This is a genomic window from Serratia sp. BIGb0163 (assembly GCF_024809935.1).
Taxonomy (GTDB): domain Bacteria; phylum Pseudomonadota; class Gammaproteobacteria; order Enterobacterales; family Enterobacteriaceae; genus Serratia; species Serratia quinivorans.
This window is the reverse complement of the sequence record NZ_JANUDZ010000001.1, coordinates 1,895,344-2,010,686: the sequence shown is the minus strand read 5'-3', so window position 1 is coordinate 2,010,686 and position 115,343 is coordinate 1,895,344. Positions and strand designations below refer to the sequence as shown.

110 protein-coding genes (2 of these 110 only partly in view) are annotated in these 115,343 nt (G+C 56.4%); 55 read left to right on the top strand and 55 right to left on the bottom strand.

Going from position 1 to position 115,343, the window contains the following annotated elements:
• From tssG to M2406_RS09560, 19 genes are all read right to left on the bottom strand, one after another.
• Nucleotides 1-721 carry the 5' portion of a type VI secretion system baseplate subunit TssG gene (gene tssG / locus M2406_RS09650; protein ID WP_112363591.1) on the bottom strand. 353 nt of this gene lie to the left of the window's left edge, so 721 of the gene's 1,074 nt are visible here — the first part of the coding sequence; it begins with the start codon at nt 719-721; its stop codon lies beyond the left edge, outside the window.
• Nucleotides 718-2,604 (bottom strand): type VI secretion system baseplate subunit TssF, encoded by a 1,887-nt coding sequence (gene tssF / locus M2406_RS09645; RefSeq protein WP_112363592.1) that lies wholly within the window; start codon nt 2,602-2,604, stop codon nt 718-720. Before tssF ends, tssG begins: the two co-directional genes overlap by 4 nt.
• 4 nt (nt 2,605-2,608) lie before the next feature.
• Nucleotides 2,609-3,184, bottom strand: a complete 576-nt coding sequence (locus M2406_RS09640; RefSeq protein ID WP_012145732.1) for a type VI secretion system baseplate subunit TssE — start codon at nt 3,182-3,184, stop codon at nt 2,609-2,611.
• 2 nt (nt 3,185-3,186) lie between these two features.
• Nucleotides 3,187-4,002, bottom strand: coding sequence for a type VI secretion system accessory protein TagJ (locus tag M2406_RS09635; RefSeq protein WP_310473597.1), 816 nt, complete (start codon nt 4,000-4,002; stop codon nt 3,187-3,189).
• Nucleotides 4,003-4,019: 17 nt separating this feature from the next.
• Nucleotides 4,020-5,006, bottom strand: coding sequence for a type VI secretion system-associated protein (locus M2406_RS09630; RefSeq protein ID WP_259189758.1), 987 nt, complete (start codon nt 5,004-5,006; stop codon nt 4,020-4,022).
• Nucleotides 5,007-5,036: 30 nt separating this feature from the next.
• Complete coding sequence (locus tag M2406_RS09625; RefSeq protein ID WP_012145729.1) at nt 5,037-5,810, bottom strand: PP2C family serine/threonine-protein phosphatase; 774 nt, start codon at nt 5,808-5,810, stop codon at nt 5,037-5,039.
• The gene (tagH, locus tag M2406_RS09620) at nt 5,810-7,528 is read right to left on the bottom strand and encodes a type VI secretion system-associated FHA domain protein TagH (protein WP_259189756.1); all 1,719 of its coding nucleotides are present in this window, start codon (nt 7,526-7,528) and stop codon (nt 5,810-5,812) included. The genes M2406_RS09625 and tagH overlap by 1 nt, the downstream gene beginning before the upstream one ends.
• Before the next feature lie 222 nt (nt 7,529-7,750).
• Nucleotides 7,751-8,233 carry a type VI secretion system tube protein Hcp gene (locus M2406_RS09615; protein WP_012145727.1) on the bottom strand — a complete coding sequence of 161 codons (483 nt, stop codon included), beginning with the start codon at nt 8,231-8,233 and terminating at the stop codon, nt 7,751-7,753.
• A gap of 280 nt (nt 8,234-8,513) precedes the next feature.
• A complete protein-coding gene (tssC, locus tag M2406_RS09610; RefSeq protein ID WP_012145726.1) occupies nt 8,514-10,019 on the bottom strand; it encodes a type VI secretion system contractile sheath large subunit in 1,506 nt (501 codons plus the stop codon).
• A gap of 3 nt (nt 10,020-10,022) precedes the next feature.
• Nucleotides 10,023-10,559: a type VI secretion system contractile sheath small subunit gene (gene tssB / locus M2406_RS09605; RefSeq protein ID WP_259189754.1), complete on the bottom strand. Its 537-nt coding sequence runs from the start codon at nt 10,557-10,559 to the stop codon at nt 10,023-10,025.
• A 104-nt stretch (nt 10,560-10,663) separates the two neighbouring features.
• Nucleotides 10,664-11,689 carry a type VI secretion system protein TssA gene (tssA, locus tag M2406_RS09600; protein WP_259189752.1) on the bottom strand — a complete coding sequence of 342 codons (1,026 nt, stop codon included), beginning with the start codon at nt 11,687-11,689 and terminating at the stop codon, nt 10,664-10,666.
• A gap of 23 nt (nt 11,690-11,712) precedes the next feature.
• Nucleotides 11,713-12,432: a type VI secretion system-associated protein TagF gene (tagF, locus tag M2406_RS09595; RefSeq protein ID WP_017893252.1), complete on the bottom strand. Its 720-nt coding sequence runs from the start codon at nt 12,430-12,432 to the stop codon at nt 11,713-11,715.
• Nucleotides 12,433-12,449: 17 nt separating this feature from the next.
• Nucleotides 12,450-16,088, bottom strand: coding sequence for a type VI secretion system membrane subunit TssM (gene tssM / locus M2406_RS09590; protein WP_259189751.1), 3,639 nt, complete (start codon nt 16,086-16,088; stop codon nt 12,450-12,452).
• A complete protein-coding gene (locus tag M2406_RS09585; RefSeq protein WP_017893250.1) occupies nt 16,088-17,290 on the bottom strand; it encodes a DotU family type VI secretion system protein in 1,203 nt (400 codons plus the stop codon). The genes tssM and M2406_RS09585 overlap by 1 nt, the downstream gene beginning before the upstream one ends.
• A 21-nt stretch (nt 17,291-17,311) precedes the next feature.
• A complete protein-coding gene (gene tssK, locus M2406_RS09580) occupies nt 17,312-18,658 on the bottom strand; it encodes a type VI secretion system baseplate subunit TssK (protein ID WP_012145720.1) in 1,347 nt (448 codons plus the stop codon).
• A 40-nt stretch (nt 18,659-18,698) separates the two neighbouring features.
• Complete coding sequence (tssJ, locus tag M2406_RS09575) at nt 18,699-19,229, bottom strand: type VI secretion system lipoprotein TssJ (protein ID WP_012145719.1); 531 nt, start codon at nt 19,227-19,229, stop codon at nt 18,699-18,701.
• 26 nt (nt 19,230-19,255) lie between these two features.
• Nucleotides 19,256-19,756: a type VI secretion system accessory protein TagV gene (tagV, locus tag M2406_RS09570; protein ID WP_115184391.1), complete on the bottom strand. Its 501-nt coding sequence runs from the start codon at nt 19,754-19,756 to the stop codon at nt 19,256-19,258.
• A 66-nt stretch (nt 19,757-19,822) separates the two neighbouring features.
• Nucleotides 19,823-20,110, bottom strand: a complete 288-nt coding sequence (locus tag M2406_RS09565; protein ID WP_129939748.1) for a hypothetical protein — start codon at nt 20,108-20,110, stop codon at nt 19,823-19,825.
• Nucleotides 20,111-20,867: 757 nt separating this feature from the next.
• Nucleotides 20,868-21,800 carry a LysR family transcriptional regulator gene (locus tag M2406_RS09560; RefSeq protein WP_259189750.1) on the bottom strand — a complete coding sequence of 311 codons (933 nt, stop codon included), beginning with the start codon at nt 21,798-21,800 and terminating at the stop codon, nt 20,868-20,870.
• A 97-nt stretch (nt 21,801-21,897) separates the two neighbouring features.
• Here M2406_RS09560 and pcp point away from each other — a divergent pair, with 97 nt between their 5' ends.
• A complete protein-coding gene (gene pcp / locus M2406_RS09555; RefSeq protein WP_259189749.1) occupies nt 21,898-22,545 on the top strand; it encodes a pyroglutamyl-peptidase I in 648 nt (215 codons plus the stop codon).
• Between the two features lie 114 nt (nt 22,546-22,659).
• On the opposite strand, the gene M2406_RS09550 is transcribed toward pcp, so the two are convergent.
• The 4 genes from M2406_RS09550 to M2406_RS09535 form a co-directional block, all read right to left on the bottom strand.
• Complete coding sequence (locus M2406_RS09550) at nt 22,660-23,694, bottom strand: NADP-dependent oxidoreductase (RefSeq protein ID WP_259189747.1); 1,035 nt, start codon at nt 23,692-23,694, stop codon at nt 22,660-22,662.
• A gap of 76 nt (nt 23,695-23,770) precedes the next feature.
• Nucleotides 23,771-24,190 (bottom strand): universal stress protein UspC, encoded by a 420-nt coding sequence (gene uspC / locus M2406_RS09545; RefSeq protein WP_012145713.1) that lies wholly within the window; start codon nt 24,188-24,190, stop codon nt 23,771-23,773.
• A 150-nt stretch (nt 24,191-24,340) separates the two neighbouring features.
• The gene (gene ydgT, locus M2406_RS09540; protein ID WP_012145712.1) at nt 24,341-24,556 is read right to left on the bottom strand and encodes a transcription modulator YdgT; all 216 of its coding nucleotides are present in this window, start codon (nt 24,554-24,556) and stop codon (nt 24,341-24,343) included.
• A gap of 45 nt (nt 24,557-24,601) precedes the next feature.
• Nucleotides 24,602-24,913, bottom strand: a complete 312-nt coding sequence (locus M2406_RS09535) for a hypothetical protein (protein WP_259189745.1) — start codon at nt 24,911-24,913, stop codon at nt 24,602-24,604.
• Nucleotides 24,914-25,937: 1,024 nt separating this feature from the next.
• Here M2406_RS09535 and flhD point away from each other — a divergent pair.
• From flhD to M2406_RS09460, 15 genes are all read left to right on the top strand, one after another.
• Nucleotides 25,938-26,288 carry a flagellar transcriptional regulator FlhD gene (flhD, locus tag M2406_RS09530; protein ID WP_012145711.1) on the top strand — a complete coding sequence of 117 codons (351 nt, stop codon included), beginning with the start codon at nt 25,938-25,940 and terminating at the stop codon, nt 26,286-26,288.
• Between the two features lie 2 nt (nt 26,289-26,290).
• Nucleotides 26,291-26,872 (top strand): flagellar transcriptional regulator FlhC, encoded by a 582-nt coding sequence (flhC, locus tag M2406_RS09525; RefSeq protein ID WP_012145710.1) that lies wholly within the window; start codon nt 26,291-26,293, stop codon nt 26,870-26,872.
• Nucleotides 26,873-27,030: 158 nt separating this feature from the next.
• Nucleotides 27,031-27,921: a flagellar motor stator protein MotA gene (gene motA, locus M2406_RS09520; protein WP_017893240.1), complete on the top strand. Its 891-nt coding sequence runs from the start codon at nt 27,031-27,033 to the stop codon at nt 27,919-27,921.
• A complete protein-coding gene (gene motB, locus M2406_RS09515; protein WP_017893239.1) occupies nt 27,918-28,883 on the top strand; it encodes a flagellar motor protein MotB in 966 nt (321 codons plus the stop codon). The genes motA and motB overlap by 4 nt, the downstream gene beginning before the upstream one ends.
• 4 nt (nt 28,884-28,887) lie before the next feature.
• Nucleotides 28,888-30,861, top strand: coding sequence for a chemotaxis protein CheA (cheA, locus tag M2406_RS09510; protein ID WP_259189744.1), 1,974 nt, complete (start codon nt 28,888-28,890; stop codon nt 30,859-30,861).
• Nucleotides 30,862-30,893: 32 nt separating this feature from the next.
• Nucleotides 30,894-31,394, top strand: coding sequence for a chemotaxis protein CheW (gene cheW, locus M2406_RS09505; protein ID WP_012145706.1), 501 nt, complete (start codon nt 30,894-30,896; stop codon nt 31,392-31,394).
• 181 nt (nt 31,395-31,575) lie between these two features.
• The gene (locus M2406_RS09500) at nt 31,576-33,246 is read left to right on the top strand and encodes a methyl-accepting chemotaxis protein (RefSeq protein ID WP_012145705.1); all 1,671 of its coding nucleotides are present in this window, start codon (nt 31,576-31,578) and stop codon (nt 33,244-33,246) included.
• Between the two features lie 135 nt (nt 33,247-33,381).
• The gene (locus tag M2406_RS09495) at nt 33,382-35,007 is read left to right on the top strand and encodes a methyl-accepting chemotaxis protein (protein ID WP_126501755.1); all 1,626 of its coding nucleotides are present in this window, start codon (nt 33,382-33,384) and stop codon (nt 35,005-35,007) included.
• A gap of 28 nt (nt 35,008-35,035) precedes the next feature.
• The gene (gene cheR, locus M2406_RS09490) at nt 35,036-35,908 is read left to right on the top strand and encodes a protein-glutamate O-methyltransferase CheR (protein WP_012145703.1); all 873 of its coding nucleotides are present in this window, start codon (nt 35,036-35,038) and stop codon (nt 35,906-35,908) included.
• Nucleotides 35,908-36,957 (top strand): chemotaxis response regulator protein-glutamate methylesterase, encoded by a 1,050-nt coding sequence (locus M2406_RS09485; RefSeq protein ID WP_012145702.1) that lies wholly within the window; start codon nt 35,908-35,910, stop codon nt 36,955-36,957. The genes cheR and M2406_RS09485 overlap by 1 nt, the downstream gene beginning before the upstream one ends.
• Nucleotides 36,958-37,167: 210 nt before the next feature.
• Nucleotides 37,168-37,557: a chemotaxis response regulator CheY gene (gene cheY, locus M2406_RS09480; protein ID WP_012145701.1), complete on the top strand. Its 390-nt coding sequence runs from the start codon at nt 37,168-37,170 to the stop codon at nt 37,555-37,557.
• Nucleotides 37,558-37,568: 11 nt separating this feature from the next.
• A complete protein-coding gene (cheZ, locus tag M2406_RS09475; protein WP_012145700.1) occupies nt 37,569-38,213 on the top strand; it encodes a protein phosphatase CheZ in 645 nt (214 codons plus the stop codon).
• A 176-nt stretch (nt 38,214-38,389) separates the two neighbouring features.
• Nucleotides 38,390-39,541 carry a flagellar biosynthesis protein FlhB gene (flhB, locus tag M2406_RS09470; protein ID WP_017893234.1) on the top strand — a complete coding sequence of 384 codons (1,152 nt, stop codon included), beginning with the start codon at nt 38,390-38,392 and terminating at the stop codon, nt 39,539-39,541.
• Complete coding sequence (flhA, locus tag M2406_RS09465) at nt 39,534-41,612, top strand: flagellar biosynthesis protein FlhA (RefSeq protein WP_017893233.1); 2,079 nt, start codon at nt 39,534-39,536, stop codon at nt 41,610-41,612. Before flhB ends, flhA begins: the two co-directional genes overlap by 8 nt.
• Nucleotides 41,612-42,016, top strand: a complete 405-nt coding sequence (locus tag M2406_RS09460) for a flagellar protein FlhE (protein WP_259189739.1) — start codon at nt 41,612-41,614, stop codon at nt 42,014-42,016. The genes flhA and M2406_RS09460 overlap by 1 nt, the downstream gene beginning before the upstream one ends.
• Nucleotides 42,017-42,020: 4 nt before the next feature.
• Here the strand turns inward: M2406_RS09460 and M2406_RS09455 are convergent, their stop codons facing one another.
• The 4 genes from M2406_RS09455 to flgA all read right to left on the bottom strand — a co-directional run bounded on the left by M2406_RS09455 (nt 42,021) and on the right by flgA (nt 44,224).
• The gene (locus M2406_RS09455) at nt 42,021-42,323 is read right to left on the bottom strand and encodes a DNA-binding transcriptional regulator (protein ID WP_259189738.1); all 303 of its coding nucleotides are present in this window, start codon (nt 42,321-42,323) and stop codon (nt 42,021-42,023) included.
• A 317-nt stretch (nt 42,324-42,640) separates the two neighbouring features.
• Nucleotides 42,641-43,075, bottom strand: coding sequence for a flagella synthesis protein FlgN (locus M2406_RS09450; protein WP_017893231.1), 435 nt, complete (start codon nt 43,073-43,075; stop codon nt 42,641-42,643).
• Between the two features lie 46 nt (nt 43,076-43,121).
• On the bottom strand, nt 43,122-43,448 hold the full coding sequence (flgM, locus tag M2406_RS09445; RefSeq protein WP_012145694.1) for a flagellar biosynthesis anti-sigma factor FlgM: 327 nt from the start codon (nt 43,446-43,448) through the stop codon (nt 43,122-43,124).
• A gap of 122 nt (nt 43,449-43,570) precedes the next feature.
• Nucleotides 43,571-44,224 (bottom strand): flagellar basal body P-ring formation chaperone FlgA, encoded by a 654-nt coding sequence (gene flgA / locus M2406_RS09440; protein ID WP_112364482.1) that lies wholly within the window; start codon nt 44,222-44,224, stop codon nt 43,571-43,573.
• Between the two features lie 160 nt (nt 44,225-44,384).
• Between flgA and flgB the strand changes: the two genes are divergently transcribed.
• From flgB to flgL, 11 genes are all read left to right on the top strand, one after another.
• On the top strand, nt 44,385-44,798 hold the full coding sequence (gene flgB, locus M2406_RS09435) for a flagellar basal body rod protein FlgB (protein ID WP_012145692.1): 414 nt from the start codon (nt 44,385-44,387) through the stop codon (nt 44,796-44,798).
• A 5-nt stretch (nt 44,799-44,803) separates the two neighbouring features.
• Nucleotides 44,804-45,208, top strand: coding sequence for a flagellar basal body rod protein FlgC (flgC, locus tag M2406_RS09430; RefSeq protein WP_012145691.1), 405 nt, complete (start codon nt 44,804-44,806; stop codon nt 45,206-45,208).
• Between the two features lie 12 nt (nt 45,209-45,220).
• Nucleotides 45,221-45,898 carry a flagellar hook assembly protein FlgD gene (gene flgD, locus M2406_RS09425; RefSeq protein ID WP_012145690.1) on the top strand — a complete coding sequence of 226 codons (678 nt, stop codon included), beginning with the start codon at nt 45,221-45,223 and terminating at the stop codon, nt 45,896-45,898.
• A 70-nt stretch (nt 45,899-45,968) separates the two neighbouring features.
• Nucleotides 45,969-47,192 carry a flagellar hook protein FlgE gene (gene flgE, locus M2406_RS09420; RefSeq protein WP_012145689.1) on the top strand — a complete coding sequence of 408 codons (1,224 nt, stop codon included), beginning with the start codon at nt 45,969-45,971 and terminating at the stop codon, nt 47,190-47,192.
• A gap of 12 nt (nt 47,193-47,204) precedes the next feature.
• The gene (locus tag M2406_RS09415) at nt 47,205-47,960 is read left to right on the top strand and encodes a flagellar basal body rod protein FlgF (protein WP_259189736.1); all 756 of its coding nucleotides are present in this window, start codon (nt 47,205-47,207) and stop codon (nt 47,958-47,960) included.
• Nucleotides 47,961-47,978: 18 nt separating this feature from the next.
• The gene (gene flgG / locus M2406_RS09410; protein ID WP_012145687.1) at nt 47,979-48,761 is read left to right on the top strand and encodes a flagellar basal-body rod protein FlgG; all 783 of its coding nucleotides are present in this window, start codon (nt 47,979-47,981) and stop codon (nt 48,759-48,761) included.
• A 72-nt stretch (nt 48,762-48,833) separates the two neighbouring features.
• Nucleotides 48,834-49,535, top strand: coding sequence for a flagellar basal body L-ring protein FlgH (gene flgH / locus M2406_RS09405; protein WP_012145686.1), 702 nt, complete (start codon nt 48,834-48,836; stop codon nt 49,533-49,535).
• 10 nt (nt 49,536-49,545) lie between these two features.
• A complete protein-coding gene (locus tag M2406_RS09400) occupies nt 49,546-50,646 on the top strand; it encodes a flagellar basal body P-ring protein FlgI (RefSeq protein WP_259189734.1) in 1,101 nt (366 codons plus the stop codon).
• Nucleotides 50,646-51,602 carry a flagellar assembly peptidoglycan hydrolase FlgJ gene (gene flgJ, locus M2406_RS09395; protein WP_112364486.1) on the top strand — a complete coding sequence of 319 codons (957 nt, stop codon included), beginning with the start codon at nt 50,646-50,648 and terminating at the stop codon, nt 51,600-51,602. The genes M2406_RS09400 and flgJ overlap by 1 nt, the downstream gene beginning before the upstream one ends.
• 272 nt (nt 51,603-51,874) lie before the next feature.
• Entirely contained in the window at nt 51,875-53,521 is a 1,647-nt protein-coding gene (gene flgK / locus M2406_RS09390; RefSeq protein ID WP_259189730.1) for a flagellar hook-associated protein FlgK, read from the top strand.
• A 58-nt stretch (nt 53,522-53,579) separates the two neighbouring features.
• A complete protein-coding gene (gene flgL / locus M2406_RS09385) occupies nt 53,580-54,539 on the top strand; it encodes a flagellar hook-associated protein FlgL (protein WP_012145682.1) in 960 nt (319 codons plus the stop codon).
• A 422-nt stretch (nt 54,540-54,961) separates the two neighbouring features.
• On the opposite strand, the gene sra is transcribed toward flgL, so the two are convergent.
• The 14 genes from sra to fliF all read right to left on the bottom strand — a co-directional run bounded on the left by sra (nt 54,962) and on the right by fliF (nt 66,225).
• A complete protein-coding gene (gene sra, locus M2406_RS09380) occupies nt 54,962-55,093 on the bottom strand; it encodes a stationary-phase-induced ribosome-associated protein (protein ID WP_017893223.1) in 132 nt (43 codons plus the stop codon).
• A gap of 367 nt (nt 55,094-55,460) precedes the next feature.
• Entirely contained in the window at nt 55,461-56,243 is a 783-nt protein-coding gene (gene fliR / locus M2406_RS09375; protein ID WP_012145681.1) for a flagellar biosynthetic protein FliR, read from the bottom strand.
• Nucleotides 56,244-56,245: 2 nt separating this feature from the next.
• On the bottom strand, nt 56,246-56,515 hold the full coding sequence (gene fliQ / locus M2406_RS09370; protein ID WP_012145680.1) for a flagellar biosynthesis protein FliQ: 270 nt from the start codon (nt 56,513-56,515) through the stop codon (nt 56,246-56,248).
• A 12-nt stretch (nt 56,516-56,527) separates the two neighbouring features.
• Complete coding sequence (gene fliP, locus M2406_RS09365) at nt 56,528-57,352, bottom strand: flagellar type III secretion system pore protein FliP (protein WP_259189727.1); 825 nt, start codon at nt 57,350-57,352, stop codon at nt 56,528-56,530.
• A complete protein-coding gene (gene fliO / locus M2406_RS09360) occupies nt 57,349-57,759 on the bottom strand; it encodes a flagellar biosynthetic protein FliO (RefSeq protein ID WP_259189726.1) in 411 nt (136 codons plus the stop codon). The genes fliP and fliO overlap by 4 nt, the downstream gene beginning before the upstream one ends.
• Nucleotides 57,759-58,172 (bottom strand): flagellar motor switch protein FliN, encoded by a 414-nt coding sequence (gene fliN / locus M2406_RS09355; protein WP_012145677.1) that lies wholly within the window; start codon nt 58,170-58,172, stop codon nt 57,759-57,761. Before fliN ends, fliO begins: the two co-directional genes overlap by 1 nt.
• Nucleotides 58,169-59,170, bottom strand: a complete 1,002-nt coding sequence (fliM, locus tag M2406_RS09350) for a flagellar motor switch protein FliM (protein ID WP_012145676.1) — start codon at nt 59,168-59,170, stop codon at nt 58,169-58,171. Before fliM ends, fliN begins: the two co-directional genes overlap by 4 nt.
• 5 nt (nt 59,171-59,175) lie before the next feature.
• Nucleotides 59,176-59,661, bottom strand: a complete 486-nt coding sequence (gene fliL, locus M2406_RS09345) for a flagellar basal body-associated protein FliL (RefSeq protein WP_017893219.1) — start codon at nt 59,659-59,661, stop codon at nt 59,176-59,178.
• 136 nt (nt 59,662-59,797) lie between these two features.
• Nucleotides 59,798-61,021, bottom strand: coding sequence for a flagellar hook-length control protein FliK (locus M2406_RS09340; RefSeq protein ID WP_259189725.1), 1,224 nt, complete (start codon nt 61,019-61,021; stop codon nt 59,798-59,800).
• The gene (fliJ, locus tag M2406_RS09335; RefSeq protein ID WP_012145673.1) at nt 61,018-61,464 is read right to left on the bottom strand and encodes a flagellar export protein FliJ; all 447 of its coding nucleotides are present in this window, start codon (nt 61,462-61,464) and stop codon (nt 61,018-61,020) included. Before fliJ ends, M2406_RS09340 begins: the two co-directional genes overlap by 4 nt.
• Nucleotides 61,465-61,486: 22 nt before the next feature.
• Nucleotides 61,487-62,848 (bottom strand): flagellar protein export ATPase FliI, encoded by a 1,362-nt coding sequence (fliI, locus tag M2406_RS09330; protein WP_012145672.1) that lies wholly within the window; start codon nt 62,846-62,848, stop codon nt 61,487-61,489.
• Complete coding sequence (gene fliH, locus M2406_RS09325) at nt 62,848-63,552, bottom strand: flagellar assembly protein FliH (RefSeq protein WP_012145671.1); 705 nt, start codon at nt 63,550-63,552, stop codon at nt 62,848-62,850. Before fliH ends, fliI begins: the two co-directional genes overlap by 1 nt.
• A complete protein-coding gene (fliG, locus tag M2406_RS09320) occupies nt 63,545-64,537 on the bottom strand; it encodes a flagellar motor switch protein FliG (RefSeq protein WP_012145670.1) in 993 nt (330 codons plus the stop codon). Before fliG ends, fliH begins: the two co-directional genes overlap by 8 nt.
• On the bottom strand, nt 64,534-66,225 hold the full coding sequence (fliF, locus tag M2406_RS09315; protein WP_012145669.1) for a flagellar basal-body MS-ring/collar protein FliF: 1,692 nt from the start codon (nt 66,223-66,225) through the stop codon (nt 64,534-64,536). Before fliF ends, fliG begins: the two co-directional genes overlap by 4 nt.
• A 433-nt stretch (nt 66,226-66,658) precedes the next feature.
• Here fliF and fliE point away from each other — a divergent pair, with 433 nt between their 5' ends.
• Nucleotides 66,659-66,973 (top strand): flagellar hook-basal body complex protein FliE, encoded by a 315-nt coding sequence (gene fliE / locus M2406_RS09310; RefSeq protein WP_259189724.1) that lies wholly within the window; start codon nt 66,659-66,661, stop codon nt 66,971-66,973.
• Nucleotides 66,974-67,655: 682 nt separating this feature from the next.
• Here fliE and M2406_RS09305 read toward each other — a convergent pair.
• From M2406_RS09305 to fliD, 4 genes are all read right to left on the bottom strand, one after another.
• On the bottom strand, nt 67,656-68,522 hold the full coding sequence (locus M2406_RS09305) for an AraC family transcriptional regulator (RefSeq protein WP_259189723.1): 867 nt from the start codon (nt 68,520-68,522) through the stop codon (nt 67,656-67,658).
• 348 nt (nt 68,523-68,870) lie between these two features.
• On the bottom strand, nt 68,871-69,239 hold the full coding sequence (gene fliT / locus M2406_RS09300) for a flagella biosynthesis regulatory protein FliT (RefSeq protein ID WP_012145665.1): 369 nt from the start codon (nt 69,237-69,239) through the stop codon (nt 68,871-68,873).
• Nucleotides 69,239-69,649 carry a flagellar export chaperone FliS gene (fliS, locus tag M2406_RS09295; RefSeq protein ID WP_012145664.1) on the bottom strand — a complete coding sequence of 137 codons (411 nt, stop codon included), beginning with the start codon at nt 69,647-69,649 and terminating at the stop codon, nt 69,239-69,241. The genes fliT and fliS overlap by 1 nt, the downstream gene beginning before the upstream one ends.
• Before the next feature lie 27 nt (nt 69,650-69,676).
• Complete coding sequence (gene fliD, locus M2406_RS09290) at nt 69,677-71,074, bottom strand: flagellar filament capping protein FliD (RefSeq protein ID WP_259189722.1); 1,398 nt, start codon at nt 71,072-71,074, stop codon at nt 69,677-69,679.
• 281 nt (nt 71,075-71,355) lie between these two features.
• On the opposite strand from fliD, the gene M2406_RS09285 reads away from it, so the two are divergent.
• The 7 genes from M2406_RS09285 to tcyN all read left to right on the top strand — a co-directional run bounded on the left by M2406_RS09285 (nt 71,356) and on the right by tcyN (nt 77,554).
• Nucleotides 71,356-72,627, top strand: a complete 1,272-nt coding sequence (locus M2406_RS09285; RefSeq protein ID WP_259189721.1) for a FliC/FljB family flagellin — start codon at nt 71,356-71,358, stop codon at nt 72,625-72,627.
• 184 nt (nt 72,628-72,811) lie between these two features.
• The gene (locus M2406_RS09280; protein WP_012145661.1) at nt 72,812-73,534 is read left to right on the top strand and encodes an RNA polymerase sigma factor FliA; all 723 of its coding nucleotides are present in this window, start codon (nt 72,812-72,814) and stop codon (nt 73,532-73,534) included.
• A 57-nt stretch (nt 73,535-73,591) separates the two neighbouring features.
• Nucleotides 73,592-74,101, top strand: a complete 510-nt coding sequence (gene fliZ / locus M2406_RS09275) for a flagella biosynthesis regulatory protein FliZ (RefSeq protein ID WP_012145660.1) — start codon at nt 73,592-73,594, stop codon at nt 74,099-74,101.
• A 127-nt stretch (nt 74,102-74,228) separates the two neighbouring features.
• Nucleotides 74,229-75,221 (top strand): D-cysteine desulfhydrase, encoded by a 993-nt coding sequence (locus M2406_RS09270; RefSeq protein WP_259189720.1) that lies wholly within the window; start codon nt 74,229-74,231, stop codon nt 75,219-75,221.
• A gap of 114 nt (nt 75,222-75,335) precedes the next feature.
• A complete protein-coding gene (gene tcyJ / locus M2406_RS09265) occupies nt 75,336-76,136 on the top strand; it encodes a cystine ABC transporter substrate-binding protein (protein WP_135344173.1) in 801 nt (266 codons plus the stop codon).
• On the top strand, nt 76,136-76,798 hold the full coding sequence (gene tcyL, locus M2406_RS09260; protein WP_012145657.1) for a cystine ABC transporter permease: 663 nt from the start codon (nt 76,136-76,138) through the stop codon (nt 76,796-76,798). Before tcyJ ends, tcyL begins: the two co-directional genes overlap by 1 nt.
• Nucleotides 76,799-76,801: 3 nt before the next feature.
• Nucleotides 76,802-77,554: an L-cystine ABC transporter ATP-binding protein TcyN gene (gene tcyN / locus M2406_RS09255; protein WP_012145656.1), complete on the top strand. Its 753-nt coding sequence runs from the start codon at nt 76,802-76,804 to the stop codon at nt 77,552-77,554.
• Between the two features lie 31 nt (nt 77,555-77,585).
• Here tcyN and M2406_RS09250 read toward each other — a convergent pair whose 3' ends face one another.
• From M2406_RS09250 to putA, 3 genes are all read right to left on the bottom strand, one after another.
• Nucleotides 77,586-77,999, bottom strand: a complete 414-nt coding sequence (locus M2406_RS09250) for a type II toxin-antitoxin system HicB family antitoxin (RefSeq protein ID WP_012145655.1) — start codon at nt 77,997-77,999, stop codon at nt 77,586-77,588.
• A 31-nt stretch (nt 78,000-78,030) separates the two neighbouring features.
• Entirely contained in the window at nt 78,031-78,213 is a 183-nt protein-coding gene (locus M2406_RS09245) for a type II toxin-antitoxin system HicA family toxin (protein WP_012145654.1), read from the bottom strand.
• Between the two features lie 166 nt (nt 78,214-78,379).
• Nucleotides 78,380-82,351 (bottom strand): trifunctional transcriptional regulator/proline dehydrogenase/L-glutamate gamma-semialdehyde dehydrogenase, encoded by a 3,972-nt coding sequence (gene putA / locus M2406_RS09240; protein WP_259189717.1) that lies wholly within the window; start codon nt 82,349-82,351, stop codon nt 78,380-78,382.
• 545 nt (nt 82,352-82,896) lie between these two features.
• Here putA and putP point away from each other — a divergent pair.
• From putP to phoH, 6 genes are all read left to right on the top strand, one after another.
• On the top strand, nt 82,897-84,381 hold the full coding sequence (putP, locus tag M2406_RS09235; protein ID WP_012145652.1) for a sodium/proline symporter PutP: 1,485 nt from the start codon (nt 82,897-82,899) through the stop codon (nt 84,379-84,381).
• A gap of 410 nt (nt 84,382-84,791) precedes the next feature.
• On the top strand, nt 84,792-85,637 hold the full coding sequence (efeU, locus tag M2406_RS09230) for an iron uptake transporter permease EfeU (RefSeq protein WP_012145651.1): 846 nt from the start codon (nt 84,792-84,794) through the stop codon (nt 85,635-85,637).
• Between the two features lie 18 nt (nt 85,638-85,655).
• Nucleotides 85,656-86,792, top strand: a complete 1,137-nt coding sequence (efeO, locus tag M2406_RS09225) for an iron uptake system protein EfeO (protein WP_012145650.1) — start codon at nt 85,656-85,658, stop codon at nt 86,790-86,792.
• 10 nt (nt 86,793-86,802) lie between these two features.
• Nucleotides 86,803-88,095 carry an iron uptake transporter deferrochelatase/peroxidase subunit gene (gene efeB / locus M2406_RS09220; protein WP_259189716.1) on the top strand — a complete coding sequence of 431 codons (1,293 nt, stop codon included), beginning with the start codon at nt 86,803-86,805 and terminating at the stop codon, nt 88,093-88,095.
• A gap of 212 nt (nt 88,096-88,307) precedes the next feature.
• A complete protein-coding gene (gene pqqU, locus M2406_RS09215) occupies nt 88,308-90,455 on the top strand; it encodes a TonB-dependent receptor PqqU (protein WP_012145648.1) in 2,148 nt (715 codons plus the stop codon).
• A 684-nt stretch (nt 90,456-91,139) separates the two neighbouring features.
• Nucleotides 91,140-91,925 (top strand): phosphate starvation-inducible protein PhoH, encoded by a 786-nt coding sequence (gene phoH, locus M2406_RS09210; RefSeq protein ID WP_004945903.1) that lies wholly within the window; start codon nt 91,140-91,142, stop codon nt 91,923-91,925.
• Between the two features lie 75 nt (nt 91,926-92,000).
• Here the strand turns inward: phoH and M2406_RS09205 are convergent, their stop codons facing one another.
• Genes M2406_RS09205 through M2406_RS09195 form a run of 3 tightly spaced genes read right to left on the bottom strand, consistent with a single transcriptional unit; the run spans nt 92,001 to nt 95,766 of the window.
• Entirely contained in the window at nt 92,001-92,870 is an 870-nt protein-coding gene (locus tag M2406_RS09205; protein ID WP_259189712.1) for a DmsC/YnfH family molybdoenzyme membrane anchor subunit, read from the bottom strand.
• A gap of 5 nt (nt 92,871-92,875) precedes the next feature.
• Nucleotides 92,876-93,430 carry a 4Fe-4S dicluster domain-containing protein gene (locus M2406_RS09200; RefSeq protein WP_259189711.1) on the bottom strand — a complete coding sequence of 185 codons (555 nt, stop codon included), beginning with the start codon at nt 93,428-93,430 and terminating at the stop codon, nt 92,876-92,878.
• A gap of 2 nt (nt 93,431-93,432) precedes the next feature.
• Nucleotides 93,433-95,766, bottom strand: a complete 2,334-nt coding sequence (locus M2406_RS09195) for a molybdopterin-dependent oxidoreductase (RefSeq protein WP_259189710.1) — start codon at nt 95,764-95,766, stop codon at nt 93,433-93,435.
• A 419-nt stretch (nt 95,767-96,185) separates the two neighbouring features.
• Here M2406_RS09195 and lpxO point away from each other — a divergent pair, with 419 nt between their 5' ends.
• Nucleotides 96,186-97,088, top strand: a complete 903-nt coding sequence (lpxO, locus tag M2406_RS09190; protein WP_259189709.1) for a lipid A hydroxylase LpxO — start codon at nt 96,186-96,188, stop codon at nt 97,086-97,088.
• A 50-nt stretch (nt 97,089-97,138) separates the two neighbouring features.
• On the opposite strand, the gene chaA is transcribed toward lpxO, so the two are convergent.
• Both chaA and M2406_RS09180 read right to left on the bottom strand, forming a co-directional pair.
• A complete protein-coding gene (chaA, locus tag M2406_RS09185) occupies nt 97,139-98,239 on the bottom strand; it encodes a sodium-potassium/proton antiporter ChaA (protein ID WP_012145643.1) in 1,101 nt (366 codons plus the stop codon).
• Between the two features lie 314 nt (nt 98,240-98,553).
• Nucleotides 98,554-99,372 (bottom strand): siderophore-interacting protein, encoded by an 819-nt coding sequence (locus tag M2406_RS09180; RefSeq protein ID WP_012145642.1) that lies wholly within the window; start codon nt 99,370-99,372, stop codon nt 98,554-98,556.
• Nucleotides 99,373-99,940: 568 nt separating this feature from the next.
• Between M2406_RS09180 and M2406_RS09175 the strand changes: the two genes are divergently transcribed.
• Together M2406_RS09175 and cbl are read left to right on the top strand one after the other, a co-directional pair.
• Nucleotides 99,941-100,636, top strand: coding sequence for a gamma-glutamylcyclotransferase (locus M2406_RS09175; protein ID WP_259189708.1), 696 nt, complete (start codon nt 99,941-99,943; stop codon nt 100,634-100,636).
• 299 nt (nt 100,637-100,935) lie between these two features.
• Nucleotides 100,936-101,889 (top strand): HTH-type transcriptional regulator Cbl, encoded by a 954-nt coding sequence (gene cbl, locus M2406_RS09170; RefSeq protein WP_012145640.1) that lies wholly within the window; start codon nt 100,936-100,938, stop codon nt 101,887-101,889.
• Between the two features lie 51 nt (nt 101,890-101,940).
• Here the strand turns inward: cbl and M2406_RS09165 are convergent, their stop codons facing one another.
• Both M2406_RS09165 and M2406_RS09160 read right to left on the bottom strand, forming a co-directional pair.
• Nucleotides 101,941-102,141, bottom strand: coding sequence for a hypothetical protein (locus M2406_RS09165; RefSeq protein ID WP_017893195.1), 201 nt, complete (start codon nt 102,139-102,141; stop codon nt 101,941-101,943).
• Nucleotides 102,142-102,192: 51 nt separating this feature from the next.
• Nucleotides 102,193-102,795, bottom strand: coding sequence for a hypothetical protein (locus M2406_RS09160; protein WP_112364276.1), 603 nt, complete (start codon nt 102,793-102,795; stop codon nt 102,193-102,195).
• A 283-nt stretch (nt 102,796-103,078) separates the two neighbouring features.
• Between M2406_RS09160 and M2406_RS09155 the strand changes: the two genes are divergently transcribed.
• The 11 genes from M2406_RS09155 to nirB form a co-directional block, all read left to right on the top strand.
• Complete coding sequence (locus M2406_RS09155; RefSeq protein WP_259189707.1) at nt 103,079-104,647, top strand: ABC transporter substrate-binding protein; 1,569 nt, start codon at nt 103,079-103,081, stop codon at nt 104,645-104,647.
• A complete protein-coding gene (locus M2406_RS09150; protein WP_259189706.1) occupies nt 104,647-105,699 on the top strand; it encodes an ABC transporter permease in 1,053 nt (350 codons plus the stop codon). Before M2406_RS09155 ends, M2406_RS09150 begins: the two co-directional genes overlap by 1 nt.
• A complete protein-coding gene (locus M2406_RS09145; protein WP_259189705.1) occupies nt 105,696-106,565 on the top strand; it encodes an ABC transporter permease in 870 nt (289 codons plus the stop codon). The genes M2406_RS09150 and M2406_RS09145 overlap by 4 nt, the downstream gene beginning before the upstream one ends.
• On the top strand, nt 106,555-107,391 hold the full coding sequence (locus tag M2406_RS09140; protein WP_012145636.1) for an ABC transporter ATP-binding protein: 837 nt from the start codon (nt 106,555-106,557) through the stop codon (nt 107,389-107,391). The genes M2406_RS09145 and M2406_RS09140 overlap by 11 nt, the downstream gene beginning before the upstream one ends.
• Entirely contained in the window at nt 107,388-108,059 is a 672-nt protein-coding gene (locus M2406_RS09135; protein WP_259189703.1) for an ABC transporter ATP-binding protein, read from the top strand. The genes M2406_RS09140 and M2406_RS09135 overlap by 4 nt, the downstream gene beginning before the upstream one ends.
• 149 nt (nt 108,060-108,208) lie before the next feature.
• Entirely contained in the window at nt 108,209-109,783 is a 1,575-nt protein-coding gene (locus M2406_RS09130; RefSeq protein ID WP_259189701.1) for an ABC transporter substrate-binding protein, read from the top strand.
• A gap of 57 nt (nt 109,784-109,840) precedes the next feature.
• Nucleotides 109,841-111,121 carry a nitrate regulatory protein gene (locus M2406_RS09125; RefSeq protein WP_259189700.1) on the top strand — a complete coding sequence of 427 codons (1,281 nt, stop codon included), beginning with the start codon at nt 109,841-109,843 and terminating at the stop codon, nt 111,119-111,121.
• A gap of 504 nt (nt 111,122-111,625) precedes the next feature.
• Nucleotides 111,626-112,885: a CmpA/NrtA family ABC transporter substrate-binding protein gene (locus M2406_RS09120; protein ID WP_218216631.1), complete on the top strand. Its 1,260-nt coding sequence runs from the start codon at nt 111,626-111,628 to the stop codon at nt 112,883-112,885.
• A gap of 8 nt (nt 112,886-112,893) precedes the next feature.
• Nucleotides 112,894-113,790 (top strand): nitrate ABC transporter permease, encoded by an 897-nt coding sequence (gene ntrB, locus M2406_RS09115; protein ID WP_259189698.1) that lies wholly within the window; start codon nt 112,894-112,896, stop codon nt 113,788-113,790.
• A gap of 9 nt (nt 113,791-113,799) precedes the next feature.
• Nucleotides 113,800-114,588 (top strand): ABC transporter ATP-binding protein, encoded by a 789-nt coding sequence (locus M2406_RS09110; protein ID WP_259189697.1) that lies wholly within the window; start codon nt 113,800-113,802, stop codon nt 114,586-114,588.
• 10 nt (nt 114,589-114,598) lie between these two features.
• Nucleotides 114,599-115,343: the start of a nitrite reductase large subunit NirB gene (nirB, locus tag M2406_RS09105; RefSeq protein ID WP_259189696.1), read on the top strand. The gene runs 3,401 nt beyond the window's last position; the window shows 745 of its 4,146 coding nt (coding positions 1-745); the start codon lies at nt 114,599-114,601; its stop codon lies off the right edge, out of view.

Sequence of the window (115,343 nt, the reverse complement as noted above, 5' to 3'; positions counted from 1 at the left end):
GACGCGCCTGTTCGCGTGGTTCTACCCGCAGCCAGTGCGGGACGTTTTCCACGATGCGCACCGGCACCTTGAAGTACTGCTGCAAGATTTTGCTCAGCCCTTCCGGATCGCGGCTGTGGCGAATCAGATGACCGGCCATAAAATGCTTGGCATGGGCATTGATGCTGTCGCGCTGCTGCTGCGCCGGCTGGCCGATGCCAATCAGGCTGGAAAGGTATTGGTCGAAACGCCGGTTATCCTGACGATCCAGCGATACCGTGGGCTGTGCGTCGGCCCAGGCGCGGTAAAACAGCAGCGTCAGCCGGTGGTGAAACAGGTTGGCAAAGGCCAGCAGGGTGGTGTCCTGGTGGTGATAGACCCGTTCACGCACGTATTCGGTCAGGTGCAGCGGCAGCGGCCCGTTGGGGCCAAACAGGCCAAAGCTGAAAATAGAAACGTCGTGCAGCGGGCTTTGCGGCCGTGGGCTGACCTGTGCCAGCGTCGACGGAGCGAACGACAGTGAAGGTTCTTGCCCCAGCCGCAGCATCTCATGGCGCGGCAGGGGGGCACGGCCCAGCAGGTATGGCTGGCCGCCCTGGGCGTCGAGGCGCCGCAGCAGCTGAAACAAATCGTGTTTATAAGGCGCATTGCCGAGCCGCAGCCAGAAATCCTCCGGCAGGCGGTGCAAGGCATTGATCTGTGGCGGTGCCGTCAGTTCCGCCTCGGCGTCAAGAGTGCTCAAATCAGCGTCCTTTTGCCCATGCGCGCCTGCCAGTGAGCAATTTCACCGCGCTGCTGGCTGGAAAGCGTCATTTCGGTAAAGGTGTTCATCGCTACCAGCCGGGAGAACAAACGCTCCAGAACGCTACCCAGCAGGTAGGGGCTGCTGCCGGAGAACGACTGTTCATCGACGGTCAGGTCGATGGCGATACCGCGGGCAAACACGATCGGCCCCGGCTCGGGCACCCGGCGGTATACCGGGCGCAGGTTACAGTGGCGAACGCCCTGGATCTGCTTGGTGATCGCCGGCTCGCTCAGGTTGCCGTACAGGCCGAGCAGCTGACGCAGGCTGGCAGCCCCCTGTTCCGGGTCGCCGTCCATCATGCTGAGGTAGTTCAATTGCAGTTGGCTGATCAACCGCCAGGTGATCATGCCTTCGGCCAGCGCCGGGCGCGGCGGCGTCGGGCCTTTTTTCAGCGACACCTGTTTGATCGGGATCGAGTCCGGCATCACGAAATTGCCCTGATCCTGCTGCAACAGCATCAGCGGCAGATCGCGACTGGTACACAGCACGTCGGCGGTGAGGTATTTCAGGTCGCTGTGCCACGGTGACTGCCGTTCATCCACCAGCGAGACGAACACTTCCGAGCCGACATAGCCGGTGCGGGTGCCGTAGCGACGGGCGTGTTCGGACAACGTGCGCTGTTCGCGCCGCAGTGAAAAGTAGGCGCCGTAGTTGCCGTCATCCGCGCTCAGGGTGCTGTAAAACGGCCGGAATTCCTGCTCATAGCGTTTTTCGCTGGCGCTGCCACCGAGCCGCTGAACAGAGAACACCTCATAATCAAGCGGACGAATGTTATCGACCACCAGATGATATTCATGGCTTTTTTCGCTGACCGTGATGCGTTCGGCGACCTTGGGGAACAGATTAATCACCGGCGTGCAGTGCAACGCCAAATGGGCGACGTCGATTACCCGCTCCAGTGCCGCATCCTGACGGTCAAGCAGCACCAGGATCTCAAACTGCCGCAGCGTTTTTTTGCCTTCGCGTACGCTTTGCAACAGTGGGCGTATGCCATTGACGCTGAAGAACTGAAAGCGCGCCGGAAAGGCAAAATACTCCTGCAGCAGGCGATAGCCTTCAAAATTGCGCAGATCGTTCGGCAGCAGTGCCTGATCGGCGGCGAAGCCTTCCTGTCGCAACCCGTCCAGCGCCAGCACCCGCCGCTGCGGTTGCGCTTCCACCGTCTGGCAAATCAGCCCGACGCTGTGCTGCATCAGCAGTTCCAGCAGTTGCTGTGCCTGCAAGTCCGGGCCGGAGAGATAAAACATCAACTGGTCCAACTGCAGGTTGTTGAGCGTGACGCTGTCATAGCACTCCAGCCGGATGCGCAGCGCGCTGACGCAGCCACTGTGCTGCAACCCCAGAGCGGCCAGTGGAATATCGGCCGGAATGCCGCCCAGTTCGACGCTTTTCAGCCGTACCGGCTGCAGCGTGACGTCGTGCGCGGTGGTGTAGCTGCAGGTGATGCCACTCTTTTTCAGCGACTGGCTATCCATCATGGTGCCGCGTGGCACGACAAAGCCGTTGCTGATATCGCCCTTGTTGCTGTCGGGTTGCAGCTCGGCAATCGCCATCGATGGCGTTGGCGACAGATAGTTGGGGTAGATGATCTCCAGCAGACGCTGGGAGAAACGCGGAAACTCTGCGTCCATCTTCAGTTGTACGCGCGAGGTGAGAAAGGCAAAGCCTTCCATCAGACGCTCGATATAAGGATCCGCTACGTCGATACCGCGCATGCCAAGGCGGCCTGCCACTTTGGGATATTGCTCGGCGAACTCTGCGCCCATCTCACGCAGATAGGCCAGCTCGCGGTTGTAATAGTCTAAAAGTTTACTGTCCATCGGCTTACCCTATGTCTTTCAGATCGAAGTGGCCGTTCTCCAGGTCCACGTCGGTACGGAACAGAAACTCCAGCGGATAGGGCACGCACCACAGGCGCCCCTTGATTTCAATCGACAATACGTTGTGCAGCTCCAGCGAGCCGGTATCTGAAATGCAGCGCACCTGCAGCCCTTCGGGCAGGATGCGCGGTTCGAAATTGAGGATGGATTCGGTCAGCGCCAACTGAATATCCTGCCATTCGATGTCTGACATGCGTTTGCCGGCCAGCGAGGCGATGCCGTAGTTCAGGGTTGAACGCCGTACCTGCGGAAAATCGCCCAAATCGAGACTGGCTTCGCTGTTCACGCAGTTAAACAGCCACTGCAGGTCGCGCAGCACCCGGCGGCGCAGTTCGCTGTGCGAGACCAGGTTGCGCACCTGAGCTTCCTTTTTTTTCTGTGGTTCGTCGTCAGTCAGCATGTCGAGCAGCACCGGCTGCATTTTGTCGCGCGAGGTCAGGCGTTCGCTATCCTGGCGGGAGCGATAGCCCTGACGGCGCAGGTCACCATCATCATGTTGGGTTGGCCGCTTGCTGTTCATCGTCAGGCGCTCGCGTTAAAACTCAGGTGGCGCAGGCTGTGTAGCGGGAACTCATCGTTCTCGCTCAGCCAGGTTTTCAGACCCTGACCGGCGTAGTGCGGCCCTTCGCCCAGCGCTTGCCATTCGGTGCGTTTGCCGAGCAACAGCGCATCGTCACTGTTTGCAATCAGGGGATAGCGGACAGGCAGTTGGCAGACCTGCTCGCGACCGTCGTTCAGTCGCACCAGTGCATGGCTCCACACCAGATCAACGGCGCTTTGTGGGGCCTGGAACTGAATTTCCGCAATCTCGGCGAACGGCAGCCAGTAATAGGTGCCGTTCAATGCCAGTTCGCAAACCGGGCCGAGACGACCATCACCGTCGGTCAGCCAATCAAACGCCACGGGTTGTGGCCGTTCAGCCAGGGTCAGTTGCCCGGCACTGGCCGGTGCCGCTTCCAGCGCGTCGTCGCGCAATGCCTGCGCCTGTTCGGTTTCGCCCAGGGCATCGTGGCGCAACGCCTGGATCATGGGTTGCAACCAGGGCTGACTTTGTTGCAGCAGCGCGGGAGGGGCCTCGCCGGCGAACACCGCCTGACGCTGCAGTTCCGCGTTGACCGATTGCATTAACAGCAATGTGGTGGGCTGGGCGATGGGCTTCAATGCCTGCCAGGATTTCAGCTGCGCATTGGCGCGCTGCCAGTTGCCGGCCAGACACAGCAGTTGCACCAGAGCGGCACGCAGATCGGCATCCGCCGGTCGCGCTTTGATTTCATTTTCCACTGCGCCGATAGCGGCGCTGACCGTGCCGCCTTGCAACATGTTTGTTAATGATTTCACAGGGCTTTCCTTAATAATCAGTGAGTGGCGTTGTTAACCGTCAGGTAGCTGCCACTGGCAGGGTCAAGACGATCGTCGGCCAGCTTTTCCACCAGCTTGAAGTTCAGCGGCGTGGCCGGGCTGGCAAGCAGTGGCTGCCAGGCGCGCTGTGCCTGCTCAATACGTTGTTTGACTTTGGCGGTGTCTGCGGCTTCTGCACGCGGCATTTCGACGATCACTTCGCCGTTAAATGACCAGGCGTGAAGCTGCGGGGCGAAAGGTAACAGCGCGAAACTGCCCGGTGCCTGCGGGTTGGCACCGAGGACTAGCCGCTGCACGTTGGCGCTGATCACGTTCAAGGGGTGTTCACCCACGTTGATCTTCACCAGCGGATAGCCCTGATAGAACGACAATGCCGGCGAGGCGGTTTTGCCATCTTGCTGTAGCGTGACGCTGCTGCTGCCGTTTAACCAGCCGTCATCACCACAACGCAGGGCGTCGCCACTCGGGATAAACAGCGCGCTGCCGTTGGCTTCTTCGCTCCAGTAGGTGCGGAAATGGCAGCCCTGCGGCAGGTCAAACTTGGGCACCGGCGTGCTGTCTGCCTGCGGCGAGGTGACCGCCACGGCGGCGGGGATCACCGGCGTTGGGGGTTCAGCCGGTTCGACGGCCTGCTGTTTGTGTACCGGCTTCCAGCCCCGTGCCTTGCTGGCTTCGCCGGACGCCAGTTTTTCACCGCGTTTGTCGGTCAGTGTCCAGGGGAGTTGGCTGGCTTTGGCACACTGCTTTGCCAACAGATTGCCAACCCGTGGCAGGAAGTCGTCCAGCACTGCGGGATCTTTGCTCTGTGCCGAAACGATGCGCAGCGGGATGGTTTTGCCGCACCAGCTTGCTGGTTGGCTGTTTTTGACGCCATCGATAAACACTTCCAGCTTCTGGCTGGGGGAGTAGACCAAGCGATAATTCGCCGCCTGCGCGGCCGGTATCGCCATCAGGGCGATAAATCCGGGCATCCAGTATTTCATAGGTAACCTTGCTGTGAATTTGTACCTGACTCAGTCGCGGGACAGAAACCGCTCCGCATCCGCCAGAGAATGCAGCAGGGTGGTTTCCTGCGGTGAGCCAATCCAGACGGCGATAGCGCTGTAGTTATCGCTGTTATTATTTTTCTTCCATGCCTGCTCCATCAGGGCAATCCACTCGCTGGGGGAGTTGACCATATGTAGCGATTGTTCCAGTTCAGACTGGCTAAAGCTGTGCCAAAAACCGTCGGTACACAGCAGGAAAACGTCGCCGTCTTCCAGTTGCAACACGTCGCTGTAACTGGCGTCGCGTTCTTCATTCAGGCCCAGGGCGAAATACAGCAGGTTGCTGTTGATGCCGCTGGTTTGGTAGCCGGCGTCCTGCATTTGCTGGATCAGGCTGTGGTCGGTGGTCACCGAATGCAGGTAGCCGCGCCGGAACAGGTACAAACGGCTGTCACCGGCGTGCGCCCAGTAAGCCAGTTGGTAATCGCGATCGATAAACAGGCTGACCAGCGTGGTGCCCATCTTGCCGTATTCGTCCGACTGCCGTTGCTGCTGGTGGATGGCGGCATTGGCACTGGCAATGTGTTGGCGAATGCTCTGGGCATTGAGATGTTTTTCACCGTCGAAGTTTTGCAGGATGGTGTCGTGTGCCAGTTTGGCGGCAACGTCCCCACCGGGAAAACCGGCGATGCCGTCACAGACCACGAAACAGGCGGCGCGGTTACCGACCACTTCACCGGTCTGATCCTGATTAGAGGCGCGGCCGCCCTGATTGGAGGTAGAGGCTATAGTGATATTCATTACGCGTCCGGTTGGGTCTGTGAGTCTTTATATTGATTCACTTCAACGTCATAGGCGTGCAGGAAGGCTTCGCCGAACAGGGTGTGAAAGTCGTCTTCGATTTCGCCGGAGGTCTGCTGATAACTTTTCACGAAGTAATCCCACAGCGCCGCCTTGCGGCTGGCCGGCAGGGACAGACGAGGTGCCGCACCTTCCTTGCGCGCCTCCTCTTCGAGGCGATCCGGATTGAACGACTGCAGCATGGCGGCGATGATGGCGCGAATACCGGCGATCATGCCTAACTGGTGTGCCTGCAGGTCGATCAGTGCGTCGCGTACCGCCTGTTCCGGCGGCATAAACCCCGGCATTTTGCTGCCGAACATCTGCATCAATACCGTTTTGCCCGAGGGCAGCAGTTTGAACGGGTTATTGGCCTCGTCGAGGATCATGGTCATCTCGGCCTTCACACCGCGCTTAAGGATTGAGCGGGAAGAGAGCAGGGCGACGGTCCCCTGAGAAAACAGGCTCAGCAGCCGACCGGCCTGGCGGAGCTGTTGCTCATCAAAGTGCGGCTGTGGCTGCAGGTCATCCAGACCCACCCCCTGCAGTAATGCGGCTAACAGTGGGCCTTCCAACCGCTCACCCGCAGGTGCGCTACCGTTTTGGGCACGCGCAGTCTGATAGGCAATCGGATCGATACCCAGGCGGTTGGCCGGGCGTGGACGCGGTTGCGGTGAGGGCGGTGGGGTTGAAGGCGAAAACTGTGGCTCAGGTTGCGGCGCGGCTTTGGGTTGCGGTGCTTCCACCGGGGCAGCCATCACCGGTTGCTGTAATGGGGACGCCGGTGGTGGCACCGCAGCCGGAGGCTCTGGCTGTGCCAGGGGGACAGCGCTGCCCATCAGCAGGCCGAGCGGATCGTTGCTGTTCAACGCGTCCGGCGACGTGGGGGCAGAAGAACCGCCAAACAGCGCCAGCGGATCGAGCTCCTGGGCATTTTTTTCCGCCTCAGCGGGTTTGATCGGCGCAGCCTGGCTGGTGGTCGGGCGTTGTTCGGCCAACAGCGCACTTGGGGTGGTATCGGCCAAAATAGGATCGCGCTCGAAGGTGGTGTCGGTGTTGAACAACATTGCCGGATCGGTTTGCTGCGACTGCAGTTGACGTAGTTCGACGTCGCCCGCCAACTGCGCCAGCGGATCGGCCGGGTTCATCTCAGGCTCCGGCGTTTCCAGCAGCGGATGGCTGTCCTGATTAATGACCGGTGCCGGGGGCGCAGTCACCGCCGTGGCTGGCGTGAACTCTTCTACCAGGCTGTCCCAGATCTCATTCGGGATGGGGGCTGCCGCTTTCTCTTTGGCAGCCGGCGTAGTGACTGGCGCGGTGTCGGCGGTTTTAATTGCCGGCTGAGCCTGTGGCGCAGCCGCTTGCTGTAAGGAGCTGACCTGGATCTGGTAATCGTCGATACCGAGAATGTCACCATCCTGCAGCTCCACCTGACGGCCGCGCTCCAGGGGAATATCGTTCAGCAACACGCGGGTGACGTTGCCACGGTTGGTTACGCGGCATTCGCCATCAGCAGAAATATGTACGATCGCCTGCAACCGGGAGATGGCACGCTCTTCGTCCGGCAATACCAGGTTGTTGTCCACGCTACGGCCAATGGTGCCGCCGGGCGGCAGAAAGTCGCAGCTGCTCTGTGGCGGAACCTGGCCACTTTTATTTTTGACAATAGAAAATCGCATAAGGCATTCCTGCTGATTAGGATATATTGCAGTTAATTATTATTTCGGTGTCTGGTTTGCCAAAATTGGCGGTTATTTTGGTAAGCCGGTTGGCATGCGGTTTTTTATTTTGTGACTGACTTTTTATTTTAATATTAATGGCGAGATGACTGCAGGCACGAATAGCCCGATTTACTAATGAGAGGGTATAAATAGCCCCCGGCCGGAACCGGGGGAAACAGATTAAGCTTCGCGGTTTTCCTTGATATTCCAGCCTGCGCTGCTTTCTGCGCCTTTGCCGCCTTTATCGCTCTGCTCCCAGTATTGCTGTTTCACTTTCGATGCCTGGAAGGAGTAGGTTACGCCCACGGTGTCTTCACCGCCGGCACCGGTGTACTGCACGGCAGTGACCAGCACGTCGTCCAGAGTGATTTTGACGTATTCAACCTGGCTGCCACCGGCTTTACAGACTGACAGTTCAATCTTGGTCAGGTGTTTACCGCTGGAGCAGTGCTTCAGCAGCGCCGGGGTTGATTTGTCGACCAGCGCATTGACATGCAGATCGTTAAAGCAAACCTTACCGGCACCGCCACCACCACCCACGCTCATGTTGCCTGGTTGAGAAGCGCCCCAGGAGAAAGAAGTAATGTCGGTCCAGCCTTTGTGATTTGAATCTTTAGATTCACCGCTGGCACCTTCAACTTTCAGGAACATATCAATAGCCATAGTATCTTCACTCTTTATTAAGGGTTAACAGTAGTATTAACGTTGCGTTGAAAAATTCAGGTAATAGCAGCAGGAATTGAAAATTTGGCAATGCACTACCATTTAATATCCTTGTGCCATGCACCTTATTAAATACCGAATACTATCGGTATTAATTACCGAGCCATCATTAAAAAACGACAATGGCTCAATGCTGATTACTGCGGGTTATCCTGCTGATAACCATCATGGGGATTACCGGCAATGTTTTCACCAGACCCACGGCCTGACTTTCAGCACGTCAGGATGCGTCGTTCTGCTTCAGTGAAGGCAGTTTCGATACCAGACGCAGGGAGACGGTCAAGCCTTCCAATTGGTAATGTGGGCGCAGGAAGAACTTGGCGCTGTAGTAGCCCGGGTTGTCTTCGATCTCTTCCACCTGAACTTCCGCAGCGGCCAGCGGTTTGCGCGACTTGGTTTCCTGCGAGGAGTTGGCCGGATCGCCATCCACGTAGTTCATGATCCAGTCGTTTAACCAGCGTTCCATATCGTCGCGCTCGCGGAAAGAACCGATCTTGTCACGGACGATGCATTTCAGGTAATGCGCGAAGCGGCAGCAGGCGAACAGATAAGGCAGACGGGCGGAGAGCTGAGCATTGGCAGATGCATCGGCGTCGTAGTATTCGGCCGGCTTTTGCAGCGACTGGGCACCGATAAAGGCGGCAAAGTCGGAGTTTTTCCGGTGTACCAACGGCATGAAGCCGTTCTTGGCCAACTCGGCCTCGCGACGATCGCTGATGGCGATCTCGGTCGGGCACTTCATGTCCACGCCACCGTCGTCGCTCGGGAAGGTGTGGCACGGCAGGTTCTCTACCGCACCGCCAGACTCCACCCCACGGATCGCGGTACACCAGCCGAACTCTTTGAACGAGCGGTTGATGTTGGCGGCCATGGCGTAGGCGGCGTTGGTCCAGGTGTAGTTACCGTGGTTCGCGCCGTCGGTTTCTTCCTCAAAGTCGAACTCGTCAACCGGATTGGTTCGGATGCCATACGGCAGGCGCGCCAGGAATCGCGGCATTACCAGGCCCAGATAGCGGGCATCTTCCGATTCACGCAGGCTGCGCCAGGCGGCGTATTCGGTATTTTGGAAGATTTTGGTCAAATCGCGTGGGTTGGACAGCTCCTGCCAGGATTCCATCTGCATCACGCTCGGTGCGGTACCGGCGATGAAGGGGCAGTGGGAGGCGGCGCTGATTTTCGCCATCTCACCCAGCAACTCTACGTCCTGTGGGCTGTGGTCGAAGTAGTAATCGCCCACCAGGCAACCGAAGGGTTCGCCGCCGAACTGGCCGTACTCTTCCTCGTACACTTTCTTGAAGATGGGGCTCTGGTCCCAGCCCACACCTTTATGGCGCTTCAGCGTGCGGCCCAGCTCCTGCTTGGAAATGCTCATAAAGCGGATTTTCAGCATTTCGTCGGTTTCGGAGTTGTTGACCAGATAGTGCAGGCCATGCCAGGCGCCTTCCAGCTTCTGGAATTCGGCGTGGTGGATAATCTGGTTAACCTGTTGCGACAGTTTTTCGTCTATTTCGGCGATCAGCGCCTGAATGGTGCGATAGGCGTCAGAGGAGACCGTCACGGTGTTTTCCAGCGCCTGCTGCGCCAGAGTTTTTACCGCATTTTCCACCGCTTCCTTGGCCTGATCGGTCTTGGGGCGAAACTCTTTGTTCAGCAGCGCGCTGAATTCATCGCTGGAGAAAGCTTCGCTGGTCTGCAGCGCTTTTTGTTGCTGAGGCGAGTTGCTCATCGATTAGTCCTCACGCTGATTGTTGTCGTCCGTGGTGGCCGGTTTCGGCGCATCGGTCAGGGATTGCAGTAAGGCCGGGTTTTGCAGGATTTTGGAGATCAGTTCTTCAGCGCCGTTTTTACCGTCCATATAAGACAACAGGTTGGAAAGTTGGGTGCGGGCGTCCAGCAGGTTGTCCAGCGCGTCCACCTTGCGGGCAATCGCCGCAGGGGAGAAGTCTTCCATGCTTTCAAACGTCAGATCGATATTCAGTTTGCCTTCGCCGGTCAGGGTGTTGTCGACCTGATAGGCAACGCGCGGTTTCAGCGATTTCATGCGTTCATCGAAGTTGTCGATGTCGATCTCCAGGAACTTGCGCTCATCAACGCTCGCCTGTGGATCAACCGATTTCCCCACCAGGTCTGCCATCACGCCCATCACGAACGGCAACTGGATTTTGCGCTCTGCGCCATAAATTTCGACATCGTATTCAATCTGTACGCGCGGTGCGCGGTTGCGGGCGATAAATTTCTGCCCGCTACGGGATTTCGAGTTTGGCATGATTTACTCCATCTAATGGCGATTGGGAACGCGCCTCTTCCGGCTTGGAGAGTCAGGTTCAAATGCGGTTATGAGTATCGTTAAGAGAACAAAGGGGTCGGCGGCTAGTTGTTCTCCTCGTTATCGGGGCGACCTAGAATGGTCTCCAGTTGGTTAAGACCATCGGGTGCCAAATCACGGATTATTTGCATAAAGTCCAGTGCAATCAGCCGCTGTACCCGGTCGATCATCAGCGGCGCCGGGTGGCTGGGCTCATGAAGACGGAAATAGTGTTTTACCTTGTCCAGCATCAGTTGGGCGTCGTCGCGTGACTGAATTTGCGCACTGCGCCAGTTGAGCGTGGTGGCCGGGGCCGCTGCGGCAGCGCTGGTCGGTGGTTCGGCGGCGTCATTTGGCTGTTCGGGTGACTCGCTGACCGGGGTGCTGTCCTGGCCGAACTGAGCGACCAGGGCGAAAATTTTTGTCAGGTTGTGCATTTCCGGCAGGGCGCTTTCGCCTAAATGGCGAGTGACCGTAGTACGGATGGCTGCGAGGGTTTCGGCGATGCGTATCACCAATTGCGCCTCCGGGCGCTCCGGCTGAGACAGTTCATCCTGCAGGCGCGCACGGCCGCCAGGAAAGGTCGGGCACTCGAGCTTACTGCCGTCGAGCAATGCTCCAGCGTCGCGCAGCGAGATTTCACCGGTAGCCCCTTTCAGCAGCGGCGCGGCGCGCACGCTGGTGGTCAGCGCGGCCTTGTCGCCGAGATCGGCCAGCACGTTGATGCGAAACAGCGGGTCAGCCTCGCCGTCGAACTCCAGCAACGGCAGCAGCGTGTCCCAGTAGCGCTCCAGCGCCTGGTGGATCAGCATCAGACCGTCGGCGTAACCTTGCAATCCGCGCAGTTGCGTCCAGGCGCGGGTCAGGCACAGCATCACCCGTAAATCTTTGGTACGCATCAGCAACGTGGTCGCGAGCCGTTCCACCTGCACCCAGTCCGGTGCTTCTGCCGGAATGATAGTGCTGCCGAACTGCTGCTCGCTCTTACCGGTCGCAGCCTGCTCCATCGCCAGAAAATCGGTGTCATATTCCAGGTTTTCGCCGCAGGGATTTTCTGCGTCAACCGGGGCTAACAGGGTGTCGATAGCCATAAAATTTCCTTCAACAGGCGAGATTAATCAAACATCTGCGGATATTGACCGCCACGACCGGGGCGCGCCCAGCCATTGGGTTCAAACAGCAGAGAGAACAGTTGCACGGTAAGGTTACCGCTGTGCACATGGGTATAGAGCGGATGCCCATCGGCCTGATTGGTCCACCAGAAACTGGTGTATTGCGCCGGGTCGAAACAGTCGGCCGCCTGTTGCCAGCCCAGGCCGGGTACGTCTGGATGCTGGAAGCCGATAATCGACAGGATCTCGGAGTCGGCCTCCGCCGGTGGGGTCGGCAGCGCGGGGATTTCCAGCAGCGAACGGTCGAGCTGCTCGGCGGAAAAACCGTTGCGCACGCCATTGAGCAGTCGGTGGCCGAGCTGGTTGTACCATTCCGCCGCCATGTTCAACTGCTGAGTTCGCCAGTCTTGCTGGCAGAACAGGCGTAGGGCGCAGATCGGGTAATGACGTCCCACCCGGTCACGAGCGGGCAACAGGCAGCCCATCTGGACATACTGACTGCCGAGCGTGGCCGGAATGACGAAGTTCCATACTGGCGCATTGCTGAAAGGATTTCCGTTCGGGCCCGGTGGATTGCGCTGCAGATTCACCAGGCCGTTATGGAACCAGTGGGCCCAATTGTTAACCACCATATCCGGCAGACGACGCTGCAGGAAGTCACCGGCGGAAGGGATCTTGCCATACCAGCCAATGCTTGTGGTTGGGATCAGGTCATTGCTCATCATCTTGTCCTTCGGGCCTACGGGCAGGAGAATGCCGGTAACTGGAACGGATTGCGGATACTGTTGGGAGTGAACTCCAGCGTTACGCGGTGGCCATCCAGGTTAAAGGTTGCCTGACGACCGAGGCTGCTGCTGCCGGCGGAAGTCTGCGCCATATCTACCAAACGGTTCAGCGCCCAGGGGCCGCTGGTGACCAGGCTGGCGGTGGATCCGTTGGCCAGCGCCAGCTGCAGGTGCACCTGATTGGTATTACGGGTACCCGGCCAACTGATCACCAGAGGAACCTGCGGCCCGTGGCTGTATTTGAACAGTTGCCCGTCGATATCCAGCGTCAGGTTGAGGATGTCGTTATCCATCCGTACCGGTCGAACGGTCACGCGGTAAGACGGCGTCGCGGTGCCGTTGGCGAAGAAGGCGTCACGAATGCGTTGTGCCTGCTGAAATGAACGCAGGATGCCTTCGCCACCGGGCAGCGTTTTGCCGTCTACGCCGGGAGTGAAACGCCAGTTGGCACGGGTGGTGTCGACCTTGCCCTGCAAATTGTCACGGAAGAAGCTGTCCATCAGCCCGCTGTTCGGCGCAAACATGCGCGCCAAATCGTCAGGCGTCACTTCCTGACGCACCCGGGCGACCAGGGGATAACGCCCGGCAATCGCCTGGCGGCAGAAGCTGCCGACTTCGACGCTGATGCGTTTCTTGACGTTTTCCATCTCTTTGCGTTGCGTGTCGCTGCTGGCACCAATCGCCAGCGACAGCAGCATCTGTTTGAACGGCACCGGTAAACGACCGGACTCGGCCTGCAAGCGCGGGATGATATCGCTGGGCGGTGCCGACATGCCGCTGTTGGCCGCGCCCTGAACCGCGGTCAGGTAGCTGTACAACTCATCAACCTGTTTCAGCACGCTGTCGAACGGGATCGCCTTGTTGCCTTCTCCCTGACTTTGCGCCAGCTCCAGTAATGCGGCGAAATGCGCCATCACCAGTTGTTCCGGCTGGGCTGAGACATCGCCGTCGGCGTTGGCCGGTCGATGGGTGAACAGGGCTTCCAGTTGGTGGTTGGCACTCTGGTTCAGCCGGTCTTCGGTTTTATCCAGCAGCGAACGGGAGTCAGCAGTGCTTTTCTCGTCGCGCAGGGTGACATTCTTGCTGACGTTAACCAGCAGGTTACGCATCGGCGAAGGGTTGCCTGACAACAAGCGTGCGCTGCTGATGCGCTGACTCAGGTTTCCGATATTGGCCAACTGAATATCACCCAGCAGTTCATCCCAGGCGCTGATAAAGTCCTGCATGTACAGTTGGCGAATGGTTTTGATCAAATCGGCGTTTTTCTGATCCGGGGTTTTGCTGTTCAGTACCCAAACATCTTCCTGGCGCAGGGTATCGGTCACCGGATCAATATTGTCGTTGAAGGTTTTCCAATAGCCCCGTGAGGTAAACAGGCCCGGCACCCCGTCGGTCACCGGCTTGCCGCTTTTGCGCGAAAAGGCCAGTTCGGTCTGCGGGCCGGCCAGGTCAACCAGGCTGACAGGTTTAATCTCGGTTTGCTTGAGCAGCAGGCGTTTCAGGCGGCCGTACACCCGCTGCGACAGGGGAGCACGGTTTAGCGCGGCCTGGGCCTGTTCCACCATAGGTTCATCTTTGGCGTAAGGCGAAGCCTGGATCTGTTCGTCGAGCAGTTGGCTCAGGTGCCATTCAATCTGCTGCAGCTGCTTCTGGGTGCTGCCCTGCGGCAGGTTGCGTTGCAGGTTGAGCATGACCCAGGCGCGCAGGAATTTGCCGTCATACTGTTTCGGCAGATACAGCATCTGGTAGGCCTTCAGTGCTTCGTAGCTAAAATCGGCATCGCCGTGGTTGTCGTTGCGCAGCGTCGTGGCGATCTGCTGTGCCACCTGTGGCAGCAGCAACTCCTTTAGCGCTTTCTGATACAGCGAGTCGCTGGCATCACTGACCTGATCGCCACGGTACAGCCCCATGCGATAGGTGAACGGGGGATCTTCCAGCGAGAAGTTCTGACTGTCCGGCAAATGCAGCACGCTGTTGAGGAACGGCAGCAGCGAAAGCATATCGCCATTGCCCAACTGCGTCAGACCCAGCCCCTGGCGTTCTACGCCGGGTACCTTGGCGGCCACTTCAGCCAGATAAGCCTTGTTGTTGCTGTAGCTGGTGAACCAGAAAATCGCCAGGATCGCCAGGCAGGCCGCCAGCAGGATATAGCCCGCCCAATGCACAGCGCGGTTACGGTATTCCCACCAGCGGTTACTGCCCGCCAATCCGGACTCCTGGAAAATCACCGATTCCAGCGTGTCTTTCAGGAAGAAGCTTTGGCCCTTGCCAGCCGGGATGGGTGCGGCCGGATCCACATGGTTCCAGGCCGGGTTGGCGTGTGGTTGGCTGCTCGCCGTTGGCAATTGCAGGTAACGGTTCAGTTCGCCCATCACCCGATCGAACGGCAGACCTTCCTGGGTGCCGCTGGTGAAGTAAATACCGCGCGGGGTGAAGCGGGTTTCAAAACTGGAGGTGGCAAACACCTGTTCCAGATACTGGCCCAGCAGCGGACGCAGGGCCGCGAATTCCTGCGGGAACAGGTAGCTTTCAGCCCGCTGGCGGCCATCATGTTCAACCAGCAAGGTCTCAGGCAGCGCGGCATCCAGTCGCTGCTGCAGCAAAGCATACTGTTGTTCGAAGGTGGCATTCAGATTGAAATCTGGCTGACGCGATGCCTCATAGGGGAAGGTGAACCCCCAGATTTGCTCGCGCTGCGCTTTATCAAAGCCGTTGAAATAGGCCATAAAGCCATTAAGCAGGTCGGTCTTGGTGACCAACACATAAACCGGGAAATGGATCCCCAACTGTTCATGCAGCTCAATCAGGCGTTTACGCAGCGAGCTGGCCTGCGCGGCGCGGGCTTCGCTACTTTCGCTCAACAAATCGGCGATGCTGATGGTCACCATCACGCCGTTGATCGGCTGACGGGTACGGTATTTTTTCAGCAGGCCGACGAAGCTTTTCCACTCGTCGGCGTCTTCCTCGCGCTGGCTTTCCTGAGTGGTATAACGACCCGCGGTATCAAGCAGTACGGCGTCATTGGTGAACCACCAGTCGCAGTTACGGGTACCGCCCACACCGCGCAGGGCGGACTTGCCGAAGCGATCCGCCAGCGGAAAATGCAGGCCGGAGTTGACCAGCGCGGTGGTTTTACCGGCACCCGGCGCACCGATGATCACATACCACGGCAGTTGGTAGAGATATTGGCTGCTGAAGTGGGTCATCCAGCGGTGTTTGCTGTCCCCCTGACCCGGTGCGAAGCGGGCTTTCTTCAACAATTGCGCCGCTTCATCAAAGCGCTGGGCCAGCTGCTCATCCTGTTTGGCTACCGGCTTGCCGTTTTCAGCCGGGACTTCTTCGGCGGCACGCAGGTTACTCAGCAGGCGGCGGTTGAACCAGGCACTGTAGATGCGTGGAATAATGCGGCACAGGAACCAGATCAGATAGATAGCGCCGATGGTTAACTGGCGGTTGAGTGCCGGCTCCAGCGGCCGATAATCGCCGATAGCCACCAACGGGCCGATCATCCAGATGATGAACGCCAGCGCAGTAATGCCGGCAAAGCCCCATAACAGGCGGCTGGTGATGATGGAGAATAACGTACTGAGCATTACTTTCCGTTTCCTTGCGGCAAGCCGTTGATTTCCGCCTGGGTATTTTCTGGCGCAACCAACAGCGTAATTTCTACCCGGCGATTCAGCGCGCGGTTCACTTTGCTATTGTTCGGTGCGACCGGGTTGCTTTCACCGCGGCCTTCCGCCTTCACCCGTTGCGGGTTGTCGAGGTGTTTCTGCAGTTGGGCGCTGACCGCGTCGGCGCGTGCCAGCGACAACTCCCAGTTGGAAGCGAAGCGTGCGCTGCGGATCGGCAGATTATCGCTGTAGCCGGTGACCAGGATCTTGCCGCTGACGCCGTTCATCGCCGCGGCAATGCGGTCAATGACCGGGATATAGTTGCCGCGCACCGTCGTTGCGGCGGAGTCGAACAGGCCATCCCCTTTCAGGATCACCACGCTCTGCTGAGCTTCGTCACGCACCACCACCAGACCTTCGGCAATTTCTTTGCGCAGGAAGCTTTTCAGGCTCAGCGTCGGTGGTGCCGCCGGTGCCGGATTGCTGATGGCAACCTGTGGCAGGTTGGTCTGATAAATAGCTGCCAGCACCGGACTGGTGCTGTCGCCCAGCCGCCAGTTGAGGCCGATAAACAGCAACGACGCCAGAAAACCGGTCAGTGCTACGCAGGCCCATAATGGCACCAGAGGGCGCCACAATTTTTGCTGTACCGGCAGATCCAGTGCGTTGGGGGACAGGGGTGGGGCGTAACCGCCGCGTACCGAGCGGATCAGTTGCAGCAGGCGTTGCTTCATGGTTTCCAACTGCGAGCGGCCGTTCTCCATCACTCGATAGCGGCCTTCGAACCCCAGCAGCAGGCAGAAGTTAATCAGTTCCAGCAGTTGGATGTGTTCGCGTGGGCTTTGCGACAGCTTGGCCAGCAGTTGGAAGAACTTCTCTCCGCCCCAGGTTTCGTTGTGGAAAGTGACCAACAGCCCGCTGCCGGACCAGACGCTGCTGCTGCCCCAGGGCGTTAGCGCGGCGGCTTCGTCCAGCGCGGTACACAGGCAATAACGTGCGCCGATAATCACTTCATACGGCAGGTTGGCGCGCTGACCCTGGAGTTCGAAGTGGCGAACTTTATCGATCAGTTGCTGGCGCAGCTGCGCCGGATTGGCGTGGGTGGCCGATTGGCGGATTTGCGAAATGGCGTTCAGCAAAGGGTTCGCGGCTTCTACCAACGGGTTGCCTGCCGGCGTCATGTTATTTTCCTGAGTCATAGGTTACCGGTCCGTATGGCTGCGAATCGCCCAGAATTCCATATCCAGACCCGGGAAGTCGCCGGCCAGGTGCAGAGCGAAGGCGCTGGATTTTTCCATCTGCTTCCACAGGTCACTGCCTTTTTCCAATTCGAAATAGGTATAACCCGCGTGATAGGGGATCTGGCGTGGTGCCGCCGGCATGGTGCGCAGCCCGATGCCTGGCAGTTGCAACTGCACCAGATCGCGAATACGCGTTACCGGGGCAATCTTCATTTGCGCCGGGAAGTGAGTCAGCAGCACTTCGGCGGCGACATCGGCACGTACCGCCAGCACGAAACCGAAGTCGCGCATCATTTTGGTGTCTTGTACGGTGGCAATGTTCAGACCATGCGAGCGTTCGACCAGCGTCAGTTGGATGGCGTTGTCTTCCAGCACCACCGACAGCCCCTGGCGCAGCAACAGCATCAATTTGCCGAAACACAGCGCCAGGTTGTCATGGTCATACACCGGCAGCCGGGCTTCCGGTGTGCGCTGCGCCGAGAAGCTGGCTAGCTCGGTGGCGAACTGCAGCCAGTCGGCGAACAGGCGTTCCGGGTGCAGGTGATCGAGATGGTAAGCGTGGCTCACCTGGCCGAGATGGCGGTTAATCAGTTGCAACAGCATGAAATCGACCATCTCGGAACTGCCGCCGCGCCCCGGTTGCAGCAGGCGCTGACTCATCTGCTGGCTACGCTGTTGCAGCAGGCCTTGCAGATCGTTGATAAAGGTCTTCAGCACCGGGCTTCCCTGACAGTTCAGCATCGGCGGAATTTGCACCTGATCGAGACGCAGGCTGGCGTCACCGCGTTTTTCCAGCACCCGGGTTACGCCGAGGGCTGTCCATTCGGCATTGAGTTCGCTTTCCAACATCAGACGCAGACGCAACTGACCAAACTGCAATGCCGCGCTGCCGACCGAAACGGCGTTCAGGTCGTCGACTTCGTTTTCATAGGCCAGATAACGCGCCAGCGCGTCCGGTGCTTCCTGAAAAATCACGTCTTCACGGCCCGCGCGGTAGGTTGGCAATGCCAGAACCACGTTTTCGCCGGTCTTGTTTTCGGCAATGGCCAGCGGAGCAGGCGCCTGTTGGGCGCCGGAAAAACGAAAGGGCGTGCCGTCCGGCATGATGCCACTGGCGGCGTTAAGCGCAATTTTGCCCTGACGCAGCAAGGTTTGATCCAAATCCAGCTGGAGGAAGCCCCAAAAATAACCCTGGTGGGCCTGGCCCCAATTACGCATGTAGTTTTCGAGATAGTTTTCCGCCTGCTGGAAATGATGAGGGCGCAAAAACATCCCTTCAGTCCAGACGACCTTATGAGCATCTTTCATCGTCACACCTATAGTTACTTCGCTTGGCCCTGGCTGCAGGTCAGTCGGGATCTTTCACGGAGTGCAGGCCATTAATGCCTGCCACAATGTGGGCTTCCAGCTCATCCGGTGAGAATTGCCACACCTTGTAGAAATTGGTTTCGGTCGGTTCCGGTAGCGGCAGTGAAATGCGCCAGGCTTTGCCATCGAGGTTCTGATATTCGGCGATGATGCCGATATAACGAGTTTCGAGCGTGCTTTGGCCGCCGAGTTTCTTCCCCCTTTGGCCCGGGGTCAGGAAGAATTGGTCGCTGTCCAGCAGGCTGGCGCCGAGCACGCTTTTGGCATCGCTCTGCAGGCTGAAGAAGTCAGCGTCCATAAATTCCGCATCGGAACGTAGCAGCAGTACCCGAATCTTTATCGGTGCCGGTCGTTGGCCTGCCGCGGCGTTCACCTGGCTGTCGGCATCGAAGACCAGGCTATAACGCGAGGGCACGCTCTTGGCAGAAGACATGCAGCCGTTGAGCACCAATGCGCCCAACAGCAGGAACACTATCCCGCACCAGCGGGAGGTGGTGGGTGTTGTTATCATGGTGAGTCTCGTCAACCAGGGGGAAACTACTGAAGGATCCAGGTGGCAGAACCGCTGTCTTTACAGGCTTTGCTGTCACCGCCGACTTTCACGCAGTCCTGCCGGGTAGCACGATTCCGACGCGGTAAATCTTTACGCAGCGTCGATTTGTAGCGCGAAACCGGTACGCCGGCGTTGGCCTGGATGTAGCCCATCAGGTTTCCACCTTCGGCCTCGGTGATCGCCAGCCAATTGTTTTCGACTTCCCCCAGCACATAAAACGCGGCGGCATTGTCCAGGCTGCCGACGGCGCTGCCGCTGTAACCCGGGCTACTCATGATGCTGGCCGCATACAGGCTGCGGTATTCCTTGCCGATAGGTTTGAACCGTTGCGGGGCCTTGATGGCTGCGCGGTGCTGAAGTTTTACGCCGTCCACTTCACTGCTGATCATGGCGTTGATATCGAGAGCCGGCGGCGGCGGTGGCGGGGTGGAACAACCGGCAAGCGTCAGGGCGGTTAGCAGCGTTAGGGCAATCCGTGTTTTCACAATATCCTCTTTGATCTTTTTATGGGCAGAAATGACATGAAGGGCTGTGTAATAAAAACGTCTATTTCAGGGGGCAAACAGCAATATCTCTGACCGACTGGGCGCGGTGTAGATGCCCAATGCAGTCGTGGAGTTTTGCAGATGGAGATTGGCTTTGAGAATGACGGGCTGAGGACGCCACTGTGTAAGCCGTAGCTCCTCGCTGGCGAGTTGCCGTAGTTCAGGCTCAGGGCGCAGACGCGGGGAAACCCCCATGTCGGTTTGCACCAAAATGGAGACATCCGGGTGATGTTGTTCCTGCCGGTGGCAAGAACGATAAGGCACGCTTGGACGCAATGTTTTTATGAGTTTCATTGTGTGTGTCAGGCTTCCTGTAGATATCAGCGAACAGTTGGCTGTATCGCTCAAAAACAATCCCGTTTTTCGGTTTAATAGATATCAGGCTACTTCACAATCTTGATGTTTTGGCTGCTTGTACGTCGTGGTTTTGTAGGGGCGGTGGTCAGGTTTTCAAGACTCAAAAATCCCAGTGAATCTCCCCTCCCGGAAGGTTCTTAAACCGTGGCTAAACAGGGTGGAGGGAATTGAGTAATGATAAGTTAATTCGTACTATCCCTGGCTTTAGGCATGGCTACCGCACGAGAGTTGACGCGCGATCCCGATAGCGTATTTGTCACGATTTGAGACATGGGCTGACGAAAAATTTAACAAAGTTTACATATAAACAGAGAATCTGCAGTCTACAATAGCCCTGAAAATTTGCAAAATAACCTTCTGGATCAATGTTTAATTCGTTATCTTACTCACGTTTTGTTTTTAATGCATATAAAACATGGTGTTATGTGTTAATGGTTTTGGTGTGTGTTTTTGATGGTTCATTGGTAATACCATGAAATAATTATGTAACACTTAAGCCAATGTACTTAAATAACAACTATTTTTTAACGAAAAAAAAGTGACAGGCTGTTTTATGTGCTTACCATTTGCAGGGTAAAGATGATCACATATATAAATAAGTGGAATGTAATTTAGGAGGATTCCTATTTGTCTGGACGCGAAGCCACTCGCGCTGGGGCGCCTGGCTTGGTTGTTAAAACAGCAGAGTGGATGATTAACGGTGAAAAGAAGGAAGATTTAGCTGACTGAGAGTGTCGCATAACCATGCCAGCGCAGGGTCGCGTTTAACCTGTCGGCCGGCGACACATTCGATAGGGAAGGCAGGCATAGCCAATTCACTGGGGAGCGGCAGGAACTGAATTCGTGAAGGATCGGCAAATTGCCGGGCAACGCTGGTGGCAAGGGTGGCTATCAGATCGCTATCCGCCACCACGGCAGGCAGCGCGATAATATGTGAAAACGTCGCGGCGACCCGCCGCGCCAGCCCCATTTCAGTCAACCTCTGATCGATGATCCCGCGTGCCGAACCGTCGTCCGACGGTGCATAAAGCGCATGGGGCAGGCCAATGTATTGCTGCAAACTCCAGCTTTCGGCCGCTATCTGTGGGTGATGTCGGCTGGCGATACAGGTGAAACTCTCGTTAAATAACGGCTGCACCAGCATGCCTTCCGGCACTTCAATATGCCCGCCCAGGGCGACATCTATCTCTCCACGTTCAAGCTGTTGCACCACCGTACGCCGATCCAGCCGTGATACGCGGATATCAATACCGGGCGCAGCCTGACGCAGCCGACTGATGATGGTGGGTAACAGCGTGATATCCGCATAATCACCGGCTGCCAGCCTAAAACGGCGCTGGCTGGCCGTTGCCGGATCGAAAAGGGTCCGCGGCGTTAACGCCTGATGGATCTGTTCCAACACCGGTTGTATCTGCAGCATCAGTTGGTGAGCACGGGCGGTGGGCAGCATGCCGCCGCCGCTGCGGACGAACAATGGATCGTCAAACAGGGTACGAAGTCGGGCCAGCGCATTACTTACCGAGGGTTGAGCGCGGTTCAGGCGTTGGCCGGCGACGGTGACATTACGCGTTTGGTACAACGCCTCAAACACCACCAGAAGATTGAGATCGACGTTGGATAAATTCATATTATGAATACTCTATATACAGATAATCCATTTCCAGAATCATACCGCGTTGTTTAGGCTGAGAGCACGCTGATTCAATAACAACATAGGTGTGGCGATGGACAGGGTATTAGTGACGGGTATAGAGCCGTTTGACGGCGACGCGATTAATCCTTCATGGCAGGTCGCGCAAGCTCTGGCCGGGGAACAGGTGGCGGGTGCGGAGGTGGTGGTACGTCAATTGGCTTGCGTGCTGGGTTTGTCCAGCCAGCAGCTCATTGCCGCGATTGAAGAGTTGCGCCCAAAGGTGGTTATCTGTCTGGGGCTGGCGGGTGGGCGCGGAGAAATCTCCATTGAGCGGGTGGCCATCAACCTGATCGATGCCCGTATTCCTGATAATGCCGGTAAACAACCGATAGATATACCGGTGGTGGAGGGCGGCCCGGTGGGCTATTTTTCCACGCTGCCGGTGAAGGCGATTGTGCATCATCTGCGTCAGTCAGGCATTCCGGCTGTGGTTTCACATACGGCGGGGACCTACAATTGCAACCAGCTTTTTTATGGCCTGAGTCACCATATCGCCAGCCATAATCTGGCGATCAAGGGCGGTTTTATCCACATTCCTTACAGCCATGAGCTGGCGGTCAATCATCCGGGAAAACCAAGTATGGCGTTAGCGACGATGGTCGCGGCGGTGCGCAGTATTGTGCATACCGCGCTGACGGTGGGGGAAGATTTAACCATCACCGGGGGAGCGCTGCATTGAGGTGCCGGTAAAGTGCTCAGTGTTTCATGGTAGGGGCGCCGCATGCTGCGCCCGCTAGCCTATCAATGGGTTAAATCGGGTCGAACTCATTTTCGACCCGTAGCGGTTTTAGCGTTATTCGTCGCCGACGCGGATCACCAGCTTGCCGAAGTTCTTGCCGTGCAGCAGGCCGATCAACGCCTGTGGCGCATTCTCCAGTCCGTCGACCAGATCTTCGCGGAATTTGATTTTCCCTTGCTCGACCCATTCGCCCATCTGCTGCAGGAATTCGCCAAAGCCTTCTGCATAGTCATCAAAAATAATGAAGCCCTGCATGCGGATGCGTTTACGCAGAATCAGCCCCTGCAGCATCGGCAGGCGATCCGGGCCGGCAGGCAAGTCGGTGGCGTTGTAGTGGGCGATAATGCCGCACACCGGAATACGCGCCTGGGTATTGAGCAGCGGGATCACTGCATCAAACACCGCACCGCCAACGTTCTCGTAGTAAATGTCGATACCTTGCGGGCAGGCAGCGGCCAGCTGCTCGGCAAAATCAGGCGCCCGGTGATCGACACAGGCATCGAAGCCCAGCTCTTCTACCACATAGCGGCATTTCTCTTTACCGCCGGCCACGCCGACCACGCGGCAACCCTTCAGTTTGGCGACCTGTCCGACGACCGATCCGACGGCGCCGCTGGCGGCTGCAACCACCAGGGTTTCACCGGGTTTCGGCTGACCAATATCCAACAGGCCCATATAGGCGGTGAAGCCCGGCATGCCCAGGACGCCGAGCAGGCGGGAAGGGTGTTTCTGGTCCGGACCGAGATTACGCAAGCCACTGCCGTCAGATAAAGCATAATCCTGCCAGCCGTCATAGCCCAACACCCAGTCACCGGCTTTGAAGTCGGGATGCTGTGACGTAACAACACGCGATACCGTGCCGCCAACCATCACTTCACCGATCTCTACCGGTGGCGCGTAAGAAGGGGCATCGCTCATCCGGCCGCGCATGTAGGGATCCAGTGACAGATAGACGGTACGTAACAGTACTTGGCCAGCAGCGGGTTGCGGCGTCGCCACTTTTTCCAGGCGGAAATTGTCTGCGGTAGGCTCACCATGCGGGCGTGAGGCAAGTAAAAAACGGCGGTTGTGTTGCATAGACTGGGACATCAGACATTCCTTATGCGGATGGAATCCCAAGTCTAGTCAATCATTGACCAGAGGAAATAGCCGAATGTGCTCAGCGTTAAAGAGGAATGATCAGTACGTCGATATGACTGGTATTGATAAAGCGTGCTGCAGAGCAGGAAACCTTGTTCATCATGCTGTCGCTATGATTGCCGCAAACCACCAGATCATAGGTCTGCCGATGGCTGGCGTAGTTGAGGCTGTCACCCAACTCGCCGTGGACGATCAACGTATCGGCTATTGGATAATCGGCCCGCAGGCGCAGTTCTTCCATAAACAGCAGCGTTTCTTCCTCCATCAAGGCACGCAGATCGCCCAACATCGGCCCGGCGAAGTTATTGTACATTTCTGGATTGGCGATCATGCTCAGCAGGGTGATTTTGCCGTTGTAGGGGCGCACGATGGAGACGGCTTTTTCAACCAGGCGATGGCTGTCTGCCGCTACGGCGACGGTAACCAAAACGTTTTGATATCCCATCTTCCACTCCTGTTTCCTGTTGTTAGGGTAAAAGGGTAGAACCTGGCGAAACTAATAAATGTGTTTTGTATCACGCGCGTCAATAAATCATGGGGCATTGCCGTTATTTAGCAATAAAAGATCAACAGACACGCGCGCGTAATAAAAAAATTATAGCACCTGCGCCCACAGAGTTTTTGGTACCTTGCCCAAATCGAACAGTTTTCCGGCAACCAGCTCGGCACGACGGTGATCGGCAGCACGATACATGTTGCTGATTTCAATATCATTATCAATGGAATAATTGAGCTTGTCGTACACCTTTTCCACGCTGTCCAAACTGGTGCATTTGCGGAATGTCATCAGGTAATCCAGGGTATCGGTCATGATTAAAATATAGCCTGTTAAGAGTTGTTGTCGGACGAAGAAACATCACCCTGTCATCATGACAGCAGCAAAAGTGTGATGTGCGACCTGAAAAATTAATTTCAAATAAATAAATTTCAATACGGTAATAAATGGCTGCGCGCAAGTTGACCCTGCGCTGCGAATAATAATATGCCCGTGGATTGTCGGCAATGCCTGGCTGTCGATCGGCATACAAAATAGGGAAAGTCTCAGGCTTAAAAAGTCCGGGCGGCAAGGCTGGCGGGCGCCTTTCCCCCGACTTGTGCAAATGCGACATGCCTTGCTCTTGGGATCACAGAGGAGGGGGGATGCCAACCCGAGCTTTTTCATTCCCATTAGTGCCAACCTGACCACTCTTCTTCAGCATGAGTGAGCGACTGCCTGGCTGCAACGTGAAATCCACTGGGTATATATGAAACCCGTATAAAATAAAACGAAACTACGTTTTATTTTATACGGGGGTTTGTAATGACCGAAAAAAATGAAATGAGCTTTCAATCAATTTTAAACGAACGATAAAAAATGATTAAAGTTTTAATTAATACCGCCGATAAATCGTTTTGAGATAATTTTAGCCAAAAAACATCCGAAACCTGCCGCTTTCATTCCCATGATCATGAAACATATGGTTACCTCTGCTTTCTTGTTCACAACCTCAGCGAGACATTGTTAACCTGATTGGATCATTAGCTGAAAATTAAAACAGCCAATGACTCGAATTTTAAGTCAAATCCGAAACCCTAAAACCATATAGTTTACGTGAGTTACTTTTCAATGCGGATAGTTTATTCGTCGGAAAATGGTTATTTATACTGTCTTTATCGGCTACGAGCAGATTTTTGTTCTGTTATTTTAGTTTGGTTATGCTTTTGTTCGAATTGATCTAAAAACGATATTTTTTTGGCTTATATACATTGTTTTTTAGACGTTTTTTTACCTGCGGTGATTTTGCGAGCAAAAATAAGGTCAAAAAAAACACTATAAATGCGATATTTGGCTTAATTATTTTTTATTTTTGTGACGCAGATCACATTGTATTTAAAATTGCCTCTCACTTACATTGTGTGTGCTAATGGTTCGGGGGTAGAGTTGCGCTGCATTAGGAATAATCTTATTAATTTTGTAAAAATAGTTTCACGGTGATTAAACACTGCTGAAGCAAAATGCTGTACATCCATACACGTTGGTTTACGCACGTATCAAATACTGAATGACGGTCCGAATTTAGTGATGTTGAAAAATTTATAACGGTCGTTATTCAGGGATTCATTTGCCAATTTAGGGAACAAACCCAGGTCACGGGCGATAAAAATTATCACCCAGCGTATGTTTTTAAACATAGTCTGTCGGGATGGGGAATATGGGTACGTCTGAATTACTTAAGCATATTTATGACATCAATTTGTCATATTTACTTTTAGCACAGCGTCTGATTAATGATGAAAAAGCATCGGCAATGTTCCGTCTGGGTATCGACGAGACCATGGCTGATGCGCTCGCTCAACTCACGTTGCCACAAATGGTCAAACTGGCTGAGACCAACCAGTTGGTCTGTCAATTCCGTTTTAACGATCACCAGACGATCGAGCGCCTGACGAAAGAGTCGCGCGTGGACGATCTGCAGCAAATCCATACCGGCATTTTGCTATCAAGCCACTTACTGCAAGAACTATCGGCTAAAGACGGTAGTGCGACGAAGAAAAGAGCTTGAAGATGGCAGAGAAAAGTATTGTTCAGGAAGCCAAGGACATTCAGCTGGCAATGGAGCTGATCACGCTGGGCGCCCGTTTGCAGATGCTGGAAAGTGAAACTCAGCTCAGCCGCGGGCGTTTGATCAAACTGTATAAAGAATTGCGCGGCAGTCCACCGCCGAAAGGGATGTTGCCGTTCTCGACCGACTGGTTTATGACCTGGGAACAGAACATCCATTCATCGATGTTTTATAACGCCTACAGTTTCCTGATGAAGAGTGGGCACTGCACTGGCGTTGAGGCGGTGATTAAAGCCTATCGTTTGTATCTGGAACAGTGTCCGCACCAACCGGGAGAACCGCCGTTGTTGGCGTTGACCCGCGCCTGGACACTGGTGCGTTTCGTCGATAGCGGCATGCTGCAGCTCTCGGCCTGCAACTGCTGTGGCGGCACTTTTATCACCCACGCGCACCAGCCGTTGAACAGTTTTGTATGCAGTTTATGCCAGCCCCCATCCCGCGCAGTAAAAAGACGTAAACTTTCGCCGCAACTGGCCGATATTATTCCTCAACTGCTGGACGAGCAGGTTAAACGCGCGATTTGAGCCGGCGACAGCGCCGGTTTATCCAGACTTAAATCGATTTGTGACACGCAAGGTTCGGCATACCGAACCCATCGACGCAGCCCAGACTGCTGCGTCGGTGCGTCTCAAACGCGCGCTTATCCCACCTTCCATCCACATTGTTAATTTAAGGAATGCGTGTGCTAGTTATTTTGGGTTATCTCGTGGTATTGGGTGCGGTCTTTGGGGGCTACCTGATTGTGGGGGGCCATCTGGGCGCGCTTTATCAGCCGGCAGAATTTTTGATTATCGGCGGCGCGGGTATCGGCGCTTTTATCGTGGGCAACAACGGTAAGGCGATAAAATCCACGCTGCGTGCCATCCCCAAGCTGATGCGTCGTTCGAAATACAGTAAAGATTTATATATGGACCTGATGGCGCTGCTCTTCCTGCTGCTGGCCAAATCTCGTCAGCAGGGCATGCTGTCCCTCGAGTTCGATATTGATAATCCGCAAGAAAGTGAAATTTTCTCTAATTATCCGCGCATTCTTGCCGATAACACCCTCGTGGAGTTTATTACCGATTACTTACGGCTGATGGTGAGCGGCAACATGAATGCGTTTGAGATCGAAGCGTTGATGGACGAAGAGATCGAAACCTTTGAACAGGAAAGCGAAGTCCCGGCAGGCAGCCTGGCGATGGTCGGTGATTCGTTGCCGGCTTTCGGCATTGTTGCGGCGGTGATGGGGGTGGTGCATGCGCTGGCCTCGGCCGATCGCCCGGCGGCCGAGTTGGGGGCGTTGATCGCCAACGCCATGGTCGGTACCTTCCTCGGTATTTTGCTGGCCTACGGTTTTATCTCGCCGTTGGCCACCCTGCTGCGGCAGAAAAGCGCTGAAAACGTCAAAATGATGCAGTGCATCAAGGTCACTTTACTGTCCAGCCTGAATGGTTACGCACCGCAGATTGCCGTCGAATTTGGCCGTAAAACCCTGTACACCACCGAGCGTCCGTCCTTCGTCGAGCTGGAAGAACATGTGCGCCGGGTGAAAGCGCCGGCACAGCAGGCGACGGAAGAAGAACAGGCATGAAGCAGAATCACCCGGTTGTTTTGGTCAGAAAACGCAAGTCGCATCAGGCCGGTCATCATGGCGGCTCCTGGAAGATTGCCTACGCCGATTTTATGACGGCGATGATGGCGTTCTTCCTGGTGATGTGGCTGCTGGCGATCGCCAGTCCGCAGGAACTGACGCAAATTGCCGAATACTTCCGCACGCCGCTAAAAGTGGCGCTGACCAGTGGCGACAAGAGCAGCTCGGAAAGCAGCCCGATCCCCGGCGGTGGCGATGACCCGACTCAGCAAGACGGACTGGTGAAAAGGCAGATTGATACGCTGGAGAAGCGCGACGAGGAACTGCGCTTGAACAAGCTGCGGGAAAAACTCGATGAGCTGATTGAGTCCGATCCGCGGTTGAAAGCGCTACGTCCGCATCTGCTGATCAACATGATGGATGAAGGTCTGCGCATTCAGATCATCGATAGTCAGAACCGCCCGATGTTCAAAACCGGCAGTGCGCAGGTTGAAAGCTATATGCGTGACATCCTGCGGGCGATTGCCCCGATCCTCAATGATCTGCCGAATAAAATCAGCCTGTCCGGCCACACCGACGACATTCCTTACGCCACGGGGGAGCGGGGTTACAGCAACTGGGAGCTTTCGGCCGATCGCGCCAATGCTTCCCGGCGTGAGCTGATTGCCGGTGGGCTGTCGGAAGGGAAGGTGCTGCGGGTGGTGGGCATGGCTGCCACCATGAGCCTGAAACAGCACGGCGCCGATGACGCCATCAACCGCCGCATCACCGTGCTGGTGCTGAACAAGCAAACCCAGCAGGGCATTGAACACGAAAATGGCGAAAGCAACGCAATCGAGGTCGCTCAGCCGGTCGAACTAAAATCGCTGGCCCCGGCGGCGACGGCTCCGGCCACCCTCATTGCACCGGAGCAGCCGGCGGCTGACCCAGTACCGACTAACAGCGACTCACAGCAGAGGTGATCCCGTGAGCATGGATATTAGTGCGTTTTATCAGACCTTTTTTGATGAAGCAGACGAGTTGCTGGCCGATATGGAGCAACACCTGCTGGAGTTGGATCCGCTGGCGCCGGACATTGAGCCGCTGAACGCCATTTTCCGCGCAGCGCACTCTATAAAGGGCGGGGCGGCTACCTTTGGTTTTACGGTACTGCAGGAAACCACCCATCTGCTGGAGAACCTGCTCGATGGTGCGCGGCGTCAGGAAATGAGCCTGAGCACCGAGATTATCAACCTGTTTCTGGAAACCAAAGACATTATGCAGGAGCAACTGGACGCCTATAAGACGTCACAAAAACCTGACGCCGACAGTTTTGAATACATCTGCCAGGCGTTGCGGCAGTTGGCGTTGGACGCACAGCAACAGGATGCCCCCGCAGCGCATCCGGCCACGGAACATGCCGTCGCGGTACCTGCGGCGATCGAAGGCGGGATGCGAATTTGCCTGAGTGGCCTCAAATCCAGCGAAGTCCCGCTGATGCTCGAAGAGCTGGGGAATCTGGGCGAGGTGAAAAACCCGCAGCAGACCGAAAACAGTCTGGAAGTGACGCTGCTGACCTCCGCCAGCGAAGATGACATCAGCGCGGTACTCTGTTTTGTACTGGAGCCGGAGCAAATCAGCTTCGCTACGCCGCCGCAGGCCGAAGTCGCGCCTGCCGCACCGGTACAGTCAGCGCCTGTCGTCTCGACAGCACCGGTGGTCAAACCGGCACCTGCGGCTGTCGAAGTCGCCAAACCACGGGCCAAGGCCAGCGAATCCACCAGTATCCGCGTCGCGGTAGAGAAAGTGGACCAGTTAATTAACCTGGTCGGTGAGCTGGTGATCACCCAATCGATGCTGGCGCAGCGTTCGGGCAGCCTGGATCCGGTGAATCACGGCGACCTGCTCAACAGCATGAGCCAGTTGGAACGCAATGCGCGCGACCTGCAAGAGTCGGTGATGTCGATTCGCATGATGCCGATGGAGTACGTGTTCAGCCGCTTCCCGCGGTTGGTGCGCGATCTGGCCGGCAAACTGAATAAACAGGTGGAGTTGCAGCTGCAGGGCAGTTCTACCGAACTGGACAAGAGCCTGATTGAACGCATCATCGACCCCTTGACCCACCTGGTGCGCAACAGCCTGGATCACGGTATTGAAGATCCCGATACGCGCGTCGCCGCCGGCAAATCGGCAGTGGGTAATCTGATCCTGTCGGCGGAACACCAGGGCGGCAATATCTGCATCGAGGTGACCGACGACGGCGCCGGTCTGAACCGCGAGAAAATTCTCGCCAAGGCGGCCTCGCAGGGGCTGGCGGTCAGTGACAGCATGAGCGATGAAGACGTTGGTATGTTGATCTTTGCTCCGGGCTTTTCCACTGCCGAACAGGTCACCGATGTGTCCGGGCGTGGCGTCGGCATGGACGTGGTGAAGCGAAATATTCAGGAGATGGGTGGGCATGTAGAAATCCATTCTCAGGCAGGCAAGGGGACCGCGATCCGCATCCTGCTGCCGTTGACGCTGGCGATCCTCGACGGTATGTCGGTCAAGGTGAACGACGAAGTGTTTATCCTGCCGCTCAACGCGGTGATGGAATCACTGCAGCCGCAGGCCGAAGACCTGCATCCATTGGCCGGTGGCGAGCGAGTGTTGCAGGTGCGCGGTGAATATCTGCCGCTGGTGGAACTGTTCCGGGTGTTCGAAGTGGCAGGCGCCAAAACCGATGCCACTCAGGGCATTGTGGTGATCCTGCAAAGTGCCGGTCGTCGCTATGCGTTGCTGGTAGATCAATTGGTCGGTCAGCATCAGGTCGTGGTGAAGAATCTGGAAAGCAACTATCGCAAAGTGCCGGGGATTTCCGCCGCCACTATTCTTGGCGATGGCAGCGTGGCGCTGATTGTCGATGTCTCGGCGCTGCAAACGCTGAACCGTGAACAGCGTCAGACCGACGCGGCCGCATAATAATTAATCTATTGATTTGAAGGGTGAATGACATGGCAGGACTGGCAACCGTCAGCAAACTGGCTGGCGAAACGGTAGGGCAAGAATTCCTGATTTTTACCTTGGGCAATGAGGAATATGGCATTGATATCCTCAAGGTGCAGGAGATCCGCGGATACGATCAGGTTACCCGCATCGCCAATACTCCGGCCTTTATCAAGGGCGTCACCAACCTGCGCGGTGTGATTGTGCCGATTATCGACCTGCGGGTGAAGTTTGCTCAGCAGGATGTGTCTTACGATGAAAACACCGTGGTGATCGTGCTGAACTTTGGCCAACGGGTGGTGGGTATTGTGGTTGACGGCGTATCCGACGTGCTGTCGCTGACCACCGAGCAGATCCGTCCGGCACCGGAATTTGCCGTAACGCTGGCGACCGAATACCTGACCGGCCTGGGTTCGTTGGGTGACCGTATGTTGATTCTGGTGGATATTGAAAAGCTGCTGAGCAGCGAAGAGATGTCCCTGGTCGACAGCGTGGCGAAAAGCGCCTGATCCGCCGATAGCACTCTGCATAGGGGCGCTGTATACCGTGCCCCTATCTGGAAACCTGACAAACCCAAACCCTACATAAAAATAGTTACCTCCCCGCATAAAGTTCTTCCCCGCTGCGCCGATAACTTTGTCAGTCAACGTAATCAGGGCCTGTCCGCGCGGGCGTTTATCAAGGGAAAACATGTTTAATCGTATGAAGGTGGTCACCAGCCTGTTACTGGTGCTGGTGTTATTTGGCGCCTTGCAGCTGGTTTCAGGCGGGCTCTTCTTCTCCTCACTGAAGAATGATAAAGAAAACTTCACCGTATTGCAGACCATTCGTCAGCAACAATCCGAGCTGAACGAAAGCTGGGTCAACCTGCTGCAGGCGCGCAACACGCTAAACCGTGCCGGTATCCGCCACATGATGGATACCAATAATATTGGCAGCGGTGCTACCGTCGCCGAGCTGCTGGCGCGAGCCAAAAGCAACCTGGTGGTGGCGGAACAACACTATGCCGCCTATGACAAAATCCCTCTCAATGCCCGCCAGGACTTGCAGTCGGCCGAAAAACTCAAACAGCAATACGGCATTCTTCACGGTGCCTTGACCGAACTGACGGTGTTATTGGGCGAGGGCAAAATCAACGCCTTCTTTGACCAGCCGACGCAAAGCTATCAGGACGCCTTCGAAGATATCTACAACACCTATCTGGCGCAAAACGACAAGCTTTACCAGAGCGCAGTGGAAGACAGTAACCACTCCTTCAACTTCGCTATCTGGACGCTGGCGGTGGTGCTGTTGACGGTACTGGCAGTGATTGTTCTGGTGTGGAGCGGTATTCATCACATTCTGGTGCGTCCGCTGAATCGCATGATCGAACACATCAAAATGATTGCCGCCGGCGATTTGACCCAGCCGATTGCAGTGACCAGCCGCAATGAAATGGGCGTACTGGCCGCCAGCCTCAAGCATATGCAAAACGAACTGATAGACACCGTTAGCGGTGTGCGTCAGGGGGCCGACGCTATTTATAGCGGCGCATCTGAAATTGCCGCCGGCAACAACGACCTCTCTTCACGTACTGAACAGCAGGCCGCCTCGCTGGAGGAAACCGCTGCCAGCATGGAGCAACTGACCGCTACGGTGAAACAGAACGCTGAAAATGCTCGTCAGGCCAGCCAACTGGCGTTGAGCGCCTCCGAAACCGCGCAGAAAGGCGGCAAGGTAGTGGCCAATGTGGTGCAAACCATGCATGACATCGCCGGTAGTTCGCAGAAAATTGCCGACATTACCGGCGTGATCGACGGTATTGCCTTCCAGACCAACATCCTGGCATTGAACGCGGCGGTAGAAGCGGCACGCGCCGGTGAACAGGGCCGTGGTTTTGCGGTGGTAGCAGGCGAAGTGCGCAATCTGGCACAGCGCAGTGCCCAGGCGGCGAAGGAAATCAAAGGATTGATCGAAGACTCCGTCAATCGCGTCGATATGGGCTCGGTACTGGTAGAAAGCGCCGGTGAAACCATGGGCGATATCGTCAATGCCGTCACCCGCGTTACCGACATCATGGGTGAGATTGCCTCGGCGTCCGACGAACAAAGCCGTGGTATCGATCAGGTCGGCCAGGCGGTAGCGGAAATGGACCGCGTCACCCAGCAGAACGCCTCGTTGGTGGAAGAGTCCGCCTCTGCGGCGGCGGCGCTGGAAGAGCAGGCCAGCATGCTGACCCAGTCCGTGGCGGTATTCCGCCTGAAAGCGGCAGGCCAGGACGAATTCAAAATGCCCGTCAGCAGCAAGGCAACAGTGACCCCGGTACTCAATCATAAAAAAATGAACGCCAGCGATCCGCAGGATAACTGGGAAACGTTCTAACCGGCATTGGGCCTCCTGCCTTTCAGGGGGAGGCCGATTCCCCGTTGGCCGATTGGCACAAGGCAGGAGAAACCCCGTTTCCCCGCCTGGCCAGAAATCTGAGCTGGCCACCGGCCGGCTGCAAGGAGGTTCATAGTGTTTAACCGAATCCGCGTCTCTACCAGTCTGTTTCTGTTGTTGATGACTTTTTGTGTTATGCAGTTGGCCACCAGCGGCCTGTCGTACACCGCTTTTCGTTCCGATAACCACAACCTGAATCTGATTACCCTCGGCAGCCAGCAGCGCGATGCCCTCAGCCTGAGCTGGGTATCGCTGTTACAGGCTCGCAATACGCTCAATCGCGCCGGAACCCGCGCAGCGCTCAAGCTGCCGCAGGATCAGGTCAATGCGCTGATGGGCAACGCGCGCAGTTCACTGCAAAAAGCCGACCTCTATTTCAACCAGTTCCTGGCGGTACCGCGTAACAGCGAACAGGAACAACAGCTGACGGCAACCACCAAGGCCAGCTATGACCGGCTGCGCAATACCCTGCGCGAGCTGATTGGCTTCCTGGAGAACGATAACCTGCAGGCGTTTATGGACCAGCCGACGCAGAAAACCCAGGACCTGTTTGAAGCCGATTTTGTCCAGTATCTGCAACTGGTGAGCGCCAACGTCAGTGAAGCCAATGCGGCGAATCAACGCTCCTTCACCCTGTCCGGCTGGCTGGTGGCCGGTGCGGTACTGATGCTGATCGTAGTCACCGGCAGTGCCATGTGGTGGCTGCGTAACATGTTGGTACGGCCGCTGAATATCATGCGCAGTCATTTTGACCGCATTGCCGCCGGCGATCTGGCCACGCCGATCCAGGTGTATGGCCGTAACGAAATCAGTCAATTGTTCGCCAGCCTGCAGCGTATGCAGCAGTCACTGATTGGCACCGTGGGTGCGGTACGCGACGGGGCGGAATCGATCCTGATTGGCCTGCAGGAAATTTCCGAGGGCAATAACGATCTTTCTTCCCGTACCGAGCAGCAGGCGGCCTCGCTGGAGGAAACCGCTGCCAGCATGGAGCAGTTGACCGCCACGGTGAAACAGAATGCCGATAATGCACGCCAGGCTTCACAACTGGCGCGTGACGCCTCCACCACCGCGGCCAAGGGCGGCGAGCTGGCGGGCGACGTTGTCACCACCATGCACGACATTGCCAACAGTTCGCAGAAGATTGGCGCCATTACCAGCGTGATCGACGGCATTGCCTTCCAGACCAATATCCTGGCGTTGAACGCGGCGGTTGAAGCGGCGCGTGCCGGTGAGCAGGGCAGAGGTTTTGCGGTGGTGGCCGGTGAAGTACGCAATCTGGCGCAGCGAAGTGCGCAGGCGGCGAAAGAAATCAAAGGGCTGATCGACGAGTCGGTCAGCCGCGTCAAGCAAGGGTCGGTGCTGGTGGAAAACTCCGGTGCCACCATGCAGGACATCGTGCGTTCGGTCACCCGGGTGACCGACATTATGGGAGAGATCGCCTCGGCGTCTGATGAGCAGAGCCGCGGCATCGAACAGGTGACACAGGCGGTCACCCAGATGGATCAGGTAACACAACAAAATGCCGCGTTGGTGGAGGAGGCAGCCTCGGCGGCCGTCGCGCTGGAAGAACAGGCGATTACCCTGGCCGACGCGGTGTCGGTATTCCGCCTGGCGGACGATAACTTCACCGCCCCGGCCAACTCTCAAAACGCAGTTTCACCCGTGGTAAAGGAAGCCCCAGATTGTCAAACCGCATAAGCAGCCCGTTTTTATTGAGTGAGATGGTATGAAGCCGGCACCCTCGACTCCTAACCGAGACCCTGCGACCTTATTGACGCAGATGGTACAGCGTCTGCCGTTGCTGGATGTGCATTTCCGCCGCATCAGCCAGCTGATTTACCAGCGCGCCGGTATCGTGCTGGCAGAGCACAAACGCGAGATGGTTTACAACCGTTTGGTACGACGTCTGCGACTGTTGGGCCTGAACGATTTTGGTGACTATCTGGCGCTATTGGAAAGCGATCCGAACAGCGCCGAATGGCAGGCGTTTATCAATGCGCTGACCACTAACCTGACGGCTTTTTTCCGCGAAGCGCATCACTTCCCGATCCTGGCGGAGCATGCGCGTCAGCGGCCTAACGGTTATTGCGTGTGGAGCACTGCGGCATCGACCGGCGAAGAGCCTTATTCGATCGCCATCACGCTCAGTGAAGTGCTGGGGCAACGCGCTACCGGTTGCCAGGTGTGGGCCAGCGACATCGATACTCAGGTGCTGGAAAAGGCCGAAGCGGGCGTTTATCGCCAGGAAGACTTGCGCACCCTGACGCCGACGCAGATGCAGCGTTATTTCCTGCGCGGCACCGGGCCGCATCAGGGGTTGGTGCGGGTGCGGCCGGAACTGGCGGGGCGGGTGAACTTTCAGTCGCTCAATCTGTTGGCCCCTGAATGGGCACTGCCGGGGCAATTTGACGCCATTTTCTGCCGCAACGTGATGATCTATTTCGACAAGGCGACACAGGAGCGCATTCTGCGTCGCTTCGTGCCCTTGCTTAAACCTGGGGGCCTGATGTTTGCCGGCCATTCAGAGAACTTCAGCCAGATCAGCCGGGATTTCTACTTGCGTGGGCAGACCGTGTATGGCCTGACCAAGGAGAGGTAATGAATAAAATCAGAGTATTGTGCGTGGACGACTCGGCCCTGATGCGGCAGTTGATGACCGAAATCGTCAACAGTCACCCCGATATGGAAATGGTGGCGAGCGCGCCGGATCCGCTGGTCGCACGCGATCTGATCAAAAAATTTAACCCACAGGTGCTGACGCTGGACGTCGAAATGCCGCGCATGGATGGCCTCGATTTCCTTGAGAAACTGATGCGTCTGCGGCCGATGCCGGTGGTGATGGTGTCGTCACTGACGGGCAAGGGTTCAGAAATTACGCTGCGTGCTCTGGAGCTGGGGGCGGTCGATTTCGTCACCAAACCGCAGTTGGGTATTCGTGAAGGCATGCTGGCCTACAGCGAACTGATTGCCGAAAAAATCCGCACGGCGGCCAAGGCGCGGTTACCACAGCGCTCCAGCAGCCCGGCCCCGGCGATCCTCAGTCATGCGCCGCTGTTGAGCAGTGAAAAACTGATCGCCATCGGCGCCTCTACCGGTGGTACCGAAGCGATCCGTCAGGTGCTGCAGCCGTTGCCGGCCACCAGTCCGGCGCTGTTGATTACCCAGCACATGCCGCCGGGCTTTACCCGTTCGTTTGCCGAACGACTGAACAAACTGTGCCAGATCACGGTGAAAGAGGCCGAAGACGGCGAACGCGTGCTGCCGGGCCATGCCTATATCGCACCGGGCGATCGCCATCTGGAGTTGTCCCGCAGCGGGGCTAATTACCAGGTGAAACTGCACGATGGCCCGGCGGTCAATCGCCACCGGCCTTCGGTGGACGTGCTGTTCCGCTCGGTCGCGCAGTACGCCGGACGCAATGCCGTAGGCGTGATCCTGACCGGCATGGGCAATGACGGCGCGATGGGCATGCTGGAAATGCATCGCGCCGGGGCTTATACCCTGGCGCAGAACGAAGCCAGTTGCGTGGTATTCGGTATGCCGCGCGAGGCGATTGCTACCGGTGGCGTCAATGAAGTGGTGGAGCTGGAGCGCATGAGCCAACGCATGCTGGCGCAAATTGCCGGTGGCCAAGCATTACGTATTTGATTTTGAGCCCTTAATTATACCCGTCGCCTTTCAAGCTGCAGCGTTGTTACCTGCACTCGCTCACCCCAGTCACTTACTTAAGTAAGCTCCTGAGGATGAACGAGCTGGGCGCCTAGCTGCAACTCGAAATTCATAGGGTATATAGAGGAGTTATAGCGAACAGCTGCCGTCAGGCTGGCTGTTTTTTGGGATCGTTTAATGGGAGTAAAAATGGCAGATAAAAGCCTCAAGTTTCTGGTGGTCGATGATTTTTCCACTATGCGTCGCATCGTCAGAAACTTGCTGAAAGAGTTGGGATTCAACAACGTTGAAGAAGCCGAGGACGGCGCGGACGCACTGAACAAACTTCGTGCCGGTGATTTCGACTTTGTGGTCTCCGACTGGAACATGCCGAACATGGACGGCCTGGAGCTGTTGCAAACCATTCGTGCCGACGGCGCGTTGGCGAGCATGCCGGTATTGATGGTCACGGCGGAGGCCAAGAAAGAAAACATTATCGCGGCGGCGCAGGCCGGTGCCAGCGGTTACGTGGTGAAACCTTTTACGGCGGCAACGCTGGAAGAAAAGCTCAACAAGATCTTTGAAAAACTGGGCATGTAAGGAGAGGGGCGATGAGAGACATTCCAATGCCTGCCAGCGATGCGGCAACCGCGGGAGAGATTATCTCCCGCATTGGCCAACTGACGCGCATGTTGCGCGACAGCATGCGCGAACTGGGGCTTGATCAGGCGATCGCCCAGGCGGCAGAGGCAATCCCGGATGCACGCGATCGTCTGGATTACGTGGTCACCATGACGGCGCAGGCAGCGGAACGGGCGTTGAACTGTGTGGAAGCCGCGCAACCGCGTCAGGCGTCGCTGGAATCAGAGGCCAAGGCGTTAAAAGGCCGCTGGGACGACTGGTTCGCCGATCCGATTGAGCTGGACGATGCGCGTGAACTGGTCACCGACACCCGTCAATACCTGGAGCAGGTGCCGGAGCATACGTCATTCACCAATGCCCAGTTACTGGAAATCATGATGGCACAGGACTTCCAGGACCTGACCGGTCAGGTGATCAAACGCATGATGGACGTGGTGCAGGAGATTGAAAAGCAGTTGCTGATGGTGCTGATGGAAAATATCCCAGAACAGCCGGCGAAAGAGAAAAAGCCAAACGACAACCTGCTTAATGGCCCGCAGCTCGACCAGAACGGTGCCGGTGTGATCGCCAACCAGGCGCAGGTGGACGACCTGCTCGACAGCCTGGGCTTCTGAGGTTCTCTGGGGCGCGGCTTTGCTGCGTCCCAGGTATCAGAAAGGGTCTTAACGCTGGGTCATTCACTCATCCCGCAAATAACCCGTCTTTTTCCCCGCTGTTCCATCAATGAAATCCGCGATTTTTTGGCATGCTGGCGGCAATTTTATTCCCTCCCGGCACAGGAAGCGCATCCGTGGCTGAAGACAGCGATCTGGAAAAGAGCGAGGCCCCCACACCCCACCGGGTGGAAAAGGCGCGCGAAGATGGCCAGATCCCGCGTTCGCGCGAGTTGACGTCGGTGTTGATGCTGGTGGCGGGCTTATCGATTATCTGGGTGGCTGGCAGCAATATGTCGCAACAGTTGGCGATGATGCTGACGCAGGGCCTGAATTTCGATCACAGCATGGTCAGCAACGATAAACAGATGCTGCGCCAACTGGGGATGCTGTTACGTCAGGCGGTATGGGCGCTGTTGCCGGTGATGGCAGGATTGACGCTGGTGGCCATCACCGCGCCGATGCTGCTCGGCGGCCTGCTGCTCAGTGGCAAATCGCTCAAGTTCGATTTAAAGCGCATGAATCCGCTGTCCGGTCTGAAACGGATCTTTTCCAGCCAGGTATTGGCGGAGCTGCTGAAGGGCATCCTGAAGGCGACGCTGGTGGGCTGGGTCACCGGTTTATATCTGTGGCACAACTGGGCGGCGATGCTGCATCTGGTAACGCAACAGCCGCTCGACGCGCTCGCTAATGCGCTGCAGATGATCATCTTTTGCGGCTTGCTGGTGGTGCTGGCGCTAACGCCGATGGTGGCGTTTGACGTGTTTTATCAGCTGTGGAGCCACTTCAAAAAGTTGAAGATGACCAAGCAGGACATCCGCGACGAGTTCAAGGACCAGGAGGGCGATCCGCACGTCAAAGGGCGTATTCGCCAACAGCAGCGTGCCATCGCCAGGCGGCGCATGATGGCCGATGTGCCCAAGGCCGATGTTATCGTCACCAACCCAACCCATTACGCCGTCGCACTGCAGTACAACGACAAAAAAATGAGCGCGCCCAAGGTGCTGGCCAAGGGTGCCGGCGAAATTGCGCTGCGTATCCGCGAACTGGGTATGGAACACCGCATCCCGATGCTGGAGGCACCGCCGCTGGCGCGTGCGCTGTATCGACACAGCGAGATTGGACAACACATTCCCGCCACCCTGTATGCCGCCGTGGCCGAAGTTCTGGCCTGGGTTTACCAGCTAAGACGCTGGCGGCGCGAAGGTGGGCTGATCCCGAAAAAACCTGAACGTTTACCGGTGCCGGAAGCACTGGATTTTGCTGGAGAAAGTGACACTAATGGCTAATTTGGCCGCCCTGCTTCGTTTGCCGGGCAGTTTTAAAGATACGCAGTGGCAGGTATTGGCCGGCCCGATACTGATTCTGATGATCCTGTCGATGATGGTGCTGCCGTTGCCGGCATTTATCCTCGATCTGTTGTTCACCTTCAATATTGCCTTGTCGATCATGGTGCTGCTGGTAGCGATGTTTACCCAGCGCACGCTGGAATTTGCCGCATTCCCCACCATCTTGCTGTTCTCGACCTTACTGCGCCTGTCGCTCAACGTGGCGTCGACGCGCATCATCCTGATGGAAGGGCATACCGGTTCAGCCGCTGCCGGGCGTGTGGTGGAAGCCTTCGGCCACTTCCTGGTGGGCGGTAACTTCGCCATCGGTATTGTGGTGTTTATCATTCTGGTGCTGATCAACTTTATGGTTATCACCAAGGGTGCCGGACGCATCGCCGAAGTAGGCGCGCGTTTTGTACTGGACGGCATGCCGGGTAAGCAGATGGCGATCGATGCCGATCTCAACGCCGGCTTGATCGGTGAAGAAGAGGCGAAAAAACGCCGTTCTGAAGTTACGCAGGAGGCCGACTTCTACGGCTCGATGGACGGTGCCAGTAAGTTCGTTCGTGGCGATGCGGTCGCCGGCCTGATGATCATGATACTGAACGTGGTCGGTGGTCTGCTGGTCGGGGTGATCCAGCACGGGATGGAAGTGGGTACGGCAGCGGAAACCTATACCTTGCTGACTATCGGTGACGGCCTGGTGGCGCAGATCCCGGCGTTGGTTATTTCGACCGCGGCCGGCGTTATCGTGACCCGCGTGGCAACCGATCAGGATGTCGGCGAGCAAATGGTCGGGCAACTGTTCAACAATCCGCGCGTAATGTTACTCAGTGCCGCCGTGCTCGGCCTGCTTGGCATGGTGCCGGGGATGCCGAACCTGGTCTTCCTGCTGTTCACCGCCGCTCTGTTGGGGTTGGCCTGGTGGCTGCGTGGGCGCGATCAGCAAGCTCCCAAAGAGCAGGAAGCGCCTATAACGCAGGACAACCCGCAGGCGGTAGAAGCCAGTTGGTCTGACGTGCAGTTGGAAGATCCGTTGGGGATGGAGGTCGGTTACCGATTGATCCCGATGGTAGATTTCCAGCAGAACGGCGAACTGCTTGGCCGTATCCGCGGCATCCGTAAAAAGTTCGCGCAGGAGATGGGTTACCTGCCGCCGGTGGTACACATTCGCGACAACCTCGAATTACCGCCAGCCAGTTACCGTATCCTGATGAAGGGAGTAGAAATCGGCAGCGGCGAAGCCCAACCGGGACGTTGGCTGGCGATTAACCCAGGCAACGCGGTGGGTGAATTGGCGGGGGATAAAACCACCGACCCGGCGTTTGGGCTGGAAGCGGTATGGATTGACAGCGCGCTGCGTGAGCAGGCGCAGATCCAGGGCTTTACCGTGGTAGAAGCCAGCACCGTGGTGGCGACCCATCTGAATCATCTGATTGGTCAATTCGCCAGCGAGCTGTTTGGTCGACAGGAAACGCAGCAGCTGTTGGATCGTGTAGCGCAGGACATGCCGAAACTGACTGAAGATTTCGTGCCGGGCGTGGTGACGCTGACCACGTTGCACAAGGTGTTGCAGAACCTGCTGACGGAGCGAGTTTCGATCCGCGATATGCGCACCATTATTGAAACGCTGGCGGAGCATGCACCGACGCAAACCGATCCCTATGAACTGACCACCGTGGTGCGGGTCGCGTTGGGACGAGCGATCACCCAGCAATGGTTCCCGGGCAACGGTGAAATTCAGGTCATTGGTCTGGACACCCAACTTGAGCGCTTGTTATTGCAGGCGTTGCAGGGCGGTGGCGGTCTGGAACCGGGGTTGGCGGATCGTCTGCTGGAGCAGGCCAAACAGGCGTTGCAACGTCAGGAAATGTTAAGTGCGCCGCCGGTGCTGTTGGTGAACCATGCACTGCGGGCCTTGCTGGCACGTTTCCTGCGCCGTAGTTTGCCGCAACTGGTGGTGCTGTCTAATCTGGAAATCAACGACGACCGTCAAATCCGCATGACCTCGACCATTGGGGCCGCATAATGAAATACAGCATGGCGATAATCTGCCTGTTGGTTCCGCTGAGCCTGCAGGCGGCGTCCGGTTCCTGGGTAGCCGACAGCGTGGGTGCCACGCTGGAACATGGCGGGGAGCGGGGAGAGTCACCGGGGCTGCGTGCACCCAACGAGTTACCGAATGCCAATGCGCGTATAACCAGCGTCAGTTGGCGTTACCGGTTGCTGGCCACCGAACCGGCCGGTATGCAGGTGCAGCTTTGCAGCTTGACCCGCTGCATTGCGCTGAGCGGCGGCAGTGGCAGCAGCACCGGGTTACAGGGCGAACCGGCCAACGCCGAGCTGCGTTTTGTCTACTATGTGCAGGCGCGGGGCAGTTTGAACCCACCGCTACGGGTGATCAGCAATCAGGTGATTGTCAATTACCAGTAACGGTCTAGGCGAGGATCGCCAGACCGTTGCGATCGACCAGCGAAAGAAGTTTCATGGCGGCGGAGTTGGGCACGGCTTCGCCACGCTCCCATTTTTGCACCGCCTTTTTGCTGACGTTCAGATGCAAGGCAAACACCGGCTGGCTGACGTTTTCACGCTCGCGCAGGGCGCGGATGTCCGCTAGAGTATATTGTTTGACCGGGCGTAAACACAGCATGTCGAAGGTGCGCATGGTGCCGGCATCAACAAATCCTGCCTGATGCAGTTCTTGGACTTCCTGATGGATCTCAGCAAGGATCTTGCTCATAGGTCAGTCTCCTTAACCTCTTGTCATTAACCAACTGATAAAGCCTGAAAGGCGAATAGTCCAGATAAAGGTAGATATCGATCATTCACTCCCCCTCAGAAATTATCCCCTTATAGGGTATAGATTAAGTGATTTAAAAACCAACACAGGGTGGGGGAACGGCATGGGAGAGGACAGGCGGAAATGCCAGGTTTGCGTAGTGTTACGAATACAAAATTAGAGGGCTGGATAAAGTGGCAATTGAAGTGCGAGTTATCTCGCAGTGGGGGAGACACACCCGGCGGAACGGTGAAATGACCGGGTGAGGTTTCGTTGATTTAAACGCCGATTTTTCGCCCCAGCAGGCTGGCGTTACGCGACTGGCCATCCGGGCCGTACAGCGATTTGTTTTGCTTGCTCAGGATCGCCAGCGCCTGGGCGTTGTGATCGATCTGCTGATTGAGCAGCATGCCGTTATGCTGGTTTTTTTCCCGCAGCAGTTGGCTGAGCGACTGTACCCGTTGCCAGGCGTCTGCCAGGCGCGGATGAGCGGAATAGGGGGCTTGTTGCCCCAATGCACTTTCCAATTTCAGTCGCTGCTGTTCCAGGTAGTTTACCGTAGCCAGCAGTTGGCTCTTGGCGTCGGTGGCACGTTGCAGTGCCACGCCGGGCAATTGGCCGGAGCACAGCAAATGATGTTCTTCCGCCAGCACCGTATCCAGCGCTTGCAGGGTTTCCAGCAGCTTATTAATCAGTTGCGCCAGATTTTCCATTACGATAAATCACCTTTCAAAGAGTTCCGGATGTTTAACCTGGTGGTCAAACCTTTGGCGATGGGTTGCCGTTCGACATCCACTGGGCATCGCTTTGCACGTCCTGCAGCAATGCATCGGCAATTTTGCCGGCATCCATTTTCAGTTCGCCGTTGCGGATCGCCTGTTTGATGGCGTCCACCCGGTTCATATCAATATCCTGCGTTCCCGGTTGCATCAGGCGCGCTTGCGCGTCGCTCAATTTTACCTGGGTGCCGCTGACGGCGCTTTCCGTCTGGGCGGTTTTACGTGGCTGAAGTTGATTCTCCGCCGGCGTCTCACGCGCTTGCACCGTGGGAACGGGTTGCAGCCGCTGGGTGCGATCGATACTCATGGTCAATCTCCATCAATGCCGTCACCTGGCAGGCAATGGCTGATATTTTTTGTGGCCCTGGCGGCCAATAAAATACTGCTTATGATTTTGTTATCGGCAAGGTTTGATAAACCTTTACTTATTTATAGGGTGATGCGAATAGCTCCGTCGTCACCGACAATACCGTTAACAATTTGCCCGGAGGCCATGCGCACGCGGACGCTATCTTCTGTGGCGGCGTTGTTCATCGCCTTGCCCGATCCGCTGATGTTAAATCCGTCCCCCTGTGCGGTCACCTGCACTGCCTGACCGGCCTTGACCGCCCAGGCGCGGCGCAGCATGGCCAGGTTCAGAGGCTGGCCGGGGCTGATATTACGCAGGCTGACGGCCCCAAGTGCCTTGCCGGCCTCGGTCAGCGTGCGGGGTGGCAGGGTGTCGAGCCGACCGGTCTTCAACTTGATATCCGCCGCCGTCAGCTTGCTGCCGGCACTGATGCCGCGTGCCGACACCAGGTATTTGCCGATCACCTGAACCTGGGTCTGGATGAAACGCCGTTCCTGACCACAGCGCGCCGAAATACTGATGTTACCCCAACGGCGGGCATTGGAGGCGAGAGACAGCTGTGGAAATTCGCACGCTGGCCACAGGGCCGCAGGCGTGCGCACCAGCACTTTAACCTGTACCGGACTGCCGCTGAATTGGCTGGTGACGAAGCTTTCAATCTGCGCCGCCAGATCCTCGGCCCGTGCGTTCAGGCTGCACAGCAGCGCTGCCAACAGCAGCATTCTACCTTTCATCTTCGCTTCCACCACAACCATCAGGATACGCGTAAGTGTACCCGGACTGCGTTCAGGCTAAGCAGATAAATAGCGACGCATTTTGCTCTTATTCCCACGATAGGCTGGCACAAGGGGCGTTTATGCTGTCGGCTCCAAATTCTAACCTCGCGGAGGGAGCATGATCGACAAACTGGACGCTGCTCTGCGCTTTGGTCAAGAGGCGCTGAACCTGCGCGCCCAGCGGCAGGAAATTTTGGCCGCCAACATCGCCAACGCAGACACCCCGGGTTATCAGGCGCGGGATATCGATTTCGCCGGCCAATTGAACAAGGTGCTGGAACAGGGCCGCGTCAGCGGCAGTGGCATTGCGCTGAACATGACGTCTGCGCGCCACATTCCGGCGCAGAACATGCAGCCGCCACAGCTCGACTTGCTGTTCCGCGTGCCGGATCAGCCGTCCATGGACGGCAACACGGTGGACATGGATCGCGAACGTACCAACTTCGCCGATAACAGCCTGAAATATCAGACCGATCTGACGCTGATCAACGGTCAGATCAAAGGGATGATGTCAGTGTTACAACAAGGATAAGGCGCATGTCGCTACTGAATATTTTTGATATCTCCGGCTCGGCGCTGTCCGCACAGTCGCAACGCCTGAACGTCAGCGCCAGCAACATGGCCAACGCCGACAGCGTCAGCGGCCCGGACGGCCAGCCTTATCGCGCCAAACAGGTGGTGTTTGAAGTCGCCAGCGCGGCCGGGCAGCCAACCGGCGGCGTACGCGTAGCGCAGGTGGTCGACGACCCCGCTCCGGAGCGCCTGGTTTATCAGCCGGGCAACCCGCTGGCGGACGGCAAAGGCTATGTCCGGATGCCGAACGTGGATGTGGTGGGCGAAATGGTCAACACCATTTCCGCCTCCCGCAGCTATCAGGCCAACGTCGAGGTGCTCAACACCACCAAGTCGATGATGATGAAAACCCTGACGCTGGGTCAATAACCGGAGCTTGCCATGGCCATTGCCGCAACCACCACTGAATCGCTGGATAACAGCGTCATCGGTGCCAACGCCAAAAATAACACCAGCCAGGATCTGAACAACAGCTTCCTGACGCTGCTGGTGGCGCAGTTGAAGAATCAGGATCCGACCAACCCGATGCAGAACAATGAGCTGACCAGCCAATTGGCGCAGATCAACACCGTTCAGGGCATCGAGAAACTCAATACCACGCTGGGCTCGATTTCCGGCCAGATCAACAGCAATCAGTCACTGCAGGCCAGCGCCCTGATCGGTCACGGCGTGATGGTCCCCGGCAGCAATATTCTGGCCGGCAGCAAAGACGGCAAGGTCAGCACCACGCCGTTTGGTCTGGAACTGGAGCGTGCGGCCGATTCGGTGACCGCCACCATTACCGACGCCACCGGTAAAGCGGTGCGCACTATCGAACTCGGCGGCCTGACCGCCGGGGTGCATTCGTTTAGCTGGGACGGTTCGATGACGGACGGCACCGCCGCACCTGACGGAGCCTACAGCTTCACCATCAACGCCAAGGGCAACGGTGAGCAGTTGGTGGCGCGCAGCCTGCACTTTGGCATGGTCAACGGCGTTATCCGCGATGCGAACGGCGCGAAGCTGGATCTGGGCCTGGCGGGCAGTACCACGCTGGAAGAAGTCCGCCAAATTCTTTAATACGATTTTTTATTTCACTCATTCACAGGGCGTTATCGGACGATAGCCTAAACATTATTCGGAGAATGACATGGCCTTTTCTCAGGCAGTAAGCGGCTTGAACGCAGCAGCAACCAACCTGGACGTGATCGGTAATAACATCGCTAACTCCGCCACTTCCGGTTTTAAATCAGGCACCGTTTCCTTTGCTGACATGTTTGCCGGTTCGCAGGTCGGGCTGGGTGTCAAGGTTGCGGGCATCACCCAGAACTTTAAGGGCGGCACCACCACCGGGACCAGCCGTGCGCTGGACGTGGCGATTTCCGGCAACGGTTTCTTCCGCATGCAGGACCAGGACGGTGGCGTTTTCTACAGCCGTAACGGCCAGTTCAAACTGGATGAAAACCGTAACCTGACCAATATGCAGGGCCTGCAGTTGACCGGTTATCCGGCTGCCGGTACGCCGCCGACCATTCAACAGGGTGCCAACCCGGTGCCGCTCAGTATTCCTGAAGGCATGATGAACGCCAAGGCGTCCACATCAGGCACCATGGTAGCCAACCTGAAGTCCACCCATAAGGTACCGGACAACAAGACCTTCGATCCGGCCAAGCAGGATTCTTATAACTACGTCAACACCATCACCGCCTACGACTCATTGGGTAATGCACATAACATCAATGCCTATTTCGTGAAGACTGACGAAAACAAGTGGCAGGTGTATACCCAGGATGGCTCCGCTGCGCCTGTCGATGCCGGCACCATGACCTTCGATACCAGCGGCAACCTGACAGGTACCACCAGTAAACAAGGCACCGCCGCCGAGTTCAGTATGCTGGTCCCGATGTCCGCCAAGGACGGTGCTCCGGCGCAGAACCTCAGCCTGAGCTTTGCCAAGAGCATGCAGCAGAGCGTTAGCGCAGATTCGGTCAGCAAGGTGTCGCAAGACGGCTATGGCGCCGGTGAGTACACCAATTTCCAGATTAACAACGACGGTACGGTCGTGGGCATCTATTCCAACCAGCAGACTCAGGTGCTGGGGCAGATTGTGATGGCCAACTTCTCCAACCCGGAAGGCCTGTCCTCGCAGGGCGATAACGTCTGGCAGGAAACCGGTGCATCGGGCCAGCCGCGTGTGGGTATTGCGGGTGGTGGTGGCTTCGGCAAGTTGACCAGCGGGGCGCTGGAAGCCTCCAACGTCGATCTGAGCCAGGAGTTGGTGAATATGATCGTCGCCCAGCGTAACTACCAGTCGAATGCCCAGACCATTAAAACGCAGGATTCGATCCTGCAGACGCTGGTCAGCCTGCGCTAATAGGATTGATTTATGGATCACGCGATTTATACCGCGATGGGCGCGGCGCGGCAGACGCTGGAGCAGCAATCGGTTACTGCCAACAACCTGGCTAATACCTCGACGCCGGGTTTCCGTGCTCAGCTTTCGGCGCTGCGTGCGGTGCCGGTAGACGGACCAAGCCTGCAGACGCGCACGCTGGTTACCGCGTCAACGCCGGGTGCCGACATGAGCCAGGGGGCGCTGAACTATACCGCGCGCCCGCTGGACGTGGCGTTGCAACAGGACGGTTTTCTGGCGGTCAGCCTGCCGGATGGCGGCGAAGCCTACACCCGCAACGGTAATCTTCAGATTTCCTCCACCGGGCAGTTGACGGTGCAGGGCAGGCCGGTAATGGGCGATGGCGGGCCGATAGAGGTGCCGCCGTCGGCGGAGATCACCATTGCCGCCGACGGTACCATCTCGGCACTGAATGCGGGCGATCCGCCGAATACCCTCGCACAGATTGGTCGGCTGAAACTGGTCAAGGCCGACGCGCGCGAAGTGATGCGCGGCGATGACGGTCTGTTCCGTCTGACGCCGGAAACCCAGCAGCAGCGCGGTAATCAGTTACCAAACGACCCATTGGTACGGGTCATGCCGGGCGTGCTGGAAGGCAGCAACGTCAAACCGATGGAAACCATGGTTGACATGATCGCCAACGCCCGCCGGTTTGAAATGCAGATGAAAGTCATCCACAGCGTGGATGAAAATGAACAGCGCGCCAACTCGTTGTTATCACTGAGTTAAGCAGCAAGGAAATAACCCATGATCCCATCTTTATGGATTGCCAAAACCGGTCTGGATGCGCAGCAGACCAACATGGACGTGATTGCCAACAACCTGGCCAACGTTAGCACCAACGGCTTCAAACGCCAGCGCGCGGTATTTGAAGACCTGCTGTATCAGACCATGCGCCAGCCGGGTGCTCAGTCCTCCGAGCAGACTACGCTGCCGTCCGGTTTGCAGATTGGTACCGGTGTGCGTCCGGTGGCCACTGAGCGCCTGCACAGCCAGGGCAATCTGTCGCAGACCAATAACAGCAAAGACATCGCCATCAAGGGGCAAGGCTTTTTCCAGGTGATGATGCCGGACGGCACCCTGGCTTACACCCGCGACGGTTCGTTCCAGAGAGATCAGAATGGCCAACTGGTGACGGCCAGCGGCTTCCAGGTGCAGCCGGCAATCATCATTCCGGCCAATGCCCTGAGCATTACCGTGGGTCGCGACGGCATTGTCAGCGTCACCCAGCAGGGCCAGACCGCGGCCCAGCAGGTGGGCCAGCTGACGCTGACCACCTTTATCAACGACAGCGGCCTGGAAAGCATGGGCGAGAATCTGTACCAGGAGACCGAAAGCTCCGGCGCACCGAACGAAAGCACACCTGGCTTAAACGGCGCCGGCCTGCTGTATCAGGGTTATGTGGAAACCTCCAACGTCAACGTGGCGGAAGAGTTGGTCAATATGATCCAGACTCAGCGTGCTTATGAGATCAACAGCAAAGCGGTATCGACTTCCGATCAGATGCTGCAAAAACTGACTCAACTGTAATTGACGGGCGCGGCAGCGCCCGTAACCCTATTTTGTGAAACAAAGGCGATACCCGTGGTAATCACAACTCTGATGGCAAACGTGCCGCCGCAAGGCAAACGCTGGTTGGCGGCGATGGTGATGCTGACGCTGGGCGGCTGTGCTTATATTCCGCATAAACCTTTGGTGGATGGCACGACCACGGCGCAACCGGCTCCGGCGGGCGCACCGGTACCCAACGGCTCGATTTTCCAGACGGTACAACCGATGAACTACGGCTATCAGCCCCTGTTTGAAGATCGCCGCCCGCGTAACGTGGGTGACACCCTGACCATCGCGCTGCAAGAAAACGTCAGCGCCAGCAAAAGTTCTTCCGCCAATGCCAGCCGCAACGGTGCCAGCAAGTTTGGCGTTGCCACGGCGCCGCGCTATCTCGACGGCCTGCTGGGCAATGCGCGTGCCGATATGGAGATGTCCGGCGACAGCACCTTCGGCGGCAAGGGCGGAGCCAATGCCAACAATACCTTTAACGGCACCATTACCGTCACGGTCAATCAGGTGCTGGTTAACGGCAACCTGCACGTGGTGGGCGAAAAACAGATCGCCATCAATCAGGGCACCGAGTTCATTCGTTTCTCCGGGGTAGTGAATCCGCGCACCATCAGCGGCAGTAACTCGGTCACTTCCACTCAGGTGGCAGATGCGCGCATTGAATACGTCGGTAACGGCTATATCAACGAGGCGCAGACCATGGGTTGGTTGCAACGCTTCTTCTTAAATGTCTCACCGTTCTAAGGATTGACCGATGCTGAAAAAATTACTGCTTACGCTGTGGATTGGGCTGGTGTGTTTACCGGCAACGGCGGAGCGCATTCGCGATCTGGTCACGGTGCAAGGCGTGCGTGATAACGCGCTGATCGGTTACGGGCTGGTGGTGGGGCTGGATGGTTCCGGTGACCAAACCATGCAGACGCCGTTCACCACCCAGAGCCTGAGCAATATGCTGTCGCAGTTGGGGATCACCGTGCCGCCGGGCACCAATATGCAGCTGAAAAACGTGGCGGCGGTGATGGTGACCGCCAGGCTGCCGCCGTTTTCGCGTACCGGACAGAATATTGACGTGGTGGTGTCCTCAATGGGCAACGCCAAGAGCCTGCGCGGCGGTACCTTGCTGATGACGCCGCTGAAAGGCGTTGATAACCAGGTTTACGCACTAGCGCAGGGCAACGTGCTGGTGGGCGGTGCCGGTGCCTCGGCCGGCGGCAGCAGCGTACAGGTCAACCAACTGGCCGGTGGCCGCATCAGTAACGGGGCCACCATTGAACGCGAACTGCCAACCACTTTCGGTGCCGGTGGCGTGATTAATCTGCAACTGAACGATGAGGATTTCACCCTGGCGCAGCAGATCAGCGATGCCATCAACCGCCAGCGCGGTGGTGGCACTGCCTCACCGTTGGACGCCCGCACTATTCAGGTATTGGTGCCGCAGGGCAACAGTTCACAGGTGCGTTTCCTGGCGGAGATCCAGAACATTAACGTCAGCGTCGGGGCGATGGATGCCAAAGTGATCATCAACTCACGCACCGGGTCGGTAGTGATGAACCGCGATGTGATCCTGGATTCTTGTGCGGTGGCACAGGGCAATCTGTCGGTGGTGGTCGATCGGCAAAATACCGTCAGCCAACCAACGACGCCGTTTGGCGGCGGGCAGACCGTGGTGACGCCAAATACCCAGATTTCGGTGCAGCAGCAGGGCGGTTCGCTGCAGAAGGTTAATGCCAGCGCCAATCTGAATAACGTGATCCGCGCGCTCAATGCTCTGGGGGCGACACCGATCGATCTGATGTCGATCCTGCAGGCAATGCAAAGTGCCGGCTGTCTGCGTGCCAAGTTGGAAATCATCTGATGGCCGGCGATCTGATGGCGATGTCGGGTGCCGCTTATGATGCGCAGGCGCTAAACGGGCTTAAGCGTGACGCGGCGAGCGATCCGCAGGGCAATCTGAAACAGGTGGCGCAACAGGTTGAAGGCATGTTCGTGCAGATGATGCTGAAAAGTATGCGTGCCGCGTTACCCAAGGACGGGGTGCTGAGCAGCGATCAGTCGCGGCTCTATACCTCAATGTATGACCAGCAGATTGCCCAGCAGATGTCACAGAAGGGGCTGGGGATGGCCGACATGATGGTTAAGCAGATGAGCAATGCCAACGCGGTGCCGAGTGAGACCGCAGGCATGTCGCCAATGGCGCTTGACCTTCTTTATCAGGACAGTGAGGTGCTGCAAACGCTGCCAAATCAGGCGCTGGAGCAAATGATCCGTCGTGCGGTACCGAAAGCGCCTGCCGCGTCGCCGCTGTCGCTCAATAACGGCAACTTTGTCGCCAGGTTGTCCATTCCGGCACGGGTTGCCAGCCAGCAGAGCGGCATTCCGCATCAGTTGATTGTGGCCCAGGCCGCGCTGGAGTCGGGCTGGGGCCAGCGTGAGATCCCGACCGCCAACGGTTCGCCGAGCTACAACCTGTTTGGCATCAAGGCCGGCAGCAGCTGGAGCGGGCCGGTTACCGAGGTCACAACCACCGAGTTTGAGCAGGGGGCCGCGAAGAAGATCAAGGCGCAGTTCCGGGTATACGGCTCTTACGTTGAAGCCATTGCCGACTACGTCAAGCTGTTGACCAATAACCCACGCTACGCCGAAGTAGCCAATGCGCGCAGCCCCGAACAGGCGGCACATGCGTTGCAGAAGGCCGGTTACGCTACCGATCCGCAATACGCCAACAAGCTGGTCAGCGTGATCCAGCAGATGAAAAACACCGGCGAGCAGGTGGTTAAGGCTTATACCCATGACCTGAAGGATCTGTTCTAAATCCCCGTCATTCTTGACGCTGCAGCTGTGTTGGCTGCACAAGCTCACCCCGGTCACTTGGCAGACCAAGCTTCCGGGGACTCCCTTGCTGGCCGCCGTGCTGCAACGCCAATTATTTTGGGGATTTGCGAATGTCATAAATCATGAATAGGGCTAGCAATTTGCTATCAAGTTTCCCCGCTTTTTGCCGATAACCAACACAGGCTGGGTGAACGACTCAGCAGATTAATTGACTTCTGTGGGCCAGCGGCGCCGCAGCAAAAGGAACTTTTATGTCCAATAGCTTAATCAATACCGCGATGAGCGGGCTGAATGCGGCTCAGGTGGCGCTCAGCACCGTCAGTAACAACATCTCCAATTACAACGTGGCGGGCTATAACCGCCAAACGGCAATTCTGGCGCAGAATGGCGGTATGAGTACCATGAATGGTTTTATTGGCAACGGCGTTACCGTCACCAGCGTCAACCGCGAATATAATCAGTTCATTACCAACCAACTGCGCGGCGCGCAGAGCCAGGCCGGGGCGCAGAACGCCTATTTCGAGAAAATTTCGCAGATCGATAATCTACTGGCCAGTAAAACCAATACCCTGTCGACCAACATGCAGGACTTCTTCAGTAACCTGGAGAATCTGGTCAGCAACGCCGGTGATGACGCAGCGCGTCAAACGGTGCTCGGCAAAGCCAATGGTCTGGTCAATCAGTTCAATAACACCGATAAATATCTGCGAGATATGGACAGCGGCGTTAATCAGCAGCTCAGTGATAGCGCGACGCAGATCAACAGCTATAGCCAGCAGATTGCCAAACTCAATGATGAAATCACCCGCCTGCGCGGCAGTGGCGGTGAGCCGAATGCCTTACTGGATCAGCGCGACCAGTTGGTCACCGAGCTAAACCAGGTGGTGGGGGTGCAGGTGACCCAGCAGGACGGCGATGCTTATACGGTCTCTTTCGCCAACGGCCTGACCCTGGTGCAGGGTAACAACGCCTACCAGGTTGAAGCCATCCCCTCCAGCGGCGATCCTGCCCGTTTGACCATCGGCTATAACCGCGGCAACGGTGTCAGCGAAGTGCCTGAAGGGCAAATTACCAGCGGCAGCGTTAGCGGCGTGTTGAAATTCCGCACGGAATCGCTGGATGGCGCTCGCAACCAACTGGGGCAGTTGGCGCTGGCGATGGCCGACAGTTTTAACCAGCAACACCGTGCAGGGTTTGATCTCAACGGCGATGCCGGGACCGACTTCTTCAACTTCGGTGGCGGGCGCGTGGTGGACAACAGCCGCAATACCGGCGATGCGACGCTGTCGGTGTCCTACACCGATACCGGCAAGGTGAAAGCCAATGACTACCGGGTAGAATTTGACGGCAGCAACTGGCAGGTGAGCCGTCTGCCGGACAACGTGAAGGTGAATGCCACCGCGGGTACCGATGCCGATGGCAAAGCGACGTTAAGTTTTGATGGCCTGAAGGTCGGCATCGAAGGTAACGCGCAAAAGAACGACAGCTTCACCGTGAAGCCGGTCAGTGACGTAGCGGGCAGCCTGAAGGTCGCCATCACCAACTCTTCAAACATCGCCGCTGCCGGTAAGGACGACAGCGGCCGCGGCGATAACGAAAACGCCAAAAAGCTGCTCGATCTGCAAACCAAGAAGCTGGTCGACGGCAAGGCCACCTTCAGCGGTGCTTACGCCAGCATGGTTAGCAGTGTCGGTAACCAAACGGCATCGGCCAAGGTTTCGGTGACCTCACAGAACAATATCGTCAAGCAGCTGACTATCCAACAGCAGTCGGCTTCCGGCGTTAACCTGGATGAAGAGTACGGTGAACTACTGCGTTTCCAGCAGTATTACATGGCTAATGCGCAGGTGATCCAGACCGCCAGCTCGATGTTTGATGCGTTACTGAATATCCGTTGATTTTCATTTTAACCGGGGCCGCATTGGCTCCGGTCACCGATTTTGAGGAATCTGCACCATGCGTATGAGCACCAGCATGATGTACCAACAGAACATGTCCGGTATTACCGACAACCAATCACTGTTTATGAAGGCGGCACAGCAGCTTTCCAGCGGTAAAAAGGTCAGTAATCCGTCCGACGATCCGCTGGCGGCATCGCAGGCGGTGATGCTGGCTCAGTCCCAGTCGGAAAACACCCAGTATGCGCTGGCGCGGACCTTTGCCCGCCAAAGCGTGTCGATGGAAGAGACGGTGCTGGGCGGGGCAACCAGTACCATCGCCGATATGAAGGCGCTGATCGTCAATGCCGGCGGCACCGAAAGCGATAATGACCGCGATTCGCTGGCGACCCAACTGCAGGGGCTGAAAGACCAACTGCTCAACCAGGCCAACAGCACTGATGGCAACGGCCGCTACATGTTTGGCGGCTTCGTCAATGACAAGCCCCCGTTTGTCGATAACGGCGGTTCAGTCAGCTACGCGGGCGGTAACAAGGCCGTTGAGCAGAAAGTGGATGCCAACCGCACCATGACCATTGGCCATACCGGCGATACGGTGTTCATGTCATTGACCAGCAACCCGAAGCCGGAGCCGGACGGCAGCGCGCCGGTTTCTAACGTGTTTGAAAGCATTGATATCGCGCTGAAGGCGTTGAAAACCCCCTTGAAGGATGCTGACGACGCCACCAAGCAACAGGTGAACGATGCGCTGGCCAAGGCCAACCGTGGCCTGGACAACTCCTACAACAAGGTGCTCAGTGTGCGTGCCGAACTGGGTAACCAACTGCAGGAAATGGATACGCTGGACAGCATTGGCAAAGATCGCGACATGATCAACCAAACGCAGATGAGTGCGCTGGTGGATGCCGATCTGGCCGAGTCAATTTCCAGCTACTTTATGCAGCAGGCGGCCTTGCAGGCGTCGTATAAAACCTTCGGTGATATGCAGGGGATGTCGCTGTTCCAGATGAACCGCTGATACCCGTCGTCTTTCAAGCTGCAGCGTTGTTACCTGCACTCACACACCCCAGTCACTTACTTAAGTAAGCTCCTGGGGATGCGTGAGCTGGGCGCCTAGCTGCAGCATGAAATCCATAGGGTATGTTAATGAAACATCTCCGTTAGTTAGGGCGCAGCATGCAGCGCGCCTACAGAATGAATGGCAATAATAAACATCCGTTGTGAAGTCATGGCGGGTCACTAATTGGGTGTGCTTAGAAAACTCTATCTCTGTAGAGCATTCTTGAAACCGGGCGCACTTTTTTGGCACGTCACTCTTTCCCCCACGAAGGTTCGAGTGACGTGCTTTTTTTTCGCCTGATTTAACGTCGGGAAACGTTAAAATATTTAGACGGGAAGGGGAATAACACCATGGGCTATATTTTATTTATAGCATGGCTGTTATTTTTTCTTTTTCACCATGGTCCACTTTTCACCGTTCGGCGAAGAGGATAGTGAAATTTGAATACGGTTGGTTGCCCAGTGCGCCATGCCTAAGGCTCTGCGTGCTCTTCGGTTGGTTTTCGCTTTCATTTCTGTGCTCCTGAGGGTAGAGGTAAAACCGCAGATAATAAATATGCCTGTCCCGCCGGCTGACCCCGGTGAGAAAGTATTTTTATCCCTGCAGATGATGGATGTCAGAGTTTTTATTTAACTTCCCTGTGCGTTATTTAATATTTAAATTCACTCCTTTATTTTATTTTTCGACGGCTGTTTTTACTGATGGCTTTATATTTAACAAGGCCATTCTAAGGTGGGTATTTTATTATTCAAGGCAATAACAATAATCGAAGCCAAATCGTGTTAATTTGGTTTTTTCAACTTTTTATAGCGAGAAAGGGGTTTTACTGCCAGTTTGTCCGGCGAGGTGCGGCCGTTAAGCCGCACTAATGGGGTAACGCTAGGGGGTCATGCTGCCAATCACATCGGCCAGCCTGTCGAAGAACTCACCGAACAGGTGCTCACAAAACGGCGCCAGCATCGGCATCATCATGCCAATGGTCATAATGCCGATGGTCATGGTGACCGGGAAGCCGATGACGAATACCGACAGTTGCGGCGTCATACGGTTGAGCAGGCCGAGCGCCATGTTCAGCGTCAGCAACAGGCAAATCAGCGGCAGCGCCAACATCATACCGTTGATGAAAATCAGCGAACCGGCCTGGGTCAGTGCCAGAAAACCGTTGCCGTTGAGCGGCTCGGCCTGGATAGGCAGGGTATGGAAGCTGTCGACCAGCAGGGAAATCAACCACAGATGGCCGTTAAAACTGAGGAACAGCAGCATTGCCAGCAGGTTGAGCAGCCGCGCCAGCACCGGGGTGTTCGGCCCGCCGCTGGGGTCAAAGAAGGTGGCGAACGACAGACCCATCTGCATGCCGATCACTTCGCCGGCCAGGCGTATTGCCGCGAAGGCGAACTGCATGGTCAGCCCCAGCGCCACGCCGATCAGGATTTGCTGGGCGGCCAGCCATAACCCGGCGGCGGAGAAGATAGGGACGGTACTGACGGGTAAACCAGGGGCGATCAGGATCACGATCAGTCCGCCCAGACCGATCTTCACCTTCTTGCTGATTTGTTTTTCGCTGAACACCGGCGCGGTGCTGATCAGCGCCAGAATGCGCAACAGCGGCCAGAAATATTGGCTAAGCCAGACGCCGAACTGCGCGCTGTCAAATGTCAGCATGGTTAACCAATCAGATTCGGCAGGTTGGTGAACAGCGTGCGCATATAGTCCAGCAGCAGGTTGAGCATCCAGGGGCCGGCAATCACGATGGTGGCGACCACCGCCAGAATTTTGGGGATAAACGACAACGTCATTTCGTTGATCTGGGTGGCGGCCTGCAGCAGGCTAACCACCAGACCGCTGATCAAGGCAGCGAGCAGCATCGGGGCCGCCAGCGCCAGCGCCACTTTCATCGCTTCGGTGCCCAGCGCCATTACGGATTCAGGGGTCATCGGCGGCTCCGGTTATGAATAGAAACTTTGTGCCAGCGAGCCAAGCAGCAACTGCCAGCCATCCACCAACACAAACAACATCAGTTTGAACGGCAGCGAGATAGTTGCCGGGGGCACCATCATCATCCCCAACGCCATCAGCACGCTGGCGACCACCAGATCGATAATCAGGAACGGAATAAACACCGTGAAGCCAATTTGGAATGCGGTTTTCAGCTCGCTGGTAACGTAAGCCGGCAGCAGAATACGCATCGGCACCGCTTCCGGCCCGGCCAGTGGCGGCAGGTTGGCGAGCTTGGCGTACAGGGCCAAATCGGTTTCACGCGTCTGGCGCAGCATAAATTCGCGCAGTGGCTGCGAGCCTTTATCCATTGCCACGTCCAGGCTGATTTTGTCCTGGCTGAACGGCAGGTAGGCATCCTGATAGACCTTGTCGAATACCGGCGACATGATGAAAAAGGTCAGAAACAGCGCCAGACCCAGCATCACCTGATTCGGTGGAGCGGAGGGGGTACCCAGCGCGTTGCGCAATAGCCCGAGTACGATGATGATACGGGTGAAACTGGTCATCATCAGCAGCATCGCAGGCAGGAAACTGAGCGAGGTCAGCAGCACCAGCGTTTGCACCGGCAGCGACCAGCTTTGGCCGCCGCCCGCCAGTGGTTGGCTGATAAGCCCAGGTAATTGCGCGAAAGCCGCTGGGCTTGCCAGCAGCAGGGCAGTGGCCAGGAGGTGTTTTCCCCTCACCCGGCAGGAGAGGGGGAAGATGGTGGCCTTCTGGCAATCCGCGCTGAGGGGGGCAATAGCCGGGGATGCCGATTGTTGAGTGTGAGTCATGCCGATTTTTCCGGACGTTTCAGAACTTTTTGCATCAGTTGGCGAAAATCAGCCGGCGCTGCGTTGTCGCTTGTGCTGCTATCTTGCGCTGGCGCAGGGACAGGCATGGTATGCAGCGGGGTGATTTGCTGGGCGGTGACGCCCAGTACCAGCAAGGTGTTGTCCACCTCGACCACCACCACGCGCTCACGCTGACCGACTTGGCAACTGGCCCGCAGGTTTAACAGCTTGCTGTTGCGTGCCTGTGGGGCGAACCCCAATCGGCGAAACAGCCAGCCGGCCAGCAGGATCAGCAGCAGGATCCCGCCGAGTGCGGTACTGACCTGCGTCAGCACCGAACCGGCCGGTAACGCCGGCGTGGCGGGTTGCAAGGTGCCCTGACCGGGCGCGGTGGCGTTTGGGTTCATCAGCGGCTCAGGCGGCGCATACGTTCGGATGGGGTAATGATGTCGGTGATGCGCACGCCGAACTTGTCGGCCACCACCACCACTTCGCCCTGGGCAATCAGATAACCGTTGATCATGATATCCAGGGGTTCACCCGCCAACCCGTCCAACGCCACGACAGAGCCTTGCGACAGGCGCAGCAGCTCCTTGATGGTCATTTTGGTGCGGCCCAGTTCGACGGTCAGTTTGACCGGGATATCCAGGATCAGATCGATATCCTGCAGGCTACCGCTGGCATCCTGCGGTTCCAGCGATTTGAATACCGCGTCGCTGGCAGAGGTTTTGTCGGTGGCAAGCTGCTCGTTAAACGCGTCAGCCCACAGGTCGTCCACGGATTCCTTTCCTTCGCCAGACGGTTGCTTAGGATCACTCATTTGGGCTGTTCCTCACTCAGGGCATTCAAAATAGGGTTAATCAAATGTTCAACACGCAGGGCGTACTGCCCGTTTAACGTGCCGTATTGGCTGGTTAGCACCGGTACGCCATCCACGTGGGCGATCAGGCGATCCGGTTTATCAATCGGTAATACGTCACCCGGCTGCAGCTTCAGGATTTTTGACAACCGCATCGGGATATCGACGAAGTTGGCAATCAGCTCCAGTTCGGAATGCTGCACCTGTTTCACCAGCGTTTCGCGCCAGTGGCTGTCCTCCTGCCGTGAATTTTCCAGCGGCGGGTTGGTCAGCAGTTCGCGCAGTGGCTCGATCATCGCGAACGGAATACAGATGTTGAATTCACCGCTCAGCGCGCCGATCTCCACCTGGAACGGCGTGGTGACCACAATGTCATTCGGCGAAGTGGTGATATTGGTGAATTTCACCTGCATTTCGGCGCGCACGTATTCCACGTTGATCTTGTAAATCGCGCTCCAGGCATCACCGTAAGCATCCAGCGCCAGACGCAGCATGCGTTTGATCACCCGCTGCTCGGTGGGGGTGAATTCACGGCCTTCCACTTTGGTCGGAAAGCGGCCGTCGCCACCGAACAGGTTATCGACCGCGATAAACACCAGGCTCGGCGCGAACACGAACAGCGCGGTACCGCGCAGCGGGTTCAGGTGCACCAGGTTGAGGTTGGTGGGCACCGGCAGGTTGCGGGCAAATTCGTGGTACGGCTGAATTTTGATCGGGCCGACGGTAATGTCCGGGCTGCGACGCAGCAGGTTGAATAACCCCATGCGGAACTGCCGGGCAAAACGTTCGTTGATGATTTCCAGCGCGTGCAGACGCTCGCGCACCACGCGGCGCTGGGTAGTCGGATCGTACGGCTTGACCTCGCTCTCGTTGCTGGTGACCGCGACGGGTTCATCTCCCGCGCTGTCGCCGTTGAGCAAGGCGTCGATCTCTGCCTGTGAAAGAATGCTGTCGCCCATAGTGATTACCGCAGTATGAAGGCGGTGAACAGCACGTCGCTGACCACCTGCTTCGGTTGTCCTTTAACCAGCGGCGGGCTAAGTACGTCCTTAATCTGCGCCACCAATTGCTGTTTCCCTTGTTCACTGCTCAACTGGCCCGCCTCCTGACGGGACAGCAGCATCAGCAGACGGCTGCGCACCTCCGGCAGAAAATCGTTCAGTTGGCGGCGGGTGTTCTCGTCCGGCAAGCGTAATGTCAGGCCGATGTACAACACGCGATCGGGGTTGTTATCCGGCGTCATCAGATTGACGGTAAAGGTGTCCAGCGGCATAAACACCGGTGCGGCCGGAGGTTGCGGTTTGTCTGCGGGCTGTGCGCCATTCTGGTGCTGTTTAAGCTGCCACCAGCTGTAGCCGGCTGCGCCGCAGGCGAGCAGGGTAATCAACACCAGCAGGTAAGCCAGTAGCGGACGTTTTTTTGAGGCTGTTGGAAGGGAGTTCTGAGACATTGCTAAGCCAAATTCCTGTTTTCTGCGTACATGAAAACCGCACGCATGACATGTAGCGGTATTATCCCGTCTATTCCGGCGTGCAATAGCCAGAATAGGCGGGGAAAAGCGTGCCAGCTTGGGCGTTTGCGCTCAGTCAGGCGAAAATATCAACGCCGCTGACGGCTCGAGCCATCGCCTGCAATGCCTGTGGAGCACTGAGGGCCTCTGCGCCCGGTTCGTTGCCGGCGTGGCTATCGCGATAACCTGGTTGGCCCTGTTGCCCGGCGTTTTGTTGTTGCGCCTGTTGCCCCTGCGACATGGACTCACTGCCAACGCTGCTTTGTCCCAGATTGATGCCGCTCTCTGCCAGCGCATGGCGCAGTTGCGGCATGGCGGCTTCCACGGCGGCACGTACCTGACCGTGGGCGGAGGCAATATGCAACAGCGCCTGGCTGTCATCGAGCTTGAGGGTGATCTGCAATGCCCCCAACTCCTGCGGATGCAGGCGCAGTTCTGCGCTTTGCTGACCGTTGCGATGGAACATCAGTACCTGCTGATTCAACGCCTGTTGCCACTCGGGGCTGCCAAGCTGAGCATTTAGCTGTGGCGTCGGCGGGGCGGTAACCAGCGAAGAGGCTGGAGCGGCTGCCACCGTCGGGCTGGAGACAGGCGGTGTCATCAGGTGATTGACCGGCGCCTGCGTATCGGCGCCGAATTTCAATGCGGTAGCATCCGGCTTATCCTGAGTGGCCGCCGTCTTTTGTGGCGCGTCGCTGCCGCTTTCCGTGCTGAGAGGATCTGTGCTCAGGGTCGGCGGGTTTTTCTGCGTGTCCGTTATCGGGCTACCGGAGGCGTCCGAGGGGCGGCCCAGCGTGGCGCTCAGCACAGCTGCGGGTTGTGTCGTACCCGGTTCGCCTTCAATGCTCAGTTCCCCGGCGCCCGCCGCGGTGGCCGGCATCACCGGCGTTACGGCGATCGGTAACATGGCAAACAGCGCCTGTAAGGTGGCCGCGTCGATTTCACCGGCGGGGCGCAGGGCCGTATTTTCCGCAGTTTGATCTTTCAGCGCCTCTTCCCCCGGCGCGACGGCCGCCTGCTGACCGCTGCTTAATAGCGAGGGTGCCAAAAGTCCATCTCGTTCGCCGAAGGTGGCCAGTAGCTGGGTGAGTTGGTTGCGGCTCAGCGGCGCGGAGTCCTCGTCGGCACTCAGCGTCATCGGCGACAGCTTGCCTGTAGCCTTATCGGCCGGCAACACACGTGCGCCGAGCAGTTGAGCAAAGGCGGACGAAAGAGAGGATTCATCCAGCGGCAACTGCGCGTCCGGCAGTACTCCGCTGTCGCCTGGGGTCGACAGACCTGACAATAGGTTGAGGTTCATGGGTGGATATTCCTTTGTGCACTGCGTTGAGCAAACTCATCCATCAGTTTTTGATCCCGTTTATTCTCCAACTGCAGCTGCGCACTTTGAGCACGGGTATGCAGGGTTTCGAAGGCATTCAGCCGTTGCTGTTTGTCCTGCCAGTGTTTCACGGCGCTCTCGACCTTTTCCCCCCACTGCGTCAGTTGCTGGCGATGCTGGGTGATGGCCTGCTCCAGCGTGCCGATAAACTGCTGGTAGTTCTGCCAGTTGGACGATTCCATACCGCCGCTCAGTTGATTATTCAGCTTCTGGCGGTACTCATCCTGATAATTGAGCAGCATGGAAAGCTGCTGCTCTGCCGCCTGTTGTGCCTTACGCACCTGGCCCAACTGCTGCGTCGCCTGTTCCACTGCGTCCTGCGCCAAATCGCGCAGGGTAATCAGGGGGGACTGTGATTTCATCGGATTTTCGCCTTTGGTGACGTTAAACGATCAACTGCTGTAACTGTTGGCAGGCGTCGTCATAACCGCTGCGTTCAAAAATGCCCTGTTGCAGATAGGCTTCCATCTGCGGGTAAAGTGCCATCGCCTTGTCCAGCAAAGGATCGCTGCCTGAAACGTAGGCACCGACGCTGATCAAATCGCGGTTGCGTTGATAGCTGGCCAGCATCTGTTTGAAGTTACGTACCCGGCGGTAATGTTCCTCATCGATCAGCGAAGTCATGGCACGACTGATCGAGGCTTCAATGTCGATTGCAGGGTAGTGACCGGCCTCTGCCAGCCGTCGCGACAGCACCACGTGACCATCGAGGATGGCGCGCGCCGAGTCGGCAATCGGATCCTGCTGGTCATCCCCTTCGGTCAGTACGGTATAGAAGGCGGTAATTGAACCGCCACCGCTGATGCCATTGCCCGCGCGTTCCACCAGTGCTGGTAATTTGGCGAACACTGACGGCGGATAGCCTTTGGTGGCCGGTGGCTCGCCGATGGCCAGGGCAATTTCACGCTGCGCCATGGCATAACGGGTCAGCGAATCCATAATCAGCAGCACGTGCTGACCGCGATCGCGAAAGTCCTCGGCGATACGCGTGGCATAGGCGGCCCCCTGCATGCGCAGCAGCGGCGAGACGTCTGCCGGGGCGGCAATCACTACCGAGCGTGCCCGACCTTCGGGGCCGAGGATGTTTTCGATAAAGTCTTTGACCTCGCGGCCACGTTCGCCGATCAGCCCGACGACAATCACGTCGGCCTGGGTATAACGCGCCATCATGCCCAGCAGCACGCTTTTGCCGACGCCGGAGCCGGCGAACAGCCCCATGCGTTGGCCACGGCCGACGGTTAACAGACCATTAATGGTGCGGACGCCGACATCCAGGACCTGTTCGATCGGCGTACGCTGCAACGGATTGAACGGGGCGGTGATTAGCGGCGCACGATAGCCGGTTTCCGGTGCGGGCAGGCCGTCGAGCGGCTTGGCGCTGCCGTCCAGCACCCGGCCCAGCAATGCCGGGCCGAGCGGCAGCTGTTTGCTGGCGCTTTGCCCTTCCGGCGAGACGCGGGCATAAACCCGTGCGCCGGGCACAATGCCTTCCACTTCTTCCAGCGGCATCAGGAACAGTCGCTGGCCGTTAAAACCGACCACTTCGCTCTCGACTTCCTGAACTTCACCGCCGTCGTGACGTTCGATCAGGCAGGTGGCACCGATCGGCAGTTGCAGCCCGGTGGCTTCCAGCACCAGCCCGGTTGCGCGCGTCAGGCGGCCGTAACGACGAACCTTCGGCGCGTGCGTGATGCGTTTTTCCAACGTATCGAGTGAGGTCAGCCAGCGGCCGAGTCGAAGCGTCATTACACTTCTCCCGGAGCCGCCAGGCGGCAGAGTTCGTGCCAACGGGTTGCCAGACTGGCATCCAGGTCGCCTTCATCGGCGCTGACCTTGCAACCGCCAGGGTGCAGTTGGCCATCTGCCAGCAGTCGCCAACCGTGCAGGCTGAGCGTCGCGCCCAGTTGTTGCTCTATCCGCTGATAATCATCCGGATGTACGCGCAGCTGGGGTTTGCCACTGAACATCGGCTCCTGCTGGATCAACTGTTGTATCTGCGCCAGCAGGGCGGTGCCGTCACACACCGGTGGTTGACCGAGCACCTGTTTGGCGGCGGTTAACGCCAACTGCATCAGGCGCGAGGCGATCACGCTGTCCAGCGCGTCCAGCGTATGCTGGAATTCAGTCACCAGCTGTTGCCAGTGGGCGGTCAGCGGTTGTTGTTGCTGTTGCGCCTCCAGCAGGCCCTGTTGACGGCCTTCTTCCATGCCGGCCTGGAACCCGGCTTCGTAACCTTTTTGCTGGCCGTCGGCATAGCCCAACTGTTGGCCTTGCTGCTCTGCCTGCAGGCGCAATTGGGCCAATTGCTGTTCCTGAACCACAGTGTCGTCCAGTGGTGTGCCGAAAGATTCCACCGGCGGCAACGGCAGCGGCTCGACCACCGTTTTCGGCTCGGTCAAATCGTTAAGCGACCAGGGCTGCCAGGGCAGGGTGTTAATGCGATCAGACATAGGTGTCCTCGCCACCGCCAATAATCATTTCGCCGCTTTCCGCCAAACGACGGACGACCAACAGGATGGCTTTCTGTTCGTTCTCGACCTGCGACATGCGTACCGGGCCACGGTTGGCCAGGTCGTCGCGCAGGATATCGGCGGCGCGTTGCGACATATTCTTGAGGAACTTCTCGCGCAGCGGCTGTTCCGCGCCTTTGAGCGCCACCAGCAAGGATTCGCCTTCCACTTCCTGCAACAGGCGCTGGATGCTGCGGTCGTCGACCTCCACCAGGTTTTCGAACAGGAACATTTCGTCGATGATCTTCTGCGCCAGCTCGCCGTCGTATTCGCGCATGGCGTCGATAACCGCTTCTTCCTGCTGAGTTTTCATCAGGTTGATGATCTCGGCTGCGGTGCGTACCCCGCCCATTTTGCTGCGCTTGAGGTTCTGGCCGTCGAGCAGGTTGTTCAGCACTTCGGTCAGTTCCGCCAGCGCTGCCGGTTGCACGCCGCCGAAGGTGGCGATACGCAGCATCACGTCGTTGCGCAGGCGTTCGTCGAACAGCGCCAAAATATCCGCCGCCTGGCCACGCTTAAGGTGGACCAGAATGGTGGCGATGATTTGCGGGTGTTCGTCGCGGATCAGATCGGCGGCGCTCATTGGCTCCATAAAGTTGAGCGTTTCCATGCCGGTGGTGGTCTCGCGGGATTCGAGAATATCCTCCAACAGGCTGGCGGCGCGCTCTTCGCCCAGCGCTTTAACCAGCACCGAACGCAGATAGTCGCTGGCGTTGACGCTCAGTGCCGCATATTGTTCGGCGTCATCTTCAAATTCGCGCAGTATTTCATTCAGTTGTTTGTGCGAGACCTGGCTCATGCTGGCCATGGTGCCGCTCAACTGCTGGACTTCCCGCGAGGAGAGGTGTTTGAACACCTCGGCGGCGCGATCTTCACCCAGGGTCATCAGCAGGATGGCGCTTTTTTCGGTTCCGGTCAGACTCATAATTCGTTGCTCATCCATTGGCGGATTACCAGAGCGACCACGCGTGGGTCTTTATCAGCCAGATCGCGGATCCGCTGGCTCTGGACTTCTGCACTGACGCGCTGTTGTGATTTACGGTGCTGCGCCAGCTCCTCGTTACTCTGTTTATTGCTCTCTGCCGGTTTGGCCATTGGCGTATTGGCGGCGGCGATAGCGGCCTTTTGTACTGCCTGACGGTTTTGCAGCTGCGGACGTACCAGTTTGCGCCATAGCAACCAGCCGACCAGCAGGACCAGCAGATAGCGACCGGCGTCGAACAGACGATCGATAAACGCCTGGCTTTGCCAGAACGGCAGCTCACCGCCGGTGACTTCGTTATCGGTAAACGGCGTGTTGACCACGTTGAGTGTGTCGCCGCGGGTGCTGGAGAAACCCATGGACTCGCGCACCAGCGATTCGATCTGCGCCAACTGCTCTTTACTCATCGGCAGTGGTTTGCCGTCTTTATCCGTACCGCGATAGTTAACCACCACTGCCACCGACAACCGCTGCACCGTCCCGGCTTTTTGCTGGGTATGGCGGATGGTGCGATCGACTTCGTAGTTGGTGGTTTCATCCAGGCGTGAATTCTGCGGCCCCGAGGCTGCGCTGCGGGTTGCCGCGGCATTGGGCTGGGTAGCGTTGGCGTTGTTGCCGGTAGCCGCCGGTTTGGCGGTTTCAATCGGCGCGGTCGCTGGAGCGCTAGGCTGATTGGACAAGGCACCCGGTACGCCACCGACCAGTGGCCCGCCAATTTGATCGCTTTGACTCATTTGTTTGGAGCGGACGGCGGCCTTATTCGGCAGTTGGTTCGGTTGGTATTCTTCGTCGGTTTGCTCGCGGGTGGCAAAATCAATCTGCGCGGTGACCTGGGCGCGCGCGTTACCGTTACCGACCATCGGTGCCAAAATCGCTTCGATACGGCGCTGGTAGCGGCTTTCCACTTCGTTGGCGTACTTGAGCTGTGCGGCGTTCAGATCGCGCCCGGCACCGTCAGACTGGGTCAGCAGGCGACCGGACTGATCGACCACGGTCACGTTGCCCGGTGGCAGGCCGGCGACGCTGCTCGAGACCATATAAACGATGGCATTGATCTGGCCGTCATCCAACGCGCGGCCGGGTTGCAGCGTCAGGGTCACCGAGGCGGAAGGGGATTTTTGCTCGCGCACGAACAGCGAGGGTTTTGGCAGTGCCAGATGCACCCGGGCGTTTTGTACCGGCCCCAGCGATTCGATGGTGCGTGACAATTCGCCTTCCAGCGCGCGCTGGTAGTTGATTTGCTCACTGAACTGGCTGATGCCGAATTTTTCCTGATCCAGCAGTTCGAAGCCAACGGCACCGCCTTTCGGCAGGCCCAACTGCGCCAGACGCAGGCGGGTTTCGTGCACTTTGTCTGCCGGGATCAGCAGCGCCGCGCCATTTTCGGCAAAGCGGAAGGGGATGTTCATCTGCGTCAGTTGGGTGACGATGGCACCGCCGTCGCGATCGTTAATGTTGCTATACAGCACCCGGTAATCAGGACTTTTTGCCCATAACAGCAGCGCGACCACAATGGCGATGGCGGCGGAAGCGGCGATCAGCAGTGGGATTTTCGGGTTGGCGCGCAGACGGTTCCACATGGCTTGCAGGCCATTATCGCGGCTTTCGGTGGCGGAGATTGAAGCACTCATTTTAGCCAGTGTCCTTCAATGACGCTCAGGATCCGGTTCGGGCCACGGCGTAGCTCCCTGCCAGGCTGATGAACGATGTGGTTAGCGTTGTGTGACAAAACAGACTCCCTGATACACATATAAATACACCCTATGCCTTTCAAGTTGCAGCTAGGCGGCCAGCTCGCTCATCTCCAGGCGCTTACTCGAGTAAGTAACTGGGGTGAGCGAGTGCAGATAACAACGCTGCAACTTGAAAGACGACGGGTATAGCGGCGCTCCCATTACTGGGCAGACTATTATTTGCTTTTATGGTGATTTCGATGGCCCGAAAAGCCGGGTTTTTTGCAGTTAATTAGCCGCTTTAGGATAAAAACGCTGTGTTAGGGTGTGCAGCATCAGAGTAGTGTCTGCCGCCACAATGGCCGGCAGCCGCATTTTTATTGGGGTTACCATGGCAATTCAGGGTATTGAAGGGGTATTGCAGCAGTTACAAGCCACCGCGATTCAGGCCGGATCGATGGGGCAAGACGCTGCTGCGCCGGGCGTCAGTTTCGCCAGCGAGCTGAAAACGGCTATTGGCAAGATCAGCGATACCCAGCAGGCCGCACGCAAGCAGGCGCAGGATTTTGAGATCGGCGTACCGGGCATCAGCCTCAATGATGTGATGGTCGATCTGCAAAAATCGTCAATCTCGCTGCAGATGGGCGTGCAGGTGCGTAATAAGCTGGTTTCCGCTTACCAGGAAGTCATGAATATGGCGGTGTGATGGAGTGTCACGCGCGCCCGTGCCACCAAATTGCGTACCACGACATTGTCTTATTAAGTCTTATTAAAAGTCTGGCTGGCAATAGATCAATTGCTGGCGCAACTGCCGGCCAGATTGGCGCAGCTCGGGCCTTAGGTTGTGATGGCGGGATTTTTAGTGGTGGGGTTTTGAATACTGAATTAGCATATTAGGCGTATTACCTTCGGCATAGCGATCACCAATCGCTGGAGTAACAGGGCAGAAACCCTGCTTCAACTCACATTGCGACACTTGTCACAGAGTTATAATTCCCGGGTTAAGGATGTTTTATTACCGGGAAAGACGATGAGCAGCAAAAGTGAACAAAGATGGCGGCTGTTGAGTATTTTGATTATGGCCGTTTTGGTCGTATTAATAATCGTTTTAATTAAACAAAGCTAAAAAACCCGGGCCACTTTTGTGGCCTTGCCGGTTTATTTACCCGCCAGTATCCGCATAACGTCTTCCTCGTAGGTCAGGCCCAGCAGCCACATGCCGAGCAACAGTATGGCCAGGGAAAACAGCAGTTTTTCGTTGAGCATGGTTTATCACCCCTGATTGTATTAATGCTCGCCGATGCTATCCCACCCGGCTGTTTTCCGCTAACCCGCACTGCATAAACGACGCTCCCGTTGCTCAATGATTTAACTTATGGCCGTGGCTGTCATTCCTGTGCCTCCATCATGCTGAAATGATCGGGGCGAATAGCGCTGCCCTCCATTGCCCGTTGGTGGCCGCGAATGGCGGTGGGGGCAAAGCCAAAGCGCTTACGAAAACGTTCTGCAAACCTTGAGGAACTTTCATAACCGACGTGCTGGGCGATGGCGGAGATGGGCCAATCGGTGGATTGCAGCAGTGCCAGGGCGCTGCTCATGCGCACGTCGATCATCAGGGTACGCAACGAGGTATTTTCTGCCGATAATTTACGGCGCAGCATCACTTCACTCATCGACAGGGTGTCCGCTACCTCGGCCGCCGTCCAGATATTATGCGGATCGGTCGCCAGACAACGGCGCACCTGCTGGGTTAAATTTCTGACCTCGTTATGAATGAAGCTGATATTGAATTGCTTCAGCCACAGCAGAATCTCCAGCATTTTGTGGCGAATGATGACCGCAGGGAAACGATGTTTAAGTGCCAGCGCCAGGCTGGTGGTTTCAAAACTGTGTATTAGTGCGCAGGGCAGGTTGCGCAATGCCAGTACTGCGTCGAATGCCGTTGGGGCCTGGGTTTCAACCTGGGGCGGTGGTGCGGCGAACAGCAACGGATCGCAGGTCAACAACTGACAGCTGAATGCCCCTTCCTCTGAGGGCTCATTAATGATATCCACGGTTTGCCCTCCGTCGATAATCAACAATTCCCCGCTATGAGCCACCACTTCACGCTGTTGCCAACGTACGCGTTTATGGCCTTGCTGTACCAAATACAGATGGGGTTGTTCAAAATAGACTGAAGGGAATAATAATTCAGTATGCTGAATGATATGCGCCGAGGCACCAATTCCAGGACAAAGATTAATTGTACGTTCCATCGATATTCATTTCGCAGCCAGTATCTGGGAATATCTTTACGCTTTGATCGGCGCTGGAGCAACATTTTTCCATGCGTTGTGAAACACAACGACGTGTTTTATCTATCAAAAATCAATTTCCTGCTGAACAGAAAACGTCCGTGTCGGCGTAATATTTATCCGTCTCGTAGGGGCGTTGCATGCCGCGCCCGTGTAGGTCGGGGCGAATATATTCGCGCCCTACCAGACCGAGGTGAAAAATACTATAGGTGTATATAATTCAAATGTCATGGATTAATATCCTGACTTAACCGGAGAATAATAGTGCATAGTGCTATTAATTCTGCTTTTTCCGTTATTGTTATGAGTTCATCTGATTTGCGGCTCTCCCAGCAGCAGGGCGCGGTCGTTAAACTGGCCATAGGTGCTGTTAACCACGTTCTGACGGGTGGACTGGCCGATCAACTCTTTTAATTGGTCCATGCGTTGCTGCAGCAGGCGTTTGAGCTCGGTTTCGTTGTCCAGGATCTGCTGCAGCTTATTGCGCAGCAACTCCTGCAGTGCCATCGATGGGCCGGCCTGCCCGGTAAAGGCGGCGGTGCTTTCCACTGCGGTGACGTAGGCCAGTTCCAGTTCGACCAGGTCCTCCCATCTTTCGGTTTGCGCCAGGGCGATCATCTGGCTGCTCAGGCTATGTATTTGTTGATACGCGGCTAGCAATTGCTGTTGACGTTCCATTAAACGGCGTCCTGAGAGGGGTGATAATTGGGGCCGATTTGGCGCCAGGCGTCGGCAATATTTTCCAACAGTTTGACCACTTCGGTGATCGCCGCCTCGTCATTATGCAGGTTGGCCTGCATCAGGCGGCGCTTCATATAGTCATACAGCGCCGCCAGATTATCGGCCATTTCGCCGCCCTGTTGGTGGTCGAGACCACTTTTCAGGCCGTTATCGATAATGTTGATGGCCTTTGACAGTGCCAGTCCCTTGCCGGCGATATCGCCCTGGTTCATCAGAATGCGTGCGCGTAACAGGGCGCTAAGCGCCCCGTCGAAAAGCATCACGATTAACTGATGCGGGCTGGCGCTCATTACGCCGCTTTCCAGACTGACCTGGGCGTAGGCTTGAGTTCCGCTTCGGTTATACATGTGATTTCTTACCTGGTTAAAAAGTTCTTATTTGAACTGTTGGGTTAAATAATTACCTGTACTGCCCAACTTGGACATCATGGTATCCAGTTGAACGAATTGTTGTTTATAGCGATCTATGGTGTTTTGAATACTGGCGGTCACGGTGGTGATCTGGCTGTTCAGGCGGTCGAGGTTGGTATTGATGCTTTTGGTCGAGTTCTCGATGATGCCGCCGGCCTTGATGTAGTTCTGGATCTCGTTATGGATCTCGGTCGCCATGCCGGTGTCTTTGCCGTTGCCGGCGAAGAAGTTGGCCACCTGTGCCGGTTTCTCATCAATGGCTTTGTTCAGCTTGGTGCTGTCGATTTCCAGTTTATTGGTTTTGGGGTTGGTCGAGATGCCCAGGTTGCCCAATCCTTTCAGTTCCGGGTTGTCCTGTGCGGCGCTGAGCGCGCTTTTAATCGACGACTGAATGCCACGCAGGGTGTTATCGCCCAGCAGTGCGCCATTTTTGGCATTCTGCGCTTCGCCGGTTTTGACCGGGGTAAATTTGCTCAGCGAATTAAAGGTATCCAGCAGCGAGTTATAGTTATCGACCCACTCTTTTACTTTATCGGCGGTGCCGGCTTTATCGGTGCTGATCACCAGGTTCTGTGGTGCATCGGCTTTGGTGACGGCTTTTAGATCAATAGTCACACCCTGCAACGCATCAACAATCGAGTTGGTGCTGCGTTTGATCGGCGTGCCGTTGACCTCAATCAGGGCATCCTGACCGGCCACGGTTTGCTTCATCGAACCGCTTTTAGCCTTGTTGTCATAGTTGAGAATGGCTCCGAGCTTATCGTCATTATTGACCTTAACCGAGATAGTGCTTTTTTCCCCGGTGGTAGTAGAACTGAGCGCCAGTTGGTAGTCGTCATCCCCTACGCGCATGATGGTGGCATTGACGCCGGCCTTGGCGTTGTTAATCGCATCGCGCATTTCCACCAGTGAGGTTTGCTCATCGCTCAGTGGGATCTTCACGTCTTTTTGCGGATTGCCTGCGGTGATGGTAATTGAGCGGTCGCTGCTGCCTGCTGCGCCCAGTTTTTCCGTCTGATTGGCGATCGGGGCTTGGGTGGTCAGGGTTTGCGGTTGGGCCAATGCGTTTACTTTAACAATGTAGTTACCCGCTACGGCTTTATCGGTAGTGGTGACAGTGAACTGGTCGTGGGTGCTGGCGGTGGTGTTGTTGAAAAACGCCGGTTTCGCCAGTTCTTTACTCAAGTTATCAAACTTTTCCAACGAACCTTTCAAAGTGCCGTAAGCCGTCAGTTGGGCGTTATAGCTGGTTTGCTGGGTAGTATAAGGCGTCAGCCGCTGCTGTTCCGCTTTGGTTAGCTTGTCCAGCAAGCCGTTGAGGTCGAGTCCTGAGCCGATGCCTAATGAGCTGATCGATGCCATTGGTAATTCTCCTTGATTATGACTTTATTCGCTTTACGCGTTATCGGCCCAGTGGAGAAAAAGTTTACCGAAAAGTTTAAAAACCGATGACGCAATAGAAGAAGGAAAAACCGCGTTATTTCTGCCATTGCTGCGAAGAGAAAAAAAAACAAAAAATTTCTAAAGGTTGCAGGGGGAGGGCCGATACCTGATGGGACGGTGGTTGACGCCGTGGGCAAAGCAGCCCGAACCATTTAAACCCTGTTGCGAAGATCGCAACTGACTCGTAAGGAAAGCATACAATGGCACAAGTAATTAACACCAACAGCCTGTCGCTGATGGCGCAGAACAACCTGAACAAATCACAGTCTTCTTTGGGTACTGCGATCGAGCGTCTGTCTTCTGGTCTGCGTATCAACAGCGCCAAGGACGATGCCGCGGGTCAGGCAATCTCTAACCGCTTCACCGCTAACATCAAAGGCCTGACTCAGGCTTCCCGTAACGCCAACGACGGTATCTCTCTGGCGCAGACCACTGAAGGCGCACTGAACGAAGTTAACGACAACCTGCAAAACATTCGTCGTCTGACCGTACAGTCTCAGAACGGTTCCAACTCTTCCAGCGACCTGCAGTCCATCCAGGACGAGATCACTCAGCGTCTGTCCGAGATCAACCGTATCTCTGAACAAACCGATTTCAACGGCGTGAAAGTGTTGAGCGGCGACCAGAAACTGACCATCCAGGTGGGTGCCAACGACAACGAAACCATCCAGATTGATCTGAAAAACATCAATGCTAAAACTCTGGGCCTGGACAAGTTCAGCGTTGCAGATCCAATCGATACCTCTAAAGTGGGTACGACTAAACTGACCACTACCGACAAAATGGGCGCACCGACCATTGATGCGGATTCCAAAACGGCACCAAAAGCTACCAGCGATGGCAAACTGTACTCTGCTGATGACGGTACTGGCACTGTTAACTACTTCGTTAAAGACACCGCTGGCGCTATCTATGACGCGACTGTAGATGGAACCGGTAAAGCGAGCTGGGACTCTACTGCTACTGCGACCAAACCGACTGCGGGCATGAAAGAAGCTACTCAGGTTAAAGTAGGCACCAACCCAGTAACCGGTCTGGCCGCTGGTGACGAACTGCGCACTTTCACCGATCCAGCAGGTAAAGCCGGCTACGTGGTTAAAGGCAAAGATGCTGATGGCAACGATGCTTTCTTCAAGGCTTCTGTAGACTCCGCCGGTAAAGTGACCAAAGGCGTTCAGCAGTCTACCGACCCTAAAACTGCTGACCCACTGGCTACCCTGGACAAGGCACTGTCTCAGGTTGACGGTCTGCGTTCTTCCCTGGGTGCGGTACAGAACCGTTTCGATTCTGTTATCAACAACCTGAACAGCACTGTGAACAACCTGTCTGCTTCCCAGTCTCGTATTCAGGATGCTGACTACGCGACCGAAGTGTCCAACATGAGCCGTGCCAACATCCTGCAACAGGCTGGCACCTCTGTTCTGGCACAGGCTAACCAGTCTACTCAGAACGTGTTGTCCCTGCTGCGTTAATCGACTCTCCCCGATTAACCTGTCGCAAAAGAACCCCGCCTCGGCGGGGTTTTTTTATGGTCGCTTGCCGCCGGGATAGTGCATGGCGCAAATAAGGCCTGTTTTGTACGACTGTTCAGCCGATTGGCATTTTGCCCCCTACGGATAATAGCGCTGACTCTCTTATCCGCAGGTTTTAGACATAGTGAGCGATTTGTATACCGCCGAAGGCGTGATGGACAAAAATTCTCTCTGGCTACGCTACGTTCCGTTAGTGCGCCACGAGGCGTTGCGCCTGCAGGTCAGGCTGCCCGCCAGCGTGGAGCTCGACGATCTGTTGCAGGCCGGAGGAATCGGCCTGTTGAACGCCGTTGAGCGTTATGACGCTATGCAGGGCACGGCCTTTACTACCTACGCGGTGCAACGTATCCGTGGCGCCATGCTTGATGAGCTGCGCAGCCGCGACTGGGTGCCGCGCAGTGTACGTCGCCATGCGCGTGAAGTGGCGCAGGTTATGCGGCAATTGGAACAGCAACTGGGCCGCCCGGCCAGCGAAGTGGAAGTTGCGCAGACGCTGAATCTGTCACTGGATGAGTACCGTCAAATTCTGTTGGACACCAATAACAGCCAGCTTTTCTCCTACGACGAATGGCGGGAAGAGCATGGCGAAAGTGCGGAACCGCTGCTGGAAGGGCACGAAGAGGCCAATCCGTTACATCATCTGCTGGAGGGCAATCTGCGCCAACGGGTGATCGACGCCATCGAGGCGTTGCCGGAACGCGAGAAAATGGTGCTGACGCTGTATTACCAGGAAGAGTTGAACCTGAAGGAGATCGGTGCCGTGCTGGACGTGGGGGAATCGCGAGTCAGCCAGCTGCACAGTCAGGCGATCAAGCGCCTGCGCGCCCGTTTGGCAAGCGAGAACTGACATGCATTCAACTCTGAACCTTCAACCTTGCCACCATTGCGAAAACCGGACTGCCTAATGCCAGGAATAATGTTGAAAAAACGGCCGCTGAGCCGTTATTTAAAAGATTACAAACACAGCCAGACTCATTGCTCCCAGTGCGGTAAGTTGTTGGATCGCATGGCGTTGGTGTTTCGTGGCAAAATCATCAATAAAGACGCCATCGCGCGTATGGATCAGCCGATTGACGATCACGTCTGGCTGAACGTGCAAAATGAGCTGACCGCACTGTGCCGGTTCTGCAGTGAAATTTCCTGCAACAGCCATCCGAGCTATTTCGACATTATGGCCTTCAAGCAGTATCTGTTTGAGCAGACCGAAATGAGCCACAGCACCATTCGCGAGTACGTGGTGCGCCTGCGTCGGCTGGACGAAATGCTGGTGGAACGCAACTACCCGGCAGACAAGTTTGCCAGCAACGCCAGCCATCAACGCATCATTGAAGACTTGCCTTCTGCGGCACACAACAATTACCGCATTGCCCTGCGTAAATACGACCAATATCTCGCCTGGCAGAAAAGCTACTGATCTTGCCTCCCCGGCAGGCCAGCCGGGGTTTCCACCGCTCTCCCATTACGAATAAAGAGTGATTATTAGGTTCACATCTGCTAAATCTATCCTTTAGCTATTGATACCTTATTCCCTGGGGGAAGTTGTGAATCTGCAACAAAAATTGGCGCAGTTCCCGCGTCTCGATTTAGTCGGTTCTGCCACACCGCTCGAAAAACTGTCTCGCCTCTCAGACTACCTTGGCCGTGAAATTTACATCAAACGTGACGACGTCACGCCGATGGCGATGGGCGGTAACAAACTGAGAAAGCTTGAGTTTTTGGCCGCAGATGCGCTGCGGCAGGGAGCCGATACGCTGGTCACCGCCGGTGCCATCCAATCCAACCATGTGCGCCAAACGGCGGCGGTGGCGGCCAAGTTGGGCCTGCACTGTGTGGCGTTGCTGGAAAATCCGATCGACACCCAGGAAGAAAATTATCTGACCAACGGCAACCGCCTGCTGCTCGGGCTGTTCAACGCGCAGGTGGAAATGTGCGAAGCGCTGCACGATCCGCAGCAGCAGTTGGCCGATCTGGCTACACGCCTCGAAGCACAAGGCTTCCGACCTTATGTGGTACCGGTAGGTGGCTCCAATGCGCTGGGTGCATTGGGTTACGTACAGTGTGCGCTGGAAATTGCCGAGCAGAGTCAACGCAGCAACGTCGCTTTCAGCTCGGTAGTGGTTGCGTCTGGCAGTGCCGGTACCCATGCCGGGCTGGCGGTCGGTCTGCAGCAATTGCTGCCGGAGACTGAGCTTGTCGGTGTGACCGTTTCACGCAAAGTTATCGACCAATTGCCCAAGGTGGAACTGATCCAAAAAGCGCTGGCTAACAGTTTGGCTATCGACGAACTGGCACCCATCACCCTGTGGGATGATTACTTCGCACCGCAGTACGGTATGCCCAATGAAGAAGGGCTGGCGGCTATTCAGTTGCTGGCGCAGCAGGAAGGAGTGTTACTGGATCCGGTGTATAGCGGCAAGGCAATGGCTGGGCTGATTGACGGCGTAGCCCAGCAGCGTTTCCGTGATGACGGCCCGATTCTGTTCATCCACACCGGCGGTGCTCCGGCGTTATTTGCCTACCATCCACTGGTGTGAGCGCACTTGGTTATTCCATTTTGAACTATATTTATAATGTTATATTCCTGCGTTCAAATGTTGTGGCTGTTAAAGTGCTGATATCAAAAAAGATAAACAACAGATGGGGTGTTTATGATGTTTTCTAAAGTTCGTCGTCAATTGCTGCTGGGAGTAATGAGCGTTGCGCTGACCGCCGGTTTGAGTGCGCAAACCTATGCCGCCGATAACCTGCTGGAGCAGGTGAAGCATCACGGGACTCTGGTCGTCGGGCTGGAAGGCACTTACCCGCCGTTCAGCTTCCAGGGGGAAGACGGCAAACTGACCGGCTTCGAAGTAGATTTCGCCAATGCGTTGGCGCAGCATCTTGGCGTAAAAGCCAAGCTGAACCCGACCAAGTGGGACGGCATGCTGGCCTCGCTGGATTCAAAGCGTATCGACGTGGTGATCAACCAGGTGACCATTTCGCCAGAGCGTCAGAAGAAATATGATTTCTCCACGCCTTATACCGTCTCCGGTATTCAGGCACTGGTGAAGAAGGGCAATGAAGGCACCATCACCAAGCCGGAAGATCTGAAGGGCAAGAAGGTCGGCGTCGGCCTGGGCACCAACTACGAACAGTGGTTGCGTGACAATGTGCAGGGCGTGGACGTGCGCACCTATGATGATGACCCGACCAAATACCAGGATCTGCGCGTAGGCCGTATCAATGCCATTCTGGTTGACCGTCTGGCCGCACTGGATCTGGTGAAGAAAACCGGCGATACGCTGGCGGTAGCCGGCCCGGCGTTCTCTCGTCAGGAGTCTGGCGTTGCGGTACGTAAAAACAACCCGGAACTGCTGGCCGCGATTAACCAGGCAATTGCCGACATGCAAAAAGACGGCACGCTGGCGAAGATCTCTGACAAATGGTTTGGCGCGGACGTAACTAAATAATGCACGAAAGTATTCAACTGGCGCTGGATTCAGCGCCATTTTTATTGAAGGGCGCGATACTCACTCTCCAGCTCAGTCTGGGGGGCATGGCGCTCGGCTTAATGCTCGGTTTTCTGCTGGCGCTGATGCGCCTTTCGCCGTTATGGCCGCTGTCCTGGCTGTCGCGTTTCTACGTGTCGCTGTTCCGTGGCACGCCGCTGATTGCCCAGCTGTTCATGATTTACTATGGTCTGCCGCAGTTCGGCATCGAGTTTGATCCCTTCCCGGCGGCGCTGATTGGTCTGTCGCTCAATACCGCGGCTTATACCTCAGAAACCCTGCGTGCGGCGATTTCGTCGATCGAAAAAGGGCAGTGGGAAGCCGCGGCCAGCATCGGTATGACCCGCTGGCAGACGCTGCGCCGGGTGATCTTGCCGCAGGCGGCGCGTACCGCATTGCCTCCGTTGGGTAACAGCTTTATCGGCCTGGTGAAAGACACCTCGCTGGCGGCGACCATTCAGGTACCGGAGCTGTTCCGTCAGGCTCAGTTGATTACCTCACGCACGCTGGAAGTGTTCACCATGTATCTGGCGGCCTCGCTGATTTACTGGGTGATGGCGACTCTGCTTTCTGCGCTGCAAAATCGTCTGGAAGCCCACGTCAACCGCCAGGATCAGGAGTAACCCATGAGTGCCATCGAAGTGAAACAGCTGATCAAGCAGTTCAAAGGTCAAACGGTGCTGCATGGGATTGATCTGGAGGTCAGTGCGGGCGAAGTGGTAGCGATTATCGGGCCCAGCGGCTCGGGTAAAACCACCTTGCTGCGCTGCATCAACCTGTTGGAAGTACCGGATTCCGGTACCATTCGCGTCGGCGATATTCAGATTGACAGTTCCAAGTCGCTGAGCAAACAGAAAAATTTGGTGCGGGCGTTACGCCAGCAAGTCGGGTTCGTGTTCCAGAGCTTCAACCTGTTCCCACACCGTTCGGTGCTGGAGAATATTATTGAAGGCCCGGTTATCGTTAAAGGCGAGTCAAAAGCCAGCGCCGAACAGCGGGCACGGGCATTGTTGGCTAAAGTGGGCTTAAACGGTAAAGAGTCTGCCTATCCACGTCGTCTTTCCGGTGGCCAACAGCAACGGGTGGCGATTGCCCGGGCGTTGGCGATGCAACCGGAAGTGATCCTGTTTGATGAACCCACGTCTGCACTGGATCCGGAACTGGTGGGCGAGGTGCTCAATACCATCCGTTCGCTGGCGGAAGAAAAGCGCACCATGGTGATTGTGACGCACGAAATGAGCTTTGCCCGTGATGTGGCCGACCGCGCCATCTTTATGGACCACGGCCGCATTGTTGAGCAGGGCCCGGCGAAAGAGCTGTTCGCTAATCCGCAACACCAGCGCACCCAGCAATTCCTCGACAAGTTTTTGAATCAGTAAGAAGGGGGGCATTTTGCCCCCTGACTCTCGATTAGCCAGCGTTCAATAATTCATTACGGGCGGCTGCGGCCAAAAAGGCGCTGCGGCTACCATAGCCCGGATGCTGCTGTACCATTGAATCGATACGGTTCAGCAGGCGGTGCGGCAGGGTAATATTGATACGTTCAGCCCGACCGTCAAACTTATCCATATTGATGTCGACCAGCAGCCACTGTCCGCCATTCAGCGTGTCGCTCTCCTGCGCCAGATGGAAGGAAACGGCCTGTGGGCGTGGGATGGACTGGTTGTCTTCGCTCAGAAGTTCGAAATGTGCGTCCAGCGCGCTTTTGGCGTCTTCAAAGGCTCTATCGAGGGTATCGCCTGCAAAATAGCAGCCCGGCACATCGGGAAAGAAACCGCTGGCGCTGCCGTCGTGTTCTGAATGTACATAAGCAGGGTAGAACATAATTTCTCCTGTTAATTCATGGTGCCGGGGGTTAGCGCAGTCCGGCATCTTTCATGATTTGGCGCAGCGTTCCCGGTTTAAGATCCTTACGCGGGTGTGGAACGGTGATCACCAGGCGGGATCCTGGGTGTTTAAACTGATGGTGGCTTCCCTTTATCCGCTCTAAAACCCAACCTTCCTGTTCTAATAGCCCGATCAGTTCTGAACTTTTCACACGCCTACCGTCCTTTTATTGTACACACCATACACACTCTATGGCAACGAGATTAATACGCTAACGTGCCGCTTTTGTGCAGACAATAAAAAACCCTGCACGAGTGCAGGGTTTGCGGGAAGGTACGCAGGCTGGATGATAAAAGGCAGTAATCCAGCGCTACGGATTAACCAATGGTCATCAGGCTGGCGTTACCGCCGGCGGCTGCGGTGTTGACACTCAGCGAGCGTTCGATCAGCAGACGTTCCAACAGGATGTTGGTTTCGCCGTGGGCAAAGCCCTGCACCGAAACGATCGCGCCGCTGCGCTGGGCGATTTGCTCGCACAGGGTACGCAACTGATCGGCGTCGCCGTGGTAAATGGCGGCGTCAAACTCCACCTTGTCCTGCTGCCAGTCTTTGCTGAAACTGATGCTGGCCTGAACCGCCACCGGCAGGCGGCGATACAGGGCGCGTTGCAGCTCGGCTTCCGGCCACAGCACGCTGCTGCCCACGGCCAGTACCGCAGCCAGTTGCGTCAGAGCATCGGCTTCGTTATCGGCCAGGCACAGTACCCGCTCACGCGGCAGCAGGGCGTAGGTATTGCGCTCGCCGGTCGGGCCTGGCAGAGGGCGCAGGGTGCCGCCCTGGCCCAGTTCGGCGTAGCGTTGTGCCAGCGTCACCAACTCAGATTGTTTTTCGGCAACGGCCCATTGCTCCAGAGCCTGATGGGCTTTGAGCAGTTGTGGCCGTGCGGTAGCCTCCAGTGGGCGCTCGTCGTCCTGACGGTTCAGGGTACGCAGCACCGCGTCATCCGGACGGTTGGCCAGCAAGCGGTACAGATACAGTGGGCCACCGGCTTTCGGACCGGTGCCGGACAGGCCTTCGCCACCAAACGGCTGCACGCCGACCACGGCACCGACCATGTTACGGTTAACGTACAGGTTACCGACCTTGGCGCGTTCGGTGACGCGGGCAATGGTCTCGTCGATACGGGTGTGGATACCCAGCGTCAGGCCATAACCGGCGGCGTTGATCTGATCGACCAGCGATTCCATATTCGAGCGCTGGAAGCGCACCACGTGCAGTACCGGGCCGAAGATCTCTTTTTGCAGCTCGTCGAAGCTGTCCAGTTCGATCAGCGTTGGCTTGATAAAGGTGCCGCGTGACCACTCTTTCTCATCCTGCGCATTGCCTTTCGCCGCCTGATAGACCTTGCGGCCCTTGGCGCGCATCGCCTGGATATGGCGTTCGATACCGGTTTTGGCCTCGGCGTCGATCACCGGCCCGATGTCGGTAGACAGGCGTTCCGGGTTACCCATGCGGCACTCGGCCATCGCACCGCGCAGCATTTGCAACGTATGGTCCGCCACGTCTTCCTGAATGCACAGAATACGCAGGGCAGAACAACGCTGGCCGGCACTGTCGAAGGCGGAGGCGACCACGTCCGTCACCACCTGTTCGGTCAGCGCGGAAGAGTCGACGATCATCGCGTTCAGACCACCGGTTTCGGCGATCAGCGGCGTTGGGCGACCTTGCGGATCCAGACGACCGGCGATATTGCGTTGCAGAATACCGGCAACGTCGGTAGAGCCGGTAAACATCACGCCACGCACGCGGGCATCATTGACCAGCACCGAGCCGACGCTTTCACCCTGGCCTGGCAGCAGCTGCAGCACGCCTGGTGGAATGCCGGCTTCCAGCAGAATACGTACCGCCTGTGCGGCGATCAGCGGGGTTTGCTCGGCCGGTTTGGCCAGCACGCTGTTGCCGGCCGCCAGCGCAGCGGCAATCTGGCCGGTAAAGATTGCCAGCGGGAAGTTCCACGGGCTGATACAAACCACCGGGCCCAGTGGACGGTGGCTGTCATTGGCGAAGTCATCGCGTACCTGACCGGCGTAGTAATGCAGGAAATCGACCGCTTCACGCACTTCGGCAATGGCGTTATTGAAGGTTTTACCCGCTTCGCGTACCAGAATACCCAGCAGGCTTTGCAACTGGCCTTCCATCAGTTCAGCGGCGCGTTCAAGAATGGCGGCGCGTTCGGACGGCGGGGTGGCGAACCAGATTGGGCCGGCAGCGGCAGCGGCGTCGAGCGCCCGGCTGACTTCCCCTTCGGTGGCTTCGCGCACGTAACCGACGATATCGCCCGGTTCGGCAGGGTTAATTACCGGTTGTTCCACGCCCTGATCCAGCTCGGCATCGATAATCGGTTCTGCGCGCCATGGCTGTGTGGCGCTGGTCAGCAATGCGCTGGACAGTGACGCCAAACGCTGTTCGTTGGACAGGTCCAGACCGCTGGAGTTGGTACGTTTCTCGCCATACAGCTCACGCGGCAGCGGGATACGTGGGTGCGGCAGGCCAATTTGCCCTTCGCTGGCCGCCATGGCTTCAACGGCGGTGACCGGATCGGCCACCAGTTCGTCGAGCGGCAGGGTAGCGTCGGCGATACGGTTAACGAATGAGGTGTTGGCCCCGTTTTCCAGCAGGCGGCGCACCAGGTACGCCAGCAGCGTTTCATGGGTACCGACCGGAGCATAGATGCGACACGGACGGTTTAACTTGCCGTCGGCCACTTTACCCACCACCTGCTCATACAAAGGTTCACCCATGCCGTGCAGACACTGGAACTCATACTGGCCTGGGTAGTAGTTGTTGCCCGCCATATGGTAAATCGCGCTCAGGGTGTGGGCGTTATGGGTAGCAAATTGCGGATAAATCAGGTTTGGCACCGCCAGCAGTTTGCGGGCGCAGGCCAGGTAGGAAACGTCGGTGTAAACCTTGCGGGTGTAAACCGGATAGCCTTCCAACCCGTCCATTTGGGCGCGTTTGATTTCGCTGTCCCAGTAGGCACCTTTCACCAGACGGATCATCAGGCGACGACGGCTGCGCTGCGCCATGTCGATCACGGCGTCGATGGCGAACGGGCAGCGCTTTTGATAAGCCTGGATCACGAAGCCGATACCGTTCCAGCCGGCCAACTGTGGTTCAAAGCACAGCTTCTCCAGCAGATCGAGTGAAATCTCCAGGCGGTCGGCTTCTTCGGCGTCGATATTGATGCCGATATCATATTGGCGCGCTTGCAGGGTCAATGACAGCAGGCGAGGGTAAAGCTCTTCCATTACGCGTTCGTACTGCGCACGGCTGTAGCGCGGATGCAAGGCGGAAAGCTTGATCGAAATGCCCGGACCTTCATAGATCCCACGGCCGTTAGAGGCCTTGCCGATGGCGTGGATCGCCTGCTGGTAGGACACCAGGTAGGCTTGCGCGTCGGCTTCGGTCAGCGCGGCTTCACCCAGCATATCGTAGGAGTAGCGGAAGCCTTTGTCTTCCAGCTTGCGGGCGTTGGCCAGCGCTTCGGCGATGGTTTCACCGGTCACGAACTGTTCGCCCATCAGGCGCATCGCCATGTCCACGCCTTTACGGATCAGCGGTTCACCGCTCTTGCCGATAATACGGTTCAGTGAGCGCGACAGATTGGCTTCGTTATGCGTCGCGACCAGTTTACCGGTAAACAGCAGGCCCCAGGTGGCGGCGTTAACGAACAGCGACGGGCTACGGCCAAGGTGAGAATGCCAGTTGCCGTTGCTGATTTTGTCGCGGATCAGCGCGTCACGGGTTGGTTTGTCAGGAATACGCAGCAGGGCTTCCGCCAGGCACATCAGTGCCACGCCTTCCTGTGAAGAAAGTGAGAACTCCTGCAGCAGGCCCTGCACCATACCGGCGCGGCCGTTTGCACTCTTTTGGTTACGCAGTTTCTCGGCAATATCGTAAGCCATCTTATGGGTGGCTTTGGCGAGATCGGCAGGTAAGCGCGCCTGTTCGAGCAACATCGGCACCGCTTCGGTCTCAGGACGGCGATAGGCTGCGGTGATCGCCGCGCGGTTGACCGACTGCGGCAGAATTTGTTCAGCAAATTCAAGGAATGGCTGGTGGGACTCTTCCTGCAGTTGCGGCATAATGTCGTCCGCTTCGGCCTGGCCGGCAGCGGCAGTGGCAGGGATTTCAGGAATGTCGGAACCGTTCTCGAGACGCTCGAGATAATTAAAAATGGCCTGCTTGATCAGCCAGTGCGGCGTGCGATCGATACGCTGTGCTGCGCTTTTGATGCGATCGCGAGTTGCCTCGTCGAGCTTTACGCCCATGGTGGTAGTGCCCATGCCAATCCAACTCCTGTGTTTAAGAACCTATATACAAACGGCGGGCCAGATAGGCTGCTGGGATAGGTTCGTGCGTTGTGTGCTGTGATGAATGCAGACAATATCCAGCATGTTGCAACTTTGTGCAACCGTGTTAAATCAGGCGGATGAACGAAGTGTGAGTTCCATCGATTTTTTAACATCAATAATCGGCATGGTTCTTGCGTGGCCTTTGGTACGACAGGGGGGCGAGGGAGGGTTTGAGTGGGATATCCCCAGTGATATCAGGGCTAACATCAGATTTTTATTAGGTGCAACTCCGTTTGGTGTCGTCGGGTGTAACCCTGAGAGCGGTTAAATGTGACGCAGGGTAAACTTTGTGTAACTTTGTTGTTAAATACCTTGTTGGATAATGAATGGGTCATCTAGGATAGCCGGCAGTCAGACAATTGCGGGCGGAAACTATTTTCACCTGCGGGGTCCCGCAATTTCGCCACGTTCCGGCGGATTGGCAAGCAGTAACTATCGCAATACAGCGCGAAATAATAATGAGAGTGGAGAATTTCATGACAATGAGCACACCGATGCTGGTGACCTTCCTGGTGTATATCTTCGGGATGGTGTTAATCGGCTTACTTGCCTATCGGGCAACCAATAACTTTGACGACTACATTCTGGGCGGTCGTAGCCTGGGTAGCGTAGTGACCGCGCTTTCTGCCGGCGCATCAGACATGAGCGGCTGGCTGTTGATGGGCCTGCCGGGCGCCATCTTCCTGTCCGGCATCTCCGAAAGCTGGATTGCCATTGGCCTGACGATCGGTGCTTATTTCAACTGGAAGCTGGTGGCGGGGCGGCTGCGCGTGCATACCGAAGCCAACAATAATGCCCTGACGCTGCCGGATTACTTCACCAGCCGTTTCGAAGACAACAGTAAGTTGCTGCGGGTGATTTCCGCCATTGTTATCCTGGTGTTCTTCACTATCTACTGTGCTTCCGGCATTGTGGCCGGTGCGCGCCTGTTCGAGAGCACCTTCGGGATGAGCTACGAAACCGCGCTGTGGGCCGGTGCTGCTGCCACTATCCTTTATACCTTTATCGGCGGATTCCTGGCGGTGAGCTGGACCGATACCGTGCAGGCCAGCCTGATGATTTTCGCGCTGATCCTGACGCCGGTGATTGTTATCTTCGCGGTTGGCGGCATTGATACCTCGATGATGGTGATTGAGGCCAAGAATCCGGCCAATCTCGATATGCTGAAAGGTCTGAACTTTGTGGCGATCCTCTCGCTGCTGGGTTGGGGCCTGGGTTACTTCGGTCAGCCACACATTCTGGCGCGCTTTATGGCGGCAGACTCTCACCGCACCATTCGCAGCGCACGCCGCATCAGCATGACCTGGATGATCCTGTGTCTGGCCGGTACCATTGCGGTCGGTTTCTTCGGGATTGCCTACTTCGCCAATAACCCGGATCAGGCGGGCAATGTATCGCAGAACGGTGAGCGCGTATTTATCGAATTGGCGATGCTCCTGTTCAACCCGTGGGTAGCGGGCATTCTGCTGTCGGCGATTTTGGCGGCGGTAATGAGTACTCTGAGCTGCCAACTGTTGGTGTGTTCAAGTGCGATTACCGAAGACCTGTACAAGGCCTTCCTGCGTAAAGGTGCCAGCCAGCGTGAGCTGGTGTGGGTCGGGCGCTTCATGGTGTTGCTGGTGGCGTTGATTGCCATCGCGCTGGCGGCAAACCCGGAAAACCGCGTACTGGGTCTGGTGAGCTACGCCTGGGCCGGCTTCGGTGCAGCCTTTGGTCCGGTGGTGTTGATCTCGGTAATGTGGTCACGCATGACGCGTAATGGCGCTTTGGCCGGTATGTTGGTGGGCGCGGCAACGGTGATCGTCTGGAAACAGTTTGCCTGGTTGGATTTGTATGAAATTATCCCGGGCTTCCTGTTCGCTTGTATCGCCATCGTGGTGGTGAGCCTGATGGGGCGTCAGCCTTCGGCAACCATCACCGAACGTTTTGATCAGGCAGAAGCCGAGTTCAAAACCGTTTAATCCTCTCGAGTTAATCATCTCAAAGGGCGCTTAATGCGCCCTTAGGTTGCTGACAAAGCAGGAAAAAACGTGGTTTTTCCTGCTTTGTGGTGATCAGCCGAAAATCAATAAATTGATTTTCCTGATTTTTATTTATCGACCTCTACTCGCTCTGGGCAGGAATGAGGTTTGTCATCAGTCTGAGGGCGCTTAATGCGCCCTTTGTCATTTATCACGCCGCGGTTTTCTGTCACTTGCCTGAAACACCTGGCGACATTTGATTAGAAAAAATCACCCTTGCGGCTCTTGTATTTCTTCCAGCCAGAATGATAATCACTATCGTTGTGTTTTACTTTTCTTTACATTGGCGTTGCCGCTATTTCTGGCGTGCGGGCGCTTCGCAGCAGATGCCTTTTTAGGGGTTATTAATTATGTTTGTTCCCTTCCTTATCATGTTCCGTGAGGGGCTGGAGGCGGCGTTGATCGTCAGCCTGATTGCCAGTTACCTGAAACGCACGCAGCGCGGTCAATGGTTAGGCGTGGTATGGATAGGGGTGATTGTTGCCGCTGCCCTGTGCCTGGCGCTCGGCATTTTCATCAATGAAACCACCGGCGAATTCCCGCAGAAGCAACAAGAGCTGTTTGAAGGCATTGTTGCGGTGGTGGCGGTGCTGATCCTCACCTATATGGTGTTCTGGATGCGCAAAGTATCCAAGTCGGTCAAGGTGCATCTGGAAGGCGCTATCGATAACGCACTCAGCTCCGGTAAAGGCCAGGGCTGGGCGCTGGTGGCGATGGTGTTTTTTGCCGTGGCCCGCGAAGGTCTGGAATCGGTGTTTTTCCTGCTGGCAGCCTTCCAGCAAGACGTTGGCATTGCGGCGCCTATCGGTGCGGTACTCGGCCTGGTGGCGGCCATCGTGCTGGGCATGATGATCTACTGGGGCGGGGTAAAGTTGCACCTGGCCAAGTTCTTCAAGTGGACCAGCCTGTTTATCCTGTTTGTGGCCGCCGGTCTGGCTGCCGGGGCGATCCGCGCCTTCCACGAGGCCGGGTTGTGGAACCATTTCCAGGATATCGCGTTCGACTTCAGTAACCATCTGTCGACCCATTCGCTGTTTGGCACCCTGCTCGAAGGCATCTTCGGCTATCAGGAAGCGCCAACGGTAAGCGAAGTGGCGGTCTATTTCCTGTATCTGATCCCAACGCTGATTTTCTTTTTCCTGCCGCAGCGTGCGGAACCGGCAGCGGTTTCGGCGCAACGTAAAATCAATCATTAATTTAAATAGGGAATCTGTATGTCTACTCCATTATTCCGCCGCAAGGCGTTGCACGCAGCATTACTGGCTCTGCCGGCGTTCGCGCTAAGCATCAACGCTCAGGCGGCGGACGTGCCGCAGGTGAAAATTACCGTTAACGACAAACAGTGTGAGCCGATGCAGTTGACGGTAGCGGCCGGTAAAACCCAGTTTGTGGTGCACAACACCAGCCAGAAAAACGTCGAATGGGAAATCCTCAAAGGGGTGATGGTGGTGGAAGAGCGTGAGAATATCGCGCCGGGCTTCACCCAGAAGATGACCGCCAACCTGGAGGCGGGTGAATACGACATGACCTGCGGACTGCTCAGCAATCCGAAGGGCAAGCTGACCGTGACCGCTGCCGCAGGTGCCACCACCGACGGCAAACCGAATGCGATGGATTTGGTCGGGCCGATTGCCGAATACAAGGTTTATGTGACCAAAGAAGTGGAAGGCCTGGTTAAACAGACCAAGCGGTTCACCGATGCGGTGAAAGCCGGCAACGTGGCCGAGGCGCGTAAACTCTATGCACCGACGCGCCAGCACTACGAGCGCATTGAACCGATCGCCGAACTGTTCTCCGACCTGGACGGCAGCATCGACGCCCGTGAAGACGATTACGAGAAGAAAGCGGAAGATCCGAAGTTCACCGGTTTCCACCGCCTGGAAAAAGCGCTGTTTGCCGATAACACCACCAAAGACATGAGCAAATACGCTGACCAACTGTACAACGACACCGTCGAGCTGCAAAAACGCGTCACCGATTTGACCTTCCCGCCGAGCAAAGTTGTCGGCGGGGCGGCCGGTCTGATCGAAGAAGTCGCGGCGAGCAAAATCAGCGGTGAAGAAGACCGTTACAGCCGTACCGACCTGTGGGACTTCCAGGCTAACGTCGACGGCGCGCAGAAAATCGTTAACCTGCTGCGTCCGTTGCTGGTCAAGGCCAACAAACCGCTGCTGGACAAGATCGACGCCAACTTTAAAACCGTTGATACCATTTTGGCGAAGTACAAAACCAAAGACGGCTATGAGTCTTACGAGAAGTTAACTGATGCCGATCGCAATGCCATGAAAGGGCCAATCACCACTCTGGCGGAAGACCTTTCACAACTGCGTGGCGTTCTGGGTCTGGATTGAGGCAAGCATAATGAGTAACAAGATCGGCCCGGGAAACGGGCCGCATCCACAGGGCGCGGCGTCACCGTCGCGCCGTCGTTTGTTGCAGGGGTTGGGGCTGGGCGTGCTGGCGCTGGGCGGCAGCCGTCTGACCCAGGCGGCGGATAAAACGGCCGAACCGCTGGCGGTACCGCAGGACGAACGTTGGCAGAAGCAACCGTTCTATGGAGTGCATCAGGCCGGGATCCTCACGCCGCAGCAGGCCGCGATGATGCTGGTAGCGTTCGACGTGCTGGCGAGTAACAAGCAGGATTTAGAGCGTTTGTTCCGGTTGCTGACCACCCGTATTGCCTTCCTGACTACCGGCGGCAGGGCACCGGAGGTGGATCCCAAACTGCCACCGCTCGATTCGGGCATCATGGGGCCGGAGATTTATCCGGATAACCTGACGATCACCGTGTCGGTCGGTACCTCGTTATTTGACGAACGTTTTGGTCTGCAGGCGCAAAAACCGCTGCGGCTGCAGAAAATGACGCGCTTCCCGAACGACTCGCTGGACGCCAGCCTGTGCCACGGGGATTTGGTGCTGCAGATTTGCGCCAATACCAATGAAACGGTGATCCACGCGCTGCGCGACATTATCAAGCATTCGCCGGATCTGCTCAGCGTGCGCTGGAAGCGGGAAGGGTTTATTTCTGCCCACGCCGCGCGTAGCAAAGGCAAGGAAACGCCGATCAACCTGCTGGGCTTTAAGGATGGCACTGCCAACCCGAAAACCAGCGACAAACCCTTGATGGATCAGGTGGTGTGGACAGCAGACAACGCCGGGGAACCGGCATGGGCGGTGGGTGGCAGCTATCAGGCCGCGCGTATTATCCGTTTCCATGTGGAATTCTGGGATCGCACGCCGTTGCAGGAGCAGCAGACCATCTTCGGTCGCGACAAGCACAGCGGTGCGCCACTTGGCATGAAGCATGAGCACGACGAGCCGGACTACGCGCAAGATCCCGAGGGGAAAATGATCCCGATGGACGCGCATATTCGCCTGGCCAACCCGCGCACGCCGCAAACTCAGAGCAACTTACTGTTGCGCCGTGGTTACAGCTATTCAATTGGCGTGTCCAATTCCGGCCAGTTGGAGATGGGGTTGCTGTTTGTTTGTTATCAGGCCGATCTGGAAAAAGGCTTCCTGACGGTGCAAAAACGCCTGAACGGCGAAGCGCTGGAAGAGTATGTCAAACCGATCGGCGGCGGCTATTTCTTTGCGCTGCCGGGGGTAAAAGACGCCAATGATTACCTGGGCAGCGGCCTGTTGAAAGCATAACTCACCTCTTACAAGGCGGGGGATCCCCGCCTGAATTTTGCAGCCATTCACGACGAACCGCCGTTAATTAAAATCAATAGTGACCTTGCGCAATTGGGGGACCGGGCTTTAATTAGGCTAACTATTTTCATTTTTTGTTAAAAGCATTAACATGCTGGCCATAACGTTCCAAATGGTTCATACCCTTCGATCCCTTTAACGGCATTTTCCTGATGAAAAGCACTCATAAAAACCGGTTGGCAGTTTCAGCGCTGGTTATTCCAGCCCTACTGCCTGTTTCTGCCAGCTTTGCGCAGGACAAGGATAGCGAACAGACCATGGTGGTCACGGCCAAACGCAGCGGTCTTTCTGAACTCTCAACCCCGGCTGCCGTCAGCGTGGTCACGGGCGATCAAATCCGTGAGGCGAGGCCGCAGATCAACCTGTCGGAAAGCCTGGGCAGCGTGCCGGGTCTGCAAATTCAGAACCGCCAGAACTATGCGCAGGATTTGCAGCTCTCGGTGCGTGGTTTCGGCGCGCGCTCAATGTATGGCGTGCGCGGCGTGCGTATCTATGTCGATGGCATTCCGGCCACCATGCCGGATGGGCAGGGGCAGACCTCGAATATTGACCTTAACTCGGTCGAGAAGGTGGAAGTGTTACGTGGCCCGTTTTCCGCGCTCTACGGTAACGCCTCCGGCGGCATGGTGAATGTGGAAACCGAAACCGGCCAACAGCCGCCCCGCATTGAGGCCGGTTCGTACTTCGGCAGCTACGGCACCTGGCGCTATGGCGTCAAGGCCACCGGGGCAACCGGTGACGGTACCCACGCCGGTGATGTCAACTACACCATTTCCGGCACCCGTTTCACCACTCAGGGGTTCCGTGACCACAGTGGCGCGCGGAAAAATCTTGGTAATGCCAAGCTCGGTGTTCGCATCGACGATGTCAGTACGCTCACGCTGCTGTTCAACAGTGTAGATATCAACGCCAACGATCCGGGCGGCCTGACGAATGCCGAATGGCACGATAATCCGCGCCAGGCACCGCGAGCCGATCAGTACAATACGCGCAAAACCACGTCACAAACTCAGGCCGGGTTGCACTACCAGCGTGAGATGGGCGTTGATGACGATCTCAGCATCATGATGTATGCCGGTGAGCGTGAAACCACTCAGTACCAGTCGATTCCGGTCGCGGTACAGCAGCGCAGTGCGCAGCATCCGGGCGGGGTGATTGATCTGACGCGCCATTATCAGGGGATTGATACCCGCTGGACGCACCGTGGCGAGCTGGGCGTGCCATATACCCTGACCGGCGGGCTGGATTATGAAACCATGACCGAGCAGCGCAAAGGGTATGAAAACTTTACTCAGGTCAACGGTGTCACCGAGTTGGGCACCGAGGGAGCGCTGCGCCGTAACGAACGCAACCTGATGTGGAATGTGGATCCTTACCTGCAAACCTCATGGCAGTTGACGCAACAGCTGACGCTGGATGTTGGTATGCGTTACAGCACCGTCAATTTCGACTCTAACGATCACTACGTTACCGGTGCCAATGGCGATGACAGCGGCAGCGCCAGTTACCATCAGTGGCTGCCTGCCGGATCCCTCAACTATGCGGTGATGAGCGGTTGGAACCTGTATCTTTCCGCCGGTCGCGGTTTTGAGACGCCGACCATTAACGAACTGTCTTACCGTTCAGGCGATCAGGCCGGGCTGAACTTCGGCCTGAATCCCTCGACCAGCGACACGGTGGAGCTGGGCAGTAAAACCCGCATTGGCAATGGCCTGCTGACCGCCGCCGTTTTCCAGACTGACACCCGTAACGAAATCGTGGTGGATGAAAGCAGCAACGGGCGCACCAGCTACAAAAACGCCGGGCAGACCCGCAGGCGTGGTCTGGAGCTGGCGCTGGATCAGCAATTCGCTTATGACTGGCGGGTACAGCTGGCCTGGACGCTGCTGGATGCACGCTATCGCGATGATGTGTGCGGCGACAGCCAGTGTTCGGCGACCAACATGGTGCCCAGTGGCAACCGCATGCCGGGCATTGCGCGCAATATGGGCTATGCCTCGCTTGCCTGGTCACCGCCGGAAGGTTGGTATGCCGGCGCAGAGGTGCGCTATATGAGTGATATTGAAGTTAACGATGCCAACACGGAGCAGGCCCCGGCTTATACCACCGTTGGTTTGAATACTGGCTACCGCTATCCGCTGGGTAATTGGATGCTTAACGTTTTCGGCCGGGTAGATAATCTGTTTGACCGACAATATGTAGGGTCGGTGATCGTTAATGAAGGTAATGGCCGTTACTACGAACCGGCACCGGGCAGAAACTGGGGCGGCGGATTGAGCGTCTCTTATACCTTCGAGTAACTTCAGGACTTGCCTGTCGGCGTAATCATTCAGCATCAGGGCGGGAGCTTTCCCGCCTTTTTTATTTATAAATTTTGGGGGATTGACAGGTTCTGAGTTGGATGAAATTTAATCGGGAAACCAAAATGTCATCGACGCCATTTAATGGTAACCATTTGATATTATGCATGTTAAAAATTTTATTGAATGACGTAATCGGCGTGATATAGTGTTCTTGCGCCGCGTGAAAACAAAAAAGATTAAAACTTTTTACATTTTAGTAACGCGGCAGGGTTGAATGTCATTATACTGTAATCATCTGGCGGTAGTTTTCACAAGGTGCACAGCTCGAAGCTGTAAATAACACTGCGGGGATCGCTAATGGTAAAGTCCTTGGTTGGGCTAGAAAGAAAAAATAACAGACCTTCCCTGATTTCTCGTTGTAACGAGGGCATTCGCTCCGACTCTCTTTTCCTGGCTACTCCGCACTCTCGTCATCAAAAATTCTTGTCACTTTTTAATCTGGTTTTAATTACGCAATCGCGTTATCCCGTGAAACATCGGTGTGCCGTCACGCCCGCCGTATATTCACTTTTTCAATTGGCTATTGTTGGCTCGAAAGGAAGCCGAAACCTAATCTGTGTGTGAAACATAATCGCGCGGCCAGGCCGATGCGGTAGGTGAAACAAACTGTAAGGTGCCACTATGAGACAAAAAGCAGTGATCAAAGCACGTCGTGAAGCGAAACGCGTTATTCGTCGTGACGCTCGTAGTCATCGCCAGCTTGAAGAAGAATCCGTAACCTCGCTGGTACAAATGGGTGGTGTTGAGTCTATCGGCATGGCACGTGACAAGCGCGATAGCTCTCCCATAGAGGCACGAACCGAAGCTCAGGGTCATTACTTAATCGCCATAGATAAGAAGCAGTTGATTTTTGCCACCGGTGAAGCCGGCTGCGGCAAAACTTTCATCAGCGCTGCGAAAGCGGCAGAAGCCCTTATACATAAAGAAGTGGATCGGATTATCGTTACTCGTCCGGTTCTGCAGGCGGATGAAGACCTCGGTTTCTTACCCGGGGACATTTCTGAGAAGTTCGCCCCTTATTTCCGTCCGGTGTATGACATTCTGGTGCGCCGTTTAGGATCGTCCTTTATGCAATACTGCCTGCGTCCGGAAATCGGCAAGGTAGAGATCGCGCCTTTCGCCTACATGCGCGGGCGTACCTTCGAAAATGCGGTCGTTATCCTGGATGAAGCCCAGAACGTAACCGCCAGCCAGATGAAGATGTTCCTGACCCGTTTGGGTGAGAACGTAACGGTAATCGTTAATGGTGACGTCACCCAATGCGACTTGCCACGCGGCGTGAAGTCCGGCCTCAGCGATGCGATGGAACGCTTCGAGGAGGATGAAATGATCGGCATCATCCGCTTTGACAAACAAGACTGCGTCCGCTCCGCCCTGTGCCAGCGTACGCTCAACGCCTACAGTTAAAACCTGCCCGCTAATTGAAGGCCGCCGCTTCGGCGGCCTTTTTACTGCGCTGGAAATGGGGGCCGACCGATCATCTCAAAACCAAGGATACTGGCCCATCACGCCAGAGTAAAATAGCATCCGGCCACTCACCGAGGCGCAAAGCAGGGCCAGCATCAGCACGCTGGCGGTTCCTGCTGACAACACCGGTCGGCGATAAAGATAGGTCGCCAGCCCGGTCGCGATAATCAACCCGGCAAAAATCAGCCAGACCATCAGGCCTGAGCCAAAGATGGCGATGGCACTGGCCAACATTTTACCCTGTTCACTAAAGCCTGCGCTGTACCCCAGGATCACCGCCAACATCAGTGCCACCGCCAGCAAAATGCCGCCCGGCAGTTGGGTGGGAAGCTGTCGCTGATGCTCATCCAGCGTGGCATTGAAGACACTGATCCTCAGGCCCAGAGTGGCAAAACCCAACAGCAGCGCCGTGGTAATAAAGCTGAGATGGGTGATGGGTGAGTGCCACAGCGGGTGGCTGCTCATCTGGTAATAAACCTGCGCCGAAACCAGAATCGCAGCCAGCCCGGCAACGGAAGCCAGCAGGCTAACGCCGCGGATTAAGGCATGGCTGCGGTTAAAGCGAAACAGGATGGCCGCCCAGCTAAACACCACCGCATTGAGCAAGAAGAAAGCGACGACTTCCCGGCTTAACCAGGAATGACCGATACCCAAAATGGCGCGGTAGGCACCGGTTGGCGAGCCCAGATGCAATAGCGACAGCATCGAACCGAGAATATTGACGGTTAGAATAACCACCGCCATGTTGCGCAGGGCATTAAAGCGTTTTTCTTCCGTCAGCCATATCGGCTGGGCGAGGATTAGTATTGTGATGGCCACAATCGTGCCCACCGCCCACTGACAAAATACGGTAAAAAAGACCAGGGGAAGTTCATATTCAGACATGGCATCTATTCCTTATAACCGGCGGGAATAATCACGATATTGGGATGGCTGATTTGATGGTTCGGCAGTGAGTAACGGGTTTCGATGCGCGTTAAGTCAGCGGAGTACTGCACGCGCAGCACGTCTATATCACCAAACTGCAGCACTCCGGCCGGGCAGGACTCGACACAACGGGGTTGCAACCCCTCATCCAGCCGTTCGGCACACAGGTTGCACTTGCTGGTTTTCCCTTCGACCGGGTCAAATACCGGCGCATTGTAGGGACAAGCCATAATGCACATCCGGCAACCAATGCATTTGTCGTGATCCTGCACTACGATGCCGTCCGGGCGTTTACTGTAGGTATCGGCGGGGCAGACTTTCATACACTGCGGATCGTCACAGTGATTGCAGGACATCGAGATAAACGCCATTGCGTTAGGATCGTCAAAGCTAAATTCCCTGACCCGGCGCCACAGCACGCCCGCCGGAGTGGCATTTTCGGATTTGCAGGCCATTGAGCAGGTTTTACAGCCGTAACAGCCACGCATATCAACCAAGAATCCATATTGTCTGACCATGATTATGCCTCCGCCCGAACGTCAACCAGAGTGCTGTTACAACAATGGCCGGTGCCCAGAACCTCCACATGATCGTTAGTCACATGGCTGCTGCTGCCCCCTTGCTGTTCCCACCAACCGTTATCCAGACACACCACGCCGCGTTTGATTTGGCGGGTCACCACTGCCAATGCCCGGTGTTCGCCACGGTGATTGAAAGCAATGGCCCATGCGCCGTTCTGGATATTGCGGCTGGCGGCATCATCCGGGTGGATCATGATATTGGGCTGATTGCGCTGCACCTCGAGGATCCATTCATTCATGCCGTGGCTGGAATGAATACTGCGGGCCAGCTTGCGCTGCACGGCCATTAACGGATATTTTCTCGCCAGTTCAGGAGAGCCTTTGGGCGATTCTTTAACCTGCATATAGGTGACAATCGGCGGGAAGTCCTTCTTCTGCCAGGCTTCAATAAACAGGTGGGCTTTTTTAGTCGGCGTGCGGAAGATGCCATCTTTGAACGGGATCCACGGCACAGGAACCGGCTTGACTGGCCCCTGGCGCAGTTGTTCAATCGTGATGCCGGTACCGGCCAGGCAGTTTTCGATATAGTGTTCAATCGGTTGATTAAACACTTCGCCAAAGCCGAAACGTTCGGCCAGCCGGGCAAAAATCCAGTAATCCGCTTTTGCTTCGCCCACCGGTTCTACCGCTTTTTCCATCAGTTGCACGTAGTGGCTGCGAACGCTGGCCATCAGGCTGAGATCTTCAAAGATGGTGGTCACCGGCAGCACCAGGTCTGCATACAAGGCGGTGGAGCTCATCAGGTTATCGGCCACCACCACAAAGGGCACTTTCTTCAATGCCTTCTTGACCATATTGGTATTGGGTAGCTGGGTCAGGGCCCCCAGAGTCATAATCCACCAGAAGTTAATTGGGTGAGGGCGATCGTTGACGATCCATTCACCGGTTTTGGACACCGGTATCGGCGGGATTTTTTCTACTTTGGGTGCCGCCGGTACTGGCGGATTGAACTTCATCATCTGTCTTGCGCCGCCGGCATCACAGACACCGCCACCGGCTTTGCCCATATTGCCGGTCAGCAGCGCCAGATAGAACTGGCTGGCGGCCACATAGGTGCCAAACTCGGTGCGCTGAGCGCCGGACATATTCTGTACGATCATTGAAGGCTTATTGCTGGCATATTCCCGCGCCAAACGCAGCAGCGTGGCCTGCGGAACATCGGTCTCCGCCGTTACTTTTTCAGGACTCCAGGGGGCTGCTTGCTGGCGGATCAATTCAAACACCGTGGTAAAAGTGGCATCAGCAGGCAGTTCTGCCTGCGTCAGTGCCGCAACAATGGCGGGCGTATCATGACGCACCAGGCGCCGGCTCAGGATGTCGTAGACCAGATAGCTTTCTTGATCCTGTGGGTTTTCCCTAAGTTGTTTTTGCTGGGTATCGACCAGATAAACCGCCCCGGTATGTTGACGCAGAAAGTCGGCATCATAGCGCCGCTCATCGATAATGATTTTAATCATCCCCAGCGCCAACGCGGTGTCCGTGCCAGGCACAATCGGGATCCATTCATCGGCTTTGGCTGCAGTTTCGTTAAATCGAGGATCGATCACTATCAGGCGTGCCCCCCGATTCTGCGCCTTAATATATTCTTTAAAGTAGGCCTGCATGGTCACCGCCGGGTTATTGCCCCAGCACAGGATATAGCGGCTATCGCAAATGGTGTCGCGCATATCCGCATAGCGCAGGCCAAGCATCGGTATCATGGCGGCGGTGACCGCAGAGCAACACAAAGAGCCTGCACGTTGGGTGGCACCGCCGAGGTAATCAAAAAAGGCCTTGGCCATATCGTTTTTAATCGAATCCATATAGCCGGAGCTGGTTGAAATCAACAGGCCTTTATTCCCGTGGCTGGCAATGGTGTTACGGATATTTAGCTCAATCAGATCCAACGCTTCATCCCAGGATATGGGGTTGAATTTCCCTTCGCCCTTTTCCCCGACCCGAAGCAAAGGCGTTTTAACCCGCAGTGGGTGAGATACCCATTTGGTCCGGCTAATACCGCGCAAGCAGCACTTGACGTTAAAGCCTTTGCTGGCCTCTATTTTCTTGAGTTCACCCTGATAGACGTAAGCCGTCAAATTACAGTGCAGACATTCCATCGCACAGGTTGACTTAAAGGTTTGATAGTCGGTTAGTTTAAGCCGCACTCGGGGTAAGGGTTTGCCATTATCCAGGGCCATGGAAAATATGCAGGGTGAGATGCTGGCCAAGCCAATAACTCCCAGTCCTTTTAACAAGGTTCTGCGATTCAGTCTGATATCTGATATGTTTTTCATGATGTTTCCCGCACGTATTATTTGTTTTTATTATTGTTCGTGGTGTTGTTATTTATTTTAAATAACACCCTGAGTTAAACATGGGGGGATTATGATGCACTGATCGAAATCAAATTATTAATTTATTGTTTTACCGTGACTTACACGTTCCACTTATAGCTTAACGGCAAAGTTAATTTTCGTTTATTGCCTTTGGCGGGCCGCTTTGGTTGGCCTGGTTGGACAGCGCTGAACCGTCAATCTCCGCTTGTTTACCTCTTGTGTAAACTATTGTGGTTTTTTGTATAGATTTTAGTTGGGTTAGCGTTAATGCTTAGTGGTGTTCCAGACGGGCGAAGGGGTTCATCCGCCAAAAGGAAATATCTGGGAGTATGCTGGGTTGGCGTACTGGGCATTGGGATTTTCAAAGCGGTTCAATCATGAAATATATTATTTTATTGCTATTTATTTTGTGCGTTGTGTATGTCCATTACCGTGGCAGGGTGCGTTACACCTTCTGGCGGCAACTTTCCGATCATTCGACCTTCACTGCGCCATTGAACGTTTTTATGTATTTATTCTCACGCGTGCCGACCACGCCTTATCTGCAACCGGAGCAATTTCCCGAGTTGAAGGTGCTGCGGGAGAATTGGCAAACCATACGCGATGAAGGGCAGCAGCTGATGGCGATCCAACAGATCAAAGCCTCGGATCAATTTAATGACGCCGGATTCAATTCGTTTTTCAAAACCGGCTGGAAGCGCTTTTATTTAAAATGGTATGAAGACAGCCACCCGTCGGCGATGAGCCTGTGTCCGCAGACCACGGCTTTGTTACGGCGCCTGCCTTCGGTCAAGGCGGCGATGTTTGCCGAACTGCCGGACGGCAGCCGCCTGCCGCGTCACCGCGACCCTTACGCCGGTTCGCTGCGTTATCACCTGGGGCTGATTACCCCGAATGACGACCGCTGCTTTATCGAAGTGGATGGCGAGCGTTATAGCTGGCGTGATGGTGAGGGGGTGATGTTTGACGAGACCTATCTGCATTTCGCCGAAAACCAAAGTGGGCAAAACCGGCTGATCCTGTTTTGTGATATCGAAAGACCGATGCGTTTCCGCTGGGCGCAGGGCATCAACCACTGGTTGGGGCGTAACCTGATGAGCGCGGCTACCGCACCCAATGAAGAGGGCGATCGCACCGGTGGCGTCAACAAGCTGTTCAAGTACATTTATGCGGTGCGTAAAGTGGGCAAGCGGCTGAAGGCGTGGAACCGTACCGGGTATTACATCATTAAATGGATTTTGTTTGGTGGGATTGCGGCGGGCATTTTCTTCGCGATTTAAACTTTCGCGCTATAAAGGCGATGGGCGCCAACAGGGCGCCCATCGGTTAATCAGGCAAAGATAGTCATCATATAGGCGGCGAACAGCGCCAGGTGCGCAGTCCCGTTCAGCACGTTGGTTCTGCCGGTGGAGAACGAAAGCTGGCACAGCAGCAACACCGTCAGCATTACCACGATATGTGGCGTCTGCAAACCGAAGATCAACGTCTGACCGGTCAGCGTGGCGATGACGGTGACCGCCGGTACCGTCAGGGAAATGGTCGCCAGCACCGAGCCGAAGAACAGGTTCATGGCGCGCTGTACCTGATTATTCAATACCGCACGCAGTGCCCCCAGACCTTCAGGCGACAGGATCAGCAGAGCGACCAGGAAGCCGGTAAATTGCGCCGGGGCATTTACCTTGGTCAACAAACCTTCCAGCGGATTGGCGTTAAACTTGGTTACCGCGATCACCGCAACCAGATGCACGATCAGCCAAACGGCATGCCAGGCACTGCTGTGCGAGGAAGGCTTGCCATGGTGCGGATCGCCATCGTCATCTTCGTGTTCATAGACAAACAGGCTCTGGTGAGTTTTGGTCTGGATCACCAGGAACACGCCGTACATGGCGGCAGATATCACCGAAACCAGCAGTGCCTGACCGGTAGTGAAGTTACCGCCGGGCAGCGCACTCGGGAACACCAGCACAATCACCGCCAGCGGGAAAATCGCCATCAGATACTGTTTAATGCCGCCCAGGTTTACGTACTGGGTAGCGAATTTACGGCCGCCAAGCAGCAGCGCAACGCCGACCAGCCCCGCGCTGACAATCATAATGATCGAGTAAAGCGTATCGCGCATCAGCGCCGGCGCGGCGTCGCCGGTGGCCATCAGCGCTGAAATCAGGCTGACTTCCAGGATCACCACCGACAGGCTGAGGATCAGCGAGCCATAGGGTTCACCCAGGCGGTGGGCCAGAACGTCGGCGTGGCGCACTACGCTGAACGCACTGCTGAGAATACCGATCAAGGCAACGATGTTAATGCCGACGATCAGCGGAAAGTTGCTGGTAGTGCCCCACAGATTCAGCACCACCAGGGCGGCGATAGGGAGCAACAGGGAATACTCAGTGTGGCGGGATTTGGATCGGCCAGGATCGTTTTGCGACTTCATTTTGATGGTACTCCTTCTCAAACAGCGTGGTCCCGTCATCGCTGACTGCCGTTAAAGGCAACTCTGCGCATCCAGAATGTAATTATATTTAATAATAATAGGATACACCCGGTGGTGCGTGCCGGGGAATGATGTGATGTTGTTTTACTTGCAAAAGCAAATGCTTGCTTTATGTGACTAGGTTAACAAAAAAACCGCACGGAATGCGGTTTTCTTTACTTTCTTTTACGCAGTAACATGAAATTACTTCATTAACGGCACATAAATTGCAGTTTGAGCGTGTATGACACCGTTAATAAAGGAAAAAATCCACATCAGTCATCAATATTGTCCATAATTTCATGCCGTTTATTATGATAACCCTCTTCGTTTAACCCCTCACGCCAGTAAGGTACGGCATAAAGCCGATTACGCTCACATTGACGATCGCGGCGCAGGAAGCGGCGCAGTTCAACCACCAGACGATCTTCACCGGCCAGCCAGTATTGGGTCGCGGCCTGTGGCTGCGGCAAGGCGCAAAACTGGGTGATCAGCTCGGCGGTTTTCTCGGTGCCGCCAATAATCCAGCTTAGCTCAAGGCCTGCAGGTTTTTTCAGCTCGATCACGTCGGCCGAGCTATCTACGCGGATAAAGGCATTGCCTTCGCTGTGTGCCGGTAGCCCTTCCAGCAAAGCCGCCAATGCGGGTAAAGAAGAAGGATCGCCGGCCAGGCAGTAGAAATCGGCCTCAGGCAGCATGGGTTTCGGGCCACCGGGGTTACTGATGCCAATTTTATCGCCGGCTTTTGCCGCGCGCGCAAAGTCAACGGCCGGGCCGCTATGGTCATGAATGGCGAATTCAATGTCGACCTCTGCCAGTTCTGGACGCACCGCACGGATGGAATAGGTGCGAACAATGGGGCGTACCGCGTCTGCTGCCCAGCGCGGGCCATTTTCGGTCAGTGTCGGCAGATCCGGTTGTGTCTGGCCTGCAAGCGGCAGGAAAACCTTAATGTGTGCGGCGGCGGCGTTGGCCGGGTAATAGCGCAGGTCCGGCGCGGTGAAGGTGATACGGCGCAGGTGCGGGGTAATATCGCGAATGGCACTGACTGCAATCAGGTAGGGTGCGCGTGAGCGTGGGGCTTCGGTAGTCACGGGTTTCTCCTTATGTTCGTTTGGCGCAGAGTATATCACGCCATTTGATAATGAGAATTGTTTGCTGATGAGGCTGGTGACAACGGCAGCTGCGCAAAAGCAGGCATTCTTTCCGAAGGGATAACCTAATTGGGAGGCATCATCTGGTTATGCTTAGGTGTGGCATTTTACCTTTTGATATTATTGCTGCTGAGTACAAATACTTTTTCACTTTAAATCCCGCGTGAAACTTGATTGCTCCACGAGAAAAGAATAAGGTCATTATTATCGCGGGAAGGGTTATAGAATTAATAAAATTCCGCAGTTAATAAATATACCCTATAGCTTTCAAGTTGCAGCTAGGCGACCAGCTCGCTCATCCCCAGGCGCTTACAAAAGTTAAGTAACTGGGGTGAGCGACAAATCTGTCGGGAACAGATTTGAACGCTGCTTGCAGCGGCCCTGAAAGGGCAAGGACCATGGATGGTCCTTGTAAGCAGATAACAACGCTGCAACTTGAAAGATGACGGGTATAAGATGAACAGTGGCTAGGGAGTATGAGCAATCTTATTCCCGGGAGGTTGTTAAGGTGTTAACGCGAGATTTTCTGCAAAATGCGGATTGCAAAACAGCATTCGGCACCATTGAGGAGTCGCTGTTACTGACATCAGAGCAGCGTGCGGCCTCACTGGATTGTACTTTATCCCGCCGGCCGGATAACAGCCCGGTGTGGGTTTTCGGCTACGGTTCATTGATGTGGAACCCGGTGTTTGAATCCGAAGAAGTGCGACCGGCCACGCTGCAAGGTTGGCACCGTGCCTTCTGTTTGCGGTTGACTGCCGGACGTGGCACCTTGCATCAGCCGGGGCGTATGCTGGCGCTGAAAGAGGGCGGCCATACCACCGGTCTGGCGTTCCGCCTGCCGGAAGCCAAACTGCGCGAAGAGCTGGAACTGCTGTGGAAACGTGAAATGCTGACCGGCTGTTATTTGCCGACCTGGTGTGACCTCACCCTGGCCGATGGCCAAGTGGTGACCGCGTTGGTGTTTGTGATGAACCCGCAGCACCCGCTGTTTGAGGAAGATACCAGCCACCAGGTGATCGCGCCATTGATCGCCAGCGCCAGTGGGCCATTGGGCACCAATGCCCAGTATCTGTTCTCACTGGACACCGAGCTGAAAAACCACGGTATGAAAGACGACTGCATCGGTGATTTGGTCAGCTATGTGCAGCAGTGGTTGCAGCAAAATACCTCCGGCCCTGTTGGTGGAGAGGCGACGGCATAATCCCCGCACCGCGCTTTCATAAGGCTCAGCATGCTGAGCCTTTTTTATTTTATATATCTAATACCTATATTTAATAACTTTATTCTGCATGAGTATTTAATCCATACTTAAATGATGGTTATTTATCTCATTAATATTAAAGGGATTGATTATTTTCTGGCTTAGAAACAGTTAATTCACCGCGGTGAAAAAATTCACTTAGCATGAAAATGCATAACTAAAGGTTATTTCTTATTTGTCCCCTTACCCCAGACTCCGTATCACTGTGTTTAACAATATTGTTCGACCGGGGGGAGTGGATGAACTTTCAACAATTAAAAATTATTCGGGAATCGGCGCGCTGCAACTACAACCTGACCGAGGTAGCCAACACTTTATTTACCTCACAATCTGGGGTCAGTCGTCATATTCGGGAACTGGAAGAAGAACTGGGTATTGAGATATTTATCCGCCGTGGCAAACGTTTATTAGGCATGACCGAGCCGGGCAAAGAGCTGCTGGTGGTGGCAGAACGCATCCTGAATGATGCCAATAATATCCGCCGTCTGGCAGACGTATTCAGCAGCAACGACGCAGGTCAGTTGCACATTGCCACTACCCATACCCAGGCGCGCTATAGCCTGCCGGGGGTGATCAAAGAGTTCCGCGCGCTGTATCCACGGGTGAGAGTGGTGCTGAATCAGGGCAGCCCCGAGGAAATCGTTGGCATGCTGGCCTCTGGCGAAGCCGATATCGGCATTGCCAGTGAAAGGCTGATGAGTGATGAGTCTCTGGCGGCGTTTCCCTACTACCGCTGGCACCACACCATACTGGTACCGGAAGGGCATGAACTGACCCGCCAGCCGCAGGTGACGCTGGAAATGCTCAGCACCCTGCCGCTGATTACCTATCGGCAGGGCATTACCGGTCGTTCGCGGTTGGATAGCGCTTTCAAAGCCGCCGGGCTAACGCCGGATATCGCCTTAAGCGCACAGGATTCAGATGTGATTAAGACCTATGTCGAACTGGGGCTGGGAGTGGGGGTGTTGGCGGATATGTCTTACGAGAAGGAACGCGACCATGGGTTGGTCAGCCTTAACGCCGAACATCTGTTCGAACCCAATACCGTTTGGTTAGGTTTGAAACGCAGTCAGTTACAACGTAACTATGCCTGGCGATTTATCCAGCTGTGTAACCCTACGTTGTCGCTGACTGAAATCAAAGACAAAGTATTTTCCTCACAGCTCGATACGGTGATCGATTACCAGATTTAGTTCAGAGGGCGGCGAAAACGCGCCGGGCATAGCGCCCGGCGATAGATAAAGCTAAAGCTGTTTTCTCAACAGTTTTCTCACCAAACGGCGTTTGCTTTTTTGCACTGGACCAATGAGCTCTAATATGGGGACTTCTTCATGAGGCGGTGGATTCTCCATATGCCAGCGAAGATGTTGCTGCAAAATTTCGATTGCGATTTCTTTTTGTTCTTGAATGGTTAGCGTTGGGTCGGTTAGATCCTTCTGTTTCATAGCCTCTTCCTTTTGAGCGTTATTTGTACACATCCTATCATGTGCTGATATTCAATCCTGCGGTCTTTTCAGATCCTCGATGTATTTACTCAATGTAAGAAAGTCAGTTTTGCAGTTCATGGTGCCGGGTATCACGGTGAATGATGCCTGGCGGGTATAGAGCTCGAGCAGACGATTGTTGAGGACGTTACTGATCAGTATGTCGGGAAGCGCTGTAGATATCAGCCCTTGCGTGTGCAGATTCACGCCATAAAAATAGAGGGTGTGCAGGCAGTGTTGCAGCATTTTGCCTCTTAGCGGATGTTTAGCCGCACGTCTGGTAAAGCTCTCCAGTGCGACCAGTTCGATGACGTTATCCACTCGGTGGTAGTAACACAGGCAAAAGCCAACACGAGTCAACGGCGCAGTAATCCACCTGAAAACAAAAGCAAAGCTTCCTGGCCTGAGCGCTGTGCTGTTATAAAATTTCAATAGCGAGCGCCAGTTAAGCGAATGACCATTTTTTCTGCCTTTTTGCCAGCGGCGATCTTGTTCAGTCAATGGGCTAATGAACAGCCCCGATTGGGCCAGCACGGTGTTCATATCTTCAATTGTTTGTTGAACCGCCCGATTATGTGAATCTTTGCCGCCATCCGTTGGCGTGTTTGCTTCCATTCGATAGCCCCCTGTAGCAACAAGTCGCACACTAATTGCTGCTAAGGGATTGCACAAAACGTTGTTTTCTCTAATGCGCAGCGGTACGCAAAAGATGTCACTGGTACTCAGAATTTCCACGGCGATTACGCCGCTGCCCGCAAAATCCCGCCTGCTTAATAATCAAAATCTCAGCTATAGACATAAAAAGAATATCTATAGTTATTTAAGTACCTTCGCCTGCCGATGGCTCTCACATACACTCGCGAAATTACTATAAATTCCATCCGCTTGGAGAGTTTTGATGAAAGCGTTCGTCCCTTCTTTGGTGTTTTTGGCCGTGGCGGCCAGTTTCAGCACGCAGGCAGCAACTCCGGCGAATACGTTGGTCATTGCCCAGTCAATCGATGACGTGGTCAGCTTTGATCCGGCTCAGGGTTTTGAATTAACCACGGTGCAGTCATTTAACAGCCTGTATCAGCGGCTGATCCAGTCCGATCCAAAAAATCCGATTGAGCTTAAACCGACGCTGGCCAGCGAATGGCAGGCGGGCAGCGATAACCGCAGCCTGACTTTTACCCTGCGACCGGACGCCAAATTTGCCAGCGGCAACCCGCTGCGCCCGGAGGACGTGATCTTCTCGCTGTCGCGGGTGGTGAAGCTGAATCTGGAGCCGTCGTTTATCCTCACCCAACTGGGCTGGAACGCTAAAAATGTCGACCAGTACCTGACCAAGGTTGATGACCATCGGGTAAAAATCAGCTGGAGCGAAAACGTCAGCCCGGCGTTTGTGCTTAGCCTGCTTTCGGCACCGGTATCTTCCATTGTCGATGCCAAAGAAGCGTTGGCGCATCAGCATGGTGATGACTTTGGTCATCAATGGTTGAACAGCCATTCCGCCGGTAGCGGCCCGTATAAAATTCGCACCTATGTGCCGCATGAAGTGGTGGTGCTTGACGCCAACCCAGGCTCGCCAGAGGGCGCACCCACGCTGAAAACCATCCTGATCAAGAACGTGCCGGATCCGGCCGCCCGCCGCTTGCTGATCGAGCAGGGGGACGCCGATATTGCGCGAAACCTTGGTGCAGACCAGATGGCAGCACTGAAAGGCAAGCCGGGCGTCAAGCCGCTGGCGATCCCGTATGCCTCACTCTATTTCCTGCAGTTCAACGCCAAGGCGTCACCGGCACTGGGTAACCCGGCATTTTGGGAGGCGGCGCGCTGGCTGTTCGACTATAAAGGCATTGCCGACGACCTGCTGAAAGGGCAGTTCCAGACCCACCAGGCGTTCCTGCCGGAGGGTTACCTGGGGGCGTTGAAGGATAAGCCTTACAGTTTTAATCCGACCAAGGCCAAGGAGATTCTGGCCAAGGCCGGTTTGAAAGACGTCAGCTTTAAGCTGGAGGTCAACAACCAGCCGCCGTATCTGGATATCGCACAGGCATTACAGGCCAGCTTCGCACAGGGCGGGGTGAAGGTGAGTCTGGTGCCGGGCCTCAGTGCGCAGGTCTCCACCAAGGTCAAATCCCTCAACTACGACGCGACCCTGACCTCCTGGGGGCCGGATTATTTTGATCCAAATACCAACGCCGCCGCTTTCGCCTATAACCCGGAAGACGGCAGCAAAACGCTGGCCTGGCGTGCCAACTGGCAGATCCCTGCATTGAACAAGCTGACGCTGGCGGCCACGGCGGAAAATGACACCGCCAAACGGGTGGCGGATTACCAACAGTTGCAGCAAGCCGTTCAGCAAAGCTCGCCGTTTGTGATCGGCCTGCAGGCACGCAGCCTGATTGCGGTGCGCGACAACCTGAAAGGCTATGAGCAGGGCATCAACCCCGACATGGTGTTCTACAGTAAGGTCAGCAAGTAATGATCAGCCGTTCCTCTTCGGCCGGGTTCGCCCGGCACGGTTGGCGCTGGGGCCGCAGGCTGCTTACCGGCTTACTGTCGCTGGCACTGACGCTGCTTGGCCTGCTGCTGTTCACCTTTATGCTCTCGCACCTGGCGCCGATCGATCCTACGTTGCAAATTGCCGGCGATCACGCCAGCGAAGCGACCTATGCTCAGGTGCGCCATAATTTGGGGCTGGATCAGCCGTTGCCGGTGCAGTTCTGGCGTTACCTGGTGCATCTGGCGCACGGGGATATGGGCATCTCGCGCATTACTTCGCAGCCGGTGCTGAGCGATTTACTTCGTACCTTCCCGGCAACGGTGGAACTGGCGACCTGCGCGATCATCCTCGGCGCCGTCGGCGGCATTACGCTGGCGTTTCTGGCGGTGATCAAACCGGGCGGCTGGCTGGACAACGTGGCGCGACTACTGTCACTGATCGGCTATTCGGTGCCGATCTTCTGGCTTAGCCTGCTGGGGCTGCTGCTGTTTTATGCCACATTGCATTGGTCGGCGGGGCCGGGGCGGCTGGACGATATCTATCTGTACAGCATGGAGCCGCGCAGCGGATTTATCCTGGTTGACAGTTGGCTGTCCGGCGATCGCGAAATGTTCTACAACGCCATCAGCCACCTGTGGCTGCCGGTGGTGGCGCTGGCGCTGCTGTCGATGGCGGGCATCACCCGTTTACTGCGCGCCGCGATGCTGGAAGAGTGCAATAAAGAGTACGTTACCCTGGCGCGTTCCAAAGGGGCCAGCCGCGCGCGCATTCTGGTGCGTCACGTATTCCCCAACGTGTTGGGCACGTTGATCACCGTACTGTCGCTGTCCTACGCCAGCCTGCTGGAGGGCGCGGTATTGACCGAAACGGTATTTGCCTGGCCCGGCGTTGGGCGTTATTTGACCACCGCGCTGTTTGCCGCCGATACGCCGGCCATCCTTGGCGCCACCTTGCTGATTGGCACCTGTTTTGTGGTGCTTAATGCGCTGGCCGACGCGCTGACCTATTTAGTGGACCCGCGAACCCGATGAGCCAATATCTTTCTGAACATGAACCCCAGAGCGCACCGGCCGCCGCCCACCGCCCACGCGGCCGACTGACCACGCTAACGATTGGCGCAACGCTGGTGGCTATTTTGATCCTCACTGCGCTGTTGGCCCCCTGGCTGGCGCCGTTCGATCCCAATTTGCAACACATCGAGCTGCGGCTGTTGCCGCCTTCTTCCGGCCATTGGCTGGGCACCGACGGCTTTGGTCGTGACCTGTTGTCGCGGGTGATTTACGGGGCCAGGCCAACGCTGATCCTGGTGTCATTGATCCTGCTGCTGACCATTCCGATTGGCCTGCTGGTGGGCATTAGCGCCGGTTATCTCGGTGGCTGGGTCGAGCGTATTCTGATGCGCATAACCGATATTTTTCTGTCGTTGCCCAGCCTGGTGATCGCACTGGCGTTTGTTGCCGTGCTGGGGCCGGGGTTGATGAACGGTGCGCTGGCGTTGGCGTTAACCAGTTGGCCTTCTTTCGCCCGGCAGGCGCGGGCAGAAACGCTGGCGCTGCGTCGCAGTGATTATTTGGCGGCGGCGCGGATGCAGGGCATTGGTGGCCTGCGGCTGATGGTTGGGCACATTTTGCCGTTATGTCTGCCGAGTGCGGTGGTGCGTGCGGCGCTGAGTCTGGGCGGGATTATCCTGTCTGCCGCCGGTTTGGGCTTTCTCGGCATGGGCGTGGCCCCACCGACTGCCGAATGGGGGTCAATGGTAGCCGAGGGCAGCAAAGTGATTTTTGACCAATGGTGGGTCGCCGCGGTACCGGGCGGGGCGATCCTGTTTGCCAGCCTGGCCTTTAACCTGTTGGGCGACGGCCTGCGCGATAAAATGGATCCTCGTCATGGGCACTGATAACAATTTATTGACCGTTGAACGGCTATCGGTAGCGCTGCCGGGCGCGCAGCCGCTGGTCAAAGGCATTTCTTTCAGCATGGGACAGGAGCGGCTGGCGCTGGTCGGTGAGTCCGGTTCCGGCAAATCCCTGACTGCGCGAGCCTTGATGGGGCTGCTGCCACCGCCGTTACAGCTACAGGCGCAGCGTTTAACCTTGGGCGGGGACGATCTGGCACGCCTGAGCGAGCGTCAGTGGAACCGTCTGCGCGGCAACAAAGTGGCGATGGTAATGCAGGATCCCAAGCATGCGCTGAACCCGACCCAGCCGATTGGCCGTCAGGTGGAGGAGCCGTTGCTGCTGCATACCCGCCTGGGCCGCGCCGAACGGCGAGAGAAGGTGCTGGATATGCTGGCGGCGGTTGGCTTGCCCGACCCTGCCGCGCTGCGTCAACGCTACCCGCACCAGCTGTCTGGCGGCATGGGACAACGGGTGATGCTGGCAATCGCGTTGATTAACGATCCGCAATTACTGATTGCCGACGAACCCACGTCCGCTTTGGATCACCAGATGCGCGATCAGGTATTGCAGCTGATTGAGAACCTGGTGGAGCAGCGCAATATGGGCCTGATTTTGATCAGCCACGATTTACAACAGGTGGCGCACTACTGCGAACGGGTGTTGGTGATGTACAAAGGCGAACTGCTGGATCAGTTACCCGCCGATCGTCTGGCCTCGGCCACTCACCCCTATACCCGCACGCTGTGGTCGTGTCGGCCAAGTAAGGAAACCCATGGCAAATCCTTGCCGGTATTGGATCGCGCGTTGCTGGAGTCGCTGAAATGAGCCTGATTACACTGGATAACCTCAGCGTCAGCCATCGTCAGGGCTACGAAATACGTACCGTGGTGCATGAGGTCAACCTGCATATCGAAGCGGGCGAATGTTTCGGCCTGGTCGGGCCTTCCGGCTGCGGAAAATCGTCGCTGTTGTGGGTGTTGGCCGGGCTGAATGAAAACTGGAGCGGCGGTTTCCAACTGCTGGGCCGCGATTTGCAGCCGGGTCGCCCGTTCACCGGTACGTTGCGGCGCGAGGTGCAGATGGTGTTTCAGGATCCTTATGCTTCTCTGCACCCCAAACATCGCTTGCTGCGTACGCTGGCGGAGCCGCTGAAATTGCTCAAAGAGAGTGATATCGAACAGAAGATCAGCGCCGGTTTTCGTCAGGTAGGCTTGGATCCGCGCTTGTTGGACCGTTATCCGCACCAGCTTTCCGGCGGTCAACGTCAACGGGTAGCGATAGTGCGCGCACTGCTGTTAAAACCCAAACTGCTGTTGCTCGATGAGCCAACCTCGGCGCTGGATATGTCGGTGCAGGCGGAGATCCTCAACCTGCTCAACGAGCTGAAACAGGCGGGTGACCTGACGATGATCCTGGTCAGTCACGACGCAGATGTGATCGACCACATGTGCGATCGCTCGGTGGCGATGGCGCACGGCCGTCTGGTCATCTGAATTCTGCCCGCCGTTAACCCGGCGGGTATTATTTGGAATCAATAGACATCTGCGTAATAAATAAAGCAATTTATAGTCGTTCTTCATCTAAGCCACTGCCCCTACACTCGAAAAATAACGCATCCGCGTAATTCTGGAGAGTGCATCTAATGAAACGGCTAATTCCCACCTTATTGTTCAGCGCCCTGGCGGCGAGCTTTGGCGCACAGGCGGCGACCCCGAAAGACCAGCTAGTAGTGGTCAGTTCGCTGGAAGGCATCATCAGCCTGGATCCGGCGGAAAGTTTCGAAACCGTCAGCTCGGCCAACCTGGTCAATCTGTATCAGCGGTTGCTCACGCCGGACCGTACCACGCCGGAAAAACTGGCGCCGGAGTTGGCCAGCGGTTGGCAGGCGGGGGCGGACGGTCGCAGCCTGATTTTTACCCTGAAGGCAAACCAGCGCTTTGCTTCCGGTAATCCGGTGCGGCCGGAGGATGTGATCTTCTCACTGGTGAGAGCGGTGAAACTGAACAAGGCGCCATCGTTCATTCTCGGCGAATTTGGCTGGACGCCGGAAAACGTCGAGAGTCAGTTGAAGACGCTGGGCGATAACCAGGTGCAGTTAAGCTGGTCGGCCAATATCGGTAGTGGGCTGGCGCTGCGGCTGTTGACCGCGCCGGTTGCCTCGATCGTCGATGAGAAACTGTTGAGTGAGCACAGCCAACAGGGAGATTTCGGCAACGCCTGGCTGCGTTCCAATTCCGCCGGTGCAGGGCCTTATCGCGTCAGTAACTATGTGCCGCATGAGGCACTGTTATTCAGTCGGAACGACTACGCTCAACCGCAGGCGAAGATAAAAACGGTGCTGCTGAAGAACGTCAGCGATGCCGGAACCCGGCGCCTGTTGCTGCTGAAAGGAGACGCCGACGTGGCTTACGACCTGGGTGCCGATCAGTTCAATTCGCTGCGTAAAGAGCCGGGGGTCAGGATAGAGCAGCAGGACTCGTCCAAAGTCTATTATCTCGGCTTCAACACCGGCAGCAAACAGACGCCGGCGTTGAGCAACCCAGCCCTGTGGCAGGCGGCGCGCTGGCTGGTGGACTATCAATCCATTGCCGACAACCTGTTGAAGGGGCAGTACCGTGTTCACCAGGCGTTTCTGCCGCTGGGGCTGGATGGCGCGATCGACGACCAACCGTTCAAGCTCGACGTAGCCAGGGCCAAACAGATTTTGCATGACGCCGGGATTGCCGAAGGCACGCGCATTGATCTGATCGTCATCAACCAGCCGCCGTATACCGATATTGCCCAGGTGCTGCAGGCCAGCTTTGCCAAGGCCGGTTTGCAACTGGATATCCATCCGGTGGTGGAAAGCGATCTGTGGGGCAAGATGCGCAGTCGTGATTTCCAGGCCATTTTCACCTATTGGGGGGCCGACTATCTGGATCCGAACACTAACGCCAGCGCCTTTGCCTATAACGTGCCTAACGGGCCGAAAACCCTGGCATGGCGTACCCAGTGGAACATCCCGGCGCTGAGTGCGGAAACCCGCGCAGCGGCGGCGGAAGGTGACGGGGCAAAACGCGCCGCGCACTACGCCAGCTTGCAGCGTGAATTACAGACCAGCTCACCTTACGTGGTGGCATTGCAGGGGCAAACGCTGGTAGCGCTGCGCGACAACGTTAAAGACGCCAAAGTGGATATCGCCAACAGCATGCTGTATCTGGATCGCGTGAGTAAGTAGCCCGCCACGGCACGGCTTTTGCAGGATCGGTTTATTTAGCGAATCGGGGATCCTGTCATGAGCCGCAATCACGTTTTCCCACCCAGCGCCGGCGACTTTTTGCTGGCCTCCAGGCGCTGTGAAATCACCGTATTGCAGCAACTGTTGCAAATGGGGCAGTTGGTCGGCCGGGTCAGCCAGTTGATCCATGTGCTCCAACGGGAACGCGGTACCGTCAATATTTACCTGTGTTCACAGGGAGCATTGTTCGGTGAACGCTTGGCCGGAAGGGCGCAGGAAGTGCAACAGGCTGAACTGGCTGTGCAGCGCCAGTTGATGCAGTTGGATGACAACACCGCCCCCCTGGCCAGCGCCAGCCGTCTTTTCAGCCGCATTGCCTGTGCATTGCATAATCTTGCCGGCCTGCCCGCGTTGCGCTGCCAGGTGCAGCAACGTCAAATTTTGCAGCCTGCCGCCATGGGCATCTTTAATGAGGTTATTCATAGCCTGCTGGCGCTGGTGTTCGAAGCGGCGGATGCCTGCGCGGAACCCACCACGGCACGTGCGTTGATCGCCATGTTCAGCTTTATGCAGGGCAAGGAGCTGGCTGGGCAGGAACGGGCGATCGGCGCGGCCGGTTTTGCCTCCATGCATTTCGATGAGTCGGCGCACCAGCAGCTACTGGTGCTTATCGAAGGGCAAGAGCGCTGTTTTGCCACCTTCAGCGAGTTTGCCGATGAGCCTTCGCTGGCCCAGTGGCGGCGAATGCAGCAACAGGATGACCGTGAGTTTGAGCGCCTGCGCCGTATTGCCTGCACCCAATGGCAACTGAGTAACAAAGCCGACACCAGTCTGCGCTGGTTTGAGATCACCAGTGCGCGTATCGATCTGATGAAACAGATTGAGGATCGGCTGGAGGAGGCGCTGATGGCCAGTTGCCGCCACAATCTGACCCAGGCCCGGCACGCAATGGCGGAAGACTGCGCAGTTTACGCGCCACAGCCGATGCGAGAAAGTTACGCGGTTTTCGTGGCTGCGCCTTTGGGGGATGCATCGCCGCTGGTGGGGGATGGTATTCACCCGCGCCTGGGACGCTCGATGCTGGAATTGATTCAGCAGCAGTCACAACGTCTGCATGCGCTGTCGGAGGAACTGGCCACGGCGCGTGCGACCTTGAGTGAGCGCAAGCAGATCGAACGCGCCAAAGCGCTGCTGATCCAGCATCGCGGATTGACCGAGGCGGCGGCCCATCGACTGTTGTTGAAGATGGCGATGAACCAGAACCAACGGCTGATTGATATTGCCAATGCCATGCTGGCGGTGGCGGACATTCTGCCGCCCAGCAGGAATACTCCCTAAGGGGTATATGCACACAGTCAGTGCAGTTACTGCCTTGCGATCGTGCAAATACCCGTCGCCTTTCAAGTTGCAACGTTGTTACCTGCACTCAGTTATGTGGCCCGTCCATGGGCCACACCCCTTTGGGGCCGCTGCTGGCAGCGTTCAAATCTGCTCCAGGCAGATTTGTCACCCCAGTTACTTAACTTTTGTAAGCGCCTGGGGATGAGCAAGCTGGGCGCCTAGCCGTGCTGTACAGGGATGTACAAATGCCGCGAGCGCATGGACGCGCTAGAGCGGCCAACTTGAAATTCATAGGGTATAAATTACATAACTATAAATTGGGGTATGTAAAATGACAGATCTGGCACGCAAGCTGCATTACTAAAACGTAGCCCGGCCAATGGCGGTCGGGTTGCCAACAAGATTATGGATAAAGGCGTCCTTTCAGCATGTTCACCCCAACGGTGGAATGTGCTGATGGGACGCCTTTTTTATTTTATCGCCTGATTGAAGGAATTGCCGATGACGCACACCAAACCCTCCGGACTTAGCCTGACGCGCCGCCGTTTTTTGGCCGGTAGTGCGGCGTTGGGCGGCAGCATGATGTTGCCCGGCCTGATGAACGCCGCCTGGGCGGCAGGCTCTGACGCCCCGGAGAAAAAAGAGATCCGCGTGGGCTTTATTCCACTTACCGATTGCGCTTCGGTGGTGATGGCGGCGGTGAAACAGTTCGATCAGAAGTACGGCATCAAAATTATCCCCAGCAAGGAGGCCAGTTGGGCGGCAGTACGCGACAAACTTTTGTCCGGTGAACTGGATGCGGCGCACGTACTGTACGGCATGGTGTATGGCCTGCAGCTTGGCGTCGCCGGGCCGCAGCAGGATATGGCGGTGTTGATGACGCTCAACAACAACGGTCAGGCGATTACGCTCTCCAACCAGTTAAGGCAGGCCGGTGTCACCGATGCTGCGAGCTTGAAAAAAACCGTCGATGCCAGCGCCAAAGGCACCTATACCTTCGCCCAAACCTTCCCGACCGGCACCCACGCCATGTGGCTGTATTACTGGCTGGCTAACGCCGGAATTCACCCGTTTGACGACGTGCGCAATGTGGTGGTGCCGCCGCCGCAGATGGTGATGAACATGAAAATCGGCAACATGAGCGGTTTTTGCGTGGGTGAGCCGTGGAACCAACGTGCAATTGCCGAGGACATTGGTTTTACCGCCGTGACCAGCCAGGAGATTTGGCCCGATCACCCGGAAAAGGTGCTGGGTACCACCGGCAACTGGGTGACGGCCAACCCCAATAGCGCCCGCGCGCTGACCGCTGCGGTACTGGACGCCGCACGCTGGATCGACAGTTCGGACGCCAACCGACAGGAAACCGCTCAGGTGGTGGCGGGGCGCGCCTATATCAACACCAGGCCGGAAATCATTACCGGCCGCATGCTCGGCCAATACCAGAACGGTCTGGGCAAGTCGTGGCAGGACTCACATGCGATGCGTTTTTTCCACGATGGCGAGGTGAGCTACCCCTACCTGTCCGACGGCATGTGGTTCCTGACCCAGCATCGCCGCTGGGGCTTGTTGAATGCCGAACCGGACTATCTGGCCGTCGCGAAGAAAATCAACCGTATCGAAATCTATAAGCAGGCGGCCAGCGCGGTGGGTGGAGTAAACCTGCCCGGCAGCGATATGCGTACCAGCACGCTGTTAGACGGCAAGCGCTGGGACGGCAGCAATCCGGCGGAATACGCCAACAGTTTCACTTTAAAGCGTTGAGGTCACCAATGAAAAATCTTGCTGAACGGATCGATATTCCTGCGTCATCGCGGGCAGAAGTCAGTGCGGAAATCGTGCCGCTAAAGCGCCCGGTAATGCCACTGCCGCAGCGCAAAGCCCGCTGGGGTTTGCTGTTACAGCAGAGTTTCCGCCGTGGCGTGCCCGCCGCGTTGGGATTGGTGCTGACCCTGGTGGTCTGGCAGGTTGCGGCGCTTAACAGCAAGGGTTTCCCTACGCCATGGGCCACCTGGCAGGCGGCACTGGTGCTGTTTGCCGACCCATTTTATTCCGCCGGGCCGAACGATCAGGGCATTGGCTGGAACGTACTGGCTTCGCTGCAGCGTGTGGCGACCGGTTTTGGGCTGGCGGCGCTGGTCGGTATTCCGGCCGGTTTTCTGCTGGGGCGCTTTGTGTTTTTGGCCAACATGCTCAACCCGATCATTTCACTGCTGCGCCCGGTCAGTCCGCTGGCCTGGTTGCCGATTGGTCTGCTGCTGTTCCAGCGGGCGGAGCCTGCTTCAACCTGGACCATTTTCATCTGTTCCATCTGGCCGATGATCCTCAACACCGCCGAGGGTGTCACGCGTATTCCGCAGGATTACCTCAACGTGGCGCGGGTGCTCAAGCTGTCGGAGTGGACGGTAATGCGCAAAATCCTGTTCCCGGCGGTGCTGCCTTATGTGCTGACCGGTGTTCGCCTGTCTATCGGCATCGCCTGGCTGGTGATTGTGGCGGCGGAAATGCTGACCGGCGGCGTTGGCATCGGTTTTTGGATCTGGAATGAGTGGAACAACCTCAACGTCGAAAACATCATTATTGCCATCATCGTGATCGGTGTGGTCGGGCTGCTGCTCGAACAGGGACTGATGTTACTGGCAAAACGTTTTAGTTATCCGAACCGCTAGGAGTACGCCATGAAACCGATTATTCAGGTCCAGAACGTCAGCCAGCGTTTTGCCACCCCGCAGGGGGAGTTTATTGCGCTGGATCGGGTGAGTTTTGATATTCAGGCCGGGGAAACTCTCAGCCTGATCGGCCACTCCGGCTGCGGTAAATCAACGCTGCTGAATTTGATCGCCGGGCTGACCTTGCCCAGCGACGGCGTGTTGCTGTGTGACAACCGGCAAATCACCGGGCCTGGCCCGGAGCGCGGGGTGGTGTTCCAGAACCATTCGCTGCTGCCGTGGCTGACAACCTACGAGAATGTGGCGCTGGCGGTGCATCAGGTGTTTCGCCATGAGATGACGCGCAGCGAAATGCGCGACTGGATTGAACACAACCTGGCGCTGGTGCATATGAGCCATGCGCTGGACAAACGGCCGCATGAAATCTCCGGTGGTATGAAGCAGCGCGTTGGCATAGCTCGTGCACTGGCGATGAAACCCAAAGTGCTGTTGATGGATGAACCCTTTGGCGCACTGGATGCGTTAACTCGTGCACATCTGCAAGACGCGGTGATGGAAATTCAGCAGCGGCTGCACACCACCATAGTGCTGATTACCCACGACGTCGACGAAGCGGTGCTGCTGTCTGACCGGGTGTTAATGATGACCAACGGCCCGTCGGCCACCGTCGGCGAAATCCTGCCGGTGGTGCTGCCACGTCCGCGTTCACGAGTCGCGCTGGCGGATGATCCGCAATATCACCATTACCGTCGGCAGGTGCTGAAATTCCTTTACGAGAAGCACGCGAAAGCGGCATGAGAGCCGGACGATGGATAAACCCAGACTGGTGGTGATTGGTAACGGCATGGCCGGTATGCGGCTGGTGGAAACCCTGTGTCGGCTGGCGCCAGAGCGTTATGCCATCACGGTGATTGGCGAAGAGCCGCGGGGCAACTACAACCGCATTCTGCTTTCGCCGGTGTTGGCGGGGGATAAGGCCTTCAGCGACACCCTGCTGCATGACTATGACTGGTATCGGCAGCAGGGAGTGCAACTGCTGGCCGGAGACCCGGTGCTGGCGGTGGATCGGCAGCAAAAGTGGGTGAGTACTGCCCGGCATCGGTTGCCTTATGACCTGCTGGTATTGGCTACCGGTTCACGCCCCTTGCGGCCACCGCTGCCGGGTGGGGCATTGAACGGCATTTATGGCTTCCGCACCCTGGACGATGTTGAAGCGATGATCGCTCGCTGTCGTCCTGGTCGACCGGCGCTGGTGATGGGCGGCGGCGTCTTGGGGATTGAGGCGGCGGCGGCACTGGCGCAGCGCGGCATGAGCGTCACCGTGGTGCACCGGGGCGAGCACCTGATGGAACGTCAGTTGGACGCTCGTGCGGGGCGGATGCTGCAACATAACCTGTTGCAGCGCGGGATCGAATGCCGGCTGAGCTGCGAAGTCAGCCGGTTTCAGGGAAGCGAGCGGGTCAGTTCGGCCAGCCTGAGTAACGGCGAGATAGTGGCCTGCGAACTGGTGGTGATCGCCGTCGGGGTGCAGCCGGAAATTAGCCTGGCGCACT

Coding starts and splice junctions, on each gene's coding strand:
- tssF (WP_112363592.1), bottom strand. CDS start 2,604: ATGGACAGTAAACTTTTAGACTATTACAACCGCGAGCTGGCCTATCTG.
- M2406_RS09640 (WP_012145732.1), bottom strand. CDS start 3,184: ATGAACAGCAAGCGGCCAACCCAACATGATGATGGTGACCTGCGCCGT.
- M2406_RS09630 (WP_259189758.1), bottom strand. CDS start 5,006: ATGAAATACTGGATGCCCGGATTTATCGCCCTGATGGCGATACCGGCC.
- M2406_RS09625 (WP_012145729.1), bottom strand. CDS start 5,810: ATGAATATCACTATAGCCTCTACCTCCAATCAGGGCGGCCGCGCCTCT.
- tagH (WP_259189756.1), bottom strand. CDS start 7,528: ATGCGATTTTCTATTGTCAAAAATAAAAGTGGCCAGGTTCCGCCACAG.
- M2406_RS09615 (WP_012145727.1), bottom strand. CDS start 8,233: ATGGCTATTGATATGTTCCTGAAAGTTGAAGGTGCCAGCGGTGAATCT.
- tssC (WP_012145726.1), bottom strand. CDS start 10,019: ATGAGCAACTCGCCTCAGCAACAAAAAGCGCTGCAGACCAGCGAAGCT.
- tssB (WP_259189754.1), bottom strand. CDS start 10,559: ATGCCAAACTCGAAATCCCGTAGCGGGCAGAAATTTATCGCCCGCAAC.
- tssA (WP_259189752.1), bottom strand. CDS start 11,689: ATGGCTATCGACACCCTGTTAGCCCCGGTTGACGCAGAAAATCCCTGC.
- tagF (WP_017893252.1), bottom strand. CDS start 12,432: ATGAGCAATGACCTGATCCCAACCACAAGCATTGGCTGGTATGGCAAG.
- tssM (WP_259189751.1), bottom strand. CDS start 16,088: ATGCTCAGTACGTTATTCTCCATCATCACCAGCCGCCTGTTATGGGGC.
- M2406_RS09585 (WP_017893250.1), bottom strand. CDS start 17,290: ATGACGCCGGCAGGCAACCCGTTGGTAGAAGCCGCGAACCCTTTGCTG.
- tssK (WP_012145720.1), bottom strand. CDS start 18,658: ATGAAAGATGCTCATAAGGTCGTCTGGACTGAAGGGATGTTTTTGCGC.
- tssJ (WP_012145719.1), bottom strand. CDS start 19,229: ATGATAACAACACCCACCACCTCCCGCTGGTGCGGGATAGTGTTCCTG.
- M2406_RS09565 (WP_129939748.1), bottom strand. CDS start 20,110: ATGAAACTCATAAAAACATTGCGTCCAAGCGTGCCTTATCGTTCTTGC.
- M2406_RS09560 (WP_259189750.1), bottom strand. CDS start 21,800: ATGAATTTATCCAACGTCGATCTCAATCTTCTGGTGGTGTTTGAGGCG.
- pcp (WP_259189749.1), top strand. CDS start 21,898: ATGGACAGGGTATTAGTGACGGGTATAGAGCCGTTTGACGGCGACGCG.
- M2406_RS09550 (WP_259189747.1), bottom strand. CDS start 23,694: ATGTCCCAGTCTATGCAACACAACCGCCGTTTTTTACTTGCCTCACGC.
- uspC (WP_012145713.1), bottom strand. CDS start 24,190: ATGGGATATCAAAACGTTTTGGTTACCGTCGCCGTAGCGGCAGACAGC.
- ydgT (WP_012145712.1), bottom strand. CDS start 24,556: ATGACCGATACCCTGGATTACCTGATGACATTCCGCAAATGCACCAGT.
- M2406_RS09535 (WP_259189745.1), bottom strand. CDS start 24,913: ATGGGAATGAAAAAGCTCGGGTTGGCATCCCCCCTCCTCTGTGATCCC.
- flhD (WP_012145711.1), top strand. CDS start 25,938: ATGGGTACGTCTGAATTACTTAAGCATATTTATGACATCAATTTGTCA.
- flhC (WP_012145710.1), top strand. CDS start 26,291: ATGGCAGAGAAAAGTATTGTTCAGGAAGCCAAGGACATTCAGCTGGCA.
- motB (WP_017893239.1), top strand. CDS start 27,918: ATGAAGCAGAATCACCCGGTTGTTTTGGTCAGAAAACGCAAGTCGCAT.
- cheW (WP_012145706.1), top strand. CDS start 30,894: ATGGCAGGACTGGCAACCGTCAGCAAACTGGCTGGCGAAACGGTAGGG.
- M2406_RS09500 (WP_012145705.1), top strand. CDS start 31,576: ATGTTTAATCGTATGAAGGTGGTCACCAGCCTGTTACTGGTGCTGGTG.
- cheR (WP_012145703.1), top strand. CDS start 35,036: ATGAAGCCGGCACCCTCGACTCCTAACCGAGACCCTGCGACCTTATTG.
- M2406_RS09485 (WP_012145702.1), top strand. CDS start 35,908: ATGAATAAAATCAGAGTATTGTGCGTGGACGACTCGGCCCTGATGCGG.
- cheY (WP_012145701.1), top strand. CDS start 37,168: ATGGCAGATAAAAGCCTCAAGTTTCTGGTGGTCGATGATTTTTCCACT.
- cheZ (WP_012145700.1), top strand. CDS start 37,569: ATGAGAGACATTCCAATGCCTGCCAGCGATGCGGCAACCGCGGGAGAG.
- flhA (WP_017893233.1), top strand. CDS start 39,534: ATGGCTAATTTGGCCGCCCTGCTTCGTTTGCCGGGCAGTTTTAAAGAT.
- M2406_RS09460 (WP_259189739.1), top strand. CDS start 41,612: ATGAAATACAGCATGGCGATAATCTGCCTGTTGGTTCCGCTGAGCCTG.
- M2406_RS09455 (WP_259189738.1), bottom strand. CDS start 42,323: ATGAGCAAGATCCTTGCTGAGATCCATCAGGAAGTCCAAGAACTGCAT.
- M2406_RS09450 (WP_017893231.1), bottom strand. CDS start 43,075: ATGGAAAATCTGGCGCAACTGATTAATAAGCTGCTGGAAACCCTGCAA.
- flgM (WP_012145694.1), bottom strand. CDS start 43,448: ATGAGTATCGATCGCACCCAGCGGCTGCAACCCGTTCCCACGGTGCAA.
- flgA (WP_112364482.1), bottom strand. CDS start 44,224: ATGAAAGGTAGAATGCTGCTGTTGGCAGCGCTGCTGTGCAGCCTGAAC.
- flgB (WP_012145692.1), top strand. CDS start 44,385: ATGATCGACAAACTGGACGCTGCTCTGCGCTTTGGTCAAGAGGCGCTG.
- flgC (WP_012145691.1), top strand. CDS start 44,804: ATGTCGCTACTGAATATTTTTGATATCTCCGGCTCGGCGCTGTCCGCA.
- flgD (WP_012145690.1), top strand. CDS start 45,221: ATGGCCATTGCCGCAACCACCACTGAATCGCTGGATAACAGCGTCATC.
- flgE (WP_012145689.1), top strand. CDS start 45,969: ATGGCCTTTTCTCAGGCAGTAAGCGGCTTGAACGCAGCAGCAACCAAC.
- M2406_RS09415 (WP_259189736.1), top strand. CDS start 47,205: ATGGATCACGCGATTTATACCGCGATGGGCGCGGCGCGGCAGACGCTG.
- flgG (WP_012145687.1), top strand. CDS start 47,979: ATGATCCCATCTTTATGGATTGCCAAAACCGGTCTGGATGCGCAGCAG.
- flgH (WP_012145686.1), top strand. CDS start 48,834: ATGGCAAACGTGCCGCCGCAAGGCAAACGCTGGTTGGCGGCGATGGTG.
- M2406_RS09400 (WP_259189734.1), top strand. CDS start 49,546: ATGCTGAAAAAATTACTGCTTACGCTGTGGATTGGGCTGGTGTGTTTA.
- flgJ (WP_112364486.1), top strand. CDS start 50,646: ATGGCCGGCGATCTGATGGCGATGTCGGGTGCCGCTTATGATGCGCAG.
- flgK (WP_259189730.1), top strand. CDS start 51,875: ATGTCCAATAGCTTAATCAATACCGCGATGAGCGGGCTGAATGCGGCT.
- flgL (WP_012145682.1), top strand. CDS start 53,580: ATGCGTATGAGCACCAGCATGATGTACCAACAGAACATGTCCGGTATT.
- sra (WP_017893223.1), bottom strand. CDS start 55,093: ATGAAAGCGAAAACCAACCGAAGAGCACGCAGAGCCTTAGGCATGGCG.
- fliR (WP_012145681.1), bottom strand. CDS start 56,243: ATGCTGACATTTGACAGCGCGCAGTTCGGCGTCTGGCTTAGCCAATAT.
- fliQ (WP_012145680.1), bottom strand. CDS start 56,515: ATGACCCCTGAATCCGTAATGGCGCTGGGCACCGAAGCGATGAAAGTG.
- fliP (WP_259189727.1), bottom strand. CDS start 57,352: ATGACTCACACTCAACAATCGGCATCCCCGGCTATTGCCCCCCTCAGC.
- fliO (WP_259189726.1), bottom strand. CDS start 57,759: ATGAACCCAAACGCCACCGCGCCCGGTCAGGGCACCTTGCAACCCGCC.
- fliN (WP_012145677.1), bottom strand. CDS start 58,172: ATGAGTGATCCTAAGCAACCGTCTGGCGAAGGAAAGGAATCCGTGGAC.
- fliM (WP_012145676.1), bottom strand. CDS start 59,170: ATGGGCGACAGCATTCTTTCACAGGCAGAGATCGACGCCTTGCTCAAC.
- fliL (WP_017893219.1), bottom strand. CDS start 59,661: ATGTCTCAGAACTCCCTTCCAACAGCCTCAAAAAAACGTCCGCTACTG.
- M2406_RS09340 (WP_259189725.1), bottom strand. CDS start 61,021: ATGAACCTCAACCTATTGTCAGGTCTGTCGACCCCAGGCGACAGCGGA.
- fliJ (WP_012145673.1), bottom strand. CDS start 61,464: ATGAAATCACAGTCCCCCCTGATTACCCTGCGCGATTTGGCGCAGGAC.
- fliI (WP_012145672.1), bottom strand. CDS start 62,848: ATGACGCTTCGACTCGGCCGCTGGCTGACCTCACTCGATACGTTGGAA.
- fliH (WP_012145671.1), bottom strand. CDS start 63,552: ATGTCTGATCGCATTAACACCCTGCCCTGGCAGCCCTGGTCGCTTAAC.
- fliG (WP_012145670.1), bottom strand. CDS start 64,537: ATGAGTCTGACCGGAACCGAAAAAAGCGCCATCCTGCTGATGACCCTG.
- fliF (WP_012145669.1), bottom strand. CDS start 66,225: ATGAGTGCTTCAATCTCCGCCACCGAAAGCCGCGATAATGGCCTGCAA.
- fliE (WP_259189724.1), top strand. CDS start 66,659: ATGGCAATTCAGGGTATTGAAGGGGTATTGCAGCAGTTACAAGCCACC.
- M2406_RS09305 (WP_259189723.1), bottom strand. CDS start 68,522: ATGGAACGTACAATTAATCTTTGTCCTGGAATTGGTGCCTCGGCGCAT.
- fliT (WP_012145665.1), bottom strand. CDS start 69,239: ATGGAACGTCAACAGCAATTGCTAGCCGCGTATCAACAAATACATAGC.
- fliS (WP_012145664.1), bottom strand. CDS start 69,649: ATGTATAACCGAAGCGGAACTCAAGCCTACGCCCAGGTCAGTCTGGAA.
- fliD (WP_259189722.1), bottom strand. CDS start 71,074: ATGGCATCGATCAGCTCATTAGGCATCGGCTCAGGACTCGACCTCAAC.
- M2406_RS09285 (WP_259189721.1), top strand. CDS start 71,356: ATGGCACAAGTAATTAACACCAACAGCCTGTCGCTGATGGCGCAGAAC.
- fliZ (WP_012145660.1), top strand. CDS start 73,592: ATGCCAGGAATAATGTTGAAAAAACGGCCGCTGAGCCGTTATTTAAAA.
- tcyJ (WP_135344173.1), top strand. CDS start 75,336: ATGATGTTTTCTAAAGTTCGTCGTCAATTGCTGCTGGGAGTAATGAGC.
- tcyL (WP_012145657.1), top strand. CDS start 76,136: ATGCACGAAAGTATTCAACTGGCGCTGGATTCAGCGCCATTTTTATTG.
- tcyN (WP_012145656.1), top strand. CDS start 76,802: ATGAGTGCCATCGAAGTGAAACAGCTGATCAAGCAGTTCAAAGGTCAA.
- M2406_RS09250 (WP_012145655.1), bottom strand. CDS start 77,999: ATGTTCTACCCTGCTTATGTACATTCAGAACACGACGGCAGCGCCAGC.
- putA (WP_259189717.1), bottom strand. CDS start 82,351: ATGGGCACTACCACCATGGGCGTAAAGCTCGACGAGGCAACTCGCGAT.
- putP (WP_012145652.1), top strand. CDS start 82,897: ATGACAATGAGCACACCGATGCTGGTGACCTTCCTGGTGTATATCTTC.
- efeU (WP_012145651.1), top strand. CDS start 84,792: ATGTTTGTTCCCTTCCTTATCATGTTCCGTGAGGGGCTGGAGGCGGCG.
- efeO (WP_012145650.1), top strand. CDS start 85,656: ATGTCTACTCCATTATTCCGCCGCAAGGCGTTGCACGCAGCATTACTG.
- efeB (WP_259189716.1), top strand. CDS start 86,803: ATGAGTAACAAGATCGGCCCGGGAAACGGGCCGCATCCACAGGGCGCG.
- pqqU (WP_012145648.1), top strand. CDS start 88,308: ATGAAAAGCACTCATAAAAACCGGTTGGCAGTTTCAGCGCTGGTTATT.
- phoH (WP_004945903.1), top strand. CDS start 91,140: ATGAGACAAAAAGCAGTGATCAAAGCACGTCGTGAAGCGAAACGCGTT.
- M2406_RS09205 (WP_259189712.1), bottom strand. CDS start 92,870: ATGTCTGAATATGAACTTCCCCTGGTCTTTTTTACCGTATTTTGTCAG.
- M2406_RS09200 (WP_259189711.1), bottom strand. CDS start 93,430: ATGGTCAGACAATATGGATTCTTGGTTGATATGCGTGGCTGTTACGGC.
- M2406_RS09195 (WP_259189710.1), bottom strand. CDS start 95,766: ATGAAAAACATATCAGATATCAGACTGAATCGCAGAACCTTGTTAAAA.
- lpxO (WP_259189709.1), top strand. CDS start 96,186: ATGAAATATATTATTTTATTGCTATTTATTTTGTGCGTTGTGTATGTC.
- chaA (WP_012145643.1), bottom strand. CDS start 98,239: ATGAAGTCGCAAAACGATCCTGGCCGATCCAAATCCCGCCACACTGAG.
- cbl (WP_012145640.1), top strand. CDS start 100,936: ATGAACTTTCAACAATTAAAAATTATTCGGGAATCGGCGCGCTGCAAC.
- M2406_RS09165 (WP_017893195.1), bottom strand. CDS start 102,141: ATGAAACAGAAGGATCTAACCGACCCAACGCTAACCATTCAAGAACAA.
- M2406_RS09160 (WP_112364276.1), bottom strand. CDS start 102,795: ATGGAAGCAAACACGCCAACGGATGGCGGCAAAGATTCACATAATCGG.
- M2406_RS09155 (WP_259189707.1), top strand. CDS start 103,079: ATGAAAGCGTTCGTCCCTTCTTTGGTGTTTTTGGCCGTGGCGGCCAGT.
- M2406_RS09150 (WP_259189706.1), top strand. CDS start 104,647: ATGATCAGCCGTTCCTCTTCGGCCGGGTTCGCCCGGCACGGTTGGCGC.
- M2406_RS09145 (WP_259189705.1), top strand. CDS start 105,696: ATGAGCCAATATCTTTCTGAACATGAACCCCAGAGCGCACCGGCCGCC.
- M2406_RS09140 (WP_012145636.1), top strand. CDS start 106,555: ATGGGCACTGATAACAATTTATTGACCGTTGAACGGCTATCGGTAGCG.
- M2406_RS09135 (WP_259189703.1), top strand. CDS start 107,388: ATGAGCCTGATTACACTGGATAACCTCAGCGTCAGCCATCGTCAGGGC.
- M2406_RS09130 (WP_259189701.1), top strand. CDS start 108,209: ATGAAACGGCTAATTCCCACCTTATTGTTCAGCGCCCTGGCGGCGAGC.
- M2406_RS09125 (WP_259189700.1), top strand. CDS start 109,841: ATGAGCCGCAATCACGTTTTCCCACCCAGCGCCGGCGACTTTTTGCTG.
- M2406_RS09120 (WP_218216631.1), top strand. CDS start 111,626: ATGACGCACACCAAACCCTCCGGACTTAGCCTGACGCGCCGCCGTTTT.
- ntrB (WP_259189698.1), top strand. CDS start 112,894: ATGAAAAATCTTGCTGAACGGATCGATATTCCTGCGTCATCGCGGGCA.
- M2406_RS09110 (WP_259189697.1), top strand. CDS start 113,800: ATGAAACCGATTATTCAGGTCCAGAACGTCAGCCAGCGTTTTGCCACC.